This is a genomic window from Micromonospora sp. DT228 (assembly GCF_049841595.1).
Classification (GTDB): Bacteria; Actinomycetota; Actinomycetes; order Mycobacteriales; family Micromonosporaceae; genus Micromonospora.
In genome coordinates this window covers 212,492-320,947 of the sequence record NZ_JBNCKO010000002.1, presented here as the reverse complement: position 1 = coordinate 320,947, position 108,456 = coordinate 212,492, and the positions used below count along the sequence as shown (strand labels likewise).

Annotated in this window: 110 protein-coding genes and 1 pseudogene; 49 read left to right on the top strand and 62 right to left on the bottom strand. The window is 70.9% G+C overall.

What is annotated here, in order from left to right; genetic code table 11:
- Positions 1-79 precede the first annotated feature (79 nt).
- The 4 genes from ACLQ29_RS04760 to ACLQ29_RS04745 form a co-directional block, all read right to left on the bottom strand.
- Positions 80-973: a hypothetical protein gene (locus tag ACLQ29_RS04760; RefSeq protein WP_425770381.1), complete on the bottom strand. Its 894-nt coding sequence runs from the start codon at positions 971-973 to the stop codon at positions 80-82.
- Positions 963-1,472 carry a SigE family RNA polymerase sigma factor gene (locus ACLQ29_RS04755; RefSeq protein WP_425770379.1) on the bottom strand — a complete coding sequence of 170 codons (510 nt, stop codon included), beginning with the start codon at positions 1,470-1,472 and terminating at the stop codon, positions 963-965. The genes ACLQ29_RS04760 and ACLQ29_RS04755 overlap by 11 nt, the downstream gene beginning before the upstream one ends.
- 186 nt (positions 1,473-1,658) lie before the next feature.
- Positions 1,659-4,685: a UPF0182 family protein gene (locus tag ACLQ29_RS04750; protein ID WP_425770757.1), complete on the bottom strand. Its 3,027-nt coding sequence runs from the start codon at positions 4,683-4,685 to the stop codon at positions 1,659-1,661.
- A gap of 96 nt (positions 4,686-4,781) precedes the next feature.
- A complete protein-coding gene (locus ACLQ29_RS04745) occupies positions 4,782-5,795 on the bottom strand; it encodes a YlbL family protein (protein ID WP_425770378.1) in 1,014 nt (337 codons plus the stop codon).
- A gap of 115 nt (positions 5,796-5,910) precedes the next feature.
- Between ACLQ29_RS04745 and ACLQ29_RS04740 the strand changes: the two genes are divergently transcribed.
- Positions 5,911-7,227, top strand: coding sequence for a zinc-dependent metalloprotease (locus ACLQ29_RS04740; RefSeq protein WP_425770377.1), 1,317 nt, complete (start codon positions 5,911-5,913; stop codon positions 7,225-7,227).
- 97 nt (positions 7,228-7,324) lie between these two features.
- Here ACLQ29_RS04740 and ACLQ29_RS04735 read toward each other — a convergent pair whose 3' ends face one another.
- Positions 7,325-7,933, bottom strand: coding sequence for a hypothetical protein (locus ACLQ29_RS04735; protein WP_425770376.1), 609 nt, complete (start codon positions 7,931-7,933; stop codon positions 7,325-7,327).
- Positions 7,934-8,107: 174 nt separating this feature from the next.
- On the bottom strand, positions 8,108-8,638 hold the full coding sequence (locus tag ACLQ29_RS04730) for a M48 family metallopeptidase (protein ID WP_425770375.1): 531 nt from the start codon (positions 8,636-8,638) through the stop codon (positions 8,108-8,110).
- A gap of 513 nt (positions 8,639-9,151) precedes the next feature.
- Here ACLQ29_RS04730 and ACLQ29_RS04725 point away from each other — a divergent pair.
- The 3 genes from ACLQ29_RS04725 (at position 9,152) to ACLQ29_RS04715 (ending at position 11,993) form a co-directional block, all read left to right on the top strand.
- Entirely contained in the window at positions 9,152-9,322 is a 171-nt protein-coding gene (locus ACLQ29_RS04725) for a DUF5679 domain-containing protein (RefSeq protein ID WP_167457767.1), read from the top strand.
- Positions 9,323-9,537: 215 nt separating this feature from the next.
- Positions 9,538-10,650 carry a TOMM precursor leader peptide-binding protein gene (locus ACLQ29_RS04720; protein ID WP_425770374.1) on the top strand — a complete coding sequence of 371 codons (1,113 nt, stop codon included), beginning with the start codon at positions 9,538-9,540 and terminating at the stop codon, positions 10,648-10,650.
- Positions 10,647-11,993, top strand: coding sequence for an ABC1 kinase family protein (locus tag ACLQ29_RS04715; protein ID WP_425770373.1), 1,347 nt, complete (start codon positions 10,647-10,649; stop codon positions 11,991-11,993). Before ACLQ29_RS04720 ends, ACLQ29_RS04715 begins: the two co-directional genes overlap by 4 nt.
- 295 nt (positions 11,994-12,288) lie before the next feature.
- On the opposite strand, the gene ACLQ29_RS04710 is transcribed toward ACLQ29_RS04715, so the two are convergent.
- The 3 genes from ACLQ29_RS04710 to ACLQ29_RS04700 all read right to left on the bottom strand — a co-directional run bounded on the left by ACLQ29_RS04710 (position 12,289) and on the right by ACLQ29_RS04700 (position 15,316).
- A complete protein-coding gene (locus tag ACLQ29_RS04710; protein WP_328420094.1) occupies positions 12,289-12,654 on the bottom strand; it encodes a WhiB family transcriptional regulator in 366 nt (121 codons plus the stop codon).
- A gap of 129 nt (positions 12,655-12,783) precedes the next feature.
- Positions 12,784-13,032 carry a hypothetical protein gene (locus ACLQ29_RS04705; protein ID WP_425770372.1) on the bottom strand — a complete coding sequence of 83 codons (249 nt, stop codon included), beginning with the start codon at positions 13,030-13,032 and terminating at the stop codon, positions 12,784-12,786.
- 121 nt (positions 13,033-13,153) lie between these two features.
- Positions 13,154-15,316 carry an ATP-dependent DNA helicase UvrD2 gene (locus ACLQ29_RS04700; protein ID WP_425770371.1) on the bottom strand — a complete coding sequence of 721 codons (2,163 nt, stop codon included), beginning with the start codon at positions 15,314-15,316 and terminating at the stop codon, positions 13,154-13,156.
- Between the two features lie 92 nt (positions 15,317-15,408).
- Here ACLQ29_RS04700 and ACLQ29_RS04695 point away from each other — a divergent pair, with 92 nt between their 5' ends.
- Positions 15,409-15,651 (top strand): mycoredoxin, encoded by a 243-nt coding sequence (locus ACLQ29_RS04695; protein ID WP_357066605.1) that lies wholly within the window; start codon positions 15,409-15,411, stop codon positions 15,649-15,651.
- Positions 15,652-15,718: 67 nt separating this feature from the next.
- On the opposite strand, the gene ACLQ29_RS04690 is transcribed toward ACLQ29_RS04695, so the two are convergent.
- Positions 15,719-17,023, bottom strand: a complete 1,305-nt coding sequence (locus ACLQ29_RS04690; protein ID WP_425770370.1) for an MFS transporter — start codon at positions 17,021-17,023, stop codon at positions 15,719-15,721.
- A gap of 216 nt (positions 17,024-17,239) precedes the next feature.
- On the opposite strand from ACLQ29_RS04690, the gene ACLQ29_RS04685 reads away from it, so the two are divergent.
- From ACLQ29_RS04685 to ACLQ29_RS04675, 3 genes are all read left to right on the top strand, one after another.
- A complete protein-coding gene (locus ACLQ29_RS04685) occupies positions 17,240-18,220 on the top strand; it encodes a helix-turn-helix domain-containing protein (RefSeq protein WP_425770369.1) in 981 nt (326 codons plus the stop codon).
- Positions 18,221-18,294: 74 nt separating this feature from the next.
- Positions 18,295-18,534, top strand: a complete 240-nt coding sequence (locus ACLQ29_RS04680) for a DUF397 domain-containing protein (RefSeq protein WP_393372060.1) — start codon at positions 18,295-18,297, stop codon at positions 18,532-18,534.
- 210 nt (positions 18,535-18,744) lie between these two features.
- Positions 18,745-19,020: a hypothetical protein gene (locus ACLQ29_RS04675; protein WP_393372062.1), complete on the top strand. Its 276-nt coding sequence runs from the start codon at positions 18,745-18,747 to the stop codon at positions 19,018-19,020.
- 127 nt (positions 19,021-19,147) lie between these two features.
- Here ACLQ29_RS04675 and nudC read toward each other — a convergent pair whose 3' ends face one another.
- The 4 genes from nudC to ACLQ29_RS04655 all read right to left on the bottom strand — a co-directional run bounded on the left by nudC (position 19,148) and on the right by ACLQ29_RS04655 (position 23,963).
- Positions 19,148-20,107, bottom strand: a complete 960-nt coding sequence (nudC, locus tag ACLQ29_RS04670) for an NAD(+) diphosphatase (RefSeq protein WP_425770368.1) — start codon at positions 20,105-20,107, stop codon at positions 19,148-19,150.
- Between the two features lie 76 nt (positions 20,108-20,183).
- Positions 20,184-21,530, bottom strand: coding sequence for a M16 family metallopeptidase (locus tag ACLQ29_RS04665; RefSeq protein ID WP_425770367.1), 1,347 nt, complete (start codon positions 21,528-21,530; stop codon positions 20,184-20,186).
- Positions 21,527-22,837, bottom strand: a complete 1,311-nt coding sequence (locus ACLQ29_RS04660) for a M16 family metallopeptidase (RefSeq protein ID WP_425770366.1) — start codon at positions 22,835-22,837, stop codon at positions 21,527-21,529. The genes ACLQ29_RS04665 and ACLQ29_RS04660 overlap by 4 nt, the downstream gene beginning before the upstream one ends.
- Before the next feature lie 10 nt (positions 22,838-22,847).
- Positions 22,848-23,963: an LLM class flavin-dependent oxidoreductase gene (locus tag ACLQ29_RS04655; protein ID WP_425770365.1), complete on the bottom strand. Its 1,116-nt coding sequence runs from the start codon at positions 23,961-23,963 to the stop codon at positions 22,848-22,850.
- A 173-nt stretch (positions 23,964-24,136) separates the two neighbouring features.
- Here ACLQ29_RS04655 and ACLQ29_RS04650 point away from each other — a divergent pair, with 173 nt between their 5' ends.
- From ACLQ29_RS04650 to ACLQ29_RS04625, 6 genes are all read left to right on the top strand, one after another.
- Positions 24,137-25,204, top strand: coding sequence for an ABC transporter substrate-binding protein (locus tag ACLQ29_RS04650; RefSeq protein ID WP_425770364.1), 1,068 nt, complete (start codon positions 24,137-24,139; stop codon positions 25,202-25,204).
- Positions 25,201-25,980, top strand: coding sequence for an ABC transporter ATP-binding protein (locus ACLQ29_RS04645; RefSeq protein WP_393372077.1), 780 nt, complete (start codon positions 25,201-25,203; stop codon positions 25,978-25,980). Before ACLQ29_RS04650 ends, ACLQ29_RS04645 begins: the two co-directional genes overlap by 4 nt.
- A complete protein-coding gene (locus tag ACLQ29_RS04640; protein WP_425770363.1) occupies positions 25,970-26,854 on the top strand; it encodes an ABC transporter permease in 885 nt (294 codons plus the stop codon). Before ACLQ29_RS04645 ends, ACLQ29_RS04640 begins: the two co-directional genes overlap by 11 nt.
- 3 nt (positions 26,855-26,857) lie before the next feature.
- On the top strand, positions 26,858-27,286 hold the full coding sequence (locus ACLQ29_RS04635; protein ID WP_425770362.1) for an RrF2 family transcriptional regulator: 429 nt from the start codon (positions 26,858-26,860) through the stop codon (positions 27,284-27,286).
- Positions 27,287-27,833: 547 nt separating this feature from the next.
- Positions 27,834-28,049 (top strand): helix-turn-helix transcriptional regulator, encoded by a 216-nt coding sequence (locus tag ACLQ29_RS04630; RefSeq protein ID WP_425770361.1) that lies wholly within the window; start codon positions 27,834-27,836, stop codon positions 28,047-28,049.
- 294 nt (positions 28,050-28,343) lie between these two features.
- Complete coding sequence (locus ACLQ29_RS04625) at positions 28,344-28,667, top strand: hypothetical protein (RefSeq protein WP_425770360.1); 324 nt, start codon at positions 28,344-28,346, stop codon at positions 28,665-28,667.
- A 157-nt stretch (positions 28,668-28,824) separates the two neighbouring features.
- Here the strand turns inward: ACLQ29_RS04625 and ACLQ29_RS04620 are convergent, their stop codons facing one another.
- The 7 genes from ACLQ29_RS04620 to ACLQ29_RS04590 all read right to left on the bottom strand — a co-directional run bounded on the left by ACLQ29_RS04620 (position 28,825) and on the right by ACLQ29_RS04590 (position 40,254).
- Positions 28,825-29,025 carry a hypothetical protein gene (locus ACLQ29_RS04620; protein WP_425770359.1) on the bottom strand — a complete coding sequence of 67 codons (201 nt, stop codon included), beginning with the start codon at positions 29,023-29,025 and terminating at the stop codon, positions 28,825-28,827.
- A 408-nt stretch (positions 29,026-29,433) separates the two neighbouring features.
- Positions 29,434-30,747: a DEAD/DEAH box helicase gene (locus ACLQ29_RS04615; protein ID WP_393372085.1), complete on the bottom strand. Its 1,314-nt coding sequence runs from the start codon at positions 30,745-30,747 to the stop codon at positions 29,434-29,436.
- A 222-nt stretch (positions 30,748-30,969) separates the two neighbouring features.
- Positions 30,970-31,173 (bottom strand): transcription antiterminator/RNA stability regulator CspE, encoded by a 204-nt coding sequence (gene cspE, locus ACLQ29_RS04610; protein WP_007464836.1) that lies wholly within the window; start codon positions 31,171-31,173, stop codon positions 30,970-30,972.
- 226 nt (positions 31,174-31,399) lie between these two features.
- Positions 31,400-34,828: an ATP-dependent helicase gene (locus ACLQ29_RS04605; protein WP_425770358.1), complete on the bottom strand. Its 3,429-nt coding sequence runs from the start codon at positions 34,826-34,828 to the stop codon at positions 31,400-31,402.
- Positions 34,829-34,837: 9 nt separating this feature from the next.
- On the bottom strand, positions 34,838-38,590 hold the full coding sequence (locus ACLQ29_RS04600; protein ID WP_425770357.1) for an ATP-dependent helicase: 3,753 nt from the start codon (positions 38,588-38,590) through the stop codon (positions 34,838-34,840).
- 252 nt (positions 38,591-38,842) lie between these two features.
- The gene (locus tag ACLQ29_RS04595) at positions 38,843-39,388 is read right to left on the bottom strand and encodes a TIGR00730 family Rossman fold protein (RefSeq protein WP_425770356.1); all 546 of its coding nucleotides are present in this window, start codon (positions 39,386-39,388) and stop codon (positions 38,843-38,845) included.
- Positions 39,388-40,254, bottom strand: coding sequence for a TIGR00730 family Rossman fold protein (locus ACLQ29_RS04590; protein WP_425770355.1), 867 nt, complete (start codon positions 40,252-40,254; stop codon positions 39,388-39,390). The genes ACLQ29_RS04595 and ACLQ29_RS04590 overlap by 1 nt, the downstream gene beginning before the upstream one ends.
- 153 nt (positions 40,255-40,407) lie before the next feature.
- Between ACLQ29_RS04590 and ACLQ29_RS04585 the strand changes: the two genes are divergently transcribed.
- Entirely contained in the window at positions 40,408-40,584 is a 177-nt protein-coding gene (locus tag ACLQ29_RS04585; protein WP_425770354.1) for a hypothetical protein, read from the top strand.
- Between the two features lie 21 nt (positions 40,585-40,605).
- Here the strand turns inward: ACLQ29_RS04585 and dapE are convergent, their stop codons facing one another.
- Positions 40,606-41,679 carry a succinyl-diaminopimelate desuccinylase gene (gene dapE, locus ACLQ29_RS04580; RefSeq protein WP_425770353.1) on the bottom strand — a complete coding sequence of 358 codons (1,074 nt, stop codon included), beginning with the start codon at positions 41,677-41,679 and terminating at the stop codon, positions 40,606-40,608.
- A 78-nt stretch (positions 41,680-41,757) separates the two neighbouring features.
- On the opposite strand from dapE, the gene dapD reads away from it, so the two are divergent.
- Entirely contained in the window at positions 41,758-42,717 is a 960-nt protein-coding gene (gene dapD, locus ACLQ29_RS04575) for a 2,3,4,5-tetrahydropyridine-2,6-dicarboxylate N-succinyltransferase (protein WP_425770352.1), read from the top strand.
- Between the two features lie 50 nt (positions 42,718-42,767).
- Here the strand turns inward: dapD and ACLQ29_RS04570 are convergent, their stop codons facing one another.
- Complete coding sequence (locus ACLQ29_RS04570; protein ID WP_425770351.1) at positions 42,768-46,079, bottom strand: S8 family serine peptidase; 3,312 nt, start codon at positions 46,077-46,079, stop codon at positions 42,768-42,770.
- A 142-nt stretch (positions 46,080-46,221) separates the two neighbouring features.
- Between ACLQ29_RS04570 and ACLQ29_RS04565 the strand changes: the two genes are divergently transcribed.
- Positions 46,222-46,779: a sugar O-acetyltransferase gene (locus ACLQ29_RS04565; protein WP_425770350.1), complete on the top strand. Its 558-nt coding sequence runs from the start codon at positions 46,222-46,224 to the stop codon at positions 46,777-46,779.
- A gap of 70 nt (positions 46,780-46,849) precedes the next feature.
- Here the strand turns inward: ACLQ29_RS04565 and ACLQ29_RS04560 are convergent, their stop codons facing one another.
- The 4 genes from ACLQ29_RS04560 to ACLQ29_RS04545 form a co-directional block, all read right to left on the bottom strand.
- Positions 46,850-47,497, bottom strand: a complete 648-nt coding sequence (locus ACLQ29_RS04560; RefSeq protein WP_425770349.1) for a nucleoside/nucleotide kinase family protein — start codon at positions 47,495-47,497, stop codon at positions 46,850-46,852.
- On the bottom strand, positions 47,497-48,147 hold the full coding sequence (locus tag ACLQ29_RS04555) for an SIMPL domain-containing protein (protein WP_393372113.1): 651 nt from the start codon (positions 48,145-48,147) through the stop codon (positions 47,497-47,499). Before ACLQ29_RS04555 ends, ACLQ29_RS04560 begins: the two co-directional genes overlap by 1 nt.
- A 10-nt stretch (positions 48,148-48,157) precedes the next feature.
- On the bottom strand, positions 48,158-49,171 hold the full coding sequence (locus ACLQ29_RS04550; RefSeq protein WP_425770348.1) for a prephenate dehydrogenase: 1,014 nt from the start codon (positions 49,169-49,171) through the stop codon (positions 48,158-48,160).
- 94 nt (positions 49,172-49,265) lie between these two features.
- Positions 49,266-50,255, bottom strand: coding sequence for a DUF4034 domain-containing protein (locus ACLQ29_RS04545; protein WP_425770347.1), 990 nt, complete (start codon positions 50,253-50,255; stop codon positions 49,266-49,268).
- A gap of 132 nt (positions 50,256-50,387) precedes the next feature.
- Here ACLQ29_RS04545 and ACLQ29_RS04540 point away from each other — a divergent pair, with 132 nt between their 5' ends.
- The gene (locus tag ACLQ29_RS04540; RefSeq protein WP_425770346.1) at positions 50,388-52,229 is read left to right on the top strand and encodes a M48 family metallopeptidase; all 1,842 of its coding nucleotides are present in this window, start codon (positions 50,388-50,390) and stop codon (positions 52,227-52,229) included.
- Positions 52,230-52,276: 47 nt separating this feature from the next.
- Here the strand turns inward: ACLQ29_RS04540 and dapC are convergent, their stop codons facing one another.
- Both dapC and fdxA read right to left on the bottom strand, forming a co-directional pair.
- Positions 52,277-53,386: a succinyldiaminopimelate transaminase gene (gene dapC, locus ACLQ29_RS04535; protein ID WP_393372431.1), complete on the bottom strand. Its 1,110-nt coding sequence runs from the start codon at positions 53,384-53,386 to the stop codon at positions 52,277-52,279.
- A complete protein-coding gene (gene fdxA, locus ACLQ29_RS04530; protein ID WP_091422126.1) occupies positions 53,383-53,709 on the bottom strand; it encodes a ferredoxin in 327 nt (108 codons plus the stop codon). The genes dapC and fdxA overlap by 4 nt, the downstream gene beginning before the upstream one ends.
- Positions 53,710-53,947: 238 nt before the next feature.
- Between fdxA and ACLQ29_RS04525 the strand changes: the two genes are divergently transcribed.
- Positions 53,948-54,949 (top strand): GNAT family N-acetyltransferase, encoded by a 1,002-nt coding sequence (locus ACLQ29_RS04525; RefSeq protein ID WP_425770756.1) that lies wholly within the window; start codon positions 53,948-53,950, stop codon positions 54,947-54,949.
- A 482-nt stretch (positions 54,950-55,431) separates the two neighbouring features.
- Here ACLQ29_RS04525 and ACLQ29_RS04520 read toward each other — a convergent pair whose 3' ends face one another.
- The 3 genes from ACLQ29_RS04520 to mshB form a co-directional block, all read right to left on the bottom strand.
- The gene (locus ACLQ29_RS04520; protein ID WP_425770755.1) at positions 55,432-55,896 is read right to left on the bottom strand and encodes a hypothetical protein; all 465 of its coding nucleotides are present in this window, start codon (positions 55,894-55,896) and stop codon (positions 55,432-55,434) included.
- A gap of 65 nt (positions 55,897-55,961) precedes the next feature.
- Complete coding sequence (locus tag ACLQ29_RS04515; RefSeq protein ID WP_425770345.1) at positions 55,962-56,411, bottom strand: hypothetical protein; 450 nt, start codon at positions 56,409-56,411, stop codon at positions 55,962-55,964.
- Positions 56,412-56,425: 14 nt separating this feature from the next.
- Positions 56,426-57,379 (bottom strand): N-acetyl-1-D-myo-inositol-2-amino-2-deoxy-alpha-D-glucopyranoside deacetylase, encoded by a 954-nt coding sequence (gene mshB, locus ACLQ29_RS04510; RefSeq protein ID WP_425770343.1) that lies wholly within the window; start codon positions 57,377-57,379, stop codon positions 56,426-56,428.
- An 86-nt stretch (positions 57,380-57,465) separates the two neighbouring features.
- On the opposite strand from mshB, the gene ACLQ29_RS04505 reads away from it, so the two are divergent.
- The 3 genes from ACLQ29_RS04505 (at position 57,466) to ACLQ29_RS04495 (ending at position 60,963) form a co-directional block, all read left to right on the top strand.
- A complete protein-coding gene (locus ACLQ29_RS04505; RefSeq protein ID WP_425770342.1) occupies positions 57,466-59,610 on the top strand; it encodes a prolyl oligopeptidase family serine peptidase in 2,145 nt (714 codons plus the stop codon).
- Positions 59,611-59,661: 51 nt separating this feature from the next.
- Entirely contained in the window at positions 59,662-60,660 is a 999-nt protein-coding gene (locus ACLQ29_RS04500) for an alpha/beta fold hydrolase (protein ID WP_425770341.1), read from the top strand.
- Positions 60,661-60,750: 90 nt separating this feature from the next.
- On the top strand, positions 60,751-60,963 hold the full coding sequence (locus tag ACLQ29_RS04495; protein WP_425770340.1) for a DUF1737 domain-containing protein: 213 nt from the start codon (positions 60,751-60,753) through the stop codon (positions 60,961-60,963).
- 23 nt (positions 60,964-60,986) lie between these two features.
- On the opposite strand, the pseudogene ACLQ29_RS04490 reads toward ACLQ29_RS04495, so the two are convergent.
- Both ACLQ29_RS04490 and ACLQ29_RS04485 read right to left on the bottom strand, forming a co-directional pair.
- Positions 60,987-61,145 (bottom strand): annotated as a pseudogene (locus ACLQ29_RS04490) (nuclear transport factor 2 family protein); the annotation flags it as partial.
- Positions 61,146-61,168: 23 nt separating this feature from the next.
- Positions 61,169-62,008 (bottom strand): NAD(P)H-binding protein, encoded by an 840-nt coding sequence (locus tag ACLQ29_RS04485; protein ID WP_425770339.1) that lies wholly within the window; start codon positions 62,006-62,008, stop codon positions 61,169-61,171.
- 108 nt (positions 62,009-62,116) lie between these two features.
- On the opposite strand from ACLQ29_RS04485, the gene ACLQ29_RS04480 reads away from it, so the two are divergent.
- Entirely contained in the window at positions 62,117-62,503 is a 387-nt protein-coding gene (locus ACLQ29_RS04480) for a winged helix-turn-helix transcriptional regulator (RefSeq protein WP_425770338.1), read from the top strand.
- Here the strand turns inward: ACLQ29_RS04480 and ACLQ29_RS04475 are convergent.
- Both ACLQ29_RS04475 and ACLQ29_RS04470 read right to left on the bottom strand, forming a co-directional pair.
- Positions 62,481-63,653: a helix-turn-helix domain-containing protein gene (locus ACLQ29_RS04475; RefSeq protein ID WP_425770337.1), complete on the bottom strand. Its 1,173-nt coding sequence runs from the start codon at positions 63,651-63,653 to the stop codon at positions 62,481-62,483. The two genes, ACLQ29_RS04480 and ACLQ29_RS04475, sit on opposite strands and share 23 nt — an antisense overlap.
- On the bottom strand, positions 63,643-63,807 hold the full coding sequence (locus tag ACLQ29_RS04470) for a hypothetical protein (protein ID WP_425770336.1): 165 nt from the start codon (positions 63,805-63,807) through the stop codon (positions 63,643-63,645). The genes ACLQ29_RS04475 and ACLQ29_RS04470 overlap by 11 nt, the downstream gene beginning before the upstream one ends.
- 152 nt (positions 63,808-63,959) lie before the next feature.
- Here ACLQ29_RS04470 and ACLQ29_RS04465 point away from each other — a divergent pair, with 152 nt between their 5' ends.
- The 3 genes from ACLQ29_RS04465 (at position 63,960) to ACLQ29_RS04455 (ending at position 66,416) form a co-directional block, all read left to right on the top strand.
- Positions 63,960-64,733 carry a helix-turn-helix domain-containing protein gene (locus ACLQ29_RS04465; RefSeq protein WP_425770335.1) on the top strand — a complete coding sequence of 258 codons (774 nt, stop codon included), beginning with the start codon at positions 63,960-63,962 and terminating at the stop codon, positions 64,731-64,733.
- A gap of 95 nt (positions 64,734-64,828) precedes the next feature.
- Entirely contained in the window at positions 64,829-65,296 is a 468-nt protein-coding gene (locus ACLQ29_RS04460; protein ID WP_425770333.1) for a nuclear transport factor 2 family protein, read from the top strand.
- 232 nt (positions 65,297-65,528) lie between these two features.
- Entirely contained in the window at positions 65,529-66,416 is an 888-nt protein-coding gene (locus ACLQ29_RS04455) for an SMI1/KNR4 family protein (protein WP_425770332.1), read from the top strand.
- Between the two features lie 100 nt (positions 66,417-66,516).
- Here the strand turns inward: ACLQ29_RS04455 and ACLQ29_RS04450 are convergent, their stop codons facing one another.
- The 5 genes from ACLQ29_RS04450 to ACLQ29_RS04430 form a co-directional block, all read right to left on the bottom strand.
- Positions 66,517-67,056: a GNAT family N-acetyltransferase gene (locus ACLQ29_RS04450; protein WP_425770331.1), complete on the bottom strand. Its 540-nt coding sequence runs from the start codon at positions 67,054-67,056 to the stop codon at positions 66,517-66,519.
- A 49-nt stretch (positions 67,057-67,105) separates the two neighbouring features.
- On the bottom strand, positions 67,106-68,278 hold the full coding sequence (locus ACLQ29_RS04445; protein ID WP_425770330.1) for a helix-turn-helix domain-containing protein: 1,173 nt from the start codon (positions 68,276-68,278) through the stop codon (positions 67,106-67,108).
- Complete coding sequence (locus ACLQ29_RS04440) at positions 68,268-68,435, bottom strand: hypothetical protein (RefSeq protein WP_425770329.1); 168 nt, start codon at positions 68,433-68,435, stop codon at positions 68,268-68,270. The genes ACLQ29_RS04445 and ACLQ29_RS04440 overlap by 11 nt, the downstream gene beginning before the upstream one ends.
- Positions 68,436-68,573: 138 nt before the next feature.
- Positions 68,574-69,761, bottom strand: coding sequence for a helix-turn-helix domain-containing protein (locus ACLQ29_RS04435; RefSeq protein WP_425770754.1), 1,188 nt, complete (start codon positions 69,759-69,761; stop codon positions 68,574-68,576).
- 184 nt (positions 69,762-69,945) lie between these two features.
- Positions 69,946-70,740, bottom strand: coding sequence for a hypothetical protein (locus ACLQ29_RS04430; RefSeq protein WP_425770328.1), 795 nt, complete (start codon positions 70,738-70,740; stop codon positions 69,946-69,948).
- A gap of 249 nt (positions 70,741-70,989) precedes the next feature.
- On the opposite strand from ACLQ29_RS04430, the gene ACLQ29_RS04425 reads away from it, so the two are divergent.
- On the top strand, positions 70,990-72,594 hold the full coding sequence (locus tag ACLQ29_RS04425) for a LamG domain-containing protein (RefSeq protein WP_425770327.1): 1,605 nt from the start codon (positions 70,990-70,992) through the stop codon (positions 72,592-72,594).
- Between the two features lie 256 nt (positions 72,595-72,850).
- Complete coding sequence (locus ACLQ29_RS04420; RefSeq protein ID WP_425770326.1) at positions 72,851-73,063, top strand: hypothetical protein; 213 nt, start codon at positions 72,851-72,853, stop codon at positions 73,061-73,063.
- A 109-nt stretch (positions 73,064-73,172) separates the two neighbouring features.
- Here the strand turns inward: ACLQ29_RS04420 and ACLQ29_RS04415 are convergent, their stop codons facing one another.
- The 5 genes from ACLQ29_RS04415 to ACLQ29_RS04395 all read right to left on the bottom strand — a co-directional run bounded on the left by ACLQ29_RS04415 (position 73,173) and on the right by ACLQ29_RS04395 (position 79,124).
- The gene (locus ACLQ29_RS04415; RefSeq protein ID WP_425770325.1) at positions 73,173-74,915 is read right to left on the bottom strand and encodes an ABC transporter substrate-binding protein; all 1,743 of its coding nucleotides are present in this window, start codon (positions 74,913-74,915) and stop codon (positions 73,173-73,175) included.
- Positions 74,916-75,072: 157 nt separating this feature from the next.
- The gene (locus ACLQ29_RS04410) at positions 75,073-76,059 is read right to left on the bottom strand and encodes an ABC transporter permease (RefSeq protein ID WP_425770324.1); all 987 of its coding nucleotides are present in this window, start codon (positions 76,057-76,059) and stop codon (positions 75,073-75,075) included.
- Between the two features lie 10 nt (positions 76,060-76,069).
- Positions 76,070-77,077 (bottom strand): ABC transporter permease, encoded by a 1,008-nt coding sequence (locus ACLQ29_RS04405; RefSeq protein ID WP_425770323.1) that lies wholly within the window; start codon positions 77,075-77,077, stop codon positions 76,070-76,072.
- A complete protein-coding gene (locus ACLQ29_RS04400) occupies positions 77,074-78,084 on the bottom strand; it encodes an ABC transporter ATP-binding protein (protein ID WP_425758910.1) in 1,011 nt (336 codons plus the stop codon). The genes ACLQ29_RS04405 and ACLQ29_RS04400 overlap by 4 nt, the downstream gene beginning before the upstream one ends.
- Positions 78,081-79,124, bottom strand: coding sequence for an ABC transporter ATP-binding protein (locus ACLQ29_RS04395; protein ID WP_425770321.1), 1,044 nt, complete (start codon positions 79,122-79,124; stop codon positions 78,081-78,083). The genes ACLQ29_RS04400 and ACLQ29_RS04395 overlap by 4 nt, the downstream gene beginning before the upstream one ends.
- Before the next feature lie 227 nt (positions 79,125-79,351).
- On the opposite strand from ACLQ29_RS04395, the gene ACLQ29_RS04390 reads away from it, so the two are divergent.
- From ACLQ29_RS04390 to ACLQ29_RS04365, 6 genes are all read left to right on the top strand, one after another.
- On the top strand, positions 79,352-79,900 hold the full coding sequence (locus ACLQ29_RS04390; RefSeq protein ID WP_425770320.1) for a Uma2 family endonuclease: 549 nt from the start codon (positions 79,352-79,354) through the stop codon (positions 79,898-79,900).
- A 32-nt stretch (positions 79,901-79,932) separates the two neighbouring features.
- Positions 79,933-81,369, top strand: coding sequence for a TldD/PmbA family protein (locus tag ACLQ29_RS04385; RefSeq protein ID WP_425770319.1), 1,437 nt, complete (start codon positions 79,933-79,935; stop codon positions 81,367-81,369).
- A gap of 58 nt (positions 81,370-81,427) precedes the next feature.
- On the top strand, positions 81,428-82,834 hold the full coding sequence (locus ACLQ29_RS04380) for a TldD/PmbA family protein (protein ID WP_425770318.1): 1,407 nt from the start codon (positions 81,428-81,430) through the stop codon (positions 82,832-82,834).
- A gap of 241 nt (positions 82,835-83,075) precedes the next feature.
- Positions 83,076-83,882 (top strand): hypothetical protein, encoded by an 807-nt coding sequence (locus tag ACLQ29_RS04375; protein ID WP_393372186.1) that lies wholly within the window; start codon positions 83,076-83,078, stop codon positions 83,880-83,882.
- Between the two features lie 12 nt (positions 83,883-83,894).
- Positions 83,895-85,823 (top strand): fumarate reductase/succinate dehydrogenase flavoprotein subunit, encoded by a 1,929-nt coding sequence (locus tag ACLQ29_RS04370; protein ID WP_425770317.1) that lies wholly within the window; start codon positions 83,895-83,897, stop codon positions 85,821-85,823.
- Positions 85,820-86,884, top strand: coding sequence for a succinate dehydrogenase/fumarate reductase iron-sulfur subunit (locus tag ACLQ29_RS04365; protein WP_425770316.1), 1,065 nt, complete (start codon positions 85,820-85,822; stop codon positions 86,882-86,884). The genes ACLQ29_RS04370 and ACLQ29_RS04365 overlap by 4 nt, the downstream gene beginning before the upstream one ends.
- Before the next feature lie 140 nt (positions 86,885-87,024).
- On the opposite strand, the gene ACLQ29_RS04360 is transcribed toward ACLQ29_RS04365, so the two are convergent.
- Complete coding sequence (locus ACLQ29_RS04360; RefSeq protein ID WP_425770315.1) at positions 87,025-87,465, bottom strand: (deoxy)nucleoside triphosphate pyrophosphohydrolase; 441 nt, start codon at positions 87,463-87,465, stop codon at positions 87,025-87,027.
- Between the two features lie 183 nt (positions 87,466-87,648).
- On the opposite strand from ACLQ29_RS04360, the gene ACLQ29_RS04355 reads away from it, so the two are divergent.
- From ACLQ29_RS04355 to ACLQ29_RS04340, 4 genes are all read left to right on the top strand, one after another.
- The gene (locus ACLQ29_RS04355; RefSeq protein ID WP_425770314.1) at positions 87,649-87,957 is read left to right on the top strand and encodes a 4a-hydroxytetrahydrobiopterin dehydratase; all 309 of its coding nucleotides are present in this window, start codon (positions 87,649-87,651) and stop codon (positions 87,955-87,957) included.
- A 51-nt stretch (positions 87,958-88,008) separates the two neighbouring features.
- A complete protein-coding gene (locus tag ACLQ29_RS04350) occupies positions 88,009-88,371 on the top strand; it encodes a PH domain-containing protein (protein WP_355050625.1) in 363 nt (120 codons plus the stop codon).
- A 235-nt stretch (positions 88,372-88,606) separates the two neighbouring features.
- Positions 88,607-89,338 carry a class I SAM-dependent methyltransferase gene (locus ACLQ29_RS04345; protein WP_425770313.1) on the top strand — a complete coding sequence of 244 codons (732 nt, stop codon included), beginning with the start codon at positions 88,607-88,609 and terminating at the stop codon, positions 89,336-89,338.
- A 169-nt stretch (positions 89,339-89,507) separates the two neighbouring features.
- Positions 89,508-90,779, top strand: coding sequence for an MFS transporter (locus tag ACLQ29_RS04340; protein ID WP_425770312.1), 1,272 nt, complete (start codon positions 89,508-89,510; stop codon positions 90,777-90,779).
- On the opposite strand, the gene ACLQ29_RS04335 is transcribed toward ACLQ29_RS04340, so the two are convergent.
- From ACLQ29_RS04335 to ACLQ29_RS04325, 3 genes are read right to left on the bottom strand one after another with little or no spacing between them, the layout of a single operon-like run.
- Positions 90,763-91,206, bottom strand: coding sequence for an SRPBCC family protein (locus tag ACLQ29_RS04335; RefSeq protein ID WP_425770311.1), 444 nt, complete (start codon positions 91,204-91,206; stop codon positions 90,763-90,765). The two genes, ACLQ29_RS04340 and ACLQ29_RS04335, sit on opposite strands and share 17 nt — an antisense overlap.
- A gap of 2 nt (positions 91,207-91,208) precedes the next feature.
- Complete coding sequence (locus ACLQ29_RS04330) at positions 91,209-91,559, bottom strand: ArsR/SmtB family transcription factor (protein WP_425770310.1); 351 nt, start codon at positions 91,557-91,559, stop codon at positions 91,209-91,211.
- Positions 91,556-92,014, bottom strand: a complete 459-nt coding sequence (locus tag ACLQ29_RS04325; RefSeq protein ID WP_425770309.1) for an SRPBCC domain-containing protein — start codon at positions 92,012-92,014, stop codon at positions 91,556-91,558. Before ACLQ29_RS04325 ends, ACLQ29_RS04330 begins: the two co-directional genes overlap by 4 nt.
- A 115-nt stretch (positions 92,015-92,129) precedes the next feature.
- Between ACLQ29_RS04325 and ACLQ29_RS04320 the strand changes: the two genes are divergently transcribed.
- Entirely contained in the window at positions 92,130-92,504 is a 375-nt protein-coding gene (locus ACLQ29_RS04320) for a VOC family protein (protein ID WP_425770308.1), read from the top strand.
- A 24-nt stretch (positions 92,505-92,528) separates the two neighbouring features.
- On the opposite strand, the gene ACLQ29_RS04315 is transcribed toward ACLQ29_RS04320, so the two are convergent.
- The 3 genes from ACLQ29_RS04315 to ACLQ29_RS04305 all read right to left on the bottom strand — a co-directional run bounded on the left by ACLQ29_RS04315 (position 92,529) and on the right by ACLQ29_RS04305 (position 95,198).
- A complete protein-coding gene (locus ACLQ29_RS04315; RefSeq protein ID WP_425770307.1) occupies positions 92,529-93,719 on the bottom strand; it encodes a helix-turn-helix domain-containing protein in 1,191 nt (396 codons plus the stop codon).
- Positions 93,709-93,876 carry a hypothetical protein gene (locus ACLQ29_RS04310; protein ID WP_425770306.1) on the bottom strand — a complete coding sequence of 56 codons (168 nt, stop codon included), beginning with the start codon at positions 93,874-93,876 and terminating at the stop codon, positions 93,709-93,711. The genes ACLQ29_RS04315 and ACLQ29_RS04310 overlap by 11 nt, the downstream gene beginning before the upstream one ends.
- 173 nt (positions 93,877-94,049) lie before the next feature.
- Complete coding sequence (locus tag ACLQ29_RS04305; RefSeq protein ID WP_425770753.1) at positions 94,050-95,198, bottom strand: helix-turn-helix domain-containing protein; 1,149 nt, start codon at positions 95,196-95,198, stop codon at positions 94,050-94,052.
- Positions 95,199-95,344: 146 nt separating this feature from the next.
- On the opposite strand from ACLQ29_RS04305, the gene ACLQ29_RS04300 reads away from it, so the two are divergent.
- Positions 95,345-96,151, top strand: a complete 807-nt coding sequence (locus tag ACLQ29_RS04300; RefSeq protein WP_425770305.1) for a hypothetical protein — start codon at positions 95,345-95,347, stop codon at positions 96,149-96,151.
- 14 nt (positions 96,152-96,165) lie between these two features.
- On the opposite strand, the gene ACLQ29_RS04295 is transcribed toward ACLQ29_RS04300, so the two are convergent.
- Together ACLQ29_RS04295 and ACLQ29_RS04290 are read right to left on the bottom strand one after the other, a co-directional pair.
- The gene (locus ACLQ29_RS04295; RefSeq protein WP_425770304.1) at positions 96,166-96,546 is read right to left on the bottom strand and encodes a hypothetical protein; all 381 of its coding nucleotides are present in this window, start codon (positions 96,544-96,546) and stop codon (positions 96,166-96,168) included.
- 86 nt (positions 96,547-96,632) lie between these two features.
- Positions 96,633-97,403, bottom strand: a complete 771-nt coding sequence (locus ACLQ29_RS04290; protein WP_425770303.1) for a class I SAM-dependent methyltransferase — start codon at positions 97,401-97,403, stop codon at positions 96,633-96,635.
- Positions 97,404-97,487: 84 nt separating this feature from the next.
- Between ACLQ29_RS04290 and ACLQ29_RS04285 the strand changes: the two genes are divergently transcribed.
- Both ACLQ29_RS04285 and ACLQ29_RS04280 read left to right on the top strand, forming a co-directional pair.
- Complete coding sequence (locus ACLQ29_RS04285) at positions 97,488-98,150, top strand: phosphotransferase (RefSeq protein WP_425770302.1); 663 nt, start codon at positions 97,488-97,490, stop codon at positions 98,148-98,150.
- Complete coding sequence (locus ACLQ29_RS04280) at positions 98,147-98,602, top strand: hypothetical protein (RefSeq protein WP_425770301.1); 456 nt, start codon at positions 98,147-98,149, stop codon at positions 98,600-98,602. Before ACLQ29_RS04285 ends, ACLQ29_RS04280 begins: the two co-directional genes overlap by 4 nt.
- Before the next feature lie 22 nt (positions 98,603-98,624).
- Here the strand turns inward: ACLQ29_RS04280 and ACLQ29_RS04275 are convergent, their stop codons facing one another.
- Both ACLQ29_RS04275 and ACLQ29_RS04270 read right to left on the bottom strand, forming a co-directional pair.
- Positions 98,625-98,756: a hypothetical protein gene (locus ACLQ29_RS04275; protein WP_425770300.1), complete on the bottom strand. Its 132-nt coding sequence runs from the start codon at positions 98,754-98,756 to the stop codon at positions 98,625-98,627.
- Positions 98,753-99,661, bottom strand: coding sequence for a hypothetical protein (locus tag ACLQ29_RS04270; protein ID WP_425770299.1), 909 nt, complete (start codon positions 99,659-99,661; stop codon positions 98,753-98,755). Before ACLQ29_RS04270 ends, ACLQ29_RS04275 begins: the two co-directional genes overlap by 4 nt.
- 144 nt (positions 99,662-99,805) lie before the next feature.
- Between ACLQ29_RS04270 and ACLQ29_RS04265 the strand changes: the two genes are divergently transcribed.
- On the top strand, positions 99,806-100,990 hold the full coding sequence (locus ACLQ29_RS04265; protein ID WP_425770298.1) for a sensor histidine kinase: 1,185 nt from the start codon (positions 99,806-99,808) through the stop codon (positions 100,988-100,990).
- Positions 100,974-101,633: a response regulator gene (locus ACLQ29_RS04260; RefSeq protein ID WP_425770297.1), complete on the top strand. Its 660-nt coding sequence runs from the start codon at positions 100,974-100,976 to the stop codon at positions 101,631-101,633. The genes ACLQ29_RS04265 and ACLQ29_RS04260 overlap by 17 nt, the downstream gene beginning before the upstream one ends.
- Positions 101,634-101,879: 246 nt before the next feature.
- On the opposite strand, the gene ACLQ29_RS04255 is transcribed toward ACLQ29_RS04260, so the two are convergent.
- Positions 101,880-102,104: a hypothetical protein gene (locus tag ACLQ29_RS04255; protein WP_425770296.1), complete on the bottom strand. Its 225-nt coding sequence runs from the start codon at positions 102,102-102,104 to the stop codon at positions 101,880-101,882.
- 247 nt (positions 102,105-102,351) lie between these two features.
- Between ACLQ29_RS04255 and ACLQ29_RS04250 the strand changes: the two genes are divergently transcribed.
- On the top strand, positions 102,352-102,660 hold the full coding sequence (locus ACLQ29_RS04250; RefSeq protein WP_425758934.1) for a hypothetical protein: 309 nt from the start codon (positions 102,352-102,354) through the stop codon (positions 102,658-102,660).
- A 75-nt stretch (positions 102,661-102,735) separates the two neighbouring features.
- Here ACLQ29_RS04250 and ACLQ29_RS04245 read toward each other — a convergent pair whose 3' ends face one another.
- The gene (locus ACLQ29_RS04245) at positions 102,736-102,987 is read right to left on the bottom strand and encodes a transposase (RefSeq protein WP_425770295.1); all 252 of its coding nucleotides are present in this window, start codon (positions 102,985-102,987) and stop codon (positions 102,736-102,738) included.
- 421 nt (positions 102,988-103,408) lie between these two features.
- On the opposite strand from ACLQ29_RS04245, the gene ACLQ29_RS04240 reads away from it, so the two are divergent.
- Positions 103,409-103,984: an SLATT domain-containing protein gene (locus tag ACLQ29_RS04240; protein WP_425770294.1), complete on the top strand. Its 576-nt coding sequence runs from the start codon at positions 103,409-103,411 to the stop codon at positions 103,982-103,984.
- A 103-nt stretch (positions 103,985-104,087) separates the two neighbouring features.
- On the opposite strand, the gene ychF is transcribed toward ACLQ29_RS04240, so the two are convergent.
- The gene (gene ychF / locus ACLQ29_RS04235) at positions 104,088-105,173 is read right to left on the bottom strand and encodes a redox-regulated ATPase YchF (protein ID WP_425770293.1); all 1,086 of its coding nucleotides are present in this window, start codon (positions 105,171-105,173) and stop codon (positions 104,088-104,090) included.
- Positions 105,174-105,269: 96 nt separating this feature from the next.
- Here ychF and ACLQ29_RS04230 point away from each other — a divergent pair, with 96 nt between their 5' ends.
- Positions 105,270-105,866, top strand: coding sequence for an exonuclease (locus ACLQ29_RS04230; RefSeq protein ID WP_425770292.1), 597 nt, complete (start codon positions 105,270-105,272; stop codon positions 105,864-105,866).
- Between the two features lie 36 nt (positions 105,867-105,902).
- Here ACLQ29_RS04230 and ACLQ29_RS04225 read toward each other — a convergent pair whose 3' ends face one another.
- Both ACLQ29_RS04225 and ACLQ29_RS04220 read right to left on the bottom strand, forming a co-directional pair.
- Positions 105,903-106,637, bottom strand: coding sequence for a Type 1 glutamine amidotransferase-like domain-containing protein (locus ACLQ29_RS04225; RefSeq protein ID WP_425770291.1), 735 nt, complete (start codon positions 106,635-106,637; stop codon positions 105,903-105,905).
- 91 nt (positions 106,638-106,728) lie between these two features.
- On the bottom strand, positions 106,729-107,265 hold the full coding sequence (locus ACLQ29_RS04220; RefSeq protein WP_425770290.1) for a hypothetical protein: 537 nt from the start codon (positions 107,263-107,265) through the stop codon (positions 106,729-106,731).
- A gap of 140 nt (positions 107,266-107,405) precedes the next feature.
- Here ACLQ29_RS04220 and ACLQ29_RS04215 point away from each other — a divergent pair, with 140 nt between their 5' ends.
- Positions 107,406-107,915 carry a SigE family RNA polymerase sigma factor gene (locus tag ACLQ29_RS04215; RefSeq protein WP_425770289.1) on the top strand — a complete coding sequence of 170 codons (510 nt, stop codon included), beginning with the start codon at positions 107,406-107,408 and terminating at the stop codon, positions 107,913-107,915.
- Positions 107,912-108,334, top strand: a complete 423-nt coding sequence (locus tag ACLQ29_RS04210) for a hypothetical protein (RefSeq protein WP_425770288.1) — start codon at positions 107,912-107,914, stop codon at positions 108,332-108,334. The genes ACLQ29_RS04215 and ACLQ29_RS04210 overlap by 4 nt, the downstream gene beginning before the upstream one ends.
- Positions 108,335-108,456: the final 122 nt, after the last annotated feature.

Genomic DNA, 108,456 nt, shown 5'->3' with positions numbered 1-108,456 from the left:
CGGCTCGCTAACCGTAGCGCACCACCCCCGGGCCCCGCAAAACGACATCCGAATCCGCCGGATCGCGGTCCGGGGCCGGTCAGTCGAGCCATGCCTCGATGGCGGCGACCGCGCGGCGGCTGTCCGTGTCGACCTGCGTCCGCGGGCTGGACCCGGTTTCCCAGCCCTTCTCCCAGAGGGTGGTCACCACGTCGCCGACCCGGATGGCCCGGACCAGCCGGACCTCCTCCCCACCGGTCGGGTCGCCGTTCAGGTCCTGAGCCGGCTTGCGCAGCTCGAACAGCACCGACTCGTCGCCGTACCCGACGTCGCCGAGTAGCCGCTGCCTGCTCAACACCTGCGGGACCTGGAAGGGCAGTTGCGTCTGCTCAGGGCAGTCGCGCACCGCCTGCCGCAGCTCCTCTAGAACGATTGTGGCTCGTCCGGCCCGGTAGACCGTGATGGATTGCGTGTAGGTGCCGTCCGGAACGTTCCCCTGGGGCGTTTTCGGCAGCTTGTAGACCAACGACTGGCTTCGCCGGTGCAGGATCGGTTCGCCCGGGATGCGGGCGCCGCACAGGCCCGGCAACGCGGCCAGATCCCGGTTCTCCGGCGCTATGCCGGTCTGGTTGGCCGGCGCGAGCGTGAAGAACGCCCGATCCGGAATGCCACCAGCAATACGTCCCGGTGACGCGGGGGTCGTACCCGGAGGTCGGCCGGACGTGGTCGGCGACGGCGAGCCGGCACTCGCACTCGGCGCGGGGATCGTCGGCGTGTCGGCCGGCGGGACGACGGGCGCCGGCGGCGGCATGGCCACCACCTGGGTGCCGATCACCACGCCGCCCGCCAGCAACGCCACGGCGAGGGCGCCCCCGACCGCACGCAGCCGGGCCCTCCGGTCCGCCCGCCGCCGCAGTACGCCGGGAACGCCCACGTCGCCAGCATCGGCGTCGGCGGCGAGGCGCTGGTACCAGTCGGAAAGTTCACGCGACATCGTTGGCCTCCACGTTCACGCTTGCGAGATCGGGCAGCAACGCGGCGAGCCGGGACCGGCCCCGGGAGAGCCAGGACTTCACCGTGCCGGCGGGCACGCCGACCTCATGGGCGATCTCCTCCACCGACATGTCGAACAGGTAGTGCAGAGCCAACGCCTGCCGCTGGTTCGCCGGCACCTGGCGCAGGGCCTGGAGTAGCAGCACGCTGTCCTCGGTGGGTGGTCCCACCGCCGGCGGGGGCCCCGCCAACCGCAACGCCCCGCGCAGGGAACGCAACCGCCGCCAGCGGTCGGTCGCCAACCGGGACACCACCAGCCGCAGCCACGCCTCCGGCGCGGGATGCCCCGCCAGCCGCCCCCAGTGCCGCCAGGCCCGGGTGTACGCCTCCTGCACCAGGTCCTGCGCCTCGCCGTGGTCACCGGCGACCGCATAGCCGTACCTCGCCATCCGTCGCGCGGTGCTGCGGTAGAAGTCATCGAAGCTCTGCGCGTCACGCACGACTGTTCCCCCTCGTTCCACCCCGTCGACTTGAGGACGGCCGGACGGTGTCGCCGGTTGCGGTCCGGTCCGACCTTTCGGCGCGGCCACGGTCGGGCAGCCGGCGAAACGACGGCGGAGCCCCCGTCGCCAGGACCGGGTGGTCCGACGACGGGGGCTCCGAGAGGCGCTCCGGGGCGAGTGCGGTCAGCCGCCCGCGCTCGGGCTGCCACTCGGCGACGGCGGGGCGCCACCGCTTGGCGTCGCGGTCCGGTCGGCGGCCTGCTGCGCCTGCTGGAACGCGGTAAGCGCCTCGTCAAGCGTCTTGAGCGCACGGCCGTACCGCTCGAAGTCACCCGAGGTCTGCGCGGCCCGTACCTCGGTGATCGCGGTCTGCACCCGGTCCGCGGCGACGGCCAGGTCACCCGTCGGTGGCGGATTGCTGGCGCTCGGCGTCGGCGTCGGCGTCGGCGTCGCGGTCCCGCTGGGCCCCGGCGTCGGGGTTGTCGGCGTCGTCGGGTTGCCCCCGGTCGTCGGGGGCGGCGACGTGCCCTGCCCGGCCTTCTTCCCCTGCTCGACCAGCTGCTTGATGCCGTCGTTGATGTTGTCGGCGAGCGCCACGAAGGAGCCACCGTCGCCGTAGGAGAGCAACACCTTCTGCAACAGCGGGTACGCGTCCTGCTGGTTGCTCTTCACGTAGACCGGCTCGACGTAGAGCATGCCGTCGGCGAAGGGCAGCGAGAGCAGGTTGCCGTACTGCACCTGCGCCTGGTTGCTGGAGAGCAGGTTGAGCTGCTGGCGGATGTTGGCGTTGTTCGTCATCTGTTGGTGCACCTGCACCGGACCGGAGATCCGGGTCTGATCCGGCAACTCCAGCACCTCCAGCCGGGGCTGCCCGCCGACGTACGACCCGGAGATCAGCGCGGCCAGGTTCTGCCGGCCGTTCGGGGTGACCGCCGCGGTGAGCTGGAACCGGGGGCTCTCCTGCCCCGGGAACTGGGTGAACAGGTAGTACGGGGGCTGCTTCTGACCGCTGTCCGGAGCGTCCGGCACCGTCGGCACCTGCCAGAAGTCCTGTGCGGAGTAGAAGTCGCCCGGGTTTGTCACGTGGAACTTGGTGAGCAGGTTGCGCTGCACCTTGAACATGTCCGCCGGGTAGCGCAGGTGCTCGGTCAGCTCGACCGGGATATCCGCCTTCGGCAGCACCAGGTCACCACCGAACGCCTTGTTCCAGGCCTTGAGCACCGGATCGGTGTCGTCGTACTCGTAGAGCTTCACGGTGCCGTCGTACGCGTCGACGGTGGCCTTCACGGAGTTGCGCATGTAGTTGACGTTCTCCCGGGCCAGCTGGAAGGTGCCCCGGTTGGTCAACTCGTCGGTGGTCTCGGTCTGCAGGTTGACCCGCTCGGCGTACGGGTAGGTGGCCGCCGTGGTGTAGCCGTCGACGATCCACTGCACCCGACCGTCGACCACCGCCGGGTACGGGTCGCCGTCCAGCGTGAGGAACGGCGCGACCTTCTCCACCCGGTCCCGCGGGTTACGCACGTAGAGCAGCCGGGAGTCCTTGTTGACCGCCTCGGAGAGCAGGAAGTTGGACTCCTGCTCCTTGATGGAGTACAGCAGCCGCCGGGTGAAGGACCCGATCTTGACGCCGCCCTCGCCGGTGTAGGTGTAGGACTCGCCGCCGCCCTCGCCGACCGGCCTGTCGAACTCGGCCTTCTTGTTCGGGTCGGCCTGACCGACGATCGCGTAGTCGTCGGCCGCCATCCGCTCGCCGTAGTAGATACGCGGCTGCTTGGCCGGGATCTGCTCGGTCTGCGAGGAGCACGCCTCCTGCGTCTTCTCGCCGAGGAAGCCGGAGACGAAGAACGGCTGCCCACCGCAGACCACCTGGTTGGCCGGGGCGGCGACCAGCCCGTACCCGTGGGTGTAGACGGTGTGCCGGTTGATCCAGGTGTTCTGCTGGTCGGTCAGCTCGCCGTAGTTGATCTCCCGGACGCCGACCACGTAGTCGGAGACCTTCCCGTTCACCCCGTACCTGTCGATGTCCAGCTTGGGGCCGAAGTCGTAGAAGCCACGCACCTGCTGAAGCTGGGTGTACGTCTCGCTGACCAACTGCGGGTCGAGCAGCCGCACGTTCGACACCACCGAGGTGTCGGTGGCCAGGTTGCCCGGTGGGGTGAGGTTGTTCGCCGCGTACGGGGTCGTCTGGGTGGCCCCCAACCCGAACGCCGCCCGCGTCGCGTCGATGCTGCGCTGGATGTACGGCGCTTCCTTGTCCTTGGCGCTCGGCTTGACCTCGAAGGTCTGCACCGCCCAGGGGTAGATGCCGCCGATGGCCACCGCGGACACACCGAGCAGCGCCAGCGAGATCCCCGGCCAGACCAGGTTCCGCATCCAGGCGTTGGAGAACACGACGATCGCGATCGCCACCACGATCGAGATGTAGGCCAGGATCTCCTTCGCCGGCAGCAGCGCGTTGACGTCGGCGTAGCCGGCGCCGTACAACTTGGCGCCCTCGTTGTACTCCAGCAGCATGGCCCGCCGGTCCAGTACGTACGCGACGGCCTTCAACAGCACGAAGACCGCGACCAGGCTGCTCAGGTGCGCGCGGGCCGCGTTGCTCATCCGGTCCCCGACGCCCTGTAGGCGGACCCCGCCAAAGAGGTAGTGCACCGCCAGCGCGCCGATCACGGCCAGCACCACAGCGGTGAAGGCGACGCCGAGCAGGTAACGCCAGAACGGCAACTGGAAGACGTAGAAACCGATGTCCACCCCGAACTCCGGGTCCTTGACGCCGAAGTCACCGCCGTTGCGGAAGAGCAGCCACTGGGTCCACCGGTTCTGTGCGGAGAGGCCGGCGAAGAGCCCGACCACCGCGGCGGTAAGCGCGATCCAGGTGCCCAGTCGCGGGCTGAGCGCCATCCGATAACGCTCGAGCGTCGCCTGCTCCACCGAGTGCGGACGCAGTCGCGGGCGCAACCGATGGGCCAGCCACAGGTTGCCACCGACGACCACCGCCATGCCGAGACCGACGGCGAGGAAGAGCAACAGTCGGGTCACCAGCACACCTGTGAAGACCTCGGTGTAGCGGACCTCGTCGAACCAGAGCCAGTCCGTCCATGCTTGGACACCCCAGCCGAGCAGGGTGAAGAGCACGAACACCCCGACCAGGACAGCGATGGTGACGCGCCCGCGCCGGCTCATCCTGGGAAGGGGGCTGCTGCTACGCATGACCACTGTTGGCTCCGCACGCTCGATGTGATCGGCTCCGACCAGGCACCCAGAGTACGGGGTGTTCCTGAGCGTGTCGGGGCACGGTCACACCGGTCAGCAACGGGTCGGCTGACCCCCTGCGCGCAACGTCTCCAACGCGGTCATCGCCTCGTCCAGGGAACCCACCCGCAGCAGCGGCAAATCGGGCTGCGGATTGCGGACGGCCTCGGCGCAGTTGTCCGCCGGCACCAGAAAGACCTTCGCGCCGGCACGCTTCGCGCCGACCAACTTCTGGGCGATCCCGCCGATCGGCCCGACGGTGCCCTCGTCGTCGATGGTGCCGGTGCCGGCGATGATCTGACCGCCGGTGAGATCGGCCGGGGTCAGCTTGTCGACGATCCCCAGGGCGAACATCAGACCGGCGCTCGGCCCACCGATGTCGCCCAGGTCGATGCCGAGGGTGAACGGGTGCGGCTGCTGCTGATCGATCTCCACACCGATCCGCGGTCGGCCATCCTGCTCACGGCTTGTCACCGTCGCCGTGGCCGGCGCGCCGTCGCGGGTGTAGGCGATCGCCAACGCCGTACCCGCCGGCTTGGCCCGGACCAGTTCGGTGACCTTCGCGGCCACCGGCACCGGCTGACCGTCGACGGAGGTGATCACGTCGCCGGCCTTCAGCGCCCCGGCCGCCGGACCGTCCCCCGCCACCGTCTTGATCACGACCTGCACCGGGAAGCCCAACTCCCGCAGCGCGGCCGTCTCCGCGCTCGTCTGCGACGCCTTGAAGTCCTCCGCGTTGCGCTGCTCGACCTGCTCGGTCGACTCCCCCGGCGGGTAGACGAGCTCGCGCGGCACCACCGCCTCGTCGTCGGAGAACCAGCCCGCGATCGCCCCCCGCAACCGCACCGTGGGCTGCACCCCCACCGTGGTCAGCCGCAACTGGCCGGCGGAGGTCGAGGTCTCCCGCCCGGAGACCTGGATGACCTCCTTGCCGTCGGCCGTGCCGAGGGTGTTGACCGTCGGACCGGGGCCGAGCACCACGTACGGGATCGGCACCCGCAGCACCCCGATGCTCAGCAGGGCGGTGAACAGGGCACCGAGCAGGACCGTCAGGCCACGACGTCTCATGCCGCAGAGCGTACCGACCGGCCGGACCCCTCCTGCCGGATGCGCCACGCGACTTCGCCCTCAGCGCAACGCCAGCGACGGCGACCTGGGGCGCGGTCCGCGTACCGTAGACGTCGTGCCTGATATTCCGTTCGGTTTCGCGCTCCCGGGTGGGCAACCACCAGACCCCAACGATCCCGCGCAGATGCAGCAGTTCATGTCGCAGTTGCAGCACCTGCTCTCCGCGCCGGGCAGCGGTCCGGTCAACTGGGACCTGGCCCGGCAGGTAGCGGCCAGCCAGCTCGCGGCCGCCGGCGACCCGGCGGTGTCACCGTTTGAGCGCAACGCGGTCGAGGAAGCGCTGCGCCTGGCCGACCTGTGGTTGGAGCCGGCCTCGTCCTGGCCGTCGGGCATCCAGTCGCCGGTGGCCTGGAACCGCAACGAGTGGATCTTCAAGACGCTCGACGTGTGGCGCAAGCTCTGCGACCCGGTCGCCAGCCGGATGGTCGGCGCGATGAGCGACCTGGTGCCACCGGAGGCACGCGACCAGCTCGGCCCGATGCAGTCGATGGTGAGCACCCTCGGCGGCGCGCTCTTCGGCGGCCAGCTCGGCCAGGCGCTCGGCTCGCTCGCCGCGGAGGTGCTCTCCGCCGGCGACATCGGGCTGCCGCTCGGCCCGGCCGGCACGGCCGCCCTCATCCCGGCCAACATCCGGGCGTACGGCGAGGGCCTGGAACTTCCCGAGGACGAGGTCCGCCTCTACGTGGCGCTGCGCGAGGCCGCCCACCAGCGGCTGTTCCAGCACGTCCCGTGGCTGCGCGGGCATGTGCTCAGCGCGGTCGAGATGTACGCCTCGGGCATCCGCGTCAACCGGGAGGCGATCGAGGAGGCCATGGGCCGGGTCGACCCGACCGACCCGGAGTCGATGCAGGCGATCGCCCTGGAGGGCATCTTCACCCCGGAGGACACTCCGGCGCAGAAGGCCTCCCTGGCCCGACTGGAGACCGCACTCGCCCTGGTCGAGGGCTGGGTCTGCCACGTCGTGGACAGCGCCGCCAGCGACCGGCTGCCCAACGTCGTCCGGCTGGGCGAGGCGTTCCGTCGCCGCCGGGCCGCCGGTGGCCCCGCCGAGCAGACCTTCGCCGCACTCGTCGGCCTGGAGCTGCGCCCGCGTCGCCTCCGCGAGGCCGCCGCACTCTGGGCCGCGCTCACCGAGCACCGCGGCATCGAAGGCCGAGACGCCGTCTGGGGCCACCCGGACCTGCTCCCCTCCGACGACGACTTCGCCGACCCGGTCGCCTTCGCGATGAACGACATGGACCTGAGCGAGCTGGACACCTTCGACTTCACCGCCCCTGGTGGGGCCGAGGAGAAGGCCCCCGGTCAATTGGGCCAGTCAGGTCAGCCCGGTCCGTCCGACGAGACCGACGGCGAGGACGACGCCAAGTCCTGACGTCCACGCGACGACGGCTCACCCCCGGGTGCCCGCGAGATCGACAGCGGGCACCCGGGTACCCGGCGCGGGTCTGGTGTCGGGGCAGGCTGACGGTTCAGCCGGGTCGGCCCGACCCGGACAGAAGGGCGCGGGTCGCTTCCCACCCCTCGAGGGCGGGATCCAGCGTGGCCAGGTCAGCCGGGCCGCGCAGTCGGCGCCAGCCCGCGGTGACCGCCACGTCACCCGGGCGCGGGGCGTTGGCGCGCGCCTCGGCCGGCGTCGCCGTGTCCAGGCCCAGCGTCGGTAGCCAATCCGGCGCGGGCAGTCGTACCGCGACCCCGAGCAGACCCGGACCGCCACCCTCGACCGGCGCCACCGCAACCGGCCGCGTGGTGAGTGGGCGGAGCAGCTTGCCGACGGTCAGTGCGGGCAGGTCAGGCACGTCACTGACCAGCACGGCGGCCTCGTCGTACCCCTCCAGCGCGGCGAACACGGCGTTCGGCGTGGGCTCGGCCACCTCGTACACCGCCGTGCCGGGCCACACCAGCGCATCGGCCAGCGCCCGGTCGGCCGGGGTCACCGCGACCGCGACCTCCACCTCGTTGAGCGTGGCGAACAGGTCGATGACGTCTTCCGCGAGAGCTGCTCGCCAGGTGGCCAGGTCGACACCGGGCGGCGACCAGTGCACCGGCCCGAGCAACGCCACCACCACCCGTCGTGCCATGCCCCGACCCTAGCGCCCCCGCCGCGCGGCACCGAGCCACCCGCCCGGCCCGCACGGCCACCCGGCCCGCACGGCCACCCGTACCCGGCATGATCGACTCGGCTTTTTGGAAAGCGCGGTGTCCGGATGGCATCGACAGCGCGGTTTTCAAGAAGCCGAGTTGATCTAGGCCGATCAGGTGGGGAGCGGGGCGCCGGAGGCGGCGGCGACACCTTCGAGGTAGCCGCGGGCGCGTTCGGCTTTGGGGTAGCGGCCGACCAACGCCCAGAACCGGGCGTTGTGGCTGGGCACGATCAGGTGTGCCAGCTCGTGCAGCAGCACGTAGTCGATCACCCAGTCGGGCATCTCCTGGACGCGGTGCGAGATCCGGATGCTGCGGTCGGCAGGTGTGCACGAGCCCCATCGGCCGTTCTGGTTGGTGACCCATCGGACGCTCACCGGCACGGCCTTCGTGGCGTACCCGGGGAGGTAGAGGTCGATGAGCCGGGTGGCGCGGGCCAGCAGCTCGGCGTCGGAGCGGGCCAGGCGCCCCTCCCGGGCGGCGAGCCGGGCGAGCATCCGGTCGACCCACTCGCTCTCCTCGGCCCGGGAGAACTGGTCCGGGATGAGAACGACGACTCGCTCACCGTCACGGTACGCGGACACCGTGCGTCGCCGACGCTGGCTGCGCCGCACCTCGACGACCGGCTTGCGCGTCCCCGCCATCACTGGCCCGCGCAGCCTCGGCTACGTGTCACGAAGGAAAGCTAATGCGTACTGACCAGGGGTCCGCAAGGGTCAACCACCCGACACACGCCCGGAAAGTGGTGATTGGTCGCTAGGCGTCCCGAAAATTTCTTGGCCGCGACGCCACCGCACCATCTCGTCACCCTTCGTGAACACCGATGGCGCCGGTACGCGGCACCTCCCCACCGTAGGTGATCACGATGAGGAATGCCCTCGCGGGGGCACTCGCACGGGTGTCTGTGGGGGTTTGGTCGGCGTGTCCCCGCCAAACTGACTTATCCGACCTATTTCGCCATGCACACTCTCGACGTCGACTAGCTCACAGTGTCGATGCACAGCTGACATGGAACCGCCCAGACCTGGGTAGGGTCCGCGGACCAGCGGTCACGAAGGTGGCCGTGGAGTGAGACCCAGCGCCGGCGCCCCATGTGGCCCGCCGCCGGGCACCCCGCCGGGACGGCATCGACCGGCGGACGAGACGAGGAGGGCACCGTGGCCGACCAGGCCCAGACGACCTACAACGGTTACTGCGTGAAGTGCAAGGAGAAGCGGGACTTCGAGGGGCACGTCGAGGTCTCGAAGACCGGAATGAACATGGCCAAGGGCAAGTGTCCGGTATGCGGAACAACAGTGAACCGCATCCTGGGCAAGGCCAAGGTCTGACCTGTGCGAGTGGCGGGGGCGGAGTGGCCGGTGGCCACCCCGCCCCGTCGCCGCCTACGAGGCAGGTGGGTCGTCGACGCGCTGTCGGGTGGCTGACAGCCCCATCCGCAGGCTGTGGATAACTCAGCAAAGCCTGTGGACAACGCTGGACAGAGGCCTGCGCGCCTGTGGACAACGATCGACCGAGTGCGAAGACATGGTCACAATTGGTGACCATGAGCCGCACTGTTCTGCCCCGCCCCACGCTGCTGCCCGGTCTCAACCGGCTCTGGCGCGACAGGCACACCCTCCAGCTCGGCGTCGGCCCCGGGCCGGCGGTGCTGCTGGAGCTGGCCAACCCGCGCGCCGCCCACCTGCTCGACCTGCTCGACGGCACCCACAGCGAGCGCGCCGTGCTGGCTCGGGCGGCCGCCGCCCAGGTCAGCAGCGAGGACGCGCGCACCCTGCTCGACGCCCTGCGTGCGGCCGGCCTGCTGGTGCCCGCGCACAGCCTGCTCCCCCGTGACCTGGCCGGCCCCGCCCGCGCCCGGCTCACCGCGGAGGCCGGCGCGCTGGCTCTGGCCGCCGCTCGGCTGCCCGGCACCCCTGCCCAGGTCCTGCGTCGACGACGGGTCGCCCGAGTCGTGCTCACCGGCGCAGGGGCGCTCGGCGGGCCGCTGACGGTGGCGTTGGCGCAGGCCGGCGTCGGGCAGGTGGTCCCCCTCCTCACCGGCCCGGTGCGCCCCGCCGACCTGGTCGGCACCGGCATCCCCGCCACCGAGCTGGGCCATCCGCTGACCCCGGCGGTGCGGGCCGCCGTCGAGCGCACCGCGCCGGGTACCGGCACCCAGCCGATCCGGGCCGGCCGGGTGGACCTGGTGATCCAACTCGGCGCGGATCGGCCGCCCGCGCTGCTCGCCGCCGGTCTCGCTCAGCGCCGGCAGCCACACCTGCTGGTCACCCTGCGCGGGGGCGTACCGGTCATCGGGCCGTTGGTCTGCCCACCCGCCGGACCCTGCCTGCACTGCGTCGAGCTGCACCGGGCCGACCGCGACCCGGACTGGCCGCGGCTCGCCGCCCAACTCGCCGCCGCCGACCCGGTGGCCGCCGGTGCGACCGGGACGCTGCTCGCGGCCATCGGGTACGCGCTGGCCGAGGCACTGACACAGCTCGACGGCGGGCAGCCAGAGACGCTGGGCGCGGCCATGGAGGTCATCGGCGCGGGCCGTTTTCGTCGTCGGGACTGGCCGCCACACCCGGCGTGTGAGTGCTCGCGGGGGCGAGTGTCCGCACCAGCCCGGCCGCAGAGCAGCAGCGGAGCCCTCCGGTCGGTAACAATGACCGGGTGACCGACATCCCGCGCCGCGCCGTGTCCCGCACCGCCAAGCTCGCCGCCCTGCCGCTCGGCTTCGCCGGTCGGACCGTTCTCGGCATGGGAAAGCGCGTCACCGGAATCGCCTCCGACGTGATCTCCGCGGAGATCCAGCAGCGCACCGCCGAGCAGCTTTTCAGCGTGTTGGGCCAGCTCAAGGGCGGGGCGATGAAGTTCGGCCAGGCGTTGTCGGTCTTCGAGGCCGCGCTGCCGGAGGAGATCGCCGCGCCCTACCGCCAGGCGCTCACCAAGCTCCAGGAGGCGGCGCCCCCGCTGCCGGTCGCCAGCGTGCACAAGGTGCTGGCCGAGCAGCTCGGCCCGGACTGGCGGGACCGGTTCGTGGAGTTCAACGACGTCCCGGCGGCCGCGGCCAGCATCGGCCAGGTGCACCGGGCACGGTGGCGTGAGCCGGGGCTCGACGAGGCGGGCTTGCCGAACGGCCGCGACGTGGCCGTCAAGATCCAGTATCCCGGCGCCGGAGAGGCGCTGCTCGCCGACCTGAAGCAGCTCTCCCGCCTGGGCGGGATGTTCCGGGCCATCCAGCCCGGCCTGGACGTCAAGCCACTCCTGGTCGAGTTGCGGGAGCGGATCACCGAGGAGCTGGACTACGAGTTGGAGGCCGAGTCGCAGCGCGCCTTCGCGGAGGCGTACGCCGACGACCCGGAGATCTACATCCCAAAGGTGATCAACGCGGCGCCCCGGGTGCTGGTCACCGAGTGGGTGACGGGCACCCCGCTGGCCGACATCATCCGGGAGGGCACCGAGGAGGAGCGGGACGAGGCGGGCCGGTTGATGGCCACCCTGCACCTCTCCGCGCCGCAGCGGGCCGGGCTGCTGCACGCCGACCCGCATCCGGGAAACTTCCGGATGCTGCCCGACGGCCGACTCGGGGTGATCGACTTCGGTGCGGTGGCCCGGATGCCGGAGGGCACACCGGAGCCGATCGGCCGCATCGCCGCGATGGCCCTGCGCGGCAACGCCGACGAGGTGGTGGCCGGCCTGCGGTCAGAGGGCTTCATCGGCGCCACCGAGGAGATCGACGCCGAGGGGGTGCTGGACTTCCTTCGTCCGATGCTGGAGCCCATCGCGGCGGACGGGTTCCGGTTCACCCGGGCCTGGCTGCGGGGCGAGGCGGGCCGACTCGCCAGCCCCCGCTCCCCCACCTACCAGCTGAGCAGGCAGCTCAACCTGCCGCCGTCGTACCTGCTGATCCACCGGGTGACGCTCGGATCGATCGGGGTGCTCTGCCAGTTGGAGGCGAAGGCCCCGTACCGCAGCATCCTGGAACGCTGGCTGCCCGGTTTCGCCCCGGTCGCCTGACCCCGTCGGAAAGGGCGGGTGCCGGTCGGCACCCGCCCTTTCCGAATCGGAGTGGTACTAGAGAACGCCCAGGTCACGAGCCGTCTGGTGGCGGCTGTTCATAGCGACGGTACGGGCGGATCGGGTTGCCTCAGTGCTCGTGGTGGTACGACCGGCCTGAGGCCGACGCATTCGAGCCCGGGACAACGCTTCGTGGAGTAGTTGCATCTCGAACGCTCCGTTGGGAAGGTTGAACATCGTCTTCTCGCTCACTGCCGGTGTGCCACCGGCGTAGTTGGTACGGGTCGGGAACATGTCAGGCTGCCAGCCGGACCGCGCCACGCACCTCGGACAGCCCACTGGCCGCCAAGCGCGCCTCGGCCTCGACCCGAAGCTCGGCGTCACGCGCGACGTCCTCCTTACGTGGACGGCCACGGGGCCGCTTACGCGGAACAACCGCGCCACGCTCGAAGATCTCGCCGCCCCAGACGCCCCACGGCTCCGCCCGCTCCACCGCCCCGGCCAGGCACTCGACGCGCAGCGGGCAGTCCCCGCAGAGCGACTTGGCCAGCTCGAGCTCGGCAGGCGAGTCGGAGAACCACAGGTCGGGGTCGAACTTCCGGCAGGGCAGGTTCGCCTCCATCTCGACGCTCACGTCGAGGGGGGCCAACGCCAGACTCATCTCCCGGTCACCTCTCTCTCACTTCGATCTCGTGGATCGCATTCCGACGTACTACGGCGGGCAAAAAACTGAGGCCGCGGATCCCGGTAATCGGGTTCCGCGGCCTCGAGGTGAGCCGGTGTCTGATGGTCAGACCGGTTTACCTCGAGGCGGAACGCCGCGGACATCCGTGCGCTTCATGGCGACCTGGATGCCATTGCCAGTGGAGCCACTGGCCCCCTCGACTCCGGCTGGTGCGACGGTCAGGGTCAGCTCGGCCTGAACCTGGTGCACCTGCGGAACCGACGGTCGTGCAGCCACAAGGGCCACCCGGACAGCCGACAACGGAGCGTGGACAGACGGCATCGCCGCCAGACGCTCATAGGTGAAGATCTTCACGGTGCCACCTCCCTCACGTTCCTCGAATCGACTGGACCAACCCTCGTGAGCAGCCGGAATGGCGCCGCTCGCGTGGTGTGTCCTGAGGCTATTCCTCGCGCCGGGGCGAGGGCAAACGAATTTACGACTGGATTTCGAAAGTTTTCTCCGGGCAGACGTCGTCCACCCGCGCGCCATCCACGAGAGCGAGCACCGACTCCCCATAGAGGCCCAGCTTGCGGGGGCCGATACCGGCGATGGCGATCAACTCCTCGGGCCGGCCGGGCCGCCGCTCGGCCAACGCGACAAGCGTCGCGTCGGTGAAGACCACGTACGCCGGGACCTTCTGCGCCCCGGCCACCCGCTGCCGCCACTCGCGCAGCCGTTCGTGCAGCTCGTCGTCGATGTCGGACGGGCAGGTGGGACAGCGGCCGAGCTTGCGGTCCGGGCCGGCGAGCAGGGTGGCGCCGCAGATCCGGCAGGAGACGATCTGGGTGCGACGCCGCTCGGGGCGGCGGGCCGGACCGGCGCCGGTCGCCCGTTCGGTGCCGCCGGAGCGGTCGAGCTGGGGCAGGAACCGCGAGGGCCGGCGGGCTCGTCCGCCCGGCGAGCGCGCGGCGGCGTACGACAGCCAGAGCCACTGCCGTGCGCGGGTGATGCCGACGTAGAGCAGCCGGCGTTCCTCCTCGACCTGCTCGACGCTCTTGGCGTACGTGGTGGGCAGGGTGCCCTCGGCGAGACCGACCAGGAAGACCGCGTCCCACTCCAACCCCTTGGCCGAGTGCAGCGAGGCGAGGCTCACCCCGTCCACAGTCGGTACGTGCTGCTGGGCGGCCCGCCGGGCCAGCTCCTCGGTGAAGTCGGAGAGGGTGACGGGGCGTTCCACCGACGCGGCCTCGCCGATCGGCACCACCTCGGGGGTGGCCGCGTACTCCTCGGCGAGCTGGACCAGCGCGGACAGCGCCTCCCACCGCTCGCGGGCGGCACCCCCGGCCGGGGGCGCGTCCGGGGCCCAGCCGACCGCGGTGAGGGCCTCGACGACTGCGGCCGGCAGCGGTGTCTCGCCGGGGATCGACCGGGTGGCGGCGCGCAGCGCGACCATCGCCTGGCGCACCTCGGTCCGCTCGAAGAACCGCTCCGCGCCCTGCACGACGTACGGCACGCCGACCTCGGTGAGCGCCTTCTCGTACGCCTCGGACTGCGCGTTGACCCGGAACAGCACGGCGATCTCCTTCGCCGGCGTGCCCGCGTCGACGAGCGACCGGCAGCGCGCCGCCACCGCGTTCGCCTCGGCCGGCTCGTCGGTGAAGATCCGCAGGTCCGGCTCGGGGCCGGGTGGGCGCTGCCCGCTCAGCTCCAGCCGCAGCCGTGCCTCGGTGCCCCGGGCCTGGGCGATCACCGCGTTGGCCAGCCCGACCACCTGCGGGGTGGAGCGGTAGTCGCGGACCAGCCGGACCACCGTGGCGCCCCGGTGCCGGCGCGGGAAGTCGACAAGGTACGCCGAGGTCGCCCCGGTGAACGAGTAGATCGTCTGGCTGGCGTCGCCGACCACTGTCAGGTCGTTGCGGCCGGCCAGCCAAGCGTCGAGCAGCCGCTGCTGGAGGGGGTTGACGTCCTGGTACTCGTCGACGACGAAATGCCGGTACTGGCCACGGACCTGCTCGCCGACGTCCGGATGCTCCTCGATGCCCCACACCGCGGCCCGCAACATGTCCTCGAAGTCGATCACCCCGTTCGAGCGCTTGAGCTGCTCGTACGCGGTGAACACGTCGGCGACCTTCGCCGGCTCGTGCGGTGTGTCGCGCAGCGCCCGGGCCGCCGACACCACGTAGTCGGTCGGCTCGACGAGCGACGACTTGGCCCACTCGATCTCACCGGCCAGGTCCCGGGCGGCGGCCCGGTCGGTGCGCAGGCCGACCCGGGCGGCGGCGAGGGTGACCAGCCGTACCTTGCTGTCCAGCAACTCGGGCATGGCGCGGCCGGACAGCAGCCGGGGCGCGAAGTACCGCACCTGGCGCAGCGCCGCCGCGTGGAACGTGCGGGCCTGCACACCGCCCACCCCGAGCACGGTGAGCCGGCTCCGCATCTCGGCGGCGGCCCGGGCGGTGAAGGTGACCGCGAGCACGTGTCGGGGGGAGATCTCGCCGGAGAGCACCCGATGGGCGATCCGGGAGGTGATCGCCCGGGTCTTGCCGGTGCCGGCGCCGGCCAGGATGCAGACCGGGCCGGCGGGTGCGGTCACGGCGGAGCGTTGCTCCGGGTCCAGCCCGGCGAGCACCTGTTCCGACGCTGAGTGAACCACCACAACCAGGAATCATCTCAGCTCCCCCTAACGTTGCAGCGAACAGCCTCGGCTTGATCCGCAAGCCGCGGCCGGAGGAGTTGGAGGATCCGAGGATGCTGACGATGTATTCCACCCCCTGGTGCGGCTACTGCCACCGGCTGAAGTCGCAGCTCGACCGGGAGGGCATCGGGTACGAGGTGGTCGACATCGAGCAGGACCCGAAGGCCGCGGAGTTCGTGATGAGCGTCAACGGCGGCAACCAGACGGTGCCGACGCTGCGCTTCGCCGACGGCAGCGCCCTGACGAACCCCTCGATCACCCAGGTCAAGCAACACCTGGAGACCCTCGACGCCTGATCGGCCGGAGCACTCTTGACGAGCGGTCGCCCCACTCGGGGCGGCCGCTCGTCGTGTCCGGTATCCGTCACCCGGGCGGTCGCCGGTGGGTGCCTGTCGACACCTGCCGCTCGGCGTCCTCGACCGGTCGCCGGGGCGCGGGGACTCTCGGGTCGGTCGGACGGGTCGGCGGCGTGGGCGGGCGGGTGCCGGGCGGGGCGCTCAGGTGCCGGCCCCGCCAGAGGTAACTGCCGGCCGCCAGGGTGGCAATCCCCACCAGCGCGAACAGCATCCGGTAGTCCAGGAAACCGACAAGCAACGCGCCCGCCCCGATGGAGAGCGCCTGCGGCCCGCTGACGACCGCCTGGGTGGCCGCGGCGACCCGGCCGACAAGCGGCGGTGGGGTGCGGCGCTGGATCAGCGTGTGCAACCCCACCATCGTCAGGGGGAGGGAGACGCCGGCCAGCAACACCGCCGCGAAGGCGAGCCGAAGATCGGGGTACGCGAGCGCGAGCGCGGCCGGGGAGAAGAAGGCGACACCGGCGGCAAGTGTGCCGACCTCTCCGAGCCGGCGGACCAGCGCCGGTGAGCAGAGCCCGCCGAGCAGCCCGCCGACGCCCTGCACGGTGACCAGCACCCCCACGAACGCCGCGTCGCGGTTGAGCCCCTGGTCGACGTAGGCGAAGATGAGCGACTCGCTGAAGCCCATCACCAGTGACCCGAGCCCGTAGCCGAGCAGGGCCCGACGCAGGGCCGGCTCGCCGGCCAGGTGCCGCAGACCGGCGCCCAACTCGGCCGGCCAGCGCAGTCGCGCGGTCGCGGGCACCTGTTGCGGGGTGGGTAGGGCGGTCACCACCGCCGCCGCGGTCAGAAATCCGACCATGCCGATCCCGGCCAGCGCCCACCCACCGAGCGCCGCGTAGAGCGCCGCGCCGGCCAGCGGACCGATCAGCCGCATCCCCTGCCGTACGGTCTGCAGCACGCCGTTCGCCTCCGCGAGCAGCTCGACCGGCACCAACTCCCGGATGAGCCCGCTCAGCGCCGCGCCGAGCGTGATCGACGACAGCCCGTACAGGGCCGCCACCAGGTAGACGACCCAGACGTCACCCGCGTCCGCGACGGTGAACAGTGGGGTGAGCAGTGCCGCCGTGGCCACGTTCGCGGCGACGAAGAACGGTCGGCGTGGGTAGCGGTCGATGAACCAGCCGATCACCGGCGCCAGCGTCATCGGGGCGACGACGGCGAAGATGGTGCCGCCGGCGAGCCCGTTGGAGCCGGTCAGGTCCTTGACCCAGATGGCGAGCGCGAGCAGCAGAATCGACTCGGCGGTCATGCTGGCCAGCAGACCGGCGAAGAGCAGGCGGAAGTCGGGTCGACGCAGGACGGTGCGCATGGGTCCCTCCGGCGGGGGTGGCGTGCCCGGGTGGGCGTGGTCGAGGGGGTTGCGACCGTGGGTCCGTCGTCACCTGACATTCCCGTGGTCCATTTTTCGCAAGACACGCCCCCGTCGGAACCTCCGACGCCGGTCGCGCCGTCCATACTGGCCGTGGGGGGCGAATTTCATACAGTTACCGTCGCGTCTGCGGCGGTCGACGGGAAAGAGGACACTGTGCCTCCTGCCGCACCCAGCCCGATCATGCGTCGACGACGGTTGGGCCTAGAACTGCGCCGCCTGCGCGAGGCCGCGGGCCTCACCGGCGATCAGGTCATCGAGAGGATCGGTTGGGCGTCGGCGTCCAAACTGTCCCGCCTGGAAAACGGCCGTAGCCGACCGGACCCGCAGGACGTCGGCGTTCTGCTGGCCCTCTACGGGGCCGACGAGGCACTGCACACGGAGTTGCTCGGCATCGCCGGCGAGGCCGGCGACATGCGGGGCTGGTTGAAGAACTTCCCGGTGATGACGCAGCAGCAGCGTAGCTGGGCCGAGCTGGAGGCGGGCTGCGCGGAGATCTCCGAGTACAACCCGGTGCTGGTGCCGGGCCTGTTGCAGACCCCCGGGTACGCGAAGATGCGGATCCTCTCGGCCCGCGAGGTGGGCGCGGGCGCCGGTGAACCGGAGCCTGGCGACGACATCGACACCGAGGTGCAGGCACGGATGGCCCGCCAGTCGCTGCTGAACCGGGAGGCGGACGCGCCGCGCTACACGGCGGTCCTGGAGGAGGCGGCCCTCGGTAATCGAGCCGGGCCACCCGAGGTGCTGCACGAGCAACTGGTCCAGCTCTGTGAGCTGGCCCTGCTGCCAAACGTGACGCTGCACGTGCTGTTGCGGGACACCCCGGTCGGCAATTGGTACCTTCCGCCGACCGCGTTCTCCGTCTACCGGTTCGCCGATCCGCTCGATCCGGAGACATTGGCCATCGAAGGGGGGTTCACCGACGTCATGTCGACCGAGGTAATCCCGCTAAATAGCTATAAAGTGGTGTTCGAGTGGCTATGCACGGCGGCACTAACCGCCTCGGAAACCCTCTCCTGGCTGATCGAGTCGACGGGACGGCTGACCGAGGCGGTGCCCCCATCCACAGTGGCGTTCGGGCCGGCAACGGCGCCGACCCAACGCCGCCGGGATTCGGGGCGGCTGACGGAACGGTGATCCACGGGGGCCCATCCGTCGGGGCGTGCGACACCACTCGTCCCATCGGATCGGTTCACACCAGGAGCAGAACCATGAACGACATCCGCAACACGCCGTCCGTCTCCGCCCGCTCGTTGGCGGACGCCCCGTGGCGTACCAGCACACGCAGCCAGACCTCCAACTGCGTCGAGGTCGCCCCACTGGGCACCGGCCCGTCCGCCGTCGCGCTGCGCGACAGCAAGGACCGAGGCGGCCCGGTGCTGCTGTTCAATCGGGCCGGATGGCTCGGCTTCATCTCCGGAGCGAAGGGCGGTCAGTTCGATCTGAACTGACCCGGTGACCGGGGCGGGGCCGTCGGCATACTGCCGGCGGCCCCGTCTTTTTCCGGGCGCAAGGCCACTGAGCAGGCATCGGATGATCGGACGAGGCTCAGAACCGATAGGCGAGTTTGCGTTGCTGGGATGTTTACGCGGCGTAACATGGCCGACGGTACGTGGAACTTCCACACTGGCTCATCCGTCGCGGTTCATCCGGAGACCCTCATGCGGTTCCTGATCGTTCGCACCGACATTCGCGCCGTCGCCGACGGGGACATCGCCGCCGCCTGGGCGGACGGCCACCGACTCCGCGACGAGACGACCGCGCCCGAGCCGCGACGGCAGATCGTGCACGCCGAGGACCGGGACGCCGCACTGCTGCTGGCTCGCGCCCTGGCCGCGGTCGGCGCGGTCCGCTCCGGCAGGCAACGGGTGAAGGTCCTGCCGCTGAACGAGCCCCGGCCCGCCTTCCGGAGCAGACCACGCCGCACCAGCACCTGATGTCACCTGACGTCCGTCGTGGTCGGACCGGCTCCCCCGCCGCGTTCCACGCACCCGCCGACCACGACGGCCCGTGTTCCCGGCCTGTGACCGCCGCGGCAACGGCGGCCACAGGCCGGGACCGTGCTCACCTGTCGGCGTCCACCCAACCGTCCAGCCAGCGGTGGATGAGGAACAGCGCGATCGACGACGGCGGGGGCAGGATCAGCCGAGCCCCGTCACCCACGTCGACCGTCTGCCCGGCCAGCGCCGCCCCGATCTCCCGGCGCGTGAACCACCGGGCGTACGCGATCTCGGACGGATCGACCCGCACCGGATCGGTCGGGTTCGCGGTGGCCAGGAAGCCCAACATCAGCGAGCCGGGGAACGGCCAGGCCTGGCTGCCCACGTACCCGATGCGCTCGATCCCGACGCCCACCTCCTCGCGGACCTCGCGCAGCACGGCGGCCTCCGCCGACTCGCCCGGCTCGACATAGCCGGCCAGGCACGAGTAGCGCCGGCCGTCCGGGGTGCCCGCCCAGCTGGCGTTGTTGCCGAGCAGGCAGCGCCCGTCCGGACCGTCCACACCGTCGTGCACCAGCACGATCATCGCCGGGTCGGTACGCGGCCAGACCCGCCCACCGTTGCGGTCCACCCGGGACCAACCGGCCTCGTCCATGGCGGTCGGCGCCCCGGTGCTGGACGAGTAACCGTGTCGGGTGTGCCAGTTGACCAGGGCCAACGCGGTGGTGAGGATGCCGGCCTCCCGGTCGGCGAGCAGGTGGCCCACCTCGCGCAGATGGACCGCCCGGGTCCCCGGCACCTCCGGCAGCGGCGCGTCGACCGCGAAGACCGGCACCCCGTCCGGCTCGACACCGAGGAACATCGCCGTCGACTCCGACCCGGCCGGCGCGTCCGCCGCGGAGAACAGAACCAGCGCCGGCGGCGACGTGTCGGCGCGGGCCAGTGTCCGGCCCTCGTCGGACGAGTCGAGCACCAGCACCCGAGCGTGCAGCCACGCCTCGGTCAACCACTGCGAGTCGCCCCGCCGGTGTGCCGCCCGATCCAGGGTCGACCGGGCCAACGGCGGCGCGACCTCCCCGCTCACGCCGGCGCTCCGCTACGCTCCGCGCCGCCGCGAGACGGCCCGCTGCTGAGCCCCATGGTTCGCTCACTCCGCTCGCTCACGCCACCGGCTCGGTACGGATCGTGGTGAGCGCGGCCAGCCCGGGCGTGACCCGCTCGGCGTCGCCGAGCACCACGATCGCCGCCCGCGCCGGGGCCAGGTAACGTGCCGCCGCCCGCGCGACGTCGTCGACGCTCGCCTTCGCCAACCTCGCGGCGTACTCGGCGAGGAAGTCCAGGCGCAGGCCGTTGCCCGCGTACGCGCTCGTCAACGCGGCCAGCCCGGCCTGGGTGGACATGCCGAGCTGGAGGGTGCCCAGGGCGTACTGGCGGGCCTGTTCCAACTCCTCGGGCTTCGGCGGCAGCGACGCCAGCCGACCCAGCTCGTACGTCGTCTCCAGCAACGCCGGGCCGGTGACCTCGGTGGCCACCTCGGCGGAGGCGACGAGCACCGACCCGGCCACGGAGTGCTCGATGCCCGAGTGCGGACCGTACGTGTAGCCCTTGTCCTCGCGGATGTTCTCCACCCAACGGGAGGAGAAGTAGCCACCGAAGATCAGGTTGGCCAGTTGCAGCGGGGCGTGGTCCGGGTCGGTGCGGGACACCGCCGGAAGCGCGATCCGCAACGAGGACTGCACCGATCCGGGTCGGTCGACAAGCAGCAGCGGCCCCGGCTCCAGCGGCGGCGTCGCCGGCAACTCCGCGACGCGCCCCGCACCGGCCCAGCCGCCGAGCGCCCGCTCGGCCGCGTCCAGGGCCTTCTCCGGCTGGACGTCGCCAACCACCACCAGCTGCGCACCGGCCGGGTGCACCCGCTCGGAGTGCAGGGTGCGCAGCGCCGCCGGTCGAACGGCGCGGATCTGGCCGGGCTCCGGGGTCTGCGTCGCGTACGGGTGCCGGCCGTAGACCCGCTTCAGCAGCGCCTCCCGGGCCAGGTGCGCCGGTTGGCTCTGCGCCACCTGAATCCGGTCGACGAGCCGGTCCCGTTCGGTGGCCACCTCGTCGCCGGGGTAGTTGGCGCTGGTCAGCACCTCGGCCATCAGTTCCAGCATCCGGTCCAGGCCGGTGACCAGGCTGGCGCCGGAGAGCATCAGCCGGTCCGGGTCGACGCCCGCGGAGAGCCCGCCGCCCACCTTCTGCAACTCGGCGGCGATCCGCACACTTGTCATCGACTCGGTGCCGGACAGCATCGTCTGGGAGAGCATCGCGCCGCGGGCCAGGTGGACCCGGCCGAAGGGGACCCAGAGTCGCAGCTCGACGAGCGGCACGGCGGGACGGCGTACGGCGATCACGGTGAGGCCGTTGGGCAGGGTGCGTTCGGCCTGCTTGGGCACCTTGAGCTTGCGGGTCGGGCCGAGCGGGGGCAGCGTACGCGGCCCGGTGGGAGCGGTGGTGGTCGTGCTCATCGGGCGCCTCCGGCAATGACCTCGATCGCGGCGCGACGCTCCGGGCGCAGGGTGGCCGCGGCGGCCTGGACCTGCTCCTCGGTGACCTCGCCGACCAGCCGGGGCAGCTCGTTGAGCAGGCCCGGTTCGCCGCGTTGCTGCTCCAGCACGGCCATGCGCAGTGCCCGGCCGAGCACCGCGTCGGTGTCGCGCAGCAGGTGGGTCGCCATCCGGGCCTGGGTGCGGGCCAGCTCACCGTCGGTCAGCCCGTCGGTGGCCAGCCGGTCCAGTTCCTCGTCGATGGTGCGCAGCACCTTGTCCACGTCGCCCCCGGGTGGCAGGTGCGCCTGCAACAGCAGCGCGGTGGGGTCGCGGACGTCGAAGGGATCGCCCATGAAGCCGAGGTATCCACCGAGGCTGGTCACCGTGCGGTCCCGTTGCACCAGGCGCTCGACGAGCCGCGACGCGTCACCGTCGGTGAGCACCTCGGCCAGCACCACGTAGGGCAGGTAGCCGGCGAAGTCGGTGATCGGGTCGGGCACCCGCCAGGCCCCGGCGACCGCCGGCAGCGGCGCCAGGGCATCGGTGTACGAGGTACGCCGCTCGGCGGTCAGGTCGGGCTCGGTGAAATCGGGCCGAACCGGTGCCGGTCGGGCCGGCACGTCGCCGAAGTGCCGGTTGACCAGCTCGGTCGCCTCCGCCACGTCGATGTCGCCGCTGACGGCGAGGACCGCGTTGCCGCTGGCGTAGTAGCGGCGGAAGAAGTCCGCGGCGTCGGCGACGGTCGCCGACTCCAGATCGTCGAACGAGCCGTAGCCGTCGTGCGCGTTGGGGAAGGTGTCGAACATGACCGGTGGCAGGGTCAGCCAGGGGAAGCCGCCGTACGGCCGGTTGAGCACGTTGACCCGGATCTCCTCCTTGACCACGTCGACCTGGTTGCGCAGGTTTTCCTCGGTCAGCCGGGGGCCGCGCATCCGGTCCGCCTCCAGGAACAGCGCGCGTTCCAGCGCGTTGCTCGGCAGCGTCTCGAAGTAGTCGGTGTAGTCCAGGTGGGTGGAGCCGTTGAACGTCCCACCCGCCCCCTGCACGTGTCGGAAGTGGGCCAGCTTCTCCAGGTTTTCCGAGCCCTGGAACATCAGGTGCTCGAAGAGGTGGGCGAAGCCGGTGCGTCCCTCCGGCTCCGAGCGGATGCCGACGTCGTAGACCACCGCCACCCCGATCACCGGGGCGCTGCGATCGGGGGTGAGCACCACCCGCAGGCCGTTGTCGAGGGTGAACCGCTCGACCGGATATTTCGTCGCTGGAATTCTGGATCTCCGCGCAGGCACGGAGTCGACCCTAGCGCGTCGGCACCCGCGCCACCGGCGACCTCAGCGGAGCCGCCGAAACCGGGACGGTGACGAGGGGCAGCACCTCGGCGCCGACCCGCTCGGCCTCCTCCCGGTGTGGCCAGCCGGAGAGGATGAACTCGTCGACGCCGAGCGCCGCGTACTCGTCGATCCGGGCCGCGACCTCGGCGTAGCTGCCGACAAGCGCGGTGCCGGCACCCTCGCGGACGAGGCCGACACCGGCCCACAGGTTCGGTGCGACGGTGAGCCCGTCGGTGCGGCCGGCGTTGAGTGCGGCCATCCGGGCCTGTCCGACGGAGTCCATCCGGCGGAATCTGGCCTGGGCGGCGACGATCCGCTCCGGGCTCATCCCGGCCAGCAGCCGGTCGGCCTCCGCCCAGGCCTCGGCGTTCGTGGGCCGGGCGATGACGTGCAGCCGCAGGCCCGTGCGCAGGGTGCGGCCGTGTTCGGCGGCGAGCGCCCGGATGCGGGTGACCCGGGCCGCGATCGACGCCTGCGGCTCACCCCACATCAGGTAGACGTCGGCCTGCCGGGCGGCCACCGTCTCGGCGGCCGGGGACGCGCCGCCGAAGTAGACAGGTGGCGGCTCGGCGAGCGGGGTGGCCAGACCACCGCCGTCGACCCGGTAGTGCGTTCCGGTGTAGTCGAAGGGCCGTCCGGCCCAGGCGCGGCGGAGCACCTCGATGAACTCACCGGTGCGCGCGTAGCGGTCGTCGTGCCCGAGGAAGTCGCCGTACGCCCGCTGCTCGGCCGGGTCGCCGCCGGTCACGATGTTGAGCGACAGCCGGCCACCGGAGACGGCCTGGAACGCCTCGGCCTGCTGGGCGATCAGGGTGGGCAACGCGAAGCCGGCCCGGACCGCGACAAGCATGCCGAGCCGCTCGGTGTGCTGGGCGATCGCCGCGCAGACGATCCACGGGTCGGGGCAGCCGGCGCCCACGGGCGTGAGGACGGCGGTGAAGCCGTGCGTCTCGGCGGCCCGGCCGACCTCGGCCAGGTACGCGACGGTGGCGGCCCGGTCGTGCCGGGCGGCGCCCGCCGTGACGGTGGCGGCGCCGACCTGGTCGCCGTCGCCGGAGGTGGGCAGGAACCAGTGGAAGGTCATCGCGTCGTCGCCCCTCTGCCGATCACCGAGTGCCGATTACCCTAGCAAGGTGGTAGGAAATACCGACATAACTGAGACACGCCATCCCGGTATATGGATGGGCCTTGACGCTGACCACGGGCTGGCCCACTCTTCCTACCAACTAAGTAGGAATACTGCGGATTGGATGAACGATGAGACGGCTCCCCTTGCGCCGGTTGGTCACCCTGGCCACCCTTGCCGCCCTCGGGGCGGCGACTGTGGGCAGCACCGCCGCGTGCGGCGACGACAGCGACGGCTCGGGCGGCGGCTCCGGCGGCCCGGTCACACTGCGTCTCGGCTACTTCCCCAACATCACCCACGCGTCGGCGGTCGTCGGCGTGGAGAAGGGCATCTTCGCCGAGAAGCTCGGCGCAGACGTCAAGCTGGACCCGAAGACCTTCAACGCCGGCCCGGCCGCCATCGAGGCCATCTTCTCCGGCGCGCTGGACGCCACGTACATCGGTCCGAACCCGACGGTGAACGCCTTCTCCAAGTCCAAGGGCGAGGCCGTCCGGGTCATCTCCGGCGCGGCCTCCGGCGGCGTCGCGCTCGTGGTCAAGCCCGGCATCACCGGCGCGCAGGACCTGAAGGGCAAGAAGATCTCCACCCCGCAACTGGGCAACACCCAGGACGTGGCGATCCGTTACTGGCTCAAGCAGCAGGGTCTGACCACCACCAAGGAGGGTGGCGGCGACGTCAAGATCGTGCCACAGGAGAACGCCCAGACGGTCGAGACGTTCAACAGTGGCGCGATCGACGGCGCCTGGGTGCCTGAGCCGTTCGTCTCCCGCCTGGTGAACGCCGGCGGCAAGGTGCTCGTCGACGAGCGCGACCTGTGGCCGGACAAGAAGTTCGTCATCACCAACCTGCTGGTCAGCACGAAGTTCCTCAAGGCGCACCCGGACGTGGTGCAGAAGCTTGTCGACGGCCAGGTGGCCGCCAACGAGTTCGTCAACAGCAAGCCCGAGGAGGCCCAACAGGCCATCTCCGACGCGATCGGCAAGATCACCGGCAAGCCGCTGGACCTGAAGCTGATCAAGCAGGCGTGGCCGACGTTGGAGTTCACGAACGACCCGATCCCCTCCTCCCTGAAGGCGGGCCTCGACCACGCCGTCGAGGTCAAGTTGACCGACCCGGTCGACCTCAACGGCCTGTACGACCTGACGTACCTCAACAAGGCCCTCAAGGCGCAGGGCAAGCCCGAGGTCGTCCAGCCATGACGTCGACCACGACGACGCCGAAGGGCGCGACCACCGCGGTCGCGCTCTCCGGCGTGACAAAGGTGTACGGGCGCGGGCCGAACGCCGTTTTGGCCCTCGACGGTGTGTCGCTGGACGTCGCGCCCGGCGAGTTCGTCTGCCTGGTCGGCGCGTCCGGCTGCGGCAAGAGCACCCTGCTCAACCTGGTCGCCGGGCTGGACCGGCCCAGCGGCGGGCAGATCAGGCTTGCCGGCGACGCCAACCCGGGGCTGATGTTCCAGGAGCCGGCGCTGTTTCCCTGGCTGACCGTCGACGGCAACGTGGAGGTGCCGCTGAAGCTGCGCCGGCTGCCCCGGGCCGAGCGCCGCGAACGGGTGGCCGAGTTGCTGCGCACGGTGCACCTGGCCGACTTCGGCCGCAAGCGCCCGCACGAGCTCTCCGGGGGCATGCGGCAACGGGTCGCGCTGGCCCGCACGCTGGCCCTGGACACGCCGGTGCTGCTGATGGACGAACCGTTCGGCGCACTGGACGCGATGACCCGGGACATCCTGCACGACGAGCTGGAACGCATCTGGTCCGAACGCAAGCTGTCGGTGCTCTTCGTGACGCACAACGTCCGCGAGGCCGCTCGACTGGCCGACCGGATCATCCTGCTCTCCAGCCGTCCCGGTCGGATCATCTACTCCACCGAGGTGAACATCCCGCGCCCTCGTCGGATCGACTCCCCCGAGGTCGCCGCCATCGCCGCCGAGGTCACCGAGCGGCTCCGTACGGAGGTGGGCCGCCATGGCCAGTGACACCCTCACCGACTCGGCGCGGACCGACGCGCAGATCTCCGGCCTGGACGCGCTGGACATCGCCGGCCGGGACAAGGAGGCCTCCCGGGGCACCCGGATCTGGGCGGCCACCTGGCCCAAGCTGGCGGCGCTTGCCATCGCCATCCTGGCCTGGCAGCTCGTGGTCTGGTCGGGCTGGAAGCCGCCGTACTCACTGCCAGGGCCACTGGAGGTCGGTCGCGAGCTGGCCACCCAGGCCCAGGGCCCACAGCTCTGGGACGGCCTGGTGACCACGTTGCGCCGGGCCGCCCTCGGGTACGTCTTCTCGGTCGCCGTCGGCCTGCTGCTGGGCCTGGCGGTGGCCCGGTTCAAGGTGCTCCGGGCCGCCATCGGCTCGATGATCACGGCGTTGCAGACCATGCCGTCGATCGCCTGGTTCCCGCTGGCCATCCTGCTCTTCGAGCTGAGCGAGAAGGCGATCTTCTTCGTGGTGGTGCTCGGTGCCGCACCGTCGATCGCCAACGGGGTGATCTCCGGCGTGGACTACGTGCCGCCGCTGCTCAAGCGTGCCGGCCGCAACCTGGGCGCCCGGGGGCTCAACCTCTACCGGTACGTCATCGCGCCGGCCGCCCTGCCGGCGATCGTCGCCGGCCTCAAGCAGGGGTGGGCCTTCTCCTGGCGCAGCCTGATGGCAGGTGAACTGCTCGTGGTCGGCATCTCACAGACGTCGCTCGGCGCCCAGCTCACCTACTCACGCGAGTTGTCCGACGCGCCCTGGCTGCTCGCCACGATGATCGTCATCCTGGTCGTCGGCCTGGTCGTGGACGCCGCGTTCGGCGCGGCCGACAAGGCGATCCGGCGCCGCTGGGGCGTGCTCGACCAGGCGGGCAACTGAACGGTGTACGTCTCCGCGCGCAGCGACTACGCGCTCCGGGCGATGCTCGCCGTCGCCGCCGGTGGCGGCGGCGGCGAGTTGGTCAAGGCGGCCAGCCTGGCCGAGGTGCAGGACATCCCGCTCAGCTTCCTCCAGGGCATCCTGCTCGACCTGCGCCGGGCTGGTCTGCTGCACAGTCATCGCGGCGCTGACGGCGGGTACGCCCTGACCCGCCCCGCCGACGAGATCACCGTCGGCGACGTGTTGCGCGCGGTCGGCGGTTCGCTCACCACGGTGCGCGGTCTGCCGGCCGAGCGCGCCGGCTACCACGGGGTGGCCGCCGGGCTGACCGACGTCTGGCTGGCGGTGCACGGAGCGATCGCCACGGTGGTCGACAGCACCACACTGGCCAATCTGCTCACCCACAACTCGACCGACCACGCCGCCACCTGAAGCGGCTACAGCAGTCCGCCGATGATGGGTGCCTGCTCCCGGCCACGGCGACGCCCCCGACCGGGAGGGCCGGGGCTGTACTACTCCGACCAGTGGCCGCCATTGCGGAACCGGCTTACGGCGAGGTGGCGGACCCACCCCAAGAACCTTGAGTACATTGCGACCGGCTCCGGAGGGCAGGGGTACAGCCGGCACGGGTCGCGGGTCGCCTCCCCCAAGCAGTCGGCCATGTCTACGGCCAGAAATCGAGGTTCGTCGGCGTACTCGGCGGCCAGCTCGGCGCGGGCTTTGCCGCAGGGCCAGGGCTGGGCGTCGGCCGCGCAGAACCAGAAGGGGCGGACAGGGGCGTGGCGTTGGCTGCTCATCGGGCCTCCCGACTCGGGTGTGAGCGGCACCCCCGCCTGCCGCGTGACCCGCCAGCAGGCGGGGGGCCCGTAGTCGATCCCACATCGCGCGTTGCCCCCTGTCAATACTGACGCGCACACGTGGGCGTGACTACTTACGCGCGCTTACGTTGTTAGGTCAGCCCCGGCCTACCTTGATTGACATGGGTGAAGACCGGGGACCGGGCGAACTCGTCGCAGCCGGCGAGATCTTGGCCATGCTCGGGGTGGGGCGGTCGCGGTTCCGGCAGATCCAGCAATCGCCGCACTTCCCGCGTCCGTACCAGACCCTGTCGGTCGGTTCGATCTGGTTGAAGGTCGACGTAGAGCGGTACATCCGCGAGCATCGTCGCCCCCGCCTGACAGACGACGACGAGTAGGCCCGTCCGCCCGTCCGGTGGCCTCCCGCGACACGAGAGGACCCCTCCCGGCAGGCGCACCGGGGCGGGGCTCGTCGGGGCTCCCGTGAACTACTCGACGAGTTCGGCCCTGCCTGCCTCATCGACGCTCGTGCCGGCGACCTTCCAGATTGCCAAGTAGATCGCGGGCTGCCGGTCCTGGCGCTAATCCCAGTCGGCTGCGCTGAACAGCCAGCCGGCGACCCGCATCGTCAGCAGGTTCCGCGCGACTGTCGGCACCCAGCGCGAGTCGGTGACCGACTCCAAGACGTCCGGATGCGTGGTGGCAAGCAACTGCCTGATCTCCCATCTTCCTATGTGGACTATCGGCCCGGTCAGCAGTACGGAATGCCGCCGCTTTTTCGGCGGGGACGGGATCGCAGGGATCTCTTCCCTGGGCATTCACCCTGGTCAACGGGCATCCTGCTGCTGCTGGTCGCCATCTTGGCGTCGAGTCTGGTCGCCATGGTCATCGGCTGGGTGACATGGGCCATTGAGCACAGCGTGGGCAAGGCCCTGATCGCCGGGGGAACCGCGTTCGGCGGGACCCTGGCGCTGCTCATCACCGCGTTCAATTTCGTGATGAAGCGCGAGGCGTGACCGGATGTCCGAGCGATCCTTGGCGGGGCTGGGCGCTAGCCGAACGGGCCTGCCCGTGCGTCCACCCCGCGCGGGCCTTCTGCCGGACGGTCCGCTTGACCCGCTTGCTCGTCTGAGCGGATTCATACTCGGCGTTGACCGATCGATCGGTCACTGCTCAGCCCACGTGTGCGACCACAGGGCCGAGGGTCGGGTCGCCGGGGCTGCGCAGCTCCACCAGGCTGCCGGGAGCGTTACCCGCCGAGGTGGCGTGCCAGGGCACGAAGGCCGCGACCATGGCGAGCACCAGACCCGTGAGCGCGAGCGCGACCACCAGGATCAATTCGCGCACGGCACCCGAGCCGGCCTCGCCCGCCATGGTCACCCCTCCCCCGCCGAGCCCCCCGCCCGACTTCCCCCGCTGGCCAGCTTCGACCACCGACAGCCAGGGCACAATCGGCCAGCCGACCCAGCCGAGGCTGATTACCGACTGACCGGTGTGACCGGTCTGCCGATCGAGCGGCGTGGTCGGCCAACCGAATGAGCGGTGTCAGCGTGGGCCAGGAGGAGCGGAAACCCCGCTCGCTGCCTTTGCTCTGCACCTGCGGATGCGACAGCTACGGTCCGTGACCGGCGCCTATGCGGGTGCAGAGCAAAGGCAGTCCGGAGGTGTCGGTCGGGTCGCCGCACCCGGCCCGGCCCCACGTGCGCCTGCCGCCGCGCCACGCACCGCAGACAGACCGACCCGCCACGCCGAAGCGGGGCGGGTCGGGCAAAGCGCAATAGATCAGACGGTACGCGGGCGGCGCGGACGGCGCGACCGACCCGACGCGCGGTGCGCCGGACGGGCGGCACCGTCGGTGGCCGTTCCGCCACCGGTGCGGACCCGGGCGGCGGGCGCCGGCGGAGCGACGATTGTCACCGGCACGCCGGACGGCTCGCGGGCGCCTGTCACCCGGGCCAACGACCCGTCACCCGGACGCACCTGTACCGACTCGGGTCGGATGCCGGCAACCGCCATCAGTCGCGACACGTCCCGGCGCTGCTCGGGCAGGACCAGGGTGACCACGGAACCGGACTCGCCGGCCCGCGCGGTCCGACCGCCCCGGTGCAGGTAGTCCTTCGCCTCGGTCGGCGGGTCCACGTTTACCACCATGTCCAGGCCGTCCACGTGGATGCCCCGGGCCGCCACGTCGGTGGCCACCAGAGCGGTCACCTGACCGTTGCGGAACTGCTCCAGGATCCGGGTGCGCTGCGGCTGGGACTTGCCACCGTGCAGCGCGGCCGCGCGTACTCCCTTGGAGAGCAACTGGCGGGCGAGCCGGTCGGCGCGGTGCTTGGTGCCCATGAACAGGATGGTGCGGCCCTCACGCGCGGCGATCCGGGTCAGCGCGTCGGGCTTGTCCACGGCGTCGACGTGCAGCACGTGGTGGGTCATCGCGGTGACCGTGGCGGTGCCCGGGTCGACCGAGTGGGTGACCGGGTGGCTCAGGAAGCGGCGGACCAGCCGGTCCACGCCGCCGTCCAGGGTGGCGGAGAAGAGCATCCGCTGCCCCTGCGGCGCGACCTGCTCCAGCAGCTTGGTGACCTGCGGCAGGAAGCCCATGTCGGCCATCTGGTCGGCCTCGTCCAGCACGGTGATCTCGACCTGGTCCAGCCGGGCGTCGCCGCGGTTGATCAGATCGTGCAGCCGGCCGGGGGTGGCGACGACCACCTCGGCGCCGGCACGCAGAGCGTCCGCCTGCCGCTGCAACGACAGCCCGCCGACGACTGTGGCGCAGCGCAGCCCGACGGCGCGGGCGTACGGGGCCAGCGCGGTGGTGACCTGCTGGGCCAGCTCACGGGTCGGCACCAGCACCAGGGCCAGCGGACGACCCGGCCGGGCCTTACGGCCGGCGGTGCGGGACAGCAGCGGAAGCCCGAAAGCGAGCGTCTTGCCGGAGCCGGTACGACCCCGGCCCAGCACGTCCCGGCCGGCGAGCGAGTCGGGCAGCGTCGCCGTCTGGATCGGGAACGGCTCGGTGATGCCCTGCGCGGTCAGCGCGGTGAGCAGCGCCGGTGCCAGACCGGTATGAGCGAAAGAAGGAATAACTGTGGTCATGCGGAAGCCTTCCTCGACGCGGCACGTGTCGAGGGAGGGCGCCGAAGTCGGCGCTGTCACCGGCGGCACAGGGCAGCCAGGACTCACAAGCACGAACCGATTGGAGTACGGGCCGGCCCGCCGCCGGGCCGCCGCCTGCGTGTACAAGCGGCGGCGAGGCGGGCCGGTCCCGTCACCGTCACACCCGGAGGGCGCGACAGGTATTGCTGACCGATCCGAAGATCAGAGCGGGCGGATGTTCTCCGCCTGCGGGCCCTTCTGGCCCTGGGTGACCTCGAACTCGACCCGCTGGTTCTCGTCCAGGCTCCGGTAGCCAGAGGACTGGATCGCCGAGAAGTGGGCGAAGACGTCAGCGCCGCCGCCGTCCGGGGTGATGAAGCCGAAGCCCTTGTCAGCGTTGAACCACTTCACGGTGCCAATAGCCATGTGTTTCGTCTCCTTGACGGAACGTCGGACACGCACTTGTTGCGTGCCCGAAGAGGAGCGCTCCGCGCGGGGATGCGCGAATCGCCTGTCGCTTCTGGTCGCCCCGCCCGGAGAACTCCGGACACAACAAAGAGCGCCTGGGGCCACAATCCCGCCAGGCGCACACAGAGTCTCTGGTAACCAAAACTGCAACCCGGTCAACCTACCATGGTTTTCCCGCGAGTGGTCAATGTTGGGCGGAATCTTCGGGCAGCTGGGCGATCATGGCGGTGAGCCCGGTCACATCCAGCAGGTCGGCGGGCCGAACCGTCACCCCGTGCCGGACGTAGTGGAACGCCGCGCCCACCCGGTCCACCGGCACGCCGGCCAGATCCGCCCAGGCCAGCCGGTACACGGCCAACTGCACCGCGGCCACCTCCGCCGCCGGCCCGGCGGGCTGCGCGCCGGTCTTCCAGTCGACCACGTCGAACCGCCCACCTGGCCGGGAGAAGACCGCGTCCATCCGCCCCCGCACCACGACGCCGCCGATCACTGTCGCGAACGGGACCTCCACCTCCACCGGCGACCGGTCGGCCCACTCGCTGGCCAGGAACCGCTCCTGAAGCTCCACCAGCGCCTCGTCGGGCGCCGCATCCGCGTCGGCCGCACCGGGCAGCTCGTCCAGATCCAACAGGCGGTCAGCACCGAAGCGCTGCTCCAACCAGGCGTGGAAGGCGGTGCCTCGACGGGCGTACGGGTTGGGCTCGGCCGGCACCGGACGGCGCAGCGTACGGGCCAGCGCCGCCGGGTCGCGCCGCAACGCCACCAGCTGGGTGACGCTCAACTGCCCGGGCAGGGCCACCTCGATCGCACCGGAGAGCCGGGTCAGCTCGGCCCGCTCGGCCAGCAGCAGATCCGCCTCGCGCTGCCAGCGCGCCACCTCCGGATCCACCTCCGGCTCGACCGGCTGCCCGACGACCGCCGACCCAACCGGCCCGACAGCCACCGGCCCGGCGGCGACCGGCCCGACAGCCACCGGAGCCGGCCCGTCGGTCATCAGGCGGCGCACCAGCCCGGCCGCCTCGGCCAACTCCGGTCGGCGCCCACCCAGCGGGTCGGCCGGCCACTCCGCGCGGAGCACCACCTCGGCGGTGGGGTTCGTGGCATCCGGGGTCGGCTCCGGCGCCCAGGCGTCGATCAGGTGCCCCGGCCCACCGTCGAGGCAGACGTCGTACATCTCGCGCAGGAAGACCGACGGACCTCGCGGTCGCTTCGTGCCCTCCCCCCACCAGTAGCCGGAGCACAGCAGCAGCCGGCGCGGCCGGGTGACCGCCACGTACGTCAGGCGGCGTTCCTCCCGCTCGTCGTGTGCCCGCCAGGCGTCGGTGAAGTCGTTCACCGCCCGTGCCACCGCCCGCTGGTCGGCCGCCTCGTCGAGCGCCAGCTCGGGCAACCCGTCGGCGTCACCCCGCAGCGGGAACGGCAGCACCCCCAGCCCGCCCAGCCAGTGATCGGAGTTGCGCACCGGCCCCGGCCACGACCCACGGCACAGACCGGCCACCGCCACCACGTCCCACTCCAGGCCCTTGGCGGAGTGCGCGGTGACCACCTGCACCGCGCCCTCCACCACCTCCACCTCACCCGGCGCCAGACCGCGCTCCTCGTCCTCGGCGGCGGCCAGGTAGGACAGGAACCCGGACAGTGTCGCGCCCGGCGTCTCGCCACTGAAGCGGGCCGCCACGTCACCCAGGGCGTCCAGGTGACCCCGGGCCAGGCCGGCGTCACCGGCACCGTCCCGGCCGGCCCGCACCGCGACCTCCACGTCCAGGCCGATGGTCCGCTCGATGTCCGCGATCAGATCCGGCAGTGCCTGGTCCAGCCGGTACCGCAACAGCGCCAACTCCATGCCGTACGCGCGCAGCCGCGCGAAGCCCTCCGCCGAGTACGCCTGCGCCGGGCCGAGATCGGCGAGCGCCTCCACCAGGGTCGCCTCGTCCAGCAGATCGGGGCTGATCTCGGCGGCCTCGTCGGCGGCCACCTGTCGCCGGGCGTTGGCGATGGCCCGGGCGCGCCTGTGCAACGCGACCAGGTCACGCGGCCCGATCCGCCAGCGGGCGCCGGTGAGCAACCGCAGCAGCGCGGCCCCGTCGGTCGGGTCGGCCAGCACCCGCAGCGTGCAGACCACGTCGCGTACCTCGGGGGTGTCCAGCAGGCCGCCGAGCCCCACCACCTCGACCGGGAGACCGCGCTCACGCAGGGCCGACTCGATCGCCGGGATCTGACTGCGGACCCGGACCAGCACGGCAGTGGTCGGGCGCTGCGCCACCGGGATGTGTTCGGGGGCCGCGCCCGGCATCCGGGCAGCCCCCCGCCAGGCGGCCAACACGCTGTCGGCGATCCAGTCCGCCTCGTCGGCGTACGTGGGCAGCAACGCGCAGTGCACCGTGCCGCCGGCAGTCCCGCCGGGGCTGCGGTGCGGGATCGGGTCCAGGACGGTCAGCGCGGAGCGCAGCTCCGGCACCCGGGCGCCGGCCGCCCGCAGCGGAGCCGACAACGCGTTCGCCACCCGGAGGATCTCCGGCCGGTTACGCCAACTGGTGGTGAGCCCGAGCGCCGGGGCGGGCTGACCGTCGGCGCGGGCGAACTCGGTGGGGAACCGGTCCAGGGTTCCGGCGCTGGCGCCCCGCCAGCCGTAGATGGACTGGCAGGGGTCGCCCACCGCGGTCACCGGATGCCCGCCACCGAACAGCGCGTTGAGCAGCACCACCTGGGCGTGGCTGGTGTCCTGGTATTCGTCGAGCAGCACCGCGCGGAAGCGGCCCCGCTCGATCTCGCCGACCCCCGGGTGGTCCCGGGCGACCCGGGCCGCCCGGGCGAGCTGGTCGGCGAAGTCCATCGCCTCGAAGTCCTCCTTGCGCCGGGCGTACGCCCGCACCAGCGGCAGCAGGCGCAGCCTGGTCTGTTGCAGGGTGAGCGCCTTGCGGACGTCGGCGTACACCCGCCCCGGCCGGGACTGCACCTCGGCGAAGAACCGACCGGTCCAGGCCGCCAGTTGGTCCGGCGCGACCAGGTGCTCGTCCAACTCCCCGGCGAGCGCCAACACCGCGTCGGTGATGGTGCTCGGCATCCGGTCCACCTCGGACATGTCGCCGTCGTAGTTGCGCACCAGCAGGTCGACCAACTGCCAGCGGGACGCCTCGGTGAGCAGCCTGGTCGACGGCTCGTAACCGGAGCGCAGCCCGTGCTCGGTGACGATCCGCCCGGCGTAGGAGTGGTACGTGGAGACGGTGGGTTCACCGGCGAGCGGGTCGTCCAGCGGGTCGCGGCCCTGCCGGCCGAGCCTGCGGATCAGTTGGTCGAGCCGGGTGCGGACCCGGTGGGCAAGCTCGCCGGCTGCCTTACGGGTGAACGTCAGCCCGAGGATCTGCTCCGGGCGCACGTACGAGTTGGCCACCAGCCAGACCACCCGCGCGGCCATCGTCTCGGTCTTGCCCGACCCGGCTCCCGCGACCACCAGCAGCGGCTGAACCGGGGCGGCGATGATCGCGGCCTGCTCCCGGGTGGGCGCCGGCAGCCGCAGCAGCTTGGCCAGCTCCACGGGCGTGTACCGGGGGCCGGAGTCCGCCAGCCGGGGCGCCGGCGTGGGGCCCGCGCCGAACAGGGTGGGTTGGCTCACGGTGCCTTCTCACTCCTCGCCCTCACGGTTGCGTCGGACGGTCGGCGGCTCGACGACCTGACGCCCCTGCCCGGAGACCGGGCAGCTGGTGCGGACCGGGCAGACCCGGCACTTCGAGTTGGCCACCGCGGCGAACGTGGCGGCTGCCATCGTATCGGCGGTCCGCCGGACCAGCGCGGTCGCCCAACCGGCCGCCGGTCCCTCGCCGGCCGCCGGCTGGTTCTGTTCCCGCGCATCCTTCGCGGAGGTGCCGAGTTGCACCAGCGCCGCGCCACCGGACTCGTCACCGAACTCGGCGAACGCCCCCGCCTCCACCGCCGCCTGGTACGCGCCGAGCTGCGGGTGCTCGGCCAGGTCGGTGCCGGTGACGGCAGTGGATTTGCCGGTCTTCAGGTCGATCACCACGAGCCGCCCGGACTCGTCGACCTCCAGCCGGTCGACCCGGCCGGTCAGCTCGACGGGCCGATGCGGGTCGTCCAGCCGGACCGCGAACTCGTGCTCGATGGCGAGCAACCGACGCGGATTGGTGGCCAGCCAGCGCAGCAGCTTGTCGACCATCGCCTCGGCGCGTTCCCGCTCCGGCCCGGCCATCCACCGGGCCGCCAACTCGATGGCGTCGAACCGGGCGGCCACGTAGTCGAGCAGCGCACCCCGGTCGGCGCTGGCGTCCTCGGCGAGCATCGCGGCGGCGTGCACCAGGTTGCCCACGCCCTGCGCGGTGCTGGTCGGGCCACTGCCGCCGTGCCGTTCCAGCAGCCACCGCAGGCTGCACCGCAGGGCGCTCTCCATGGCCGACGGGGTGACCCGCACCGGCTCCCCGTCGTCGACGAGCGGCCGGTCGTCGGAGAGCGCACGCAACCCCCACCAGTCGTCGGGGTGCGCACCGGGCACCCCGGCGGCGGCGAGCCGGGCCAGCTCGGCCGCCGCCGCGCGCCGCCGGCCCGTCGGCGCAGCCGGGTCGGTGATGGCGGTACGCAGCTCGGCCACCAACGCCGGCAGGGTGAGCGCCCGAGGCGGACGGGTAACCGGCAGTGCACCGGGACGGTCCGGCTCACCGTCATCACCGGCCGCGCTGTTGTCTGCGCCGCCGGCCGCGCCGTTCTTCGCGCCGGTGGTCGTGTCGGTGGTCGCGCTGCTCTTTGCGCCGCCCGTCGTGCCGGTGATCGTGTCGCCGGTCGCGCCGGTCGGCACTCCGTCGGCGGCGGACGTGGCCTCCGGTGGGCTGGGGGCGAGGTCCCCGGCCCCGGGCCCGGTGCGCGGACCCGGTGGCGTCGGTGGGTCGACCGGCCCGGTGCCCGGCGGGGTGGGCGGCGTGGTGCCCGGCGGGGTGGGCGGCGTGGTGCCCGGCGGGGTGGGCGGCGTGGTGGGGCCCAGCTCGTGCAGGAACCGGCTCGGCTGCTCCTGGTGGTCGTCGCCGCCGACGGCGGCCGAGGCCACGGCGCTGACCAGCAGCCGGTGCCGGGCCCGGCTGATGGCGACGTGGAAGAGCCGGCGCTCCTCGTCCAGCAACGCCGAGGTCTGGCCCACCACGTGCGCCGCGGTGGCGCCGTCGACAGACCGGCCGGCCAGCACGTCGACCAGCCGCTCGGACCCGAGGAGGCTGCCACGCAGCCGCAGATCCGGCCAGATGCCCTCCTGCACGCCGGCCACCGCGACCAGGTCCCATTCCAGGCCCTTCGCGGCGTGCGCGGTGAGCAGGCGTACCGCCGCGCCCCGATCGGCGGTCGGCGCGATGGTGTCGGCCGGCAGGTCCTGGGCGAGCACGTGGTCGAGGAAGACCTCGGTGCGGGCACCGGGCAGCCGGTCGGTGAACCGGGCCGCCGCGTCGAAGAGCACAAGCACGGCGTCGAGGTCGCGATCGGCCGCCTCGGCCCGCCGCCGCCGGGCCAGGTCGCCCTCGCCGGCCGCCGGCCGTCCCTGGTTGATCGCGCCCGCCCAGCGCTCGGCGAGACCGCTGGCACTCCACACGGCCCAGAGCACGTCCTCGGCCGTCGCGCCCGGCCGGGCCGCGGCTTCGCGTGCGATGGCCAGCAGCCCGGCCACCGCCTGCGCCGGCTCCGCCCATCGCCGCTCGATGCCGGCCAACTCCTCCGGATCCTGCAACGCCTCGACGATCAGCTCCCCGGACGGGCGGCGGTCACCACCCGACAGCGCGAGGGCTCGCAGGCCCTGCCGCAGCCGCCGCTCGGCCAGCGGGTCGGCCCCGCCCAGCGACGAGTGCAGCAGCGCGACCGCCGCCTCCTCGTCCAGGCGCTCCGGCTCCAACGCGCAGCGCAGCAGGAGCAGCAGCGGGGCGACCGCTGGTTGCAGGTGCAGGGGCAGGTCCTCGCCGTGCACCACGGTGGGAACGCCGGCGGCGTGCAGCGCCCGTCGCAGAGTGGGCAGCTGCAGCGCGGTGGACCGCACCACCACCGCCATCCGCGACCAGGGCACGCCGTCGAGCAGGTGGGCCGAGCGCAGCGCGTGGGCCAGCCAGGCGGCCTCACTTGTCGCCGACCGGAACGTGTGCACCTCGACCGCCCCGGGTGACGCGTCCGGCAGTGGGTGCAGCCGGCGGTGCGCGCCCGGGCCACGCAGCCGGCGGCCCAGCCGGGCCAGGGCGGCGAGCAGACCGGGCCCGGCCCGGTACGACGTGGTCAGCAGCACCTGTGCGGCGGGCGCTCCGGACGCGGTCCGGAAGCGGTGCGTGAACGTGGTCACCCCGGCCGGGTCGGCGCCGCGGAAGGCGTACGTGGAGGAATCCGGGTCGGCGAACGCGACAAGCGACTTGCCACCGCCCGCGATCACCGAGAGCAGCTCCAGTTGGGCGGGGTCGGTGTCAGCCAACTCGTCGAGGTAGACGTGGGCGAGCCGACGGCGCTCGGCGGCCAGCAACTCCTCGTCGTCACGCAGCAGCCCGGTGGCCGCCCGGACCAGCTCCGCCGGGTCGTACGCGATGGAGCCCCGGTTGCTGACGTCACGCAGCGCGAGCACGGCGACGTACTCCCGCAGGAAGCGGGCGGCGGCCGGCCAGTCGGCGCGGCCGAGCTTGTCGCCCAGCCGGGCCAGGTCGATCGGGCCCACGCCGCGCTCGGCGGCGCGCATGAGCAGGTCGCGCAGCTGACCGGCGAAGGCCCTGGTCCGCAGGGCCGGACGCAGGTCGGTCGGCCAGCCGACCGGGTCGTCCTCGGGCTCCTCGCCCACCACGTCGAGCAGCTCGCGGATGATCAGATCCTGCTCCGGGCCGGTCAGCAGCCGGGGCGACGGCTCGCCCCGCTCGGCGGCGGCGCGGCGCAGCAACCCGAACGCGTACGCCGGGAAGGTGCGCACCAGCGGCTCACGCAGCACCCGGTGGCCGTCCTGCGCGACCCGGGCCTCGATGCGTTGACGCAGGGCGGTGGCCCCACGGCGGCCGAAGGTCAGCACCAGGATCCGTTCGGGGTCGACCCCCTCGCTGACCCGGGCGGCGACCGCCTCGACAAGCGTGCTGGTCTTGCCGGTGCCGGGGCCACCGAGCACGAGCATCGGCCCGGCGGTGTGCCCGACCACCTCGGCCTGCAGCGGATCGGCCCACCAACCGCCGCCGTCGACAGTCAGCTCGGACCCGGCCACGCGATCGGACCCGGCCACGCGATCGGACCCGGCCACGCGATCGAGCCCGGCCGACGCGCCGACACCGCCCCCGGACGTCCCGCCGCTGGCGGGCAGGGAAGCGCTGCCAGGCGTCGCCCCGTCCCCCCGCGGCGGCCCTCCGGACCGCCGCACCAACCGGTACGCCTGCATCAGCTCATCCCATCAGACCCATACGACACCCACCCAATCCCCCACCCTCAACCCCACTCCACCCTCAACCCCACCCCATCCACCTGCGTCGATCATGGAGTTATCGGCACGACACGCCGATAGCGGCACCGCTAACTCCATGATCACCGCGCGGGCGGACGGGGGTGGGGGCGCGGTGGGGGTGGGGGTGGGGGTGGGGGTGGGGGTGGGGGTGGGGGTTGGGGGGTGGGGGCGGGGTGGGGGCGGGGTGGGTCAGGTTAGGCGGGACTCTAGGGCGTTCAGGGCTTCGGGGACCGTGGTGGTCACCGTCAGGAGGTCGCGGCCGGCGGTTTTGAGGAAGTTCTGGTCGGTCAGGCTGTCCAGCCAGTCCAGCAGGGGGCGGTAGAAGCCGTCGGTGTCGATCAGCACCATCGGCTTGGCGTGCAGGGCGAGCGTCGCGGTCGTCCAGACCTCGAACAGCTCGTCCAGGGTGCCCAGCCCGCCCGGCAGGGTGAGGAACGCGTCCGACTTGTCGATCATCAGGGTCTTGCGGCTGGCCATCGAGTCGGTCACCAGCAGCTCGTCCGAGGCCAGGTCGGCGACCTCCAGATCGACGAGCGACTGTGGGATCACCCCCAGAGTCCGCCCGCCGGCGGAGCGGGCGCCGTCCGCCAGCGCGCCCATCATGCCGACGCAGCCACCGCCGCTGACCAGCGTGTGACCGCGCCGAGCCAGCTCCACGCCGGTCTCGGTGGCCAGGTCCAGCCAGCGCTGGTCCAGCGTGCGGGAGGAGGCGCAGAAGACGCAGATCGCTGCCATCATCTGTCCCGCGGCTGGTCGGCGGCCCGCGCGGCGGCGGCCTGCTGGTCCGCGCCGGTACGCGCGACGGCCTCGTCGCGGACCGCCTCCTGCTCCACGGAGAGCGCGGCCTCCGCCTCGACGATGTACCGAACCGCGGCGTTGACGTCGTCGGTGAGGCAGATCAAGTCCAGGTCGACCGGCCCGATCTTGCCGTCGGCGGCCATCGTGTCGCGCATCCAGGTGAGCAGGCCGTCCCAGTAGGCGACCCCCATGAGCACCACCGGGAACCGGGTGACCTTGCCGGTCTGCACCAGGGTGAGCGCCTCGAACAGCTCGTCCATGGTGCCGAACCCACCGGGTAGCACGACGAACGCCTGGGCGTACTTGACGAACATGGTCTTGCGGGCGAAGAAGTAACGGAAGTCGATCGCCAGGTCGACCCACTCGTTGAGGCCCTGCTCGAACGGCAGCTCGATGCCGAGCCCGACGGAGAGGCCACCGGCCTCGCTGGCGCCGCGGTTGGCGGCCTCCATCACTCCCGGCCCGCCCCCGGTGATCACCGCGTAGCCGGCTCGGGCCAGCGCGCCGCCCACCTGCTCGGCCAGCCGGCACTCGGCGCTGTCCGGTCCGCTGCGGGCAGAGCCGAACACGCTGACCGCGGGCGGCAGATCGGCGAGGGTGTCGAAACCTTCGACGAACTCGGAGAGGATGCGCAGCGCGCGCCAGGCGTCCTTGGTCTTCCAGTCGCCCCGCCCACGCGAATCCAACAACCGTTGATCAGCGGTACTGCTCGGGATCGACCCCCTGCGCAGCGTGACCGCGCCGCGGTGTCGCTCCTGCCCTGGACCGCGACCGGCCTCCCGCCCGTTGTTGCTCTGGCTCATGGGGCAACCGTAGTGGAGCGGCACCTCGTAGGGGTGCGGGGCGGGGACGCCGAGAAATAGTTCGGGATCATGGGCAACTAATTCGCTTCCCCGTACGTCTTACTATTCACATACCGGGTATGCCCGGCGCGCGCCTTCGGGGGAGGAGACAGCGTGATCAGTAACAGCGAGATGATCCGGATCCGTCGCCAGATGCAGCGACGGATCCGAGACGTGGTGGCCGAACGCCGCCGCACCCGACTGCAGGACCTGCCCCTCGTCTCCCCCGCCGTCTCCGCGCCCGTAGGAGCTGATCAAGAGGTTTGCGTCGCCGACAACGGGCCCGGCTGACGCAAACCTCTTGATCACTCGTCAGGCCGGGGCCAGCCAGCGGTGCAGGGTCGCCGCCCCGTCGCGGATCTTGCTGATCTCCACGTGCTCGTCCCGGTGGTGGGCCAGGTTGGGGTCGCCGGGGCCGAAGTTCAGCGCCGGGATCCCCATGGCCGCGAAGCGGGCCACGTCCGTCCAGCCCAGCTTGCCGATCGGCGCCGCGCCCACCGCGGCGAGGAACTCCTTCGCCGGGGCCGCCTCCAGCCCGGGGGCCGCACCAGCCATCGCATCGGTCACCACCACGTCGAAGCCAACGAACACCTCCCGCAGGTGCGCCTCCGCACCGGCCGGGTCGCGATCCGGCGCGTACCGGTAGTTGACCTCGATCTCGCACCGGTCGGGGATCACGTTGCCGGCGACACCGCCGATGATCCGTACCGCGTTCATGCCCTCGCGGTAGTCGCACCCCTCGATGGTGACCCGGCGTGCCTCGTACGTCTGGAGACGCCGCAACACCTCGGTGGCCGCGTGGATGGCGTTCACCCCGTGCCAGGAGCGCGCCGCGTGCGCCCGCTCACCCGTCGTCGTCACGAGCGCCCGCATGGTGCCCTGGCAGCCCGCCTCGACGATGCCGTACGTCGGCTCCAGCAGCACCGCGAAGTCCGCCTCCAACCACTCCGGGTACGCCTGGGCCACCAGGTTGAGCCCGTTGTACCGCGACTCGATCTCCTCCGCCTCGTAGAAGAAGTACGTCACGTCGTAGCGCGGGTTGGGCAGGGTCACCGCCAGGTGCAGCGCGTACGCGGTGCCGGACTTCATGTCGGAGGTGCCGCAGCCGTACATCAGGTCGCCGCGCATCGTCGACGGGAAGTTGTTGTTCAGCGGCACCGTGTCGAGGTGCCCAGCCAACACGACGCGCTGCGCCCGACCGAGATCGGTACGCGCCATCACCGTGTTGCCGTGCCGGTGGGTGGTCAGGTGCGGTACGCCCCGCAGCACCTCTTCGACACAGTCGGCGATCGCCTTCTCGTTGAGGGATACGGACTCTATGTCGACCAGGGCGCGGGTCAGCTGTACCGGATCGGCGAGGACCTCGGGGGTCAGCGGGTTCTCCATGGTTCGCACGGTACCTTCAGGTTTGTTTGCGCGAGGAGTGAGCTGAGGCCGGCCCGGCCACGACCGAGAGGTGTAACAGTGACGTCCGCAGATTCCGCCTGGGGCATTGGCCTGGCCACGATCACGGCAGACGAGCAGGTGCTCGACACCTGGTACCCGACCGGCAAGCTGGGCCTGGGTGAGCTGCCGCTGGTCGTCGGGGAGGACAAGTCGGACGTGCTCGACCTGCCGCCGGCGGCGCTCGGCGACCGGCCACTGCCCGGTCTGCGTACCGTCCAGGTGGTCACCGTGATCGGCTCGCTCGACGACCCGATCAAGGACGCCCCCGACGCGTACCTCCGGTTGCACCTGCTCTCGCACCGCCTGGTGCGGCCCAACCAGCTCAACCTCGACGGCATCTTCGGCAAGCTGGCCAACGTGGCCTGGACGTCCGCCGGGCCGTGCCCACCGGAGCGGGTGGACGAGCTGCGGGTGATCGAGCGCGCGGCCGGCCGCCACCTGGCGGTGTACGGGGTGGACAAGTTCCCCCGGATGACCGACTACGTGGTCCCCGCGGGGGTGCGGATCGCCGACGCCGACCGGGTCCGCCTCGGCGCGCACCTGGCCGCCGGCACCACGGTGATGCACGAGGGCTTCGTGAACTTCAACGCCGGCACCGTCGGCACCTCGATGGTCGAGGGGCGGATCGTGCAGGGCGTGCTGGTCGGCGACGGCTCCGACATCGGCGGTGGGGCCTCCATCATGGGCACCCTCTCCGGCGGCGGCACCGACAAGATCAGCATCGGCGAGCGGAGCCTGGTCGGCGCGAACGCCGGCGTCGGGATCTCGCTCGGCGACGACTGCGTGGTCGAGGCCGGCTGCTACATCACCGCCGCGTCGAAGGTCACCCTGCCGGACGGCCGGGTGGTCAAGGCCCGGGAGCTGTCCGGCGTCGACGGCCTGCTGTTCTGGCGCAACTCGGTGACCGGCGCGCTGGAGGCCCGGCCACGCACCGGCCGGGGCATCGAGCTGAACGCGGCCCTGCACGCCAACGACTGACGGACCCGCCGGGTCCGCGGCACTGCGCCGCGAACCCGACGGGGTACGCCTCAGCGCAACCGGTACGCCTGGATGATCCGCTCGGTGACAGTGCTGCCGGCGGCATCCCGTGCGGTGGCCCGCAGGGACGCGTAACCGGCCCCGGCGGGGTGTTTCACGGTGGCCGTCCAGCCGTGCCCGCCGTTGCGCACCTGGGCGGCCTGCCAGGTCTTGCCCCCGTCGTAGGAGACGTCCACGGTCAGCTTTGTCAGCCGTGACCCGGCGGCGCCGGGTTGCCGCTTCACCTGCACCGGGATGACCAAGCTCCGGCCGGCCCGAGCGCTGTTGTCGGCGTCCAACGGTGGCGTGAACCGGATGGCCGACACCGGCAGCCGACGGTAGTCGTCACCGGGGACGTGCCGGGACCGGAAGGTCCACGCCGTGCTGACCTCGGTGCTGAGGTCGGTGAAGCTGCGCGTCGCCGACACCTCCAGCCGGTAGGCCGCCGCACCGGGCGGCACCGCGAACTCGCCGTAACCGGTGTCCGATGACTCGCCGACCAGCACCCCGTTGCGATAGAGGGCCGTCCGGGCGGTGTCGACCACCGAACCACCGGGGTGCCCCTCGGCGTCGCTGTGCAGCGGCACGTCCACCTGGATGTCGTCACCGAGTCGGGTGACCCCCTGACCGGGCCAGCGCGGCGTCGGGAAGGACGGGGCGTAGGGCGCGCTGCCCCAGCTCTCGCGGGTCTGTCGGCCAGCCCGGTACGCGCGCGGATCGGCCGTCAGCCCGGCCCGGAACTCGGTCCACCACTCCTCGACGGGCGCCCAGAACGTCAGCTCCGAGGACCAGCGCACCCCTCGGGTGTTGTAGTGCTCCACCCGCTGGCCGGGCACCACGGTGGGCACTCCGACAGCCCAACCGCTTACGTCCGAGTCGAGTTGCGGATAGACCACCCGCTCCCCCTTCAGACCCGTGTAGCCGCCCTTGAACTGCTGTGTGACGGTGGCCAACTCGGAGCTGCGGTAGGTCTTGTCGAACCCGTTCGGCAACCGGCCGGGGAAGCCCTCGCTGAGCGCGTACAGGTAGGGGCTGTGGGCCACCTCCAGGTCCGCCCACTGGCTGCTGATGCTGCCGACGAACTGTTTGCCGGAGACGGTCCTGCCGAGCTGCCCGGTGGCCAGCCCGTTGAAGTCGAAGCTGAGAATCCCGTAGCCGGAGGAACCGTCGGTGGCCAGGAAGGTCGCGGAGATGTCCACGAGTGCCGGTTTGGCGGATCGGTCGGGGACGGCGCTGCGTACCGGCCGGGCCTTGCGGGCGTCGAGGGTGACAGTGGTGTCGCGGTCGATCACCAGCTCGGGCTGCGCCAGTTCGGCGACGTCGTCCTCCCCGGTGAAGATGATGCTGACCAGCCCGTAGCGGCCCTTGGGCACCCGGATGTCGACGGTGCCGTCCGGGTCGTAAAGGTCGTAGCTCTGCAGGTTGTCCAGCCGTACCAGCGAGGTGAAGGGTCCCTCGGCGGCCGCGCCGGTGGCGTCGAGGTGCCGGACGGTGAGCTGGTAGCTCTCCACCTCCCGGTGGACCGCGACCGGGGTGACCGCCACGGCCGTGCCGGCACGGGCCACGATCCGTCCGGTCCAGTAGCCGTCCGTGCCGAGCCGGGTGTCCACGGTGGCCGTGGTGCCGGCGGTGCCGCCGGCGGGCACGGTGACCTGGCTGGCCGCGAGGGTGAACATGCCGGCCGGTGCCGGCTGACCGTCGGGTCCGGTCACCTCGATGGTCAGGTCCAGGGTGATCGGGTCCGGGCCGTTGTTGTGCCAGTCGACCTTGCGGGCGATCGGGGTGTCGTCGTCGTGCGGCCAGGCGGGCTGCCCGAAGGCGACACTTACCGGGTCGCTGACGACCGGCTGGGTGATCGCCCTGGCCACGTCGACCCGGCCGGCGCCCTGCTGGAACGCGGTCTGCTCGGGGTGCGGCTTCGCCGAGGCCATCAGGGTGGCCTTGAGCTGTGCGCCCGCCCAGTCGGTGTGCTGCTGGGCGAGCAGCGCCACCGCGCCGGTGACGTGCGGCGCGGCCATCGAGGTGCCGGAGAGCGCCAGGTACTGCTCCCCCACCGGATCGCCGAGCAGCGTGCCCTCACCGCGGGCGGCCACGATGTCCACCCCCGGAGCGGTGAGGTCCGGCTTCAGCCCGCCGTCCCCGACCCGGGGGCCGCGGCTGGAGAAGTCGGCCAGGGCGTCGTCGCGGTCCACCGCGCCGACCGACAGCGCGGATTCCGCGGTGCTCGGCGAGCCGACCGAGCCGTCGGTGCCGTCGTTGCCGGAGGAGATCACGAAGAGCGTGCCGGTCTGCGCGGTCAGCGACTCGACGGCCGCCTCCAGCGGGTCGACCTCGGGCGTGTCGGTACCGCCCAGACTCATGTTGATCACGTCGGCGTGCTTGTCGACGGCGGCCCACTGCATGCCGGCCAGGATCGCGGATTCCTGGCAGCCCTGATCCTCACAGACCTTGCCGTTGAGCAGCGTGGCGTCCGGCGCGACGCCCCGGTACCTGCCGGCGGAGGCCGCCCCGCTGCCCGCGATGATCGAGGCGACGTGGGTGCCGTGGCCGACTGTGTCACCGGCGTCGGTGGCCTCGGTGAAGTTGTGCGACTCGGCGACCCGCCCGGTCAGGTCGGGGTGGGCGGCGTCGACACCGGTGTCCAGCACCGCGACCCGGACGCCCTGGCCGGTGAACCCCGCCTGGTGCGCGGCCGGCGCCCCGATCTGCGGCACGCTGTGGTCCAGCGTGATGCGTCGGCGGCCGTCGAGCCAGATCCGGTCGGCAACCCCCGCCGTGCCGACCCGGGCGCGAGCGCCGGTGAGTGCCGTCCAGACCTCCGTGGCCCGCTCCTTGTCCGCCGTCGCGGCGACGCCACCGACGGCCGGCAACTCGGTGGTGACGGTCAGTCCGGTGGGCGCCGCGGCGGCCCTTCGTCGCGCGCCCGCGTCGCCGGTGACAAGCACCGGCAGGTTGTCGCGGCGGGCGTCGTCGTAGCCGGCGGCGATCAGCCCGGTCACGTCGAACAGGCGCCTGTCGACCCGGCCGGCGCGGACCAGCGGCAGGGCATCCTCCGGCAGCACGGTGAGCTGACCGCGGTCGCGGGTGGTCAGGAAGCGCAGATGAGCCCGGTCGGGGCCGGGGTGGACGGCGGCGGACCCGGACGCGGAGACGGTGACCCGGTCACCGGTGAGCAGGGTGACCGTCTTCGGGATGCCGGTCGCGCTACGCGGGGCGGCGTCGGGGACGGTGGGCTGTGGGCTGGCCCCGGCGATCGCCGGGGTGCCCAGGACGAGGGCGGCGATGGCGGTGACGGCGATGAAGATTCTGCCGCGTCGATACAACGTTTCCTCCTTCGTGGACGTTCTATAGCCAGGAGACGTGCATAGATCGCCGCCAGTATTGCATACCCGGTATGCAAAAAAGGGGTAGCAAATATGACGAACCTGCCAACCCAGGGCGCGGTCGGCCGGCATCATCGACCTGGTGACCTCCATGAAGGACCGGATGCTCGCCGGTGAGCCGTACCTCGCCGACGACCCCGAGATCGTCGCGGACCTGGACCGGGCCGCCCGGCTGATGGAACGCTTCAACACAAGTCCCGCGGCCGACCCGCAGGCCCGGATCGCGGCACTGCGCGCACTCCTCGGCGAACTGGGCGAGGACACCTGGATCCGCCCCCCGTTCTCCTGCGACTACGGCTGGCAGATCCGGATCGGGCCCCGCAGCTTCGTCAACTACAACGCCGTCTTCCTCGACGTCGCACCGATCACCATCGGCGCGGACGCCCAGATCGGACCGAACGTGCAGCTACTCACGCCGACCCACCCCGTGGAGCCCGATCCGCGCCGCGACAAGTGGGAGGCCGCCAAGCCGATCACCCTCGGCGACAACGTCTGGCTCGGTGGCGGAGCGATCGTGCTGGCCGGAGTGTCGATCGGCGCGAACACAGTCGTCGGCGCGGGAGCGGTGGTGACCCGGGACCTGCCGGCCAACGTGGTCGCCGTCGGCAACCCCGCCCGGCCGGTACGCGAACTGGACTGACGGTGCGGCTGGCCTGGTCGGTCCACCGACGACTCGGACCGGCCGACCACGCCGCCCCCGGCCCGGCCGGTCAGACCGTCGGCGACTCGGACAGGCGGACCACCAGGTCGGCGCGGTCGGCGGACGGAGTGATCAGGGCCGCGTTGACCTCGTCACTGCCCAGCGCCCACTCGCGTGCCTGCTCCGGCGACCGCCCGAACGCCTCGTGGCGGGCGGTCAACCGACGCTGGCGCAGATCGGCGTCCAGATCGAGGAACCACGCCTCGTGCAGCAACGCGCGCACCTCCTGCCACGGAAAATCCGGCAGCAGCAGGTAGTTGCCCTCGGTCACCACGAGCCGGACCGACGGCGGCACCTCGATCGCCCCGGCCACCGGCTCCTCCAACTCCCGGCGGAACTCCGGCGCGTACACCGAGGTGGGCTCCAGCCGACGCAGCCGGCGCAGCAACGAGACGAACCCGTTGGCGTCGAAGGTGTCCGCCGCGCCCTTGCGGTCCGCGCGACCCAACCGGACCAGCTGGACCTGTGCCAGGTGGAAGCCGTCCATCGGCACCAGTCTGGCGGCCGACCCGACGGCGGCCACCACCTGCTCGGCAAGCGTCGACTTCCCCGCGCCCGGCGCGCCGGCGATGCCCAGCAGTTGCCGCGGGCCGGCCTCGGCCAGCGCCAGCGCGCGCCGCACCAACTCGTCGACCGACAGCACCCGAGCCGGTGGCATCAGTCGAGGACCGGCGTGCTGATCGTGAACCGCGCCTGCACGGCCGCCTGCACGGTCTGTGGCTGCGGGTCCAGCTCCAGCTCCGGCGGGCCGCCACCCGCGCCGCCACCCCCGGCGAATGACGCGCGGGCGAACATCGGCCGGTCACCCGGCCCGGCGTCGGCCAGCTCGAGCAACGAGGTGACCTGGGCACCGAGCGCCTCGGCGTACTCCCGGGCCCGGACCAGCGCGTCGCGGATCGCGGCGTGTCGGGCCTCGCGGTGCGCGGGGCTGTCCGGGCGAAGCTCCCACCAGGGCCCGGCCACCTCGACCTGATCCTGGTCGGCCAACCGGAGCATCAACTCGCCGAGGGCGGTGAAGTCGGTGACGGTGACCGTGGTGGTCACGCCGCCGTGCCAGGCGACCACCCGCTCGCCCGAGCGGCGGGTCTCCGGCCGCACCCGCAGATCGCCGGTCTCCCGCCGCGCCACCGCTGACCCGGAGCCGTCCAGCAGCACCCGGATGGCAGCGGCACGCTCGGCCAGCCGGGTCAGGGTGGTCTCCCGATCCCGGTCCCGCGCTGTCGCGGTGACCGCGAAGCGGGCCAGCTCGGGCGGCACCTCCCGGTACGCCTCGCCGCGTACCTGCACCACCGGACCGTCCGCCACCATGCCCCTCAGCCTAGTCAGCCATCGGCCGCCGCGCCGCGTAGGAGACGGTGTCGACGCCGACGTGCAGACCCAACAGGTGACCGCCGGCCACCCCCAGCTCGCGCAGCCAGGACACCTCCGCGGCGTGGTCACCGCCGAGCGGGAACTGCCCGTCGTACGCGTCGAACCGGCGTTCGCGCAGCGCCGCGCGGGCGGCACCTGCCTCGTCGTACCGTGCCGTGAGCGCCGGCGCGTCGCCGGCGCGCAGGGCGGCGGTCAGGTCGTCCAGGAACGCGGTGACCTCGGCCAGCTCGCGCAGCACCCGCTGCCGGTTGCCGAGCAGCATGTTGGCGGTCCGGCCGGCGGGAGTGCCGGCGACCCGGGTGCCGTCGGAGAAGCTGCCCGCGGCGAGCGCGAGTATCGCGTCGCGCAGCGGCGCGCGCTGCACGGCGCCGGCCAGCGCGCCGGCCAGCAGGTGCGGCACGTGGGACGCGAGCGCGGCGGCCGAGTCGTGTTCCGCCGCCGACATCGGCACCACCCGGGCCCCGAAGAGGTCCACAAGCAGCTCGGCCAGCCAGCGGAACGCGGCCGTGGCCTGCCCAGGAGCGGGACAGAGCACCCAGGCGGCGCCGCTGAGCAACTCCGGCCCGGCCGCCGGCAAGCCCGCCCGGTCGGTGCCGGCCATCGGGTGGCCGGGCACGAACCGGTGCGTCAGCCCGTGCGTGGCGGCGAACGCCGCCACCTCCTCCTTGGTGCTACCCACATCGGTCAGCACACAACGCTCACCGGTCATCGCGGCCACGTCGAGCAGCGTCGCCGGCAGGGTGGGCAGCGGACCGCAGAGGAAGACCACGTCCCGGTCGGCGACCGCCTCGACCAGCCGGTCCGGAGCGGGTACGCCCATCCGGCGGGCCTCCCGCCGGGTGTGCTCGTCGGGATCCCAGCCGGTCACGTCGACGCCTGCGGCGTGCAGTCGGAGCAGCACCGAGCCACCGATCAGGCCGGTGCCGACCACCGCCGCCCGCACACCGAGCCGGTCCACCATCCGCGCACCTCGACGTTCCTGCTGGGGTGTGGGGCCGACGCGGCCCCGACCAGGTCGGGCCGAGGATATCGTCCGGGACCGGCCCGGACTCCGGTCAGTCCTCGGCGGCGGTCGCGTCGTCGCGCCACGCGACGAACGGGATCGCCGGGTCGTTGTTGATGTACTGCCAGGGCCAGGAGGTCACCTGGTCGCCGATCACCTCGAACTGGCCGGCGGCGGAGCGCAGGTCCCCCACCTTCGAGAAGCCCATCGCGAAGGTGTTGTGCACGCTCGCCCAGCCCGGTCGACGCCGGTAGTCGGGGTGCCGTACCGAGTGGTCGGCGGCGGCGTTGAGCTCGGCGCGAATCGCGTCGTCGTCCAGATACTCGTCGTCCTCGCCGACGGGCAGGTCCAGCCACTGCTCCAGGTGCGCGACGACGACGAGGTGTCCGAGCGCCGAGCCGGCCGGCGACTTCGCCACCGCCTCCCGGGCGAACGCGAACATCTCCTCGTGGCTGCCGTACCACTTGCGGCAGCGGTACTGCAGCATCTGCTCGTGCGCGATCCGGTGCCACGGGTGCCGCGTGACCACCTCGCCGAAACGCCTGTTCGCCTCGTCGGTGTCCACCTGCCGGCCGCGTGCCGACATCACCAGGAAGGTACGCGCGGTGGTGTCGTCCGGATCGCGGTCGACCACCTCGTCCAGGCAGTTCTCGGCCAGCCGCAGCCGCCGCCAGAACTCCTTGAACTGATCCTGACTCACCTGCGACGCCCGCCCGCTGGTGCGGGCCTCCCAGGCCCAGTAGATCGCGCGCGCCCCGCGCACCAGCACCGGCAGCGTCGAACGGGGTTCGGCCTCGATCCATTCACCGATCCAGTCCTGCACGCCGTCGGAGTGGGCGACCGCCGTGACGTAGAAGGCGTGGTCGTCGGGGTCGATCACCGGGGTGAGCAGATCACGGATGGCGGCCCAGTCCCGCCGTTCGGCGGCCTCCCGCAACGCCCGTGCGGTCGGGTCTCGCTCGGTCGGGTCCACGGTCAACGTGGGCACCGCCATCCGCCTGTTGCTGCGCCGGAACGGCCACATGACGCGTTGTCCTCTCACCCCGTGACGATCCGCAAGATCGTAAATCTTGGCGAGGCCGCCCGGAAGGGGGTTGCCCGCCTCAGATCAGCGTCGTACGGTCCGCTCCGCCGCCCGCCATATCGACGCGGGCTTCAGCGGGAAGGAAACCCAATGTCCGCGACATACCGGGCGCTCGCCTCGGTGGTCATGTTGATTGGCTTCTACGTCGTCGCGCTCCTCCAGCTCGCCGCCGTCGTCGCGCTCGGGGTCTGGCTGTTCGACCACACGAACGGGATCATCGCCGGGAAGCTGATGCTGCCCCTGGTCATCGCGCTGGGCGCGGTGGCCGTCGGGCTGTGGCGCGCGATCCGTACCAAGAACGAGCCAGAACCCGGCCTGGTCCTCACCGAGCAGGAGGCACCGGGCCTCTGGGCCACCGTGCGCGAGCTGGCCAGCGCGGTGGGGACCCGTGCCCCGGACGAGATCCGGCTGGTGCCCGAGGTGAACGCGGCCGTCGCCGAGCAGAGCCGACTGCTCGGCCTGGTCGGCGGACGGCGCACCCTGTATGTCGGCCTGCCGCTGCTCCAGGCGATGCGGACGGACCAGCTGCGTTCGGTCCTCGCACACGAGCTGGGCCACTACTCCGGCAAGCACACCCGCCTCGGCGGGGTGGCGTACCGAGGGCGGCTGGCCATCGCGGAGACGCTGGACCGGATCAGCCCGCGTAACCCGATCGGTTGGGTCTTCAAGGGCTACTCGAAGCTCTACCTGATGGTCGACAACGCCGCGTCACGACGGCAGGAGTTGGAGGCCGACCGTTCCTCCGTGCTGCTGGCCGGACACGAGGCCGCAGCCTCCGCGCTGCGTACCCTGCCGGCGCTCGGCGCGGCCTGGGGCTTCTTCATGCGTCGGTACGTCGAGCCGGGCTGGTCCGCGGAGCTGGCGCCGGACGACCTCTTCGGCGGCTTCGGCCGACTGCTGCACGCACGACGGGACGAGATCGCCGAGCTACGGGAGAGCGCCCCCGAACGGGATCCGTCGCCGTGGGACACCCACCCGCCGATCGGCGTCCGGGTCGCCGCGATGGCGGCCCTGCCGACCGGGACCGTCGCACCTGACGAACGGCCCGCCGCGCTGCTGCTCGCCGACATCGACGCCGCCGGACGGCAGTTGCAGGCGATCGTGGTCAACCACGGCAACCGCAGGGCGCTGCCCTGGACGCAGTTCACCGCCGCGTCCGTCGCGGCCGGTGTGCAACAGCAGGCGGACGGCGTCTACCGGGCGGCCGGGCGGTTCACGGGCGTTTCCCAGCCGGGGCTCGGCACTGTGCTGGACCTGGTGCGGGCCGGCCGGCTGGGTGAGTTCGCCGAGCAGTTCTTCGACGACGCCACCCGCAAGGAGGCCGCCGCCCGATTCGCCGGGCCGATGGAGACGTTGCTCGACAACGCGGCCGTCCGCTCCGGTCAGGCCCACTGGCAGCTCTCCTGGTCCGGCCCGGCGCAGCTCGTCGGCCCGGAGGCGCAGCCGTGGGACCTCGCCGAGATCGCCAAGTTGGCCGTCGCGCCCCAGACCCTGGACGTGGCACTGGCCCGCCTGGCCGAGCTGGGCATCGACCCCTCCGGCGCGACAGTCGTGCAGGACCGGGTCTCCGGTCGGAACGCCGACCTGATCGGCGCGCTGGCCAACATCAAGATCGACGGTACGGAGCACGACGTGCTCATCCTCGACCGGGGACTGGTCCTGATCGTCAACCCGGGTAAGGCCAGCCAGGGCGAGAAGCGGCTACGCGCGCTCGTCGGCTCGGTGTCGATGGCGGAGCTGACCGCCGGGCACACGTTCCTGCCCTACGAGGAGATCGTCTCCGTGGACGTCAAGCGGGAGGTGCCGCTGAAGGCGGAGATCACCCTGCACGACGGGCGGGTCATCGCCATGCAGGAGCTGATGGCGAGCGAACTGCTGGAGAAGCAGAGCCGGAACACGCTGCTGCGGGTGTTCCGCCAGATCACCGACTGACACCGTCCGGGCGGTCGGGCCACCGGCTCGACCGCCCGGACGTGCGGTCAGTCCCGCGCGAGGCGCGCCGCGACGCCGGCGATGTGCTCGTCGGACTCGGTGAGCGCCGCCCGTACGTGTTGTTGACCGCCGGGACCGTAGAAGGCGCCGGCGGCGACCAGGATGCCGCGCCGCGCCAACCAGTCGACGGTCTGCCAGCAGTCCTCACCTCGGGTGAGCCAGAGGTAGAGGCCCGCCTCGGAGTGCTCGACGGTGAACCCGGCACCTGTGAACGCGGCGGCCAGCACCTCCCGGCGGGCGCGGTAGCGCTCCCGCTGCTCCTCGGCGTGTCGCTCGTCCTCCAGTGCCGCCACCATGGCCGCCTGCACCGGCGCGGGCACGATCATGCCCGCGTGCTTGCGCACCTTGAGCAGCTCGGCGACGAGCGCCGGGTCACCGGCGACGAACCCGGCCCGGTAGCCGGCGAGATTGGATCGCTTGGACAGCGAGTGCACGGCGAGGATCCCGGCATAGCTGCCACCGCTGACCTGCGGCGACAGCACCGAAACCGGCTCGGCAGACCAGCCGAGTGGCAGATAGCACTCGTCGCTGGCGACCACCGCGCCGCGTTCCCGAGCCCAGTCGACCACCTTGCGCAGGTGCGCCGCGGGCAGCACCCGGCCGGTCGGGTTGCCGGGCGAGTTGACCCAGACCAACCGGACCCGCGAGGTCGGCCCGACCGCGGTGAGCGAGTCGGCGCGGACGACAGTCGCGCCGGCCAACCGGGCGCCGTCCTCGTAGGTGGGGTACGCGATCGACGGCACCACCACCACGTCACCCGGGCCGATGCCGAGCAGGGTCGGCAGCCAGGCGACCAGCTCCTTCGAGCCGATCGTCGGCAGCACGCCGAGACCGTCGACCCCGGCGCCACAGGCCCGGGACACCCACGCCGCGATCGCGGCCCGCAACGCGGGGGTGCCGGCGGTCAGCGGGTAACCGGGAGCATCGGACGCGTCAGCCAACGCCCGCCGGATCACCTCGGGCACCGGGTCGACAGGCGTACCCATGGAGAGGTTGATCAGGCCCTCCGGATGCGCCGCGGCCAGGGTGGCCGCGGCGTCCAGGGTGTCCCAGGTGAACTCGGGCAGCCGCGACGAGACCGGCGCGGGCCGGTTCAGTGGCCCTCGCCGCGCGGCGGCTGCGCGGCGACGAAGGTGGCGTCCTTCTCCACCTTGCCGATCTTCGAGGCACCGCCGGGCGAGCCCAGCTCCTCGAAGAACTCGTAGTTGGCGCCGGTGTAGTCCTTCCACTGCTCCGGCACGTCGTCTTCGTAGAAGATCGCCTCCACCGGGCAGACAGGCTCACAGGCACCACAGTCGACGCACTCGTCGGGGTGGATATAGAGCATCCGGTTGCCCTCGTAAATGCAGTCGACCGGGCACTCCTCGATGCATGCCTTGTCGAGCACATCCACGCACGGCTCGGCGATGATGTAGGTCACCGGTCTTCTCCTCCGCAAGACACGCCGCGATCACCCGCGACGGTAAGAGCCTAGTATCTCGCCGGGGAGGGGGTCGATCGTGCTCCGACAGCAGGATGTGGGACACCGAATCGTAGTTCGCCGGATTGTGGGGATTCGGGAGGGCCGCCCGCTCTTCTCCGACGCTCTCGGCGAGCTGGTCGAGCTGAGCGAGACTCATCTCACGCTCTCCACCGCACAGGGCCACCTACGCGTACCGGTGGCGCAGGTCCACCGCGCCAAGCGGGTGCCACCCACCCGCCGGCCAACCGCCGCGGCGGTCGTGGCGTTGGAACGGGCCGCCGACGAGGCCTGGCCGGCACTCACACGGGGCCATCTCGGCGACTGGCTGCTCCGCTCGGCGGAAGGCTGGAGCGGGCGGGCCAACTCGGCGCTGCCGATCGGCGACCCCGACCGACCGCTGCCCGCCGCCGTGGACGCGGTCGAACGCTGGTACGCCGAACAGGGCCAGCCTCCGATCATCAACACGCCCCTGCCACTCGCCGCCCCGGTCGGCGCCGAGTTGGACGCCCGCGGCTGGGCCGCCCGTCCGCCGGTCCTGGTGCAGACCACACCGCTCCCGCTACGACCGCCAACGACCCACGGAGCCACGCCGACCAGCACCGCTCCGGTTACCCAATCAACCACCACCGACCAGGCCGGCGCGACTACCGACGGACAGACCGGCGCGGCTGCTGCCGTCGACGGACAGGCCGGCGCGGGTGCCGCCGTCGACGGACAGGCCGGCGCGGGTGCCGCCGTCGACGGACAGGCCGGCGCGGGTGCCGCCGTCGACGGACAGACCGGCGCGTGGAGCAATGCGGTCGTTGAGCTGGCCGGCGCGCCGAGCGCCGGGTGGCTGGCCGTCGCCGCCGGCCGCAAGGGCGGCCTGCCGGAGGCCGCCCGGCACGTGCTCACCGCCGTGGACCAGGTCCGTTTCGCCCACGTGTACGTCGACGGCACGCTAGTGGCGATCGGCCGGGGCACGGTGACCGGTCAGGGGCGCTGGCTGGGCCTCAGCCTCATCGAGGTGTTACCGGCGGCTCGCCGTCAAGGGCTGGCCAGCCGGGTGATCAACGAGCTGGCCGACTGGGGCGTGTCCACTGGCGCGACGCACGCGTTCCTCCAGGTCGAGCAACACAACACGGCGGCGGTGGCGCTCTACCAGCGACTCGGCTTCAGCACGCACCACACCTACCTGACCCGAGTCGCCCCACACTGACCCAAACCGCCAGAAGGGGCAAACCCACCCACCCACGACGCCCACCCGGCCACCCGGCCACCCGGCCACCCGGCCACCCGGCCACCCGGCCACCCGGCCACCCGGCCACCCGGCCACGACGATCATGAGGTTATTGCCATCCGGCACGGCGTGTCGCGCCGCTAACTCCATGATCACCGGGACCGAGGTTGTGCATGGCGAATCAGCACGCAGGGCAATTGGCACGCGCGGTGAGCCGGGCATCGTGATCGACTCGACTTCCGGGAAGTCGCGGCATCCGACTGCGCAGGACGGCCCGACTTCACGAAATCCGAGTTGATCAGCAGGAAATCGGGGTATCCGCACGCCCGGGACAGCCCGACTTCATGGGATCCGAGTTGATCAAGGCGCGAGCCTGACACCGCGAACCCGACAGCGCGAGCCCGACACCGCGAACCCGACACCGCGAGCCCGACCGCGCAGGCGGGTCAGCGCGAGCGGGGTTAGCGGCGGACGACGCGGCGGGGTTTGGCGGCTTTGACCTCGGCGTACCGCTTGAGCTGCCACGAGCGGTAGTCACGCCCCAGCGCGGTGAGCACCAGGTAGCCGATCAGCACTCCGGCGCCGGAGGCGAGCAGGTACAGCCAGAGCTGGGCGAAGAACGTCGGCGCGCCGCCAGCGAACGGGTTGTGGCCGATCAGCAGCGGCCCGACCAGGACGGTCAACATCATCGCGGCCAGCACCACGAGGGCCATGTCGGCTGCCCAGTCCGCCAGTGGCCGGCGACGACCCCAGCGGAAGGCGACCACGGCCAGGGTCAGCCCGATCACCGCGAACATCGCCAACGACACTCGGTCGGCGGCGGTGTCGTCCTCCTCGAAGCCGAACCGGATGATCAACCGGGCAACCACGTTGACCGCGAACAACGCTGCCACGAGCACCGCGATGTCACGCCACCGTCTGTCCATCACCGGACCTCCTGCCGTACGCCCCGTCGCGGGGCTCACATCCCTGGCTGGAATATCTACCACCCTTACCTGGGTGGCGTCATCAGCCCGAGCGTGGCCGGCGGAGCGAGGATCTGTCGGAAGCCCATCACCGCGAAGGTCATCGCACCGGCCACGATCATGGCCAGGCCGACCCAGTTGTCGCCGGCCAGCAACAGGTCACCCTCGTTGGTACGGATCGCAGCCACCGCCATCAGCGCGAACCATGGCACCGCAGGCAGCGCCACCGCCCATCTGCGGCCGACCGCCTCGTGAGCGAACCAGCTCAGCACGATGTTCGCACCGACGGCGAGGAGCGCCGAGACACCGATCAGCTGCCCGCCGACGCGGACCGTGGCGAGCAGCAATTCCAGCACCCCGCTCAGCACTCCGGCGACCACCACGACGATCGCGCCGGCCAGCCGCAGGCCCAGGTCGAGCAGTCGCGGCGGTGGCCCCGCCGGGGGCGGGGCATCCTGGTCGTCAAGAACCGTCATCGACGCGGGCAGGGTCACCGAAGACCCGCCGCCGCGACCGAGGACCGGTCCGGCGCGGCCCCGACCGACGACCCGTCCGAAGCACTCTCCTCGGGGAGCCCGGCGAAGAGGTCGTCCTCCCAGCCGTACCGTCCGGTGCCCGGGCCCTTCTCGCCGACCGCGAGGGTGAAGAACTCCACGCCCATGAACTCGCCGCCGAAGTTGCCGGCGATCGAGTAGAGCCAGGAGGTGGCCGGGATCTGGGTGGCGTGCGCCCGCATCGCGGCTTCCTTGGCCGTGTGCTGGTCGGTGCCGTCGACCCGGGCGGCGATCTGGGCGTCCGGGGTGCCGAAGGGCAGGTCGGCGATGTCGGCGATGCCGCCGAACGGGTTGTCGGAGGACTCGGCGAAGTGCGCCATGCCGGCCTCCAGGACGCTGAGCGGCAAGGCGGTCCAGTAGACCTTCAGCGGGGCGCAGCCCTCGGCGGCGGCCAGCTCGACAGCGCGCATCGCGACCCGGTGGGCCTGGATGTGGTCGGGGTGGCCGTAGAAGCCGTTCGGGTCGTACGTGATCAGCACCTGCGGGCGTACCTCCCGCATGATCTCCACCAGGTGCCCGGCGGCCTCGTCGAGGTCGGCCTGCCAGAAGGCGCGGGGGTGGTCGTTGGTGGCGAGCCCCATCATCCCCGAGTCGCGGTAGCGGCCGGCCCCGCCCAGGAAGCGGTGGTCGCTGACGCCGAGCGCGGCGCACGCGGCGGCCAGCTCGGCGATCCGGTACCCGCCGAGTTGGTCGGCCTCGGCGGCGGCGAGCTGGGCCAGCGCCGGTACGTGGATCTCGCCCTCCTCACCGAGGGTGCAGGTCACAAGCGTGACGTGGGCCCCGTCGGCGGCGTAGTGGGCCATCGTCGAGCCGGTGCCGATCGACTCGTCGTCGGGGTGCGCGTGGACCAGCAGCAGGCGGCGGTCGGGCAGCATCGTCACGACGGTCACTCTAACCGGCGGTCAGGTCCCGCTGGCGCTGACGCGTCCGCCCAGGTCGGCCACATCACCCCCCGTACCGCTCTACGATTTGGTCTGTGGACTTTCCGGAGCTGGCCGCCCGCACCCGCCGGTTCAGCCACGGCGCGCCGCGCGCTGTCTCCGTGGCCGACGACGGCTCCCGGGTGATCTTTCTGCGCTCGGCCGGGCCGGAGGATCCGGCGGACGCGCTCTGGCTGTTGGACGTGGCCACCGCCGAGGAGCGCCTGGTCGCGGACCCGGCGACCCTGCTGGGCGAGGGCGGGGACGTGCGGTCCCTCTCCCCCGGCGAGCGCGCGCTGCGTGAGCGGTTACGGCTCAGCGCCGCCGGCATCGGCTCGTACGCGCTGGACGCCGCCGGGCGGATCGCGGTGTTCGCGCTGGCCGGGCGGTTGTTCCGGGCCGATCTGGTGCACGGCGACGTGGTGGAGGTGGCCACCGTCGGCCCGGTGCTGGACCCACGTCCGGACCCGACCGGGCAGCGGCTGGCGTACGTGACCGACGCGGGCGAGGGCGTGCGTCGGGGCGAGCTGCGGGTGATCGAGGCCGACGGCGCCGACACCCTGCTGGCCGGCGAGGACGCCGGGGTGAGCTGGGGGCTGGCCGAACACATCGCGGCGGAGGAGTTCGGCAGGTTCCGGGGCTACTGGTGGGCGCCGGACGGGCGCTCGGTGCTCGCCGCCCGGGTCGACGAGTCCCGCCTGGACCGCTGGCACCTGCACGACCCGGCCGAGCCGGCCAGTCCGCCGACCGCCGTGGCGTATCCCCGGGCTGGTGGGCCGAACGCGGAGGTCAGCCTGCACCTGCTGGACCTCGACGACGGCTGGGTCGACGTGCACTGGGACCGGGAGACCTACCCGTACCTGACCGCGGTGAGCTGGGTCGAGGGCAGCCCGCTGATCACCGTTCTGCGCCGCTCGCAGCAGCACGGGCTGGTGCTCGCGGTGGACCCCCGCACGGGTGAGACGCAGGTGCACGCGGAGCTGGCCGACCCGCGCTGGGTCGAGCCGATCGCCGGCACCCCGGCGCACCTGCCGGACGGCCGGGTGCTGGTCGGCGGGGAGCTGGCACACGACGGGTACGACGCGCGGTGCCTGTTCGCGGACGGCACCCTGCTCACTCCGCCGTCGCTGTACGTACGGCGGGTCGTGGGTCGACTGTCGGCCAGTTCCGGTCCGGCCGACCTGCTTGTCGAGGCCAGCGACGGTGAACCGAGCGAGCGGCACCTGTTCCGGGTCCGCACCACAATCGGTGGTGGGGTGGACGCCCGCCGGATCACCACCGACTCGGGTTGGCACACCGCCGCCGTGGGCGGCGACGTGTTGGCCGTCGGGGTCGCGTCACTGGATCACGCGGGGGTGCGGTGGACGGTGCGGCGCGGCGACCAGGAGCTGGCCGAGTTGCGGTCGCTGGCCGCGACCCCTCCGTACTCTCCGCTGCCGTTGCTGGAGCGGGTGACCGATCGGCGGCTGCCGGCGGCGGTGCTCTACCCGGACCACCACGTGACGGGCCGGCGGCTGCCGGTGCTGCTGGACATCTACGGCGGGCCCGGGCACCAGGAGGTCGTGGCGGCGCGGGCGGCCTGGTTGGAACGGCAGTGGTGGGCCGATGCCGGGTTCGCGGTGGTCACCATCGACAACCGGGGTACGCCGGGAGTGGCACCGTCGTTCGAGAAGGCGATCCACCGGCGGATGGCCGACGTGACCCTGACCGACCAGATCGACGCCCTGACCGCGCTCGCCGGCAAGCACCCCGACCTGGACATGGGGCGGGTGGGGATTCGTGGCTGGTCGTTCGGCGGGTGGCTGGCCGGGTTGGCGGTGTTGCGCCACCCGGAGCTGTTCCGGTGCGGGATCGCGGGCGCGCCGGTGACCGACTGGACGCTGTACGACACCGCGTACACCGAGCGTTATCTGGGGTTGCCGGAGGACGGCATGGACGTCTACGCGCACCACTCACTTGTCGAGTTGGCCGCCGAGCCGGTCACCGGCCCCGACCAGGCCCGCCCGTTGCTGCTGGTGCACGGCCTGGCCGACGACAACGTGGTGGCCGCGCACACGCTCCGGCTCTCCGCGGCCCTGCTGAGCACCGGCCGCCCGCACGCGGTCCTGCCGCTGACCGGCGCCACCCACATGGCCGCGAACGGCACCGCCGAGCGACTGCTCCCCCTGGAACTCGACTTCCTCCGTACCCATCTGCTGTGAAACCCCTTTTGGATAAGTGATTTCGGCACGTCGAGCGCTCTGTCGCATGCCATGCTGACCGAAGCGGGACCCGGCACAGAGATCGCCAAGGGCGGCACCGCTTTCCCTTCATTCCGAAAGGACTCCACAATGGTGGGCATTGCGCAAAAACCCTCGGTCGCCGCCGTGCAGGAAGGCGAGTTTCCGGTCACGCACTTTCGGACGACGACAGTGAACGGGATCGACATCTTCTATCGGGAGGCCGGACCGGCCGACGGCCCGGCGGTCCTGCTGCTGCACGGATTTCCCACGGCGTCCTCGCAGTTTCGCCACCTGATCCCCCTGCTCGCCGACCGGTACCGGGTGATCGCCCCGGATTTCCCGGGTTTCGGCCACAGCGCCAGCCCGGACCGGTCGTCGTTCGACTACACGTTCGCCAACTTCGCCGATCTGATGCATGGTCTGCTCGGCCAGCTCGGCGTGGATCGTTACGCGCTCTACTGCTTCGACTACGGGGCGCCGACCGCCTACCGGATGGCGCTCAAGGGCCCCGAACGGGTCAGCGCGCTCATCGTGCAGAACGGCAACGCGTACGAGGAGGGCCTGAGTGCGTTCTGGGATCCGATCAAGGCCTACTGGGCGGAGAAGACGGACGAGCGCCGCCAGGCCATCGCGTTCATCCTCAGCTCCGACACGGTCAAGCAGCAGTACACGGCGGGGGTGCAGGACCTCAGTCGGCTCGACCCCGACCGGTGGGCCCACGACGACATGCAGCTCGCTCGCCCCGGCAACGCGGACATCCAGCTGGATCTGTTCTACGACTACGGCAGCAACGTCACGTTGTACCCGGAATTCCATGCCTTCTTCCGCGACCACCAGCCGCCGACGCTGATCGTCTGGGGCCAGAACGATCCGGTCTTCCCGGCCGCTGGCGCCCACCCCTATCGCAAGGACCTGCCGTCGGCCGAGTTCCACCTGCTCGACACCGGCCACTTCCTGCTGGAAGACAAGCTCGACGTCGCCGCGCCGATGATCCACGACTTCCTGGACCGCTCCATCGGCCGTTCCTGAGCGCGGGGACGGCTCGGCCACGTAGCCACCCGGGTTCTGCCGGGGCTGCACGATGAGAAGTGACGTCACCCGGGCGGGGACAATGCGGCAATGTCAGATCTTACGAAGCCCCTCGGCTACCGCCTGATCACCGGACCCGATGATGCCGAATTCTGTGCCCGCGTCAGCGCGCTTCTCGATCAGGGCTATCGGCTGCACGGTTCACCGGCGCTGACCTTCGACGGCGAACGCGTCATCGCCGCGCAAGCGGTGGTGCTGCCGCACCCCGTCGATCCCGAGGCGGCCACGGACGACGCCAGGTAGGGACGCGGTAGCACCAGTCACGGTCACCAACGCTCGACGAGGTGTTCCCGACCCTGCGGCGGATCGTACGGTTCGGGCCAGTAGTCGATGATCTTGTTGATCAGCCCCTGCTCGGACATCTCGAGCCAGACGCACCCGTCCTGTTGCTCGTCGCCGACGCGGACGTCGAGCAACAGGGCGGCGGATGGTGCAGGGGCCTGTCGCATCAGCGGAAGGAATCGATGTTGCGCGCGGCCCAGGCGGCGAAGGGGCGTGGCGGTCGGCCCAGGACCTCCGACACGTCCGGGCTGATCCGCTGCTCCCGTGCGGTCGGCGCGCCGATGATCGCCAGCGTTCCCTCGACCACCGGTGGTGGCATGAACCGCTGCAGCTGTTCGCGAGTCTCGTCGGGCGTCTGCTCGACGAAGCTGATCGGTTCGCCGAGCGCGGTGGCGAGATCGGCAACCCGTGCACGTGGCGTGCTCAGCGCCGGACCGGTCAGCTCATACGTGCGACCGACGTGGGTGCGATCGCGGAGGGCGACAGCCGCCACCTCGGCGATGTCGTCCGGGTCGATCACCGGCAGGCCGACCTCGCCGAACGGTGCGGCCACCGTCCGTCCATTGCAGACCTGATCGGCCCAACCGAGGGCGTTGGAGGCGAAGCCGCCGGGGCGCAGGATCGTCCAGTCGAGGCCGGACCGGCGTACCTCCTCCTCGATGGCATGTAGGGGCGCGTGCGACACCGTCCCGGGCCTGGTGCCGACCGCTTGCGACGATTGCAGCACGATGCGCTTCACGCCGGCGTCCGTGGCGACCCGCAGGATCTCGGGCACGTCGAGATGCGCCCCGGCGCCCTCCACGAGCAGGAACAACGCCTCGGCGCCAGCGAGCGCCGGCCGCAGGCTCTCCGGCCGCTCCAGGTCCGCGCGATGGTGGCGAACCCCGTCCGGTACGACGACCGGGCGTCGCGCACGGGACACCGCCGTCGCCGCGGCACCCGACGCGGCGAGGATGGACAAGAGCGTCCGACCGACATTCCCGGTCGCACCTGTCACGACGAACATGTCTGAACCTCCAAGTCGACCGCGCCGTCCACGCGGTTGGAGGAGACGTTAGTAGCGTCGATATAGTAGGTACCTAGAGGATAGTAATGGCTCCATGACGGAGGTCACATGCAACGGTCAGCCAACCCCGAGCTGGCCTGCCCGGTCGCGCCGGTCGTCGACATCGTGTTCAGCCGATGGACCACACCCATTCTGTGGGCCCTGCACGAGTACGGGCGGCAGCGATTCGTGGAGCTGGAGCGCCGACTGGCGAGCATCACACCGAAGGTGCTCACGCAGCGGCTGCGCCAACTCGAACGCGACGGGCTGGTGGCACGCACCTACTACGCCGAGGTGCCGCCCCGGGTCGAATACGAGATCACCGAGCTGGGCGCCAGCCTCGGTCCGCTCTTCGCGCACCTGACCACCTGGGCCGACGCCCACCTCGGCGAGGTGGAGAGCGCACGGCACGCCTACGACGCCGACCCCCTACTCACAGCACCCCGAGGCCGATAGCGAGTTGAGTGATCATCGGTGGGGCGTCCGGATCTCTGGCGACCTGGGCGACCACGTCCCGGGCGGCCGGCCGATAGCGGATCTCGGCGGGCGCGATGCTGTCGACCCGCAACAGGACCCGGGCCGCGTTGGTGGGGTCGTCCGCCTGGAGGTAGCCGCGCGCCGCGTCGACCAGGTGCGCGGCCCGGTGCTCGATCGGCAGCCACCGCCACCCGTCCCGCCCGGTCGCCTCCTCGTGCCGCGCGACCGCCTGCGGCCCGTCGCCCAACTCCACGGCGGCCGTGACCCGGGCCAGCTCGACGGCCGTCGGCCCGAACGCCGTCCAGCAACGATCATGTCCGTCGCCCACCCGAGCGGCCAGCTCGCCGGCCTCGTCCAGCAGGTCACCGGCTGCCCGGTCGTCAGCCGCCCGGGCCGCGATCAGAGCGGCCTGCACCAGCAGCGATCCCCGCAGCGACATCCCATCCGGCGTGCCATCGGCGATCTGGGAAGCGGCGGCGAGCAGCACCGGTCCCGCCCGAGCTGATGCCCGCAGCGCCTGACCGAGCTGCACCGCCGCGCAGCCCAGCAACACCCGGTCACCGGCGGCGGCCGACATCGCCCGGTCAGCGGCCAACCACGCGAGGCTCCCCTCACCCAGTTTGACCAGCAGCGCCGCCGTCACCCGATACACCTCCACCACCGCTGCCCGCCGGACCTCCGGGTCCTGCACGTGGGCGCGGTGCGCCTCCGTCACCACCGTGGGCAGCAACTCGACCAGACGCGGATACCGGGCATGCTGGTAGGTCATCCACACCTGCCGCACCTCCCGCGCCAACCGATCGACGGACATCACCTCCCGGCCCGCCCGGCGACCAAAAGCCATCGGGTACGCGGACAGCGCCACCCGAATCCGCGCGACGCCCTCGCGATGCTCGGCCACCCCAGTGGGCTGCACATCACGACCGAGCAGCGCCGCGACGTCGACCCGCAGCACCGCCGCGACATCCCGGATGGTCGACACCCGCTCCAGGGACCGGACCCCACGCTCGACCTTGTCCACCCAGCTCTTCGACTTCCCCAACCGATCCGCGAACGACTGCTGCGACAGCCTCCGCCGCACCCGCAGGTACGCGACCCGCCGGCCGATGGGCACCGGATCACGGCTCACCACGCCACCGCCGATCCGGCACGACCCGAGTCGTCTCCTCCACCGGGATCCGCTCCGCCTCGGCCTGCGCGAGCAACCGACGTTTGGCCGCTTCCTGCTCGACGGCGTCGATCCGCTCGCCCGTGTTGGGCGGCTCGTCGTCGGACTTCGGCATCATCACCTCCACTGCTGGGCGCATCGGCAGGCTCAGCCGTCGCGTGCCATCCACAATGACGCCGGGTCGTCGCCGGGCGCGACGGCACAGAGCGCGACATCTCGGGCTCCTTCATGGCGACATTTAGGCGACACGGCGCTATTGTGGCAAACATGAATGCCCCGAACACCGCCCTGCGCGCGGTCCGCACCGGGATGCGCATGAGCCAGGACGACTTTGCCCGCGCGCTCCAGGCCGCCGGCCGCCGCGTCGGCGAGCCGAACGACGCCAACAAGAGGCTCGTGCAGCGCTGGGAGTCGGGCGCTATCGCAGCACCGCGGCCCGTGTATGCCCGCGCCCTGGAGGTCGTCACCGGCCTCCCGGTCTCGCTACTCGGTTTCGCCGCGATACCCAATGGCGAGGTCGTCGATGACCAACACGGTGGCCACGACCTGACCTCGCCCATGTCCAACCTGGCCACACCAACGCCCAAGCCATTCGCGGTCCACGGGTCGTACGAGGGCGTCTGGCTCAGCCGCTACCAATTTCACTCGAGTGGCCGGGGAAAATCATTCGCCGGGCAGCACTTCGTAGTTGTACTTCAGCACGGCGACAGACTGACCGTGCGCAGCCTGCCCGGCTCGGCGGCATCGTCACTGGCAATGGATCTCACGGTGGACGGTGCCGTGGTCACCGGAACCTGGGTGGAGCAGACCGATCCTGCCGGCTACTACCGGGGAGCCCGGTACCACGGTGCAATCCAACTACTGGTGGAGCCCACCGGCCGGCGGATGGCCGGGAAATGGGTCGGGTTCGGCAAGGACATGGACGTCAACACTGGGCCGTGGGAACTGACCTTCCGGGATGCTTCCACGTCCAAGGCGACGCTCGACCGGTACAACACGTCGCCCGACGAGAGCGCTTCGGGGCAGTCAAGTCGGGGCTGAGGTCGGTAGGGTGCCGCCGATGGGGTGCCGGCCATTCCCGATGCAGGCCCCGGCATGCCCCAAAGTGCCATCGACCGATTCGAAGGATGTTCGGCATGACTAGCCCACGCGAAACCTTCCTCCGTCTGGTCAACGGCGTCTGCGACGGTCCGTACGAAGACTTGGCCGACCTGTACGCCGAACAAACCCACGTCACGCACCCGTTCCACCCGCTCAACCCGGCACCGCTGCTCAGCCGCGGTGAGCTGCACGAACACTTCACCTCGCCACCTCCGGTCGGCCGGACACTGAACCGTAAGCCGGTCGACGTGACGATTCATGAAACCGCCGACCCGGAGGTGATCGTCGCCGAGTTCGCCTATCAGGGGCGAGTCGACGAGACAGGCGAGGCGTTCACGGTGCCGTGTGTCTTCGTGATGCGTATCCGCGACGGGCTCATCATCGAGTCCCGCGACTACATCGACCACCTCTCCAGCGCGCGGGCCTGGGGTCAACTCGACAGTCTGCTGACCGCGCTTCGTCCGCAGCAGAGCACCACCATGGAAAGCGCAGCCCAGCCCTGATTCACCTCCGACGGCCTGCGCACGGATCTGCCACAATTCCCTGAAGCCGCTGGCGGGTGTCCGCCGCTCGCGCGGGTCGTCCGCTGTCGAGTCACGCGCCGGTACACCACGCGGAATGCTGCCGCCTCCGCCGTCCTGGTGTGCTGGACCTCCCGGAGCACTTCCCACGCCCGCCACCGGTCGAGGACATCGATGGTGGTGTCCAGCCGGCGGGTCGTGCACCATATCGCCTGTGCGGATCGAGCGTCTGAGCTTCTTCGTCAAGTCTGTCCGGGCGGTCCCAGCAGGCTGGCGCCTGGAGGGTGAGCCGGGATATCACCGACGGCACTGGGCGCGTCCCGGAGACCGCTTCGACCGTGCCTGCGGGGAACACGGCGGCCACGAGCGGAACGTGGACCTGGCCGTGGTGGAGCTCAGCGAATCTCACGCGATCGTCACCGGTTCCGGTGGTGACCAACTCCGACCTGACGACATCCTCTCCGGAGAACGCCCAGCTGAGCATGACGCACCCGAGCCGTCGACAGATCGCCGCACCGGGGTGGACCTGACCGAAACCCTGGCCGGGCTTCTGGGCTTACCGGCACCCGAAGGTGCCCCCACAGGCCGCTCCAACTGGTCAGCCGTCGAGTCCGAGCTGGGTGTCACTCTTCCCAGGGACTACAAGAGGTTCACCGACACTTACGGCGCCGGCCTCATCGACGATCACGTCACCGTGTGCGGCCCCGATGAACCACGCGACTGGGCAGATCTGGTGCAGCACAACGCCTGGGCTCACGAGTGCGTCCGCGTGGACTTCGGAGGTCCCGACAATGCCTCCGGCGCCTGGCGCCTGGGCGACTCGTCGCAGTGGGATCCACAGCGCGATGACGTCCCATCCTGGTTCGACCCCGGCGACAACCTCATCTCCTGGGGACACACCGGCAACGGCGATCTGCTCTTCTGGCACGTCAAGCCTGGCGCGGATCCCAACGACTGGCCGGTGGTGTTCAAGGAGGAAGGGCCGTATTGGGAGCAGTACCAGGCCAGCTTCTCCGCAGCCCTCGTCGGCTTACTGACGGGTGAGATTCAGTCCGACTACCTGAGCCGGTGGCTCGGAGGACCGCACTCCTACACGTCCTGAAGCGACCCACTTCGTCGCACAACGCTTCCGGATCGGCCGGCACCCCGACGTGCCTCGGACGCCTGGGCCACCCGATCACGACTGGACGGCTTCGGCCCGGCTACGGCTTCCAGTCGCGCCGGAGCAGACCGTAGATCACCATGTCCTTGAAGCCGTCGCCGTCGTACTCGCGCTCCCGCTGGGTGCCTTCGTGCGTGAAGCCGCAGGTCTCCGCGGTCCGCCGCATGGCGGTGTTGCTCGCCAGCGTCTCCAGTTCCAGACGGCGGAGGTTGCGGTTGCGGAAGCCGTACCGGCAGAGCAGCCGGATCACGTCCGCCCCGTACCCCTGGCCACGTGCCTCGGCCACCAGCGAGATGCCGAGGTGGCCGTACTGATTGAACGGGTTGATCCCCCACAGCGCACCGCCACCGAGGAATGTGCCGTCGGCCGTGGTTTCGGCAAGCAGCGCCACCGGGGCCTCGCCGTCGGGCGGCTCGGTGACCTGTTTCTCCAGTCGCGCCCGGACCTGGCCGAGGTGGCGCGGCAGGAACGGCTCGCCGTCGGTGATCAGGTGCAACTCGGGATCGCCGTACAGACGGAACATGTTCGGCGCGTCGTCTGGCGTGGGCGGGCGCAGTCGGACCCGGTCGGTGGCGAACATGCCGCGACGCTAACAGCCGGCCAGGAGATCCACGACCCGGTATTCCTGCTCACAGCACCCCGAGGCCGATGGCGAGTTGGGTGATCATCGGCGGGGCGTCCGAGTCGCGGGCGACCTGGGCGACCACGTCCCGGGCGGCTGGCCGGTGGCGGATCTCGGCGGGCGCGATGCTCTCGGCCCGCAACAGGACCCGGGCAGCGTTGGCGGGGTCGTCCGTCTGGAGGTAGGCACGTGCCGCGTCGATCAGATGCGCGGCCCGGTGCTCGATCGGCAGCCATCGCCACCCGTCCCGCCCGATCGCCTCCTCGTGCCGGGCGACCGCCTGCGGCCCGTCGCCCAACTCCACGGCGGCCGTGACCCGGGCCAGCTCGACGGCCGTCGGCCCAAACGCCGTCCAGCAACGATCATGTCCGTCGCCCACCCGAGCGGCCAGCACGGCAGCCTCGTCCAGCAGCTCACCGGCCGCCCGGTCGTCACCCGCCCTGGCCGCGATCAGGGCGGCCTGCACCAGCAGCGACCCGCGCAGCGACGCTTCCTCAGGCGTACCAGGGGCGATCTGGTCCGCGGCGGCCAGCAGCACCGGCCTGGCCCGCGCCGACGCCCGCAGCGCCTGACCGAGCTGCACCGCCGCGCAGCCCAGCAACATCCGGTCGCCGGCGGCGGCCGACATCGCCCGGTCGGCGGCCAACCAGGCCAGGCTCCCCTCGCCCAGCTTGACCAGCAACGCCGCCGTCACCCGATACACCTCCACCACCGCCACCCGTCCGGCCATCGGGTCCTGAATGTGGGCGCGGTACACCTCGGTCGCCACCGCGGGCAGCAGCTCGACCAGACGCGGATACCGGGCGTACTGATAGGTCATCCACACCTGCCGCACCTCCCCAGCCAGCCGATCGGGCGACAGCACCTCCCGGTCCGTCGGGTAACCAAAAGCCATTGGGTACGCCGACAGTGCCGCCCGAATTCGCGCCACGCCCTCGTGAGACTCGGCCACCCCAGCGGGCTGCACATCACGACCGAGCAGCGACGCGACGTCGACCCGCAACACCGCCGCGACATCCCGGATCGTCGACACCCGCTCCAGGGACCGGACCCCACGCTCGACCTTGTCCACCCAGCTCTTCGACTTCCCCAACCGATCCGCGAACGACTGCTGCGACAGCCTCCGCCGCACCCGCAGGTACGCGACCCGCCGACCGATCGGCACGGGATCACGGCTCACCACGCCACCGCCGATCCGGCACCGCCCGAGTCGTCTCCTCCACCGGGATCCGTTCCGCCTCGGCCTGCGCGAGCAACCGACGTTTGGCCTCTTCCCGTTCATCGGCGTCGACTTGCTCGCCCCTGTTGGGCGTACCGGGATCGTCCTTGCCGCTCATACCCACCTCCGCTGGCAGAGGGCGGGTGGTCTCGCTTTGGCGACGTGTTCGTGCTGATCCCCGCCCTCACGCACAGCATCGGGTGAACAGGCGGTGACAGAAAGCTAAAAGGTGTCCGCTGGTGGCGCGTGCCGTCCGCTATCGAGTCGTGGGCCGGTACGCCTCGTACACCTCACGGAACGCTGCCGCTTCCGCCGTTCCGGTGTGTTCGACCTCCCGGAGCACCTCCCGCGCCCGCCACCAGTTCGAGGACACCACCCGCCCCGACCGGACCGCGTCGGCGGCCACGACGCCGGCCTCATCCGGCTGGTCGGCAGCCAACAGCGCCATGGCGAGATCGAGACGGGCGGAAGCAGAGCGCCGTGGCCGTTCCCCGCCATCGCCGCGCGGGTCCAACTCCGCCAAGACGGTCCGGGCGACCTGCTCGGCGGCCGGGTCGCCCGCCCACGACAGCGTGGTCGCCGTGTACGCCAACCCCTTCGTCGGGTCGTACCGGTAGTGGTGCTCGGCCCGCTCCGGCACCGGCAGGTTCGCCGTCAACCGGTCCAAACGATCCAGCGCCTCACGTGTCCGCCGCACGTCAGCCAACCGTGCCCACACCCGCGCCTCCTGGGCGGTCGCCTGGATGTACGCCGAGCTACCCCGAGGAGCCACCCGCTGCGCCTGCCGCGACAGCTCCATCGCCCGCCGGTAGTCGCCCTGGGTGAGCGAGTCCCACGCCTGCGTCTCCAGACACCACGCCTGAATCTCCTGATGCTCAGCATGCTCGGCAAGAGCCATTGCCGTACGCAGATGAGCGCCCGCCGCAGGCTGTTGAAGCAGATCAATGTGGACCGTCGCCCGCAGCACCGTCAGCCAACCACCGGCGACGACGAGCCGTCGGCGCTGCGCAAGTGTCCCGCGACCGTCGAGCAGCCGCCCCACATAGGCCAACTGGCGACGCACCAGCGGCAGCAGGTCAACCGGCCGCATGAGCGCGTACGCGCTTGCCAGGTCGTCCACACCTGCCTCGATCCGAGCGAGCGTGTCGGCGCTGACATCGCTGAGCCGCACCCGAGCCAGCAACTCCCCGGCCTCGGTGTCGTGGTCGACGGGCTCGTCCACCAGGCGGGCGAGCGTCCCGCCGGCCCGCAGCACGTCGTCGAGGTGCCTCGCCGTCTCCGGGGTGGGGGCCTTCGCACCGGTCTCCAGATCGTGCAGGTGGCTCTTAGCCCGGTGGGCGAGCTGACCCAGTGCCCGCAACGACAGCCCACGTTCGGCCCGAAGCGCACGTAGTTGGCTACCGAAGCGCGGATCGACATGCGACACGACAACGCCCCCAGACAGCGGCCAGGACGGATATCTCGTTCGCCCACCTGTGCACAGTGGGCGTGACAATCCAGCGGCACCCAGCGTGACACTGCGGCAACACGACGTTAGCGTAGCGAACATGGAGGCCCCGATCATCGGCCCGCGCGCAGTCCGCACTGGGATGCGTACCAGCCAGGGCGTCGTCACCGGCCTGCCGGTCTCACTGCTCGGCTTCGCCGCGATACCCGATGGCTACCTGGAGATCCACGGCCGGGTATACCTCGTCGCGCAGGGCGCGGAGGGTGGAGGCGAGCCGGGTCGCGAGAGCCGCGTCGGTGAGCGTGACTTCCGCGATCAGCGCGGCCGTGGCCGCGGTGAGGGCACGGGTCAGCTCGGCCTCGTCGAGCGCGCGTACCAGAGTGGTGTTCAGCGACGCGCTCACCTCCGCGGGCAGCAGGTGGGCGCCCTTCGCGTGGCTCGTGGGGTGACCGAGGCGCAGGCAGGCCAGGGCGAGAACCTGGCCACGTAGGGCGCTGATCCACTGCTCGGCCTGCCACCAGCGGTGTCGCTGGATGCACACCCACGCGTGCAGGGCATGGTGCCATCCCAATCCGACCAGAGTCCGTCGAGAGGGGGACGGGTCGTCCTTCGCCCCGGCGGGATGCCCGAAGACGGTACGCCAGTTCGGACCGTGCGGCCCGAACGCGGCTGCCGGGGTGAACCCGATGTCCACTTCGAGCAGGTCGGGGAGTAGGAACACCCGATATACCGCCGGACCGGACGGTAGGTCCCAGTGGTGAACGGCGGCGAAGTCGCGGTAGAGCAGCTCGGTCCAGCGGCTCATCGCGGGATCCAGCGGTCCTTCGATGCCGAACGCCAGGTCGATGTCCGACCATCGGTCGCCACCGTTACGGGCGTGGGATCCGGTGATGGCGGCCCCGACGACGGCGGGGTCTTCTGCGGCCAAGCCGAGCAACCGCTCTCGGATCGAGTCACGCTCGCCAGCGGAGAACACCGCGCCACCCTATCGCCCCGGCCTCAGCGCCCCGTTCAGCGAAGACAGAAGGGGCCCCTCCCGACGACGCTGTCGGGCGCTGGCACCTGACACGACGAACATCCCGGTGGTGTCCATCCAGGCCGGTACTCAGTGAACGATCTTGGGATAGCGGCACCGTCATCGTCCTGTGACACTGTCCCGACGACCAGGCGAGGTGCTGTGATTTCCTCGCCGGTCCCGTCTGACAGTTCCCACGCGGAAGGTTCGATGATCATCAAAAGCCTCTCGACAGGCCCGGCCCGGGGATCCGCCCGTAAGGCCGCGCTGCGCCTAGCCGTGGTGTGCGTCGCCGCATCGCTACCCCTTGCCGGTGCCACCGCGGCGAACGCGAAGCCACGTCCTTCCACCGCCGTCAACCTGCCCCGCGGGGCGACCGCGATGTGGGGACTGGAGGCGTTTCCGGGAATTAGCCAGGCACAGGGGCTGGCCGACCAGCAGCCCGCACTCGGCGGCGATACCCCGTTGGTCGGCTCTGACATCTCCTGGCAGGACGACGCCCTGATGGTCGGCGGCCAAGCGGTGGCCTTCGACGGGACATCGTCGTATCTGTCCGCGTCGCCATCGGCCCTGAACACGGCCGGCACCTTCTCTCTCGCCGCCTGGGTGCGGCTCACCGACACGTCTGCCAGCCGGGTTTTCGCCAGCAAGGCCGGCGCCGCCGGCCGGGCTTCCCTCTCGGTCGGCTACGACAGGGCCAGCAACCGGTGGCAGGTCCAGATGCCATCGAAGATCGGCAAGGGCGCGAAGTGGTCGGTCGCCCGTTCGACGTCGGCACCGCAGATCGGACTCTGGACGCACCTGGCGGTCGTGCACGACGCGACCGCACGGAGTGTCACCATCTTCGTGAACGGAGTCGCCGAGGCGACGGCGGGCAAGGTGGCAGCGGTCAACGATCCGTCCGGGGCGGTCCGGCTGGGCCGTGGTGACACCACCTGGTGGCAGGGCAACCTGGCCAGTGTCCACGTGTACGACCGGGTGTTGGTCGACCAGGACTTCACCGGCTGGCTGGCCTCCGATCCAGCGTCCGGCGGCTTCAATATGCCAGGCCTGCTGGCTGCTCGGCGAGTCGGTGACTGGAACTTCGAGGGTGCGGTCCTGTGCTACGAGGAAAACCTCGGCCCGGACCTCTGTTCGGCACCGGACGCAAGCATCTTCGACCGCCAGCTCACCCTCACCAAGGGCACCGATGTCCTGTACGACTCGCGTCGGGGAAGCAACACCCTGGCACTTGACGACACCCACTGGATCGACGACCCCTCGGATCCGCACTACGGCGAGGCGACCCGGGAGTACGCCCGCAGTCAGACAAACGTGGGCGATCGGGGGAACCCGGTGTGGCAAGACGGACCGGTCCTCCGCACGGACCAATCGTTCACCGTGTCGACCTGGGTGCGGCTCGACCCGGCGAAGGGCGCGCAGACCGTCATGTCGCAGGACGACGGGGACCGCAGCGCCTTCCGGCTGGCGTACGAGCCGGACAACGGCGGCCAGTGGGAGTTCGCAGTCGCCGCCGGGGCCGACGCCACCACCTACGCGACCGCGCCCGCGACCGCCGTCGACGGCTGGCACCACCTCGTCGCCGCCGTCGACGCCACGCACCGGCAGGCCCGGCTCTACGTGGACGGATCGCTCGCCGCGGCGGTCGGACTCAACGAGGCCTGGCAGCCTCGACAGGCAAGTGGCTCCCTGCTCGTCGGCCGTTCGACCACCCCCGAAGGACCGGCCGAATGGCTCTACGGGCGGGTCGATGACGTCGTTGCGTTCCAGGGTCTGCTGAGCGATGCGGAAATGCAGTACATCTTCGACAGGTAGCAGCACCAGACCTCGAACGAAGTGTCGGGCCTGGCGCGATGCGCCCTTCGGGGCACGTCCTGCGCCAGGCCCGCGACAGTCGTCCGAGGCGTCAGCAGAGCGGAATGGCCGCGCCGGGTGAACGGCCATCGACGCGAAGGTCGCCGAGGGCGGCAGCGAGCCGGGCCGTGCAACTGATTGTGCTTGAGCTGCGAGGCCCTCGGCGGCGCGAATGGGACGATCTCGCCGGCGTATTTGACCAACCCACCGACCCAGGATGGGCAGCAGATCGGGACCTCCTCGACAAGCCATCACCGACAGCTACGCGCGACTGGCTGCCCGCCTCGTCGAGATCGGCCGTCAGCCACGAGCCAGGGTGATGGACCTGCTCATCGCCGCAACCGCGCACGCTCATGACGCCGCCATCTACACCCGCAATGCCGACGACCTCGCCGGTCTCGAAGACCTCATCACGATCCACACAATTTGACCGCGTCCCGCCGAGGCAGCCGAATGAAACGGCAGTGCCGCACCGGGTAAAGCAGAAGGGTCCCCTCCCGACGACGCTGTCGGGAGGGGACCCTTGCCTGCGGTGCGAGTTACTGCTTGACGTACGCGTTCACGAACGACGGGTAGCCGAAGACGCTGGAGATGAAGATCCCGCCGGCCTTGGAGCCGTGCACGTTGTAGGCGACGTCGACGAAGAGCGGCACCACCGGCGCGTGCTCCTTCATGATCCGCTCGTCCAGCTTGGCCCACTCCGGGCCCTGATCGGCGGCGGGCATGGCCTGGATGCGGTCCATCTCGGTGTTGATCGCCGGGTCGTTGAAGTAGGACTGGTTGCTGTTGCCCTCGGCCTTGATGGTGCGGCCGTCGTAGAGCACCGGCAGGATCGACGCCCCGCTCGGCCAGTCCGCCGCCCAGTTACCGATGTACAGGTCCCAGGGGTTGTCCTTCTTCTTGATCTCGTCGAGCTTCGCGTCGTCGGAGATGTTCCGCAGCGTGATCTTGAAGCCGGCGCGCTCCAGGTTGGCCTTGAGCTGGGCGCCCTGCTGCTGCTCGGTCGAGTTGTCGGCGACACCGAGGACCAGCTCCGGCGTCTTGCCGCCGAGCAGTTCCTTGGCCTTGTCGACGTTGCCGTTGGCGCCCGCCGGGTACGCGTCGTACGCCTTGTAGCCGATGGTGGCCGACGGCATCAGCGTGGTCAGCGGCGCGGCGACGGTCTGCCCGCCCATCGCCTTGATGAAGCCCTCGCGGTCGATGGCGTAGTTGAGCGCCTGCCGGACCTTCAGGTCGGTGACCCGCTGGTTGTTGATGACGAGCTGGTTGGCGCTCGGGGTCGGCGACAGAATCGTCCGGGACTTGAGCGCGGTGTCCCCGGCCACCTTGGCGACAAGCGAGGCGGGCACGGTGTTGAAGGCGAGCGCGCTCTGGTCGGCGCCGTTGTCGGCGATCACCCGGTTGTTGGCGGCGTCCGCGGTCGGGCCGAAGCTCCAGACGAACTGGTCCGGGTACTGGTGCCGGACCGGGTCGGTCTTCGCGTCCCAGTTGGGGTTGCGGTCCAGGGTGAGCTGCACGCCCACCTGGTTCTTGGCGACCTTGTACGGCCCGGACGAGAACGGCTGCTTGTCCAGGTCGACGCCTGTGTCCTTGTCGGCGGGCAGCGGCGCGGTGGTCGGCAGCGAGACCGCGAACGGCAGGTCACACCGGGGCTTGGCGAACTCGAAACGCAGCGTCTTGGCGTCCGGAGTGCTCAGGCCGGGCGGCAGCGACGTCTTGTTCTTCTTGAAGTCCCACTTGGTGTCGAACTGCGGGGTGTCGGCCAGCCACTCCTGGATGTAGGTGGGGCCGCCGGAGAGGTCCGGGTCGAAGGACCTGGCGATGCCGTACGCGATCTCCTTGGCGGTGATCGGTCGGCCGTCCTCGAACTTCACCCCGTCCTTGACGGTGAATTCCCAGACCTTGCAGTCGTTGTTGACGTTTTTACCCGGCGTCTCGGCCAGGTCGCCGACGAGGACCAGGCCGCCCTTGCCGTCGTCCTTCCAGGTGGTCAGGTAGCGGGCGAAGAGCGGGTTGGTCATCAGACCGGCGAACGAGTACGTCCGCTGCGGGTCCAGGTGGGAGATCGGCGACTCCCGGATGATGGTGAAGGTGCCGCCCTTCGCGGCGCCGCTCACCTCGGCCGCCGGCCCCTGCGAGTCCTTGGGGTCGGTCGCGATGACCCCGGTCTGCTGCCGGTCGGTGTCCACGGTGGTGCCCTCGCCCGTGTTCTTCGAGCACGCACCCAATGCCACCACCAGAGCGATCGCGCCGCCCGCGGCGGCCACCACGCGTGGTCTCATGAAGTACCTCCTTCACCCATGTGCCGTGCGTTTCGTCGGGGCGAGAACCGCCGACGTCCCGAGGATCGTAAGGAAGAAAAACTACAAGTTGTGTAACAGTTGTCGATAAATTTCGCCAGCAGCCACGCCCTGGGCAGCGGCCGGTGCAGCGGCCGGGTCAGCGCAGCCGCACCCGGGGGTCGATGGCCGCGTAGAGCAGGTCCACAAGCACGTTCGCCAGCACCACGAAGACGGCCGCGATCAGCACGGTGGCCATGATGGTGGGCAGGTCGCCCGAGCGCACCGCGTCCACCGCCGTACGCCCCAACCCCTGGATGCCGAACGTCGTCTCCGTGATCACCGTGCCGCCCAGCGCCCCGCCCACGTCCAGCCCCGCGATGGTCACCACCGGGGTGATCGCCGCGCGCAGCGCGTGCCTCCCGTACACAGTGGGTTTGGCCAGGCCCTTGGCCCGCGCGGTCCGGACGAAGTCCTCCGAGAGCGTCTCCAACATCTGCGCCCGGGACAGCCGGGCGTAGATGGCCGAGAAGAGGAAGGCCAGCGCCACCCAGGCGAGCACCAACCCGCTGGCCCACTTCGCCGGGTTGTCGAAGATCGAGGTGTAGCTGGGCACCGGCAGCAGCCGCAGGTTGTAGACGAAGACCAGCAGCAGCACCGCGCCCACGAAATAGAGCTGCAAGGAGGCGCCGGTCAGCGAGAAGCCGATGGCCAGGCGGTCCAGCCAGGTGCCGCGCCGCAACGCGGAGACCATGCCGAGGCCGACCCCGAGCAGCAGCCAGAGGATCGCCGCCGGGATCACGATGCTCAGCGTCACCGGCAGCACCCGGGCGATGGTGTCGGAGACGGCCTCGTTTGTGACGTACGACCAGCCCAGGCAGGGCGCGTCACACCTGCCACCCTGGGCGCTGCCCAGGTCCCGACCGGTGACGATGCCCTTCATGTAACCGGCGTACTGGCTGACCAGCGGGTCGTTCAGACCAAGGTCGTCGCGGACCCGCTCCAGCCGCTCCGGGTTGCAGTTCTTCGAGCAGATGCTGCTGACCGGGTCGCGCGGCAGGGCGAAGAACATCAGGAAGGTCAGCACGCTCACCGCGAACAGGGTCAGCGTGGCGGAGAAGAGCCGCTTGATCAGGAACCGTGACATGAGCCCACCCCTACCGGGACGACTTCGGGTCGAGCGCGTCCCGCAACGCGTCGCCGAAGAGGTTGAAGGCGAACACCAGCGCGAAGATCATGATGCCCGGGAAGAACACGTAGGCCGGGTCGGTCTGGAGGAAGTCCAGACTGTCGTAGATCATCCGGCCGAAGCTCGGCGTCTCGTCGCTGAGACCGACACCGATGAACGACAGCGCGGCCTCGCTGGTGATGAACTGCGGCACCGCCAGGGAGAACGACACCAGGATCGGCGCCCAGATGTTGGGCAGCAGTTGCCGGAAGAGCATGTGCCCCAGCCCGGCCCCGCTGGCCCGGGCCGCCTCCACGAACTCCCGCTCGCGCAGCGCGATCACCTGCCCCCGGACCAGCCGTGCCGTGCTGGTCCAGCCGAAGATGGCGAACACGGCGATCAGCACGCCGATCCCGAAGGCGGACGACACCTGCCCCCGCTCACCGTAGAAGCGCAGCGTGACGGTGGGGGTGAGCGCCAACGCGATGATCAGGAAGGGCATGGCCAGGGTCAGGTCGGTGATCCAGTTGATCACCGCGTCGAGCCAGCCGCCGAGGTAGCCGGCGAGCGCGCCCAGCGCGACCCCGATCGTCGCGGTGATCAGCGCCGCCGCGAACGCGATGAACAGCGACGTCCGCAACCCGTAGATCAACCGGATGAAGATGTCCCGACCCAGGTTCGGCTCCAGGCCGAACCAGTGGTCCCCGGTGACGCCGCCGGCGTAGCCCAGTGGCATGCCGAAGCCGTCCAGCAGGTTCTGGAACTGTGTCCGCGGCCCGACGCCGTAGGCCATCTCGATCAGCGGGGCGGCCAACCCCAACAGCAGGAAGAAGACCAGGAGTACGCCGCTGACCACGGCTGTCCGGTCGCGACGCAGTCGCATCCAGGCGAGTTGACCGGGTGAGCGGCCGACGACGCCCTTCACGGCGGGCGTGTTCGCGTCCGGGTCGGACTCGATCTCGGCCAGCGCCACACCCTCCACCGGGGACAGGCTCACGGCGACACCTCCTCGACGACCTCCGCAGCCGACTCCGCCGACTCGGGGAAGTGACACGCGGTGGCCTGCCGGCCGCCGTCGCGCGGGACCAGCGCCGGCTCCTCGCTCGCGCAGATGTCCTGCGCCTTCCAACACCGGGTCCGAAAGCGGCAGCCCGACGGCGGATCGAGCGGGGTGGGCACGTCACCGGTCAGCCGGATCCGGCCCGCCGGCCCGAGCTGGGTGACGTCCGGGATCGCCGAGAGCAGCGCCCGGGTGTACGGGTGCTGGGGGCGTTCGTAGATGTCCGCGCGGTCGCCGATCTCCACGATCCGACCCAGGTACATGACCGCGACCCGCTGACTGAAGTGCCGGATCACGGCCAGGTCGTGCGCGATGAACACGAACGCCAGGCCCAGCTCCCGTTGCAGGTCGCGCAGCAGGTTGACGACCTGCGCCTGGATCGAGACGTCAAGCGCGGAGACCGGCTCGTCGGCGACGATCAGCTTGGGCCGCAGGGCCAGCGCGCGGGCGATGCCGATGCGCTGACGTTGACCGCCGGAGAACTCGTGCGGGTACCTGTTGTAGTGCTCCGGGTTCAACCCGACCAGTTCCAGCAGCTCCCGCACCCGGGCCTTGATCCCACCCGGCGGCTTGATCCCGTTGACCTGCAACGGCATCGCCACGATCCGGCCGACGGTGTGCCGGGGATTCAACGAGGCGTACGGGTCCTGGAAGATGATCTGGAGTTCCTGGCGCAGCGGGCGCAACTCCCGCCGGCCGGCGTGGGTGATGTCCCGCCCGGCGAACTCGATGCTGCCGCTCGTCGGCTCCAACAGCCGCACCAGCATCCGGCCGGTGGTGGTCTTGCCGCAGCCCGACTCCCCCACCAGGCCGAGCGTCTCGCCGGGGCGCACGTCGAAGTCGAGCCCGTCCACCGCCCGCACCTGGCCGGTGGCGCGCAGCCCCTGGCGTACCGGGAAGTGCTTGGTCAGCCCGCGTACCCGCAGCAGTGGTTCGTCGGTCATCGGGCCACCCCCACGGATGCGACGTCCTCGGCGTAGAACGTGGCGCGCTCCTCGGCGCTCAGGTGGCAGGCGACCAGATGGCCGTCGGCCCCGGCCGCCCGCAGCTCCGGCACCTCACTGCGGGACCGGCTGCCGACCCGGTCCGCGTACCGGCAGCGAGGATGGAACGCGCAGCCGGACGGCAGGTTGATCAGGCTGGGCGGGTTGCCGGGGATCGGCACCAGGTCCGCGTCCGCGTCGCCGTGCAGCGACGGCACGCTGGAGAGCAACCCCCAGGTGTACGGATGCTGCGGCGCCCGGAGCACCTGCTCGACGCTGCCCCGCTCGACGGCACGCCCGCCGTACATGACCAGCACGTCGTCGGCGACCTGGCCGACCACGCCGAGATCGTGGGTGATCAGGATGATCGCGGAGTGGAACTCGGCCTGAAGGTCGGCGAGCAGGTCCAGGATCTGCGCCTGCACGGTGACGTCCAGCGCGGTGGTCGGCTCGTCGGCGATCAGCAGCGCCGGGTCGTTGACCAGGGACATCGCGATCATCGCCCGTTGCCGCATGCCGCCGGAGAACTCGTGCGGGTACTGGTCGAAGCGGCGGGCCGGCTGCGGAATGCCGACCCGGTCCAGCATGTCCACCGCCCGCTGGCGGGCCTCGCGCCGGTTGGCCTTCGGGTGGTGCACCCGGTACGCCTCGGCGATCTGCCGGCCCACCGTGTAGTACGGGTGCAGCGCCGACAGTGGATCCTGGAAGATCATCGCCATGTCCCGGCCGCGCAGCCGGCGTACCTCCTCGTCCGGCAGGCCGACCAGCTCCCGGCCACCGACGGAGATCTCCCCGGTGATGGTGGCCCGTTTGGGGTCGTGCAGGCCGAGAATGGCCAGCGAGGTGACGCTCTTACCGGAGCCCGACTCGCCCACGATGCCGAGGGTGCGGCCCCGCTCGACGGCGAACGACACCCCGTCGACCGCGCGCACCACGCCATCCTCGGTGTCGAACCGGACCCGCAGGTCACGCACCCGCAGGTAGGCATCCGAACTGTCCACGGCCGCCTCCCTCAGTGACGAAGAGAACTTACATGAAAGTCCTGAGGGTGAAAATAAGCTACAAAGCCGGCACGTGTCAGCGGGCCCGAGCGTAACGAGTCCGCATCGGCCCCGCACCCCCGCAACCTCCCCATCCACACCCGTTCATGGCCCTGATCGCACGTCAAGTGCGATCATTGGACGAGCAGCCAGCAGAGGATGACGGCGGCACGAGGTGGAGGTGACCCATGACCGCGGCAGTGTTCGATCACGAAGGTCCGTGGACCGAAGAGGAGTTCCTCGCCCTCGGCGAGACGCAGGATCGCGTCGAACTCTTCGACTGGAGCCTCCACGTGACCCCAGGACCCACCCCACGACACCAACGAATCTCCCGCAAGCTCGGCAACATCCTGGAAGCAGCGGCGGAGGCGGCCGACCTTGAGCTGTTGGAGGCAGTGAACGTCCGGCTCCGGCCAGGTCGGATACCGATTCCCGATCTCGTCGTCACCAACGCGATCGATCTCGACGAGCCCAACATCGAATCGGCTGATGTCCGGCTGGTCTGCGAAATCATCTCGCCGAGCAATGCATCCACCGACAAAGTCCTCAAGATGCATTACTACGCGGCGGCTGGCATCGAGTGGTATCTGTTGGTCGAGCAGGGGACGGGTGCGATGCGCCTTTACCAGCGGCAGGGCGGCCACTACGTGGAGAGGGCAACGACGAAGCGCGGCGAGGTTCTGGAACTGACCGAGCCGGTGCGGGCCACGATCCGACCGGAGGACCTCGTCCCCTGACGGGTGTCGGTCGGCTGGCCTAGGGTCGGTCCATGACCGAGTTCGACGCGGCCAGCGCCGCCGTCCAGGCAGCCCTCGACGCGGGGGCTCGGTACGCCGACGCGCGGGTGATGCACCGCCGCTACGAGTCGATGACCGCGCGAAACGGTGACGTGGAGGAGCTGACCCAGGACGAGAGCATCGGGCTCGGTGTCCGGGCGCTCGTCGGTGCGAGTTGGGGCTTCCACGCCGTACCCGATCTCTCGGACGCCGCCGCCCGCGACGCCGGCCGGCGCGCGACGCGGACCGCCATGGCGAGCGCGCGGGTGCCGGGCCCGCCCGTCGACCTGGTCCCGGCGCAGGCGGTCACCGCGAGCTGGGCCTCCGGCTGCGAGATCGACCCGCTCGGGGTGCCCCTGTCGGACAAGGGCGACCTGCTGGTCGGCGCGACCCGCACGATGGCCGAGCACGGCGCCGACCTGGCCGAGGGCCTCTACCAGATCTGGGACACCGCGAAGTGGTTCGTCTCCAGCGAGGGCCACCGGATCGACCAGCGGATCCGCGAGTGCGGCGGCGGCATCTCCGCCACCTCGATCGGCGCCGGGGAGACGCAGCGCCGGTCCTGGCCCAGCTACCGGGGGCAGTACGGGACCACCGGCTGGGAGCTTGTCGAGTCGCTGGACCTGGCCGCACACGCCGCGCAGATCGCCGAGGAGTCGCGGGCGCTGCTCACCGCGCCGCTCTGCCCGGCCGGCGAGACCGATCTGATCCTCGGCGGTGAGCAGTTGGCCCTGCAGATCCACGAGTCGGTCGGGCACGCCATCGAGCTGGACCGGATCCTCGGCTGGGAGGCGGCGTTCGCCGGCACGTCCTGGCTGGACCTGGCCCAGCTCGGTTCGCTGCGCTACGGCTCGGAGCTGATGAACATCACGATCGATCCGACCATCCCCGGCGCGCTGGGCAGCTTCGGTTTCGACGACGAGGGCTCCCCGGCGGTCAAGCGGGACGCGGTCCGCGACGGTCGCTGGGTGGGGGTGCTGGCCGGCCGGGACTCCGCGGCCATGGCCAGCCTCGACTACGGCGGCAGCGTACGCGCCGACGGGTGGGCCCGACTGCCGATGGTGCGGATGACGAACGTCGGTCTGGAACCCGGCCCGCACACGCTGGAAGAGATCATCGCGGCGACCGACGACGGTGTGCTGATGGACCTCAACCGGTCCTGGTCGATCGACGACAAGCGGCTCAACTTCCAGTTCGGCTGCGAGGTCGGCTGGGAGATCAAGAAGGGGCGGCGGGGGCGGATGCTGCGCAATCCCACGTACACCGGGATCGGCCCGCTCTTCTGGCGCTCGATGGACATGCTCTCCGGCGAGACGGTCTCCTGGGGCACACCCAACTGCGGCAAGGGCCAGCCCGGCCAGATCGGGCACACCGGCCACCCGGCCGCGCCGGCCCGCTTCCGCAACGTCCGAGTGGGGGTGTCAGCGTGAGCGCGAGGAGTGAGCCGGGTTTGCGAGCCCCGCAGTCGCGAACGAAAGGCGGCCCAGCGTGAGCGCGAGCAGTGAGGTGGAGCTGGCCGGGCAGGTCATCGAGCTGGTCCGCCGCCTCGGTAGGTCGGGGGCGCAGGCCGAGGTGGTGGTGACACGGGCGGACCTGGCGCTGACCCGGTTCGCCAACTCGGCCATCCACCAGAACGTCGCGGAGTCGACAGTCGGGGTCCGGCTGCGGCTGCACGTCGACGGTCGGACCGCCGCCGGCAGCGGCAGCGTGGTCACCGCCGACGGGCTGAGCGCGCTTGTCGAGCGCACCCTGGTCGCGGCGCGGCTCTGCCCGCCCGACCCGGGCTGGCCGGGCCTGGCCCCGCCGGCGCCCACGCCGGCCGCGCCGGCGGTCGACGAGGCCACCGCGCACGCCGAGCCGGATCAGCGGGCCGACCGGGTCGGCGCTTTCGTGGCCGCCGCCGGGGGCCTCCGCACGGCCGGCTACTGCCGTACCGCGCACCGCTCGTCGGCGTACGCCAACTCGGTGGGGCACACGGCCTCCGGCCGCTCGGCGGAGGCGGCGATGGACGGCATCGCGCGTCTCGACGGCGCGGACGGGGTGGCCCGACGCCACGCCGACCGACTCGCCGACCTCGACGGCGCCGAGCTGGGCGCGCAGGCGGCGGCGAAGGCCCAGGCGGCGGCCGACCCGGTCGAGCTGCCACCGGGGCGCTACGAGGTGGTGTTCGAGCCGGCCGCCGTGGCGGACCTGTTGCAGAACCTCTCCTGGTACGGCTTCAACGGCAAGCGGTACGCCGAGCGGCAGTCGTTCGCCGAGCCGGGCACGGCCCAGTTCGACCGGGCGGTGACCCTGGTGGACGACCCACTCGGCGCGTCGGGGCTGCCGTTCGACGCGGAGGGCACCGGTCGGCGGGCGCTGACCCTGGTCGAGGCGGGCATCACCCGGGCGGTGGCGCACGACCGGCGGACGGCCGACGCGGCGGGTGCGCAGTCCACCGGGCACGCGGTCGCGGGTGGAGCCACCTGGGGGCCGATGGCCCGCAACCTGCGGCTGTCCGGCGCGACGGCCGGCCCGGTCAGCGCGACCGGCCGGACAACCTCCGGTGGGGCGGCCGGCGCGGTGGTCGACGCGGACACCGCGGCGCTTGTCGCCGGCGTACGCCGAGGGTTGCTGGTCACCGACCTGTGGTACACCCGGGTGCTCGACCCGAAGAGCCTCGTCGTCACCGGGCTGACCCGCAACGGTGTCTGGCTCATCGAGGACGGCACGGTCGTACGGGCGGTCCGTGACCTGCGGTTCACCGAGTCCTATCCGCGCGCGCTCGGGCCCGGGGCGGTGCTCGGGCTGGGCGCGCGGGTGATGCGTCAACCGGATCGGGTGGACGGTGCGTGGTGGGCGGCCCCCTCGCTGCGACTGGCGTCCTGGCATTTCACCGGGGGTGCCTCGGGATGATCGCGGCGGTCCGCCGCCGGCCGGCGGCGCGAGGCTTTTCCGCAGGCCAGACACACGGGACACTCCCTTGCGCGGACGGCTCGCAGAGATCGGCGTAACGTGTGTCACTTAGCTGCGTCGGTCGATCCGGCGTGGTCGAAGGTGTGCGCAGGACGTGGCAGCGGGTGCGGGTTCGCCGGTCCGCGTGCCGACCGGAGAAAGATCAGCCCGCCCGTACGGGCCCGTCGAGGAGACGACTCGAATGACTTCAACGGCAACGAAGCCGCGGGGAGCGCGGGCGCGCGCCGCGATCGCGGCGAAGACGTTGCGTACCGACCGCTGGTGGTTCGCCCCGCTGATCACCGTGATCGGGCTCAGCGCCTGGGTCGCGTACGCGACGGTCCGGGTCTTCATGCACAAGTGGTACTGGGTGGACCAGTTCCACTACCTGACCCCGTTCTACTCCCCGTGCGTGACCGACAGGTGCGTCGAGGAAGCCTCGCACTTCGGCCGGTTCCTGCCCGGCTGGTGGGTCATCCCGGATGCCGCGCTGACCCTGCCGTTCCTGCTCCTGTTCCGGCTCACCTGCTACTACTACCGCAAGGCCTACTACCGGTCGTTCTGGCTGTCGCCGCCGGCCTGCGCCGTCCCGGACGGCCACAAGGAGTACGCCGGTGAGACCCGCTTCCCGCTGCTCGGTCAGAACCTGCACCGCTACTTCTTCTACGCCGCCGCGATCATCTCGCTGATCAACACCTGGGACGCGATCCTCGCCTTCCACTCGCCCAAGGGCTTCGGCTTCGGGCTGGGCAACATCATCCTGCTGCTCAACGTGGTGATGCTCTGGGCGTACACGATCTCCTGCCACTCCTGCCGGCACATCATCGGCGGCCGGCTCAAGCACTTCTCCAAGCACCCGGTGCGGTACAAGGCCTGGACTGTCGTCTCGGCGTTGAACGTCCGACACATGCAGCTCGCCTGGATCACCCTCGGCACCCTGGCGCTTGCCGACTTCTACATCATGGCGCTCGCGGCCGGCTGGTTCTCCGACCTGCGGTTCATCAACTAAAGGGCCCCTGACATGACCACTACCACTCGCATCGAACGACACCACTACGACGTCGTCGTCATCGGGGCCGGCGGCGCCGGTCTGCGCGCGGCGATCGAGGCCCGGCTCGCCGGCAAGAAGACCGCGATCATCTCCAAGTCGCTCTTCGGCAAGGCGCACACGGTGATGGCCGAGGGCGGCGCGGCAGCCGCCATGGGCAACGTGAACAGCCGGGACAACTGGCAGGTGCACTTCCGCGACACCATGCGCGGCGGCAAGTTCCTCAACAACTTCCGGATGGCCGAGCTGCACGCGAAGGAGTCGCCGCAGCGGATCTGGGAGCTGGAGACGTACGGTGCGCTCTTCGACCGCACCAAGGACGGCAAGATCTCGCAGCGCAACTTCGGTGGCCACGAGTACCCGCGCCTGGCGCACGTCGGCGACCGGACCGGCCTGGAGCTGATCCGCACCCTCCAGCAGAAGATCGTCTCGCTGCAGCAGGAGGACCAGCGGGAGTTCGGCTCGTACGACGCCCGGATCAAGGTGTTCTCCGAGACCACGATCACCGAGCTGCTGCTCGACGGTGACCGGGTCGCCGGCGCGTTCGGCTACTACCGCGAGTCCGGTGAGTTCATCCTCTTCGAGGCGCCGGCCGTCGTGCTCGCCACCGGTGGCGTCGGACGCTCCTACAAGGTCACCTCGAACTCGTGGGAGTACACCGGGGACGGGCACGCGTTGGCGCTGCGCGCCGGGGCAACACTGATCAACATGGAGTTCCTCCAGTTCCACCCGACCGGCATGGTCTGGCCGCCCTCGGTGAAGGGCATCCTGGTCACCGAGTCGGTGCGTGGCGACGGTGGCGTCCTGAAGAACTCCGAGGGCAAGCGGTTCATGTTCGACTACGTCCCCGACGTCTTCCGCAAGCAGTACGCGGAGACCGAGGAGGAGGCGGACCGCTGGTACACCGACCCGGACAACAACAGGCGTCCGCCGGAGCTGCTGCCCCGCGACGAGGTGGCCCGCGCGATCAACAGTGAGGTCAAGGCCGGTCGGGGCTCCCCCGCCGGTGGCGTCTTCCTGGACATCGCGAGCCGGCGTTCGGCCGACGAGATCCGCCGGCGGCTGCCGTCGATGTACCACCAGTTCAAGGAGCTGGCCGACGTCGACATCACCGCCGAGCCGATGGAGGTCGGGCCGACCTGCCACTACGTGATGGGCGGCGTGGAGGTGGACCCGGACTCGGGTGCCGCCTTCGGCCACGTACGCGGGCTGTTCGCCGCCGGTGAGGTCTCCGGCGGTATGCACGGCTCCAACCGGCTGGGCGGCAACTCCCTGTCCGACCTGCTGGTCTTCGGCAAGCGGGCGGGCGGGCACGCGGCAAGCTACGCCGACGGGCTCGCCGCCCGTCCGAAGGTGCCGGTGGACGCGGTCGAGGCAGCCGTGGAGACCGCCCTGGCCCCGCTGCAACGGGACACCGGCGAGAGCCCGTACACCCTTCAGCAGGACCTCCAGGTGGTCATGGGCGATCTGGTGGGCATCATCCGCCGCGAGGGCGAGCTGGCCGACGCGCTGGCGCGGCTGGCCGAGCTGCGCGAGCGGGTCGCGAAGGTCAGCGCGTTCGGCGGCCGGCGCTACAACCCGGGCTGGCACCTCGCGCTGGACCTGCGCAACATGCTCGTGGTCTCGGAGTGCACCGCTAAGGCGGCGCTGGAGCGGCAGGAGTCGCGCGGCGGGCACACCCGGGAGGACTATCCGGCGATGGAGCCGAAGTGGCGGCAGGTCAACCTGGTCTGCTCGCTGGACGGCGACAGCGTACGGCTCACCCGTAAGCCGCTGCCGAAGATGCGGCCGGAGCTGATCGGCCTCTTCGACCGTGCGGAGCTGGCCAAGTACCTCACCGACGAGGAGTTGGCCGACTTCGACGCCCTCCTCGCCGACGCTGGAGAGGCGGACAACCGATGAGCGCGAAGCGTCAGTTCCGGATCTGGCGGGGCGACGAGACCGGCGGGGACCTGCAGGACTACATGGTGGAGGTGAACGAGGGCGAGGTGGTCCTCGACGTCATCCACCGCCTCCAGGCCACCGACGCGCCGGACCTGGCCTGCCGGTGGAACTGCAAGGCCGGCAAGTGCGGCTCCTGCTCCATGGAGATCAACGGCAAGCCGCGGTTGGGCTGCATGACCCGGATGTCGACGTTCGGCGACGAGGAGACCGTCACGGTCACCCCGCTGCGGACGTTCCCGGTCATCCGGGACCTGGTCACCGACGTCTCGTTCAACTACGAGAAGGCACGGGAGACCCCGGCGTTCGCCCCGCCGGCGGACGTGGCTCCGGGTGACTACCGGATGCAGCAGGTCGACGTCGAGCGCTCGCAGGAGTTTCGCAAGTGCATCGAGTGCTTCCTGTGCCAGACGGTCTGCCACGTGATCCGCGATCACGACGAGAACAAGCAGGCGTTCTCCGGCCCGCGATACTTCATCCGGGCGGCCGAGCTGGACATGCACCCACTGGACAGCCGGACCGACCGCAAGGAGTACGCGCAGGCCGAACAGGGCCTCGGATTCTGCAACATCACCAAGTGCTGCACCGAGGTCTGCCCCGAGCACATCAAGATCACTGATAACGGGATCATCCCCATGAAGGAACGGGTCGTCGACCGCAGGTACGATCCCCTTGTGTGGCTTGGTAGCAAGATCTTCCGTCGGGGCGAGACTCCCCAGACCAGCGTGACCACCGCCCGTCAGGGCTCGACGACGTCGGGCTCGGCCCGGAGCGGGGTGCACTCGCACGCGGGTGGTTCCCACGACCCACGCGCCGAGGCACAGGCGCAGAGTGGCGTGAACTGGGACCGGGAGGTGCCCCACCCGACCGCTCCGGCGGTGGACGACCGGGGCAAGCTGCCGCTGACCGAGCTCACCTTCGACCGGGCCGCCGCGCCGTCGCCCTTCGGTGACGACGTGACCTTCCCGCTGCCCCCGGAGCACCTCAACTTCGCACACCCCGACCAGGACAAGCACCACTAAAACCCGCAACGACGACGGGGGCCGCGGCTATCGCCGCGGCCCCCGTCCCACTTCAAGCGTCGATCATGACGTTGACGGGTCCCTCAGGCCTCAACCGACCCGTCAACCTCATGATCAACCGGCGAACGGAGGGGCTGGAGTTAGGGGGTTTTGAGGAGCCGGCGGAGGGCGGCCACGATGGGGGTGTCGGCGGGGAGCCAGGTGACCGAGTCCAGCTCGTCGGCCGTGAGCCAGCGCAGCGCCTTGTGTTCCAGCGCCTGGGGCTCGTCGCCGTGGAGCAGGCGGGCGGCGTACACCTTGAGCACCGAACGGCCGTGCGCCATCCGTACGTTGCGGCCGACCCGATCGCCGATCTCTACGCGTACGGCCAGTTCCTCGGCGCACTCCCGGACCAGCGCGTCGGTCTCGGCCTCCCCCGGCTCGACCTTCCCGCCGGGAAACTCCCACATTCCGGCCACCTCGGGCGGGGCGGCACGCGCACAGGCGAGCACCCGCCCGTCCCGGATGATCGCCGCGCCGACGATCACCTTCAGGTCCCGTCGTTCGGTCTGCCCGCCGCCATTCGCCCGTTCGGTCCGCACGGGCGTCCAGGGTGCCAGATCAATCGGCGGTTTGGGTACCGTAGCCGTCCGCTAGGCCAACAGAACACGGAAGTGTGGGCGTGGACACGTCTTCCGAGCGGCGACAGACTAGAGGACACCGACAAGACACGGGATGGCGACGATTTGGCCACGAGCCGACAACGGCGCTTGGGGGGTGCGGTGATGCGCGTGCTGTTCAACAGCAGGGCCAAGCAGGACTACCTCTCCGACGCGTTGACCCTGTTAGCTGGTTGGACGCGCGAGGGCGAGCAGATCCGACGGACGCTCGCGATCGACGATACCCAACACGCCGCCCTAACTGAACGGGTCAAGGTCGTCGCGGACGCGCTGCACCTGCGCCCCGAGATCAGCCGCCTGCCCGACCGGACCCAGATCCGGGTCGGGCACGGCAACGGCGACCCGTTGACCGAGGGTGAGGTCCTGTTGGCCGCCCGCATCGAGGACGCGTACCGGGCGGTCACCGAGTCCTGATGCCCCGTCGCCCTCGCCGGGCGCTGGCATCGGTTTTCTAGCCTTGGACACATGGCGAACATCGCGTACGACCGCAAGGAGCAGGTCCAGCAGATCGAGAGCGGCCTCCTCGACGGTGAGCAGATCATCGCCGTCTACGACGCGGTCGGCACCGGCACCGGGTTCATCGGGCTGACGGACCGTCGCGTGATCATCCAGGACCGCTCCTTCGTCGGGAAGCGGTACGCGATCACCAGCATCCCGTACTCGAAGATCACCAGCGTGAGCGTGGTCAGCAACAAGTCCTGGGGTGGCTCGTTCTTCTCCACCGGGGCGATCGCCATCCACGTGGGGACGCACACCTACGAGGTGGAGTTCCGTGGCGCGCAGAAGAGCCACCACGTGCACAACGTGATCCTGCACCACATCTCCTGACCGCCCGACCGTCGTCGGCCCGGCACGGCGTATATGCCTTGCCAGGCCGCGGCCGTCTCTGGTCTGCTCGGTCCACAGCCGCGCGAGAGGAGCAGCCACCATGCCGAACACGACGAAGTCCCTCCGACCGAACGTCATCCGACCTGAGGAATCGAGGCTTCGTGAGCAGCTCTGCTCCGACTCCCGTGGCGCGGGAGCGCGCCACTGACCCCCTGACCAACCCCGGAGGCCGCTGATGTCGGTCTTCGACGATCCCGGCCTCTTCGGCCGGCTGTGGGCCGCCGGCTACGACAGCCCAGGCAACCCCGACCCGGTGCCAGCGGTGGACTTCCTGGCCGATCTGGCCGATGGTGGGCCGGTTCTCGAGTTGGCCATCGGCACCGGCCGGGTCGCGCTGCCGCTGGCCGAGCGCGGTCTCGACGTGCACGGTGTCGAGGCGTCCGAGGAGATGCTGGCGCAGCTGCGGGCCAAGCCCGGTGGCGACCGGATCCCGGTGGTCGTCGCCGACATGGCGGACGTACCGGTGACGGGTGAGTTCCGGCTCGCGTACCTGGTCTTCAACACACTGTTCAACCTGGTGGACGCCGAGCGGCAGGCGGACTGTTTCCGCAACGTCGCCCGGGTGCTGTCGCCGGGTGGGGCGTTCGTCATCGAGACGTTCGTGCCCGACCCGCGCAACTTCGACGCCCACGAGCAGGTGCAGGTCTGGGGCGTCACCGAGGACTCCGCGACGATAAGGCTGCATCGGTACGACCGACCGGCGCAGTCCTTCATCCGGCAGACCATCACCTTCGACGCCGACGGTGTGCACCTGAAGCCGTTCGCCATGCGGTACGCCTGGCCGCACCAGATCGACGAGATGGCGCAGCGGGCGGGGCTCCGGCTCACCGAGCGGTACGCCGACTGGCACCGGCAGCCGTTCACCGCCGAGAGTTCATCGCACATCTCCGTCTATCGGGCGGAGTAACAGCGGCTGGTCGACTCCGGTTCCAGGAATCCGGGGTGTCAAGGTCCCCTTGACCCCCCGACGTCAAGGAACCGGAGTCGATCTCCGCCGCCACCCCTTCGCCCCGGGCTGATTCTGCTGTTGGCAGTCTTTGTTGATCCGCGCGGCCAGCGCCGGGTCAACTGGCCAGATGACAGCCCGTTTCCCGCGCTCCTCGCCGTACTGGCCGGTGGTCAGTCACCCGCAACTCCGGCGCGTCCTACCCGGGCTCGCCGTGTCCGCGTTGGGCGACGGCATGGCGGTGATGGCGGTGATCTGGCTCGCCAGCGACCTCGCCCCGCCCGATCAGCGCGAGACCTCGATCGCGCTGGCCATGGCCGCGTACACCGTGCCGAGCGCGGTCGGGACTGTCGTCTTCGGCCGGCTGCTGCGTGGGCGCGGCGGCGCCCAACTCGCCGGGTGGGACGCGATCCTGCGGGCGTGCGCGCTCGCGGCGATCCCGCTCGCCCACCTCGCCGGTGTGCTCACCATCGGGCTGTACGTGGTCCTGCTGGCCGCGTCAGCCCTGCTGCACTCGTGGGGCTCGGCCGGACGGTTCACCCTGATCGCCGAGCTGCTGCCGCAGCGCCACCACCTGCCCGCCAACGCGGTGCTCGGCACCATCGGCGGGTTCGCCACGATCGTCGGCCCACCACTGGCGGGCATCCTGATCGGTTGGGCGGGGCCGGTGTGGGTCATCGCCATCGACGCCGCCACCTTCGCCGCGCTGGCCCTCACGTACCGCCTCGCCCTTCCCACCAGCGACGAGGCCCCGCGGGCCGAGCGCGGCGCTTCGCGGACCGCCGGCCTCGCGGTCATCCGCCGCAACCCCGCCCTGCTGGGCCTCCTGGTGTTGAGCCTCGGGTTCTTCTTCCTCTTCGGACCGGTGTACGTGGCCATGCCGATGCACATCAAAGACGACAGGCACGCCTCGGCGACGCTGCTCGGCATCTTCTTCACCGCCTTCGGCGTCGGCGGTCTCGTCGGCGGCCTGGTCGCCGGTTACCTCCGCCGCTGGCCGCTGCGGGTCACCACCATCGGCATCGTCGTCGGGTTCGGGATCGCCATGCTGCCTCTCGGCCTGGGCGCGCCGCTCGTCGTGTCGTTGCCGGCCTTCGCCCTGGCGGGACTGATCTGGGCGCCGTACATGTCCACCTCGATGGCGCTGTTCCAGCGCAGCACGTCGACCGAGCAACTGCCGGCGGTGCTCGCCGCGAACGGCGCCGTCCTCGTGCTGGCGGTGCCCCTGGGCACCATGCTGGGCGGGCCACTCGTGGGTGCCGTGGGCGCGCGCCCGACGATGCTGCTCTGCGCCGTGGCGATCGTGGCACTCGGCCTGGTCGCCGGAGGGTTCGCGCTCTCCCGGCGGAGCGCGCGAACCCCCGTCGGGCCGACCGTCACCGAGGTCAGTGCCCGTCGCTGATCTGCACGTCGTCGGGTGCCGGCCGGCCGCGCCCGGTCTCCACGAGCGCCTTGAGACTCAGCAGGAACGTCGCCCACTTGGTGCTGCACTGGTGCATCAGCTCGGTCGGCTCGCGCCAACCCTCGTGGGTGAACTGGACGATCGTGAAATCGCCACGTTCGTCGAGACGCCAGCCGATCTCGGTGCCGATCCATTCCGTCGGGCCGTCGGTGACCCGCCACCGCACCCGGCCGGCCGGGTCCAGCGCAAGGATCTCCAGGTCGAACCCGGGGTCGTCGCCGAACCGGACGGCCAACCGCCCGCCGACCTCGCTCTTGCCTGTCGTGTCGACCGACCACCAGCCGGCAACGCCCTCGGGAGTTGCCACCGCCCGGTAGACGTCGTCGAGCGGAGCGACGACGCCGACCTGGTGCAGGATGTTGACCATTGTCATTCTCCTTCGTCCTCGTGGCGGTTGCGCTCGATCGCCTCGGCGATGCGCTTGATCCGGCGCAGCCGTGCGTCCCAGGTGGCGCCCACCGCCGACAACTGCGCGACGGCTCGCGCGAGCTGCGCCTCGTCGACCTGGTAATGACGCTCGCGACCGGCCGACTCGGCGTGGATCAGGCCGACCCGGTCCAGGACGGCCAGGTGCTTCGCGACGGCCTGCCGGGTGACGGGTAGCCGCCGGCTCAGCGACGTCGCGGTGCCCGGCCCGTCGGAGAGCAGAAGATCGATCATCGTACGACGGGTGGGGTCACCGATCGCCGACCACAACTCGTCGTCGACAGCGGTGCTCACGGCGTGGCGACCAGCCGTGCGACGTACCCGCCCAGCCTGGGCAGGTAGTGGTCCCAGCCGTTCTCGTGGTCCTGGTACTGCGCCTCCAGGACGGCGACCTCCCAGCCCATCTCGCGGAACCCGGTCTCGGTCATCCGGATCTGCGTGCCCGTGCCGGTGGGCGTCAGGTCGAAGGTGACGAGCAGCGCCGGCCCACCGCGGTCCGGCTCGGTGAAGCACCACCGGAAGGAGAATCGCTTCGGCGGGTCGACCTCGACGACGGCGAGCACGACGGTCGTCGTCTCGCCGGTGTCGGCGTTGCGCCACACCAGTTCGCCGGGCGCGCCGGCGACCGAGTCGAACCGGGCGTCGTCGGGCCACCACTCCCGCATGTGCTCGGGCCGGCTGACCACCTCGAAGACCACCTCGGGTGACGCGTCGACGTGGATGTCGCGTTCGATGGTTCCCTGTTCCATGCGCCCCAACCTTTCGCAACCTTTGGTTGCACCTAACCTACGACAGCCTCGCCCCTCGCGCAACCATTCGTTGCACGTCGGGTCTCCGTCGTACCCGGGGCGCACAATGCCGTGCATGTCTGAGCCATCGCCGCACCGGCACCACGCCATCGACTACGTCGAGTTCACGGTGACAAACCTCGCCGAGGCCAAGCGCTTCTACGCCGACGCGTTCGGCTGGCAGTTCACCGACTACGGCCCCGGGTACGCGGGCATCCGCAACCCGCTCGGCGACTCCGCCCCCGAGGTCGGCGGCCTCCGCCTGGACCAGGACGTCCGGGTGGGCGGCCCGCTGGTTCTGCTCTACTCACACGACCTGGACCGATCCGTGCAGGCCGTGAAGGAGGCCGGCGGCCAGGTGGTGAAGGGACCGTACGAGTTTCCCGGTGGCCGCCGGTTCCACTTCACCGACCCCAGTGGCAACGAGCTGGGCGCCTGGGCCGAGCGGTAACCGTGTCCGGGTCTCGCACGCCGGTCAGACGACTCTGAGGTCACTGGCGAGGTGGGTGATCGTCGTCGGGCAGTCCGGGTCGCGGGCGACCTGTGCGACCACGTCCCGGGCCGCCGGTCGGTGCCGCACCTCGGCGGGCGCGATGCTGTCGGCCCAGACCAGCACCCGGGCCGCGTTGGCGGGGTCGTCGACCAGCAGGTAGGCGCGGGCCGCGTCGAGCAGGTGTGCGGCGCGGTGTTCGGCGGGCAACCACCGCCAGCCGTCCCGCCTGGTCGCCGCCTCGTGCAGTGCCACCGCGTCGTGCCCGTCGACCAGGTCGACGGCAGCAGCGACCCGGGCCAGGTCGACCGCCGTCGGTCCGAAAGCGGTGTGGTGGTGGTCGTGTCCGTCGCCCACCTGAGCAGCCATCTTGGCCGCCTCGTCCAGCAGCTCGACGGCGGCCCGGTCGTCGCCGGACCTCGCCGCCATCAACGCCGCCTGGATCAACAGCGACCCACACAGCGACAGCTCCTGCGGCGCACCGTCACCACAGTCATCAGGAGCGATCCGGTACGCGACGCCCAACAGCACCGACCGCGCCCGCTTTGACGCCCGCAGCACCTGGCCGAGCTGCACCGCTGCCGCGGCCACCAGCACCCGGTCACCGGTCGCGGCGGCCATCGCCCGGTCGGCGGCCAGCCAACCGAGGCTCGCCTCACCCAGCTTCACCAGCACCGACGCCGTCACCCGGTATGCCTCCACCAACGCCGTCCGGCCAGCCGCCGGATCCTGGACGTGCGCGCGCTGGACATCAACCAGCAGCCTCGGCAACAGGTCGACCACCTGCGGATATCGCGCATGCTGAAAACTGCTCCAGGCATGCCCCACCTGCTGCGCGAGACGATCAGGCGGCATGACGTCGCGACGCGCCGTCGAAGGGCCGAGCGCCATCGCGTACGTCGACAGCGCGGCCCGAATCCGCGCGATGCCCTCGGTCCGCTCGGCCGTGTCGGCTGGTTGGGCAGCACGCCCGAGCAGCGCTGCGGCGTCGACCCGCAGGACCGTGGCGATGTCCCGGATCGTCGAGATCCGCTCCAGCGACCGGACCCCGCGCTCGACCTTGTCCACCCAGCTCTTCGACTTGCCGAGCCGGTCGGCGAAGGTCTGCTGCGACAGTCTCCGCCGGACGCGCAGGTAGGCGACCCGCCGCCCGATCGGCAGGTGGTCACCGCTCACGACTCCACCGCCGATCCGGCACCGCCCGAGTTGTCTCCTCGACCGGTATCCGCTCCGCCTCGGCCTGGGCGAGGAGTCTCTCCTTCGCCGCCTCCCGCTCGGCCGCCTCGGCCTGCTCACCCTGGCTGGACCCTGGGTCACGCCGCGTACCGTCCACCTGCACCCCCTCTCTCTGGGGCGCGGCGGGTGTGGTCCCAACAGGAGCACGACCGCCGCGCCGGACTCGGGGCGCGCAGTGGCTGCCGTGCGAAGCAGCCCGCGTCCCTGTGATGGAGACGCTACGGACAGTACGGACGATGACTGGAACGCTTACGCACCACTACTAGCCTGCTACTGGACGGTCAGGCTCATTCGTTCGCAGAGGCCCCGCAACTCCGGGGAGGCCCCCCTCTTGCGCAGTAGCGCCCGCGCGGTCTCCCGCGCCGCCGCTGACGATCGGGCATGTTGCGGACCGACCCGCTCGGCGGTGAGCAGCATCCGCACCGCATCCCGATCCCGACCCACCGCCTCGGCGGCCCGGCCCATGTCGAGCCAGAAATACACCTGCCGCACCGCTGGCAGCCCCGTCAGTTCGACACTCGCCGCCGTCTCCAACGCCGCTTCGGGGCGGCCCGTGTCGAGTTCGAAGGCCATCCGCCACAGCGCCACATTCCGTGGCCCCCAGGCGAGATCCCAGCTCTCGGTCTCACCGGTACGCGTGGCGATCCGCGCGGCCTCGGTGAGATGCCCCTCGGCGCTTGCGTGGTCGCGTAGGCCGGCGAGGTGAAGCGCCCGCGCCAGGTGCAGGAAGCCGAGTACGTCCAAAGCGCCGCCCCTCGCGCTGCCCGCCAGGTCGGCGGCGGCCACGTCACAGAGCGTTCGCGCCGGCCCGAAGGCCCCGGAGTACGCGGATACCCGGGCGCGGTTGGCAGCCGCAACGCCAGCGGCCACCGCATCATCGAGCAGACCCGCGGCCTGCGCGCAGCGCTCCGCAGCCAGCCACGCGTGAGCAGGGAAGCTGACGTTCAGGAGTGAACCCATCGCCACGCCATATACCGGCACCATCTCGGTGAGCGCTGCATGCCGATCGGTGAGACCGTGCATTGCCGGCACCAGATCGACCAGCCGGCGCAGGGCACCCGCATAGTCACACCGCCCGTACAGGCCACGCACGAGAGCCGCCTCACGCTGCACCTGCTCGGTCGTCGCGGCGGTGTCGCCACGGCCGGTCATCGGCGTGTCCATCATGATCCGCCACACCCGCTCCGCGTCGATGCGCGCGGCATCGAGCTGCCGATCAGCGGGCGTGTACGCCTGCCCGGTCAGATCGGCCACCGAGCATTCGAGAGCGGCGGCCAAGTCCACCACCATGTACCGGTCGGTGCGCTGCTGCCCGCGCTCGATCCGTGACCAGGACGTGTGCGAGATACCGGCGCGGCTCGCGGCATATCGCACGCTCCAGCCACGCAATTCGCGGCGAGCACGAATGCGATCACCGATCGACGGATCGTCAGGTATCGGGCGGCGGGGCATCAGCGGTACTCCCAGGTGGTGAACTGCTGGCACTTTGGACGCTACACCGAAGAAACCTCCTCGTCAGTGACCGCGCGACTACCTTTCAAATGGTCGCTGGCAGAGTGACCCCCATGGCCGGAAGAGGGTTGACCATCGACGGATCGATCGCGCGGGAAGGTGCGCTGAGTCGGGTCCCACGCGCGTTCGGCGGTGTTGTCGACGCGGCGCGCACCCGGATAGTCGAGGCTTTCGGCGACGGTCGGATGCACAGCGCCTACCTCTACGGCAGCATCCCGCGTGGCACCGCCGTACCCGGAGTCTCCGATCTTGATCTGTTGCTCGCCCTGCACGCCGAGCCGACCGAGGCCGACCGGCGGGATGCCACGCGGATCGAACATGCCCTCGACAAGTCCTTCGAGGAGATCGACGGCGTGGGCATCCTGCTGTTCAGCGTACGCACACTGCTCAGCGAGCGTGAGCGCCACGATCTCGGGTTCTTCGTCGCCTGCCTGTGCACTCCCCTGCTGGGCGACGACCTCGCCGACCAACTCCCCCGCTACCGGCCCACTCCTTTGCTCGCCCGCGAGACGAACGGCGACCTGTCACTCGCGCTTCCGGGCTGGCGTCGACAGGCGGACGAGGCGAGCACCGACAAGCACCGCAGGGGCCTCTGCCGGCTCGTCGCCCGTCGCATCGTCCGGACGGGATTCACCCTGGTCATGCCTCGCTGGGAAGGCTGGACAAGCGACCTCGTCGAGTCCGCCGAGGCGTTCGGTCTCTACTATCCCGAGCGCGCCGAGCAGATGCGCGCCGCTGCCGAGCGCGGGCGCACGCCCTCGGCGGATCCGGCGGTACTACGCCACCTCATCGAGGACCTGGGGCCATGGCTCGCGGCGGAGTACGCGGCCGTCCATGGTGAGAAGGCGCTTCGTCCCTGACGATGCGCCATGCCCTATCGAAAGTCCGCGCCGCTCATGACCCGGCAGCCGAACAGGTCGCCGAGAACAGCCCGCTGGTGGTCGGTCAGGGGGTTCACGAAGACCGCGACGTCGACCCCACCCTGCTGGCAGGCATCGGCGACCTCACGGGCTTTGCCCGGGCTGAGCAGAGTGCGTCGCGAGAACGGAGCCGCCATCTTGTCCACCCCGCCGGAGGAGACGCCCCGCCGCTGAACGTGCCGACTCGCCACGTGACCGCCGTGGATTTCCACAATGGTGGCCAGCAGATCGAGCTTGTGGGTGAACTCGTTGTCCTTCGCGGAGAACAGGCCCACAAGCGTCACGTCGGCGCCCGCCAGCACAGCGTACGGAGTCCCGGCCCTGCGTCGGCTCATCGGGCAATGATGCCAAGCGGGCAGCCCGGACGGACAGGGTCGACCTTCGCGAGATGGAGCGGTAGCTCAGCGTCAGTCGATGGCGGTCACCTACGCTGGACGCGCAGCACGCCGGTCAACATCGGCAGGGTGAACTCACCCTCAGCGGTCTCGGACCTTTTCCCAAGGAAAGCGCGAATCCGGCCGAGGGTGGCGTCCCGCTCCTTTTCCGCCATGACCAGCATCCCCGCCCGGGTCGCGAGTGTCGCGACGAGGGAGTCGGCGGTCCGGCGCTGCCCGTGCGGAAACTCGGCCTGCTCCGGCGAGCCGAACCGGGTGTCCAGGCCAGCGCGCGCGACGAACATGTCAGCAGTCGCCGCGCGCCAACTGCTCAGCGTGTCGCGGGGACCGATGGCCGCACTTCCGCTGACTCGTTCGAGTGCGGAGACCCAGTCGATCCGGTCGTCCATGACGTTCCACAGCCCAGCCAGAATGCCACCGGGCGCGAGGACCCTGGCAATTTCCGCCCCCGCGACGGCCAGGTCGAACCAGTGCAGGGCGTTGCCAGCCAGGACAGCGTCGACGGATGCGTCCGGCAACGGAATCGACTCCGCGCTACCCGGCAGGGCACGGACGGTCGGCAGCGCACGGCGTAGCTCGGTGAGCATCGCCGGGTCGGGTTCGACCGCGACGACGTCCGTACCCCGCTCGACAAGCGTGGCGGACAGCTTGCCGGTGCCGGCACCAAGGTCGAGCACCCGTGGGCCGGGCGCGGGTTCAAGCGCCCAGCGCACGGCCGCCTGCGCGTAATCCGGGCGGTGCTCGGCGTACGCGGTCGCCGCCGCGCCGAACGATGATCGCAACAGTTCGTCGTCCATGTAGTGACCATAGGCGGCTGCCAGGCGAGCCGACCCTTGTCGGAGGCTTCGGCGGCGGATGACTGCCCCGGTTACCGTCGGGGCGTGGTGGATCCGGTTCCGCTGGCGTCGGGGCGAGACGCCGACGTGTTCGCCATCGACGACCGGCGCGTCCTGCGCCGTTACCGCGAGGGTGGAGACGTGGCCGCCGAGGCGGCCGTCATGGCGTACGTGGGAAGTCTGGGTTTTCCGGTGCCCACCGTGTACGAGGCGCGCGGCGCTGATCTCGTCATGGAACGCCTGGACGGGCGCACCATGCTGGCGGCGCTCGTCGCGGGTGAACTCGACGCCCTGGCGGCGGCCGACTGTCTGGCGGGCCTGCATCGCCGACTCCACGCGTTGCCGCCCCGGCTCGGCGCACCCGACGATGCCCGGATCCTGCACCTCGACCTGCACCCGGACAACGTCATGCTGACGTCGCGGGGGCCGGTCCTCATTGACTGGCGCAACGCCGCCGAGGGACCGGCAGACCTCGATGTCGCGCTGTCCGCCGTGATCCTCGCCCAGGTGGCCGTCGATGGCGAGCACCCCCTGGCGGCACCGGCCGCAACGCTGTTGGATGCCTTCCTGGACCGCGTCGGCGGCGGCCTGCTGAGCGTGCTGGGCGATGCCCTGACGGTACGGCGGAACGATCCGGCGCTCACCACCACTGAGCGGGAGTGGCTCGACGCCGCTGCCGACCTCATCAGCGGGCGGTTCCCAGCGTGAACGACAGGTGGCAGATCAACGGGCTACCGCTGCCCGACCCGCTGATCGACCTGATCGAGTCCGGCCGCTGGCGACACCCCGGCGACGAGGTGCTCCGCCACCTGATCCCCTGGCTCGACGACCCGCTGGACTTCATGACCACCATCGACGAGTTGCGTCTCCAGAACCGTCTCACCGCCCAACTGGACAGCGACACGATGGGGTTCTTCCACATCGGCCGCGGCAGCGCGGGCCGCCCGGTCGTCATGCCGTGGCTCGACCTGGACCAGGCCGTCTTCATCGCCGTATGCCGCTACGCCGGCGACGACATCTCGATCGCGCTGGACTATCGCACCAACCCGTCCGACCCCCGCGTACTGGCCACCGCCGTCATCCCCGCCGCACGCCACTGCTCCTGGCGGCAGGTCACGCCGACGTTCACCCAGTTCGTCGACGCCCTGCACCTGCGCTGACGGTGAGCATGGCGGGGTCGATTCAGGTGAGGTCGCGACGCCGTCCGACGAGCATGGCGACACCCACCGCGCCCGCTGCGTACAGCAGCAGTAGTCCGAATGCCACCGTGCCGCCCAGATGGGCGACTGTCGTGACGAGAACGACCCGGGTCATCGGCGGGAAGGGGCAACGGTGCCGGCGGCGACCGGACGCGCGGCGACAACCGTGGCCGCGGTGTCCGGGGCGGGCAGGCGCCCGTCCGGGCGGCGGCCCCATCGGGTACGCCCGCCGGGCTTGAAGACGGACAGGATCGTCGCGGTCCACAGCAGGGCGGCGAACAGCCCCATGGCGCCGATCAGCAGCATTCCGGTGGTGCCGGTCTCGATCAGGCCGGGTGCGCTGCGGGCCTCCAGTTCCTCGATCCAGGGGCCCTCGAAGCCCGCGAGGAACGGGAGGGCGAGCGCGATGACCAGCTTGGCCAACACCCACCTGTGCCTGAGCAGTCCCCAGGGGGTGCCGAGCGAGACCACGACACCGGTGACGATCGCCAGAAAGGCGCTCGGAATCGCCAGGAAGATGTCGAACCTGCCCAGCAACAGGTAGGCCCCGTGCTGCAACTCGTGGCTGTCGGCCGTCGCCCCGGTGACCGCCAGCAGCAGCATCCCCGTCGAGATGCCCAGCCAGCCGACCCCGATGCCGACGTGCAGCGTCAGCCACACCTTCCGCGCCATCCGCCCCAGCCGGGGGAAACGCGGCTTCAGGCCGACCACGATCGCCGAGGACAGCGCCATACCGAGCCACGGGGTGTCGTGGGCGAGCAGGAACAGGAACTGCGCCGGCACGAAGAGCAGGTGGAAGACGATGAGCACCTGCCGGGTGCGGGCGGCGGGCGCGGGGTGTCCGAGCGCGAGCCAGCCACCGAACGACAGCACAGCGGCAAGCGCGTAGCCGTACGTGCCGGCGGTCGTGAAGAGCGGGTTCGGCGGGTCGGGACGCAGCGCGATCAAGGTACCCGCGGTCACGGCGAAGACACCGAAGACGAGCTGCATCAGTCGCGGATTGGGACGTGGTCTGGCCATGCACCCACCCTCGCCGGGGCGGGCCGCTCGGTGCGTCGGCGGATCCGATAGAACGGATCAGTCCATCGGCGATGATCAACGGGGGTGGCGTACAACTTTCGACCGACGCCTGCGCCCGTCGGTCGGCCCTACGCTGGCACCATCATGACGTCGCGTCTCCTGGACCAGGTGGTGCGCTGGTTCCGCCACCGCCCGGTGATCGACGCGGTGGTGGCGTTCGCCATGGCGGTGTTCGTGGCGACCGGGGAGTTCGGGGTGGACTTCTTCGGCCCCACCATCGCCGGCTTCGGCCCCCGCCTTCCCCCGCTCTGGCTCGGCATCCCCCTCGGCCTCGCGGTCGGGCTGCTGACCTGGCGGCGGCGCCAGGCCCCGGCGCTCCTGCTGGCCGGCTCCCTGGCGGCGACCTTCCTCGTGTCGGCCCAGGTGGCGGTCGTGCTCGCGCTCTACACGCTGGCCGAGCGCACCACGGCGTGGCCCAAGGTCGCCGCCAGCGTCCTGGTCTCGGTGGTCCTGATCGGCATCCCGATCTGGCGGTACGCCGGTGCCGACGGGGCGATCCCGGTCACCGTTGCGGTATGCGTGGCGCCGGCGTTGCTCGGCCTCTACGTCGGCACCCGGCGCGAGCTTGTCGAACGCATGCGGGAACGGGCCGAGCGGCTCGAACGCGAGCAGCACCAGCGGGTGGCCCAGGCCCGGAGCGACGAACGGGCCCACATCGCCCGCGACATGCACGACGTCGTCGCCCACCGGGTGGCGCTGATCGTGCTGCAGGCCACCGCACTGGAGTCGGCCAGGGGCGGCGACGCGGTGGCCCGGGGACGACAGATCGGAGCTATTGGGCGGGAGGCGCTCGCCGAACTGCGTGCCCTGGTGGGAATCCTCCGGGGTGATGACGACGCGCCGCTCACCCCGCAGCCCGGCCTGGCCGATCTGGACGCGCTCGTCGAAGATTCCCGCCGGCTCGGCGTACCGGTCACCCTGGAGGTGGAGAACGCGACAGGTGTACGCCTACCGCTGCTCATCGAGCACGCCGCCTACCGCATCGTGCAGGAGTCCCTGACCAACGTGCACAAGCACGCGCCAGGTGCCCGAACCCGGATACGCGTCCGGCAGACACCGCAGTCGCTTCGGGTGACGATCAGCAATGGGCGCGGACGGCCGGCCACCGCCCCGCCCCTGCCCGTCGGCGGCCACGGGCTCCTCGGCCTGGCCGAACGCGTCCACCTGATCGGCGGGAAACTGACCTCCGGCCCCACACCCGACGGGGGATTCAGCCTGGTCGCCGAGGTACCGATCGCACCCGGGAAGGACAATGAGCGCACCGACTAGGACGTTGATCGTCGACGACGAGTGGATGGTGCGCTCGACGCTGCGCACCATCCTCGACGCGGCCCCGGACATCACGGTGGTCGGAGAGGCATCCGACGGGGCCCAGGCGGTCGAACTCGCCCGGACGCTCCGGCCCGACGTCGTCCTCATGGACATCCGCATGCCGCGGACCGACGGGCTCACCGCGACCGAGCAGATCACCCGACTCGACCGGCCGCCACACGTCGTCGTGCTCACCACGTTCGACCTCGACGAGTACGTGCACACGGCGCTTCGCCACGGCGCCGTCGGCTTCCTGCTGAAGGACGCCTCCGCCGAAGACATGATCAACGCGGTACGGAGCGCAGCGCGCGGTGACGCGATGATCTCCCCGCGGGTGACCCGCAGACTGCTTCGGCAGTTCTCCGGTCCGACACCCGACCGACGCAACAACGCCGAACAACGACTCACGGTGCTCACCGAACGAGAGCGAGAAGTCCTGATCGCCGTCGGCGGCGGCCTGTCCAACACCGCGATCGCGGCCAAGCTCTACATGAGCGAGGCGACGGTGAAGACGCACATCAGCCGGATTCTGGCGAAGCTGGGCCTGACCAACCGCGTCCAGGCGGCGATTCTCGCCCACCAGGCCGGAGTGCTCGACTGAGTACGCGCAGCACTCTCGGACACCGCCGAAGAGCAGCACGTGGCGTCGCAGAGCCTGACCCAACCACCCGGCCTGCGGAAACAGACTGGATTCAGACGTTGAAGCGGAACTAAGAGCCGCGATTCCCTTACCAGCGGCGACACCGTCCGGCACCTGATCACACGGCGTCTTGGGCTCTCAGCGTTGTTCGTTAGTTGACGACGTTTCACGGTGCCTTGTGCCCCGTGTGTGCCCCAGAGCCCGGCGCTACCGCTTCCGACGCCATTCGAGGCGACCTCGATGCGCCGCCGCAACCGGGACGTCCCCTCGCTGGACGTACAGCACCTCGTCCTCAACCCACCAGACGTCGCCAACGCGAAGAAAGACCGGCAACTCCAACGTCAGGGCAAGAAGACAGCCGCCGGAACTGCCGGGCAGCCCTTCCAGGTCATCCACCAGTTCCATCCGGCCGGCGGTCACGGGCTCGGTCATCACGTCACCATCTTGCCGGTGTTTGGGCGGGCCGCGACGACTCCTTGACCCCCAGGCAACCAACACACACGCCTGACCTGCTCTGCTGCGGTATGAGACCTGCAAGAAACGTCCTTCGGCGGCCACGTCCGTCCGCAGAAGTCCGCCCCTGTCGTCACTCGGTCAGTCACCCACCCCGATAGCTGTCCGCGTCGACAACTATGCTCAGATCAAGTTATGCCAGGGGCCTGGGGGCGAGGGAACGGCAATGATGATCGTGGTCTTTGACGATGACCGAGAGTGGTACATCCAGGGCCGCGTCTTCGAAGACATTGTCAATTCAGTGCCCGCCGGGATGCTCCAGGACGATGATCTGCTTTTGCACCTGCGGCCCGCCCGAGCGATGGGTCTGCTAGACCTGCGCCGCAGGGAACCAGATCGAGCCGAGCGTATCGTCGCCGCTCTCACCGAGGGCGTCATCGAACGCATGCGGAAGATCGACCAAAGCGATAATACACTTGTCGAGTTTTACAAAGGTCTGTTGAAGATCGTTGCCAGGCGAGATGCAAACGACTGACGGCAGAACCTACGTCCCATCCCGAGGCTCTTAACTCAGGTCCGGACACTCGGGGTTGCTACAGAGGTTGAAAGGTCAGCGTTCGGGCTGTCTCGGTGGTTCGGGTCCGAGGGTCATGCCGGTGCTGGCGAGGAAGCCGGCGAGGAGATCGGTCTGTTGCTGACACGCGCGTAGCCGACGTTTGACCAGTTGCGCGAGGTGGTCGACACCCCGGGCGGCGGTGTTGGTCAGGCCGCGTTTCATCCAGCGCCAGACGCCTTCGGTGGGGTTGAGGTCCGGAGCGTAGGCGGGTAACCGGATCACGGTCACCCAGTACGCGCTAGCCACGCCTGCCGGATCACCCGTCTATCGACTCCCGCCGGATCTCGTCCTCGATGGCATCTACACCTCAGAGGACCCGCGCTTCGATACGGCTGCCCCAGACCTGTGTGCCTTCCTCGACCGCTTGCTCCAGGCCGTGAAGACGTTCGCCGCAGCGAGTACGCCGCCGAGCTTGTGATCGATCATCTAGCCCAAGCGTGAAGCACTGGTGGGACCAGGCACACGCCGGCAGCTGGCTGCCCTGCGCCGGGTCCGGGTTGACACCACGGTCGTTGAGGGGGCCACTTCATGATCGCCACGGCGACGCGATTCAGCGGCTTGGACAGGACGCTCGTCCTCGTGACCCCGGCATGACCTTCTGTTTCTCGACTGTCAGGTATCCGGCAGCCAACCCATCTGAACGCCCGGCATCCTCCTGAATTGCAGGATGACCCAGCAACGCGAGCATGGCAATGAACAGACGGCGGCTTCCAAGATGGTGGTTTCCGAGCAAGGGCTACTGGCCCTGGCTGGCCGCCGGACGGCCTTACCCTTAACGGAGGCTCTTACAACCTTCCGAGAGCTGGTTTCCGCCGACATGGAATGGGCGGATTCTCGAAAGACGCGTTTTCGCCGTCGTTCAACCTGGTCCAAGGGGCTATCACTCGGGTTGACCGCCTTGTCGACGGTGGTCCTAGGAATCCCGCAAATCCCGTTCAATGCATCGATTGCGTTGCCGATGGTCGCAGTGGTAACGCTGCTGGGATCACTGGAATTGTTTCATAATTGGCGGTCGCGGTGGATTTTGATGGAAGAGACGCGCTACCGCCTCAACCGCCTGCGCGACGAAATCGACTACCTGCTCGTAGCTAATCCACCGGACGGGATAACCCGTGAGCACATAGATCGGTTTTTTGCCGATCAGCAACAGATCTGGGCGGACGTCAGCCGACAGTGGGTGGACTTTAGACGGCAGGGCGACGCCCAACAGCCTGGCCCGATTTCCCAAGCTACTGCCGGTTAGCGTCTCGGTGCCGCAGACGGGCACGGCGGGCGACGGCCGGACCCGTACGACGGTTAGAGGAGGCGATTCCCGTCAACCTCAATCCGAGACCAGGAGGCCGGATTCAGACGTTGAAGCGGAACTCCACCACGTCGCCGTCCTGCATGACGTACTCCTTGCCCTCGATGCGGACCCTGCCCGCCGCCTTGGCCGCCGCCATCGAACCGTGCTCGACCAGGTCGTGGTAGGAGACCACCTCGGCCTTGATGAAGCCGCGCTGGAAGTCGCTGTGGATGACACCCGCGGCCTCCGGCGCGGTCGCGCCGACCGGGACGGTCCAGGCGCGTGCTTCCTTGGGGCCGGCCGTGAGGTACGTCTGCAGGCCGAGCGTGCGGAAGCCGACCCGGACGAGCTGGTTGAGGCCGGGCTCGTTCTGCCCGATCGACTCCAGCAGCTCGCGGGCCTCGTCCTCGGGGAGGTCCACCAGCTCGGATTCGATCTTCGCGTCCATGAAGACGGCCTCGGCGGGGGCCACCAGGGCCCGCAGCTCGTCGAGGAACGCCTCGTTGGCCAGCTCGGCCTCGTCGACGTTGAAGACGTACAGGAAGGGCTTGGTGGTGAGCAGGTGCAGCTCGCGCAGGTGCTCCAGCTCGATCTTGGCGGCGGCGGCCCCGGAGTAGAGGGTGGTGCCGCCGTCGAGCACCTCGATCGCGGCCTTCGCGGCGGCGACCGCGGCGAGCCGGTCCTTGCGGAGCTTGGCTTCCTTCTCCAACCGGGGCAGCGCCTTGTCCAGGGTCTGCAGGTCGGCGAGGATCAGCTCGGTGTTGATCGTCTCGATGTCGTCGGCCGGGGAGATCTTGCCGTCGACGTGCACCACGTTGGGGTCGGAGAAGGCCCGGACCACCTGGCAGATCGCCGAGGCGTCGCGGATGTTCGCCAGGAAGGCGTTGCCCCGACCCTGCCCCTTCGACGCGCCACGGACCAGGCCGGCGATGTCGACGAACGACACCGGAGCAGGCAGCACCTTCTGCGAGGAGAAGATCTCGGCCAGCTTTCCCAGCCGCTCGTCAGGAAGCCCGACCACACCGACGTTGGGCTCGATGGTGGCGAACGGATAGTTCGCCGCCAGCACGTCGTTCTTGGTCAACGCGTTGAACAGCGTGCTCTTGCCGACGTTGGGCAGGCCGACGATGCCGATGGAAAGACTCACGACCAGCCAGCTTACGCGGCGCGCGGTTTATCTCGCGACGGGACCCGGCAAGCGTTGTTACCCTGCCGAACTCGATGTCTCGCTGCGGGAGGTGGGATGACCTCGACGTTGCCCGAGCTGTACATCGCCGTCGATGTGGAGGCGGACGGGCCGATCCCCGGGCCGTACAGCATGATCTCGCTGGGTATGGCCGTGGCCGGCCACCCGGACCTGTCCTTCTACACCGAGCTGCGCCCCATCTCCGACGACTACGTGCCGGCGGCACTTGCCGTCTCCGGCCTGGCCCGGGACCGCCTGGTGCGGGAGGCGCCAACCGCGCAGGAGGCGATGTCCGCGGCGGCGGCCTGGGTCAACGGGCTGCGCCGGATCGGCCGCCCGGTCTTCCTCGCCGCCCCCGCCGTCTGGGACGGCATGTTCGTGCACTGGTACTTCGTCCGCTTCGTCGGCCACAGCCCGTTCGGTGCCACCGGCTCGGGCGTCGACCTCCGCAGCTACTGGATGGGGCTGACCGGCAGCGAGTGGGTCCAGACTCACAAGGGCAAGATCAAGCACGAGCTGGGCCTGCACGACGTGCCGCACACCCACCACGCCGGGGAGGACGCCGCCGAACTGGCGCAGGTCTTCGACGCGGTGCTCCGCCGCCGCCAATCTGGCGTGGTCGGCCCGCGCCGCGGCGATGGCGAGCAGGCGTGACCGACCCCGGCGAGCAGGCGTGACCGACCCCGGCGCTCAGCCGAGCAGGCGCGGGGCGATCACCACCTCCTGGACGGTGCCGTCCGCGCCCCGGCTGACCTCGTACGCCGAGACGCCCTCGCGGTCCGCGATCGCCTCGACCAACTGGGTGCCCCGGTAGACCAGGCCGACCCCGTCGTCGGTGCAGTGGCTGGTCGGCAGCGCCCCGTTGCCGACCAGCTCGTGCATGAGCGGGCGCCGCTGCCCCTCACTGTCGTAGTGCACCCCGTTGCCGTACGGCAGCCAGGCCAGGCCGTCGGTGAAGCCGCGCAGCCGGGGGCCGAAGCTGTCGGTGGCACCGCCGACATGCCAGCAGATCGAGCCTGCGGAGACCCCGGCCAGCACCACGCCGGCCTGCCAGCACTCGCGCAGGATCTCGTCGAGCCCGTGCGCCCGCCAGACGGCGACCAGGTTGGCCACGCTGCCGCCGTCGACCCAGATCACGTCCTGGGCGAGCAGGTGGGCACGGATGTCCTCGATGTTCGGCATCGGAAACAGGGCGAGGTGCGACAGCCGGAACCGGGTCTTGGCGAACGCGCCGTAGACGGCGCTCAACACGACGGGATGGTCCCCGATGGCCTGGCCGAGGTAGCAGACCCGCGGCTGCGAACCCGCCTCGGCCAGCTCGGCCGCCAGCTCGAAGACCGGGCTGGGGCGCAGGTCGGTCGGGCCCCGGTTGCCCCGGAAGAAGCCCATGCTGGTGGCGAGGATGGTCGGTGTGCTGGCGGGCATCGGGCGTCCTTCCGTCGGGGGTGCGGCGTCCATCCTGCCGCAGCCGGCTGACGGCACACCGTCAACCCGGCGCGGGCGGTCACCGACGCGGTCAGTTGCCGTGGCGCTGTCGGGGCACCCGTACCTCGGGCCGGAGGCCCGGGGGCAGCTCGTCGAGCGGACGGTCGGCCGGGGGCAGCTCGTCGAGCGGACGGTCGGCCGGGGGCAGTTGGGCCGCGGCGGCGCGGGGCAGGGTGAACCGGTCCGCGGCGGCCGGGCCGGCAGAGATCGACTCGCGCAGCATCCAGCGCACCTCGTCGGCCGTCCAGCCCAGCCCTGGCCGGGCGGCTATCTCGCGGACCAACCGCCGGCCGACCCGGGTGTCGTCGTCGTAGAAGCGCATGCACCAGTGGTGCGTCCACATGCCGAGCGCCCGCAGGCCCGCGTCGTCGAGCGAGCCGACCAGCCGACCGCAGGCGGTGTCGGTGAAGGTCTGCTCGGGGTCGGTCGTCCGGTCCCGGTCGATGGCGCCGCGGGCGGCGGGCGCGACGGCCCGCATCCGGCGGTAGAAGGACTGCGCCACCGCGCGGGGCAGTGGTGGGAATGTGTCAGGTGTCGACGCCGCCGCCCAACCCGCCACGCTCGTCATCCGCCGCACCCCTTCTTGAGTTGGTGGCCGGACGCTACCCGGCACGACCGACACTTCCGGGCCGGAGAAACCCGTCGGATCGCGGATAGCGACGATGACCTGGGGCGTCTGTATCTGTGACAACGAAACGGGGGTGGTGGGTGGACGAGGACGAGCGTGCTCGGCTGGCCGAGTTCGTCGGCAGCCGGACGCCGGCGCTGATGCGTGTCGCGTACCTGCTGACCGGCGACCGCAACGCCGCCGAGGACCTGTTCCAGTCGGCACTGGCACGGACCATCCCGAAGTGGGGATCGATCCGGCACGCCGATCCCGAGGGGTACCTCCGCGTGGTGATGTACCGCGAGCAGATCAGCTGGTGGCGACGGCTGCGCCGATGGCGTGAGACGCCGCTCAATCCGGCGGACGAACCGGTCGGCGCCGACCCGAGCGGCGGCTCCGACGTCCGGTTGGCGATGCGCGCCGCGCTGCGCCACCTACCACCGGCACAGCGGGCGGTGGTGGTCCTGCGCTACTACGAGGATCTGCCCGAAGCCCGGGTGGCCGAGCTGCTCGGCTGTTCCGTGGGCACGGTACGCAGCCGTACCCACCGGGCGGTCACGCGTCTGCGCGAACTGCTGCCGGAGGTCGAAATGCTGGAGGCACGGCGATGACCGATCCCTTCGAGCACCTCATCCGCTCCACCCTCACCGACCTCGCCGAGGAGGCACCGATCGTGCATGACCAGTTGAACGGGGCGGAACGGCGGGTGCGCAACAGGCGCCGCGCCACGGTGACGATGGGGGCGGTCGGCACCCTCGCGGCGATCCTCATCGCCGCTCCGCTCGCTCTCGCCTCGACCGGCGCGGACGAGGCGCCACCGGCCGCCCCCAGCCCGGCGGGCCCGGCGGCCGTGCCCGACCCGTCCGCGCCGCCCGTCGCGCCGACGGCCGTACCAAGCCCCGGCGTTAAACAGGACCCGTGGTCGCGGCCGGACGCACCTACTCCGCCCGGCAAACCCGGTGCGCCCGGTTCGCCTACCGCGCCTACCGCGCTTGAAACCTCGGGGGTGCCCGCTCCGCCAGGAGAGTAAGGCGTACCTGCTGCGCCGGGGGTGGCCGGCGCAGCCTGGTGAGCCGTCGTCGTTGAACGCACCCGGTGTGCCGGGCCAGCCGGTGGGCACGCCGGCTGTGTCGCGCTGAGCAGAACCGGTCA

Excerpts from the sequence above, each read along its gene's own strand:
- ACLQ29_RS04420 (WP_425770326.1), top strand. The coding sequence starts at position 72,851 with ATGGGCAGCAGATCGGGACCTCCTCGACAAGCCATCACCGACAGCTAC.
- ACLQ29_RS04640 (WP_425770363.1), top strand. The coding sequence starts at position 25,970 with ATGGCCAGTGACACCCTCACCGACTCGGCGCGGACCGACGCGCAGATC.
- ACLQ29_RS04320 (WP_425770308.1), top strand. The coding sequence starts at position 92,130 with ATGTCTGAGCCATCGCCGCACCGGCACCACGCCATCGACTACGTCGAG.
- ACLQ29_RS04300 (WP_425770305.1), top strand. The coding sequence starts at position 95,345 with ATGGCCGGAAGAGGGTTGACCATCGACGGATCGATCGCGCGGGAAGGT.
- ACLQ29_RS04675 (WP_393372062.1), top strand. The coding sequence starts at position 18,745 with ATGCGGTTCCTGATCGTTCGCACCGACATTCGCGCCGTCGCCGACGGG.
- ACLQ29_RS04270 (WP_425770299.1), bottom strand. The coding sequence starts at position 99,661 with ATGGCCAGACCACGTCCCAATCCGCGACTGATGCAGCTCGTCTTCGGT.
- ACLQ29_RS04730 (WP_425770375.1), bottom strand. The coding sequence starts at position 8,638 with ATGGCGGGGACGCGCAAGCCGGTCGTCGAGGTGCGGCGCAGCCAGCGT.
- ACLQ29_RS04355 (WP_425770314.1), top strand. The coding sequence starts at position 87,649 with ATGCGCGTGCTGTTCAACAGCAGGGCCAAGCAGGACTACCTCTCCGAC.
- ACLQ29_RS04220 (WP_425770290.1), bottom strand. The coding sequence starts at position 107,265 with ATGACGAGCGTGGCGGGTTGGGCGGCGGCGTCGACACCTGACACATTC.
- ACLQ29_RS04255 (WP_425770296.1), bottom strand. The coding sequence starts at position 102,104 with ATGACCGAGCCCGTGACCGCCGGCCGGATGGAACTGGTGGATGACCTG.
- ACLQ29_RS04210 (WP_425770288.1), top strand. The coding sequence starts at position 107,912 with ATGACCGATCCCTTCGAGCACCTCATCCGCTCCACCCTCACCGACCTC.
- ACLQ29_RS04630 (WP_425770361.1), top strand. The coding sequence starts at position 27,834 with ATGGGTGAAGACCGGGGACCGGGCGAACTCGTCGCAGCCGGCGAGATC.
- ACLQ29_RS04645 (WP_393372077.1), top strand. The coding sequence starts at position 25,201 with ATGACGTCGACCACGACGACGCCGAAGGGCGCGACCACCGCGGTCGCG.
- ACLQ29_RS04550 (WP_425770348.1), bottom strand. The coding sequence starts at position 49,171 with ATGGTGGACCGGCTCGGTGTGCGGGCGGCGGTGGTCGGCACCGGCCTG.
- ACLQ29_RS04470 (WP_425770336.1), bottom strand. The coding sequence starts at position 63,807 with ATGCCGAAGTCCGACGACGAGCCGCCCAACACGGGCGAGCGGATCGAC.
- ACLQ29_RS04495 (WP_425770340.1), top strand. The coding sequence starts at position 60,751 with ATGTCAGATCTTACGAAGCCCCTCGGCTACCGCCTGATCACCGGACCC.
- ACLQ29_RS04520 (WP_425770755.1), bottom strand. The coding sequence starts at position 55,896 with ATGGACAGACGGTGGCGTGACATCGCGGTGCTCGTGGCAGCGTTGTTC.
- ACLQ29_RS04595 (WP_425770356.1), bottom strand. The coding sequence starts at position 39,388 with ATGGCAGCGATCTGCGTCTTCTGCGCCTCCTCCCGCACGCTGGACCAG.
- cspE (WP_007464836.1), bottom strand. The coding sequence starts at position 31,173 with ATGGCTATTGGCACCGTGAAGTGGTTCAACGCTGACAAGGGCTTCGGC.
- ACLQ29_RS04465 (WP_425770335.1), top strand. The coding sequence starts at position 63,960 with ATGAATGCCCCGAACACCGCCCTGCGCGCGGTCCGCACCGGGATGCGC.
- ACLQ29_RS04275 (WP_425770300.1), bottom strand. The coding sequence starts at position 98,756 with ATGACCCGGGTCGTTCTCGTCACGACAGTCGCCCATCTGGGCGGCACG.
- ACLQ29_RS04225 (WP_425770291.1), bottom strand. The coding sequence starts at position 106,637 with ATGCCCGCCAGCACACCGACCATCCTCGCCACCAGCATGGGCTTCTTC.
- ACLQ29_RS04385 (WP_425770319.1), top strand. The coding sequence starts at position 79,933 with ATGACCGAGTTCGACGCGGCCAGCGCCGCCGTCCAGGCAGCCCTCGAC.
- dapE (WP_425770353.1), bottom strand. The coding sequence starts at position 41,679 with ATGGAGAACCCGCTGACCCCCGAGGTCCTCGCCGATCCGGTACAGCTG.
- ACLQ29_RS04695 (WP_357066605.1), top strand. The coding sequence starts at position 15,409 with ATGCTGACGATGTATTCCACCCCCTGGTGCGGCTACTGCCACCGGCTG.
- ACLQ29_RS04750 (WP_425770757.1), bottom strand. The coding sequence starts at position 4,685 with ATGCGTAGCAGCAGCCCCCTTCCCAGGATGAGCCGGCGCGGGCGCGTC.
- ACLQ29_RS04400 (WP_425758910.1), bottom strand. The coding sequence starts at position 78,084 with ATGACCGACGAACCACTGCTGCGGGTACGCGGGCTGACCAAGCACTTC.
- ACLQ29_RS04590 (WP_425770355.1), bottom strand. The coding sequence starts at position 40,254 with ATGAGCCAGAGCAACAACGGGCGGGAGGCCGGTCGCGGTCCAGGGCAG.
- ACLQ29_RS04500 (WP_425770341.1), top strand. The coding sequence starts at position 59,662 with ATGCTGACCGAAGCGGGACCCGGCACAGAGATCGCCAAGGGCGGCACC.
- ACLQ29_RS04375 (WP_393372186.1), top strand. The coding sequence starts at position 83,076 with ATGACTTCAACGGCAACGAAGCCGCGGGGAGCGCGGGCGCGCGCCGCG.
- ACLQ29_RS04560 (WP_425770349.1), bottom strand. The coding sequence starts at position 47,497 with ATGCCACCGGCTCGGGTGCTGTCGGTCGACGAGTTGGTGCGGCGCGCG.
- ACLQ29_RS04555 (WP_393372113.1), bottom strand. The coding sequence starts at position 48,147 with ATGGTGGCGGACGGTCCGGTGGTGCAGGTACGCGGCGAGGCGTACCGG.
- ACLQ29_RS04390 (WP_425770320.1), top strand. The coding sequence starts at position 79,352 with ATGACCGCGGCAGTGTTCGATCACGAAGGTCCGTGGACCGAAGAGGAG.
- ACLQ29_RS04340 (WP_425770312.1), top strand. The coding sequence starts at position 89,508 with ATGACAGCCCGTTTCCCGCGCTCCTCGCCGTACTGGCCGGTGGTCAGT.
- ACLQ29_RS04460 (WP_425770333.1), top strand. The coding sequence starts at position 64,829 with ATGACTAGCCCACGCGAAACCTTCCTCCGTCTGGTCAACGGCGTCTGC.
- ACLQ29_RS04230 (WP_425770292.1), top strand. The coding sequence starts at position 105,270 with ATGACCTCGACGTTGCCCGAGCTGTACATCGCCGTCGATGTGGAGGCG.
- ACLQ29_RS04440 (WP_425770329.1), bottom strand. The coding sequence starts at position 68,435 with ATGAGCGGCAAGGACGATCCCGGTACGCCCAACAGGGGCGAGCAAGTC.
- ACLQ29_RS04515 (WP_425770345.1), bottom strand. The coding sequence starts at position 56,411 with ATGACGGTTCTTGACGACCAGGATGCCCCGCCCCCGGCGGGGCCACCG.
- ACLQ29_RS04250 (WP_425758934.1), top strand. The coding sequence starts at position 102,352 with ATGATGATCGTGGTCTTTGACGATGACCGAGAGTGGTACATCCAGGGC.
- ACLQ29_RS04350 (WP_355050625.1), top strand. The coding sequence starts at position 88,009 with ATGGCGAACATCGCGTACGACCGCAAGGAGCAGGTCCAGCAGATCGAG.
- ACLQ29_RS04365 (WP_425770316.1), top strand. The coding sequence starts at position 85,820 with ATGAGCGCGAAGCGTCAGTTCCGGATCTGGCGGGGCGACGAGACCGGC.
- ACLQ29_RS04345 (WP_425770313.1), top strand. The coding sequence starts at position 88,607 with ATGTCGGTCTTCGACGATCCCGGCCTCTTCGGCCGGCTGTGGGCCGCC.
- ACLQ29_RS04620 (WP_425770359.1), bottom strand. The coding sequence starts at position 29,025 with ATGGCGGGCGAGGCCGGCTCGGGTGCCGTGCGCGAATTGATCCTGGTG.
- ACLQ29_RS04680 (WP_393372060.1), top strand. The coding sequence starts at position 18,295 with ATGAACGACATCCGCAACACGCCGTCCGTCTCCGCCCGCTCGTTGGCG.
- ACLQ29_RS04615 (WP_393372085.1), bottom strand. The coding sequence starts at position 30,747 with ATGACCACAGTTATTCCTTCTTTCGCTCATACCGGTCTGGCACCGGCG.
- ACLQ29_RS04265 (WP_425770298.1), top strand. The coding sequence starts at position 99,806 with ATGACGTCGCGTCTCCTGGACCAGGTGGTGCGCTGGTTCCGCCACCGC.
- ACLQ29_RS04600 (WP_425770357.1), bottom strand. The coding sequence starts at position 38,590 with ATGCAGGCGTACCGGTTGGTGCGGCGGTCCGGAGGGCCGCCGCGGGGG.
- ACLQ29_RS04720 (WP_425770374.1), top strand. The coding sequence starts at position 9,538 with ATGAGCCGCACTGTTCTGCCCCGCCCCACGCTGCTGCCCGGTCTCAAC.
- ACLQ29_RS04290 (WP_425770303.1), bottom strand. The coding sequence starts at position 97,403 with ATGGACGACGAACTGTTGCGATCATCGTTCGGCGCGGCGGCGACCGCG.
- ACLQ29_RS04655 (WP_425770365.1), bottom strand. The coding sequence starts at position 23,963 with ATGACCTTCCACTGGTTCCTGCCCACCTCCGGCGACGGCGACCAGGTC.
- ACLQ29_RS04480 (WP_425770338.1), top strand. The coding sequence starts at position 62,117 with ATGCAACGGTCAGCCAACCCCGAGCTGGCCTGCCCGGTCGCGCCGGTC.
- ACLQ29_RS04370 (WP_425770317.1), top strand. The coding sequence starts at position 83,895 with ATGACCACTACCACTCGCATCGAACGACACCACTACGACGTCGTCGTC.
- ACLQ29_RS04335 (WP_425770311.1), bottom strand. The coding sequence starts at position 91,206 with ATGGTCAACATCCTGCACCAGGTCGGCGTCGTCGCTCCGCTCGACGAC.
- ACLQ29_RS04325 (WP_425770309.1), bottom strand. The coding sequence starts at position 92,014 with ATGGAACAGGGAACCATCGAACGCGACATCCACGTCGACGCGTCACCC.
- ACLQ29_RS04410 (WP_425770324.1), bottom strand. The coding sequence starts at position 76,059 with ATGTCACGGTTCCTGATCAAGCGGCTCTTCTCCGCCACGCTGACCCTG.
- ACLQ29_RS04260 (WP_425770297.1), top strand. The coding sequence starts at position 100,974 with ATGAGCGCACCGACTAGGACGTTGATCGTCGACGACGAGTGGATGGTG.
- ACLQ29_RS04710 (WP_328420094.1), bottom strand. The coding sequence starts at position 12,654 with ATGAGTCTGGCGTTGGCCCCCCTCGACGTGAGCGTCGAGATGGAGGCG.
- ACLQ29_RS04665 (WP_425770367.1), bottom strand. The coding sequence starts at position 21,530 with ATGAGCACGACCACCACCGCTCCCACCGGGCCGCGTACGCTGCCCCCG.
- ACLQ29_RS04745 (WP_425770378.1), bottom strand. The coding sequence starts at position 5,795 with ATGAGACGTCGTGGCCTGACGGTCCTGCTCGGTGCCCTGTTCACCGCC.
- ACLQ29_RS04690 (WP_425770370.1), bottom strand. The coding sequence starts at position 17,023 with ATGCGCACCGTCCTGCGTCGACCCGACTTCCGCCTGCTCTTCGCCGGT.
- ACLQ29_RS04540 (WP_425770346.1), top strand. The coding sequence starts at position 50,388 with ATGTCCGCGACATACCGGGCGCTCGCCTCGGTGGTCATGTTGATTGGC.
- ACLQ29_RS04240 (WP_425770294.1), top strand. The coding sequence starts at position 103,409 with ATGACCCAGCAACGCGAGCATGGCAATGAACAGACGGCGGCTTCCAAG.
- ACLQ29_RS04650 (WP_425770364.1), top strand. The coding sequence starts at position 24,137 with ATGAGACGGCTCCCCTTGCGCCGGTTGGTCACCCTGGCCACCCTTGCC.
- ACLQ29_RS04295 (WP_425770304.1), bottom strand. The coding sequence starts at position 96,546 with ATGAGCCGACGCAGGGCCGGGACTCCGTACGCTGTGCTGGCGGGCGCC.
- ACLQ29_RS04760 (WP_425770381.1), bottom strand. The coding sequence starts at position 973 with ATGTCGCGTGAACTTTCCGACTGGTACCAGCGCCTCGCCGCCGACGCC.
- ACLQ29_RS04485 (WP_425770339.1), bottom strand. The coding sequence starts at position 62,008 with ATGTTCGTCGTGACAGGTGCGACCGGGAATGTCGGTCGGACGCTCTTG.
- ACLQ29_RS04450 (WP_425770331.1), bottom strand. The coding sequence starts at position 67,056 with ATGTTCGCCACCGACCGGGTCCGACTGCGCCCGCCCACGCCAGACGAC.
- ACLQ29_RS04425 (WP_425770327.1), top strand. The coding sequence starts at position 70,990 with ATGATCATCAAAAGCCTCTCGACAGGCCCGGCCCGGGGATCCGCCCGT.
- ACLQ29_RS04735 (WP_425770376.1), bottom strand. The coding sequence starts at position 7,933 with ATGGCACGACGGGTGGTGGTGGCGTTGCTCGGGCCGGTGCACTGGTCG.
- ACLQ29_RS04625 (WP_425770360.1), top strand. The coding sequence starts at position 28,344 with ATGCGTGGTGGCAAGCAACTGCCTGATCTCCCATCTTCCTATGTGGAC.
- ACLQ29_RS04415 (WP_425770325.1), bottom strand. The coding sequence starts at position 74,915 with ATGAGACCACGCGTGGTGGCCGCCGCGGGCGGCGCGATCGCTCTGGTG.